Origin of the sequence: Burkholderia sp. IMCC1007 (genome assembly GCF_027257875.1) — a bacterium.
Taxonomy (GTDB): domain Bacteria; phylum Pseudomonadota; class Gammaproteobacteria; order Burkholderiales; family Burkholderiaceae; genus Burkholderia.
In genome coordinates this window covers 1-83,375 of record NZ_JAPVQY010000037.1, presented here as the reverse complement: position 1 = coordinate 83,375, position 83,375 = coordinate 1, and the positions used below count along the sequence as shown (strand labels likewise).

Genomic DNA, 83,375 nt, shown 5'->3' with positions numbered 1-83,375 from the left:
TGCAGGTCGGCGCGGGCGCGACGGCGCCGGGTGCGGTGGCCGCCGCAGTGGCGGCGGTGGCGGCGCGGGTGGCGGTGTCGGCGGCCGGCGAGGGCTGCGCGGCGACGGTGCAGCACCAGAGCGCGACGAGTGTCGCGCCGAGCTGGCGCACCCCCAGCCAGCGGAGAGAAGCGGTCGCTGTCATGGTGGAGTATCGGGCGTGATCGGCATGGGACGCCTGCCGGAAAGCAGGCAAGACCGAGAGATTACCGTGTTTTACGGAAGCGGCGCGAGGGGCGCGATGCGCAGTCGGGCTTGTCGCAAAACGTGTTTTCGGCAACTTCGTCGCGAAAAAATCATCGGAATTGCCTAAAGTATCGGAACGATTTGCCGCTAAGCGGGATGGGTGGCAAAGGCGCGCCGCGGGGATGCGGCCTGGCCGTTGCGGCCCGTTCGTCCGGAAAAAGGCTTGATATGTCGACACCGCTGTTCGGAAAGTTGTTTGCGCAACCCGTTGCGATCGACCCTGGAACGGCAAGTACGCGGATCTATACGCACGAGCGCGGCGTGGTGCTGAACCAGCCGTCGGTGGTGTGCTTTCGCAAGGCCGGCGCGGCCGACGCGCGGCCGACGCTCGAAGCGGTCGGCGAACTCGCGAAGGCGCTGCTCGGCCGTGAGCCCGGCCATCTGGAGGCCGTGCGGCCCATGCAGCACGGCGTGATCGCCGACGCGCATGCCGCCGGGCAGATGATCCGCCGCTTCATCGACATGTCGCGCACGCGCTCGCGCTTCGGCCGCCGCGTCGAGGTCACGCTGTGCGTGCCGGCGGACGCGACGGCCGTCGAGCGCCGCGCGATCCGCGAAGCCGCGTTCGCGGCCGGTGTATCGGACGTCGAACTGATCGAGGAATCGCTGGCCGCCGGGCTCGGCGCGGGCCTGCCGGTGACGGAGCCGGTCGGCTCGATGGTCGTCGACATCGGCGGCGGGACGACCGAAGTCGCGGTGATCGCGCTCGGCGGCATCGTGTACCGCGAGGCGATTCGCGTCGGCGGCAACCAGTTCGATGCGGCGATCGTCAACCATGTGCGCAACCTGTACGGCGTGCTGCTCGGCGAGCAAACCGCCGAGCACGTGAAGAAGACGATCGGCTCGGCCACCAGCGCGGTGCCACGCACGTCGACGCGCGCGGTCGGGCGCAGTGTCGAGAATGGCCTGCCGCGCTCCGTCGAGCTGTCCAATCACGATGTGGCGGAGGCGCTCGCCGCGCCGCTCAAGCAGGTGATCCGCGCGGTGAAATCGGCGCTGGAAAACGCGCCGGCCGAACTCGTGACCGACATCGCGCATCGCGGCGTGGTGCTGACGGGCGGCGGCGCGCTGCTCGCGGATCTCGCACGACTGCTGTACGACGAGACCGGCCTGACCGCGCGGATCGCGGATGAGCCGGCCACCTGCGCGGTGCGCGGCGCAGGGGAGGCGATGGGGCGGCTCGCGATGTGCCCGGTGGATTGAGACCGCCGCGCAGGGCACACCCGGCACACCCGGCGCACCCGGCACACCCGGCACACCCGGCGCACCCGTCACACTCGCCACACTCGCCACACTCGCCACACTCGGCAACATTCTTTCAAAGTGTTTCGAACACCGAACATCCGCGCGCCGGAACGGCGGGCGCGGGCTGCGTCCGCCATCGCGGTTTCCCGCTGACAGCGATACCTGGACACGCGCGAGCGCGCCGTGGCAGCATGCCGGTCCGCGTGCCGGACGAGCCGGCCGAGCGTTTTTCCAGGAGTCCGACCATGTTTGACGAGCGTCCCGGGCGGCGCCGTGTCGCCTGCATCGTCCGTATGCTGGCCGTTTTCGCGTGCCTGTGGGTGGCGGCGGCCATCGCGCTGGTCGGATACGGGATGCGGATGCCGAGCGAGCCGTGCGATGTGGCCGTGATCTTCGGCAATGCGCTCGACGACAGCGGCGCGCCGAAACCCGTGCTCGCGGCGCGGCTCGACGTCGGCGTGCAGTGCTATCGCGCCGGGCGGTGTCCGGCGTTTCTCGTCAGCGGCGCGATCGACGGCCCCGGGCTGAACGAGGCGACTGCGATGCGCGACTACCTGGTCGCGCGCGGCGTGCCGGCCGAGCGGATCGCCGTCGACGACCAGGGCGACAACACGCTCGCAACCGCGCAGCACACGCGCGCCTATCTGCAGGCGCATGGCCTGTCGCGCGTGTTGATCGTCAGCCAGTATTACCACTTGGCGCGGGCGCGCCTCGCGTTCGAACGGGTCGGCATCGCGCGCGCGAACATCTCGGCCGCGTATCCGCGCCGCTTCCAGTTGCGCGACGTCTATTCGAGCTGGCGGGAAGTGCCGGCGTATGCGATCTATGCGCTGCGGCTGTGGCTGGACCCCGACGCGCGGCCGATATCGTTCCGGCCGATGCTTTATCTGATGCGCCTGTTTTCATGAGGCGGTGCATACCGGGGAATCGGTTTGCGTCGACTGTTTCGTGTTTATTTCGAGTCTTTTCGCCTTTTCCGCATCGATTCTGCAGTTACCGGTGACACTTCGTTTCCGGTAACGCGTAGCAGCGCATCGGCGTCGAACGATCCGCGACGGTCCCGACTGTCGGCCTCATGCGGCGCGTGACATTCGTCGGCACGCGCGATCGCGCAGCGGTTCCGCGTCGCTCCAGGTATCGGCGTGCCGGTTGCCCGCGACAACGCGATGCCCGGCGGCATCCTCCGGAAATTCTGACCGGCGCGTCACCCACATGTGCATGCGACGTCCTGCGACGCGCCGTTCGCCGCATCGTTTCGTCGCTGCGCGCAGCCCCCGTTCTGGCCTATCCTGTGCGAAACACGCGACGCGCGCCGCGCGTTGCGCCTCGACACAGGAGGATCGATGCCGAATCACGCCGAAGCCACCACGACGACGCAGGGGCCGCAAGCCGCGCCGGTTCCCCCGACCCACGCGGCGGGTCCCGCTTTCATCGCGCCCGAAGCCGACCCGCAGGCGCTCGCGCGCAACAACCAGTACGTATTGAAATCCGGTAACGCATTCGTGGTCAGCGATGCGCTCGGCGACATCGGCGGTCACGACGACGGCCTGTTCGTCGAGGACATGCGCGTGCTGTCGAATTGGCGTCTGACCTTCGGCGGCCGCGCGCCGTCGCTGCTGTCGGGCGCGACGAGCGCCGACAACGCGTCGTTCACCGCGCACCTGACGAACCGTCCGCTGCCGCCGCTCGGCGGTAAGGAAACGCCGGAGGGTGTGATCCATATCGAACGGATGCGCGTGCTCGCGGGCGACGTGCTTTACGAAGCGCTGACGCTGACGAACTACGGCGAGAACGAGGCCGAGGTGCCGCTGTCGATGTCGTTCGCGGCGGATTTCAAGGACATGTTCGAAGTGCGCGGCACGCAGCGCCCGAAGCGCGGCACGGTGGCCGCGCCGCGCGTCGACGGCGGCGCGGTGCGGCTGCGCTACGACGGCCTCGACGGCGTCGCGCGCAACGTCACGATGCACTTCTCGCCGGCGCCCGACGCGCTGTCGGTCGATCGTGCCGACTACACGCTGACGATCGCCGCGCAGGCGTGCATCTCGATCTACCTGACCGTCGACGCGACGCTCGGCTCGGCGCACGACGGTGCAGGCCCGAGATGCGGCCGCGTCGCGCTGCGCACCGCGCTCGTCGGCGTGCATCGCGAGATGCGCTCGCGCCGCGAGACGATGGCGCGCGTGCACACCGGCAATCCGCTGTTCGACGCGTGGCTCGACCGCTCGCTCGCGGATCTCGGGCTGCTGACGACGCAGCTCGACACGGGGCCGTACCCGTATGCGGGCATTCCGTGGTTCTCGACGCCGTTCGGCCGCGACGCGATCATCACGTCGCTGCAGATGCTGTGGCTGCAGCCGTCGCTCGCGCGCGGCGTGCTGCGCTTTCTCGCGGAGCACCAGGCGCGCGAGACGTCCGCGTTTCGCGATGCGGAGCCCGGCAAGATCATGCACGAGTTCCGCCGCAGCGAGATGGCCGCGACGGGCGAGGTGCCGTTCGCGCTGTACTACGGCGGCGTCGACACGACCCCGTTGTTCATCGTGCTCGCGGGCGCCTATGTCGAACACACCGGCGACGACGCGCTGATCGACGAGCTGTGGCCCGCGCTCGAGCGCGCCGCGCTGTGGGTCATCGACAAGTGCGACCGCAACCCGTACGGGCTGGTCGATTACCAGCGCACGTCCGAGCGCGGGCTCGCGAACCAGGGCTGGAAGGACAGTCACGATTCGGTGTTCCACGCGGACGGCCGCTTCCCCGACGGGCCGATCGCGCTGGTCGAAGTGCAGGCGTATGCGTGCGCGGCGCTCGACGCGATGGCGATGTGTTCGCGTCGGCGCGGCCACGCGGCCAATGCGACGCGTTATGCGCTGCGCGCGAAGATGCTGCGCGACCAGGTCGAAGCGCTGTTTTGGATGCCGGACGGCAAGTTCTACGGGATCGCGCTCGACGGCCACGGCGAGCTGTGCCGCGTGCTCGCGTCGAACGCGGGCCATCTGCTCGCGTTCGGGCTGCCCGACGCCGAGCGCGGCGCGGAGGTCGCCGGCGTGCTCGGCTCGACGCTGTTCCAGACGGGCTGGGGCGTCCGCACGCTCGCGGCCGGCCAGCCGCGCTTCAACCCGATGGCGTATCACAACGGTTCGGTATGGCCGCACGACAATGCGCTGATCGCGCGCGGCCTCGCGCGCTACGGCGACAAGACGGCCGCGGTGAATCTGCTGCGCGCGCTGTTCGAAGCCGCGGTGAGCTTCGAGATGCGGCTGCCGGAGCTGTTCTGCGGGTTCCCGCGCCGGCGCGGCGAACCGCCGACCGCCTATCCGGTGGCATGCCTGCCGCAGGCGTGGGCGGCCGGTGCGCCGTTCATGATGCTGCAGGCGTGTCTCGGCGTGAGCGTCGATGCGGCGCGCCACGAGGTGCGCGTCGAGCGTCCGGCGCTGCCGGAAGGCGTCGACTGGCTGCGGATCGACGAACTGCACGTGGGCGACGAAACCGTATCGCTGACGTTCCGCCGTGTCGACGGCCAGGTGGTCGCGTCGGCGGAGCAGCCGGGGCGCGTGAAAGTGGTCGCGGTGCTGTAGCGCGGGCGCTCGCACGGACGTTGCGCAATGTCGCGCCACGTCCGTGCGCAGCGGCATAGAATCGTGACAAGACCCTTGAACGATGGTGGAGGCACAAACGATGACGACCGACAATCGGCCCGACGACCGCGAGCAGCACCTCGAGAATCTCGAAGCCGCAGTCGACCACCTGCACAAGTCGATCGAGTCGCAGAGCATCGCGGCAGGCGCGGCGAAGGGGATCCTGTTCAGCCTGATCGAAACGCTCGGCGCGCTGATCGGCGATCCCGATCTGCCCGAACATGCACGCTCGGGCTACGAGGCGCTGCGCGACAAGGCGAGCGAACTGCGCGGCGCGCTCGACCGGCATTGACGAACCGGCAGCGCCGGCATTGGCCGCAGGGCCCGCGCCGACGCTGCCCGATCCTGCATGACGCGCACAAAACCCCGTGCGCTCAACGACTTAGGCGGGTGGTGCGCAGGATATCCACAAGCTTGCCAACAAAATCTGTGGAGAACCGGCTGGCACGAATCGGCTCGTGCAATGCGTGCCGCGACGGCATCAATCGGTGCCGCATCGTTGACCTGCCGACCGCGATCTACTCGATTCCCTTTTGTTTCAAGAAGTTATGTGTCGATCAGATGAAATATCCACAGGCTTGCCAACAAAATCTGTGGATAAGTCTGACTTGATTGCTTCTCGATGGTTGATGAACGCGCGTGTGGACGCAGTCGTCCGGACGCCGGCACGGACATGCTGCCCGACGCGTGCGTCGGCACGTTAATTCGTGCGCGATCAACGAGTTAGGCCGCGGGTACCCAGGATATCCACATCCTTGCCAACATTTTCTGTGGACAAGCGGGGCCGCTGGTCATTCGGCCGGCGTCGTGTTGGCGTCGGCAGCTTCGGCCGTGATCCAGTCGCGAAACAGCGTCATCGCGGGCGTGAGCGGCTTCGACTTCAGCGACGTGAGCCAGTAGCCGCCCGCGCGCACGTCGATGTCGAGCGGACGCGCGAGCAGGCCGAGCTGCAGTTCGCGCGCAAACATGCAGGCGGGCGCGAGCGCGATGCCCGCACCCTGCATCGCGGCCTCGACCATCAGCCGCGACGAATCGAACACGGGCCCGTTGACCGGCCACGGCTCGAGCTGCGCGGCGTCGAACCAGCCGAGCCATTCGTCGGTGCGGTACGAGCGCAGCAGCGTTTCGTTCGCGAGATCGGCCGGCCGAGCGAGACGCCGCGCGATGTCCGGCGCGCACAGCGCGGTGAGCGGCGCGTCGAGCAGGCGCTCGTTGCGAGTTGCGGGCCAGTTGCCTTCGCCGAAGCGGATCGCGAAATCGAGCCCTTCGGCCGCGAGGTCGACGACGTTGTTGTTGGTCCGCAGCCGCAGCTCGACGAACGGATGCGTGTCGCCGAACCGTTTCAGTCGGGGCATTAGCCAGCCTATGGCAAAGGTACCGACCGCCCCCAGCGTCAGCACCTCGTGGAAGCGTCCGCCCTCGAACTGCTTGAGCACGGTCTCGATCCGGCTGAACGCGTCGCTGAGCACGGGCAGCAGCGCGCGCCCTTCGTCGGTTAGCCCGAGGCCGCGCGGCAGGCGCGTGTGAAGTTCAGATGGCGCGCCGACGATTCGAACGCGCGCAATGCATTTAGCGGAAGATGAGGGCGGAGCTTCGTCATAAGAAATTCTTTTGTCAGCGCTCAATTATCGTTGCTTGTCAGGCAACCGTAAAGTCACGATAGTGCTGTCTCGCCGGCCGGCCGTCTTGCATCCATTCCACCACGAGAGACCTGACATGACCTACTCACCGCAACGTCGAACCCTGTTGCTGGCCGCGGCGACGGCGCCGCTCGTCCTGACCGTCGCCGCGTGCGCGTCGTCGCCGGCCGCCGCGCAGGACATCGCGTCTGCGACATCGTTCGCCGCACTCGAGCGCGCGGCGGGCGGCCGTCTCGGCGTATGCGCGATCGATAGCGCGAGCGGCCGGCGCGCGCGGCATCGCGCCGACGAGCGCTTCCCGTTCTGCAGCACGTTCAAGGCGATGCTGAGTGCGGCGGTGCTCGCGCAAAGCGTCGCGCGTCCGGGGCTGCTGCAGCAGCACGTGATGATCGGGCAGGGCGATCTCGTCAACTACTCGCCGGTGTCGGGCAAGCACGTCGGCACCGGCATGACGGTCGCGGCGCTGTGCGAGGCGGCGATTCAATACAGCGACAACTCGGCCGCTAACGTGTTGATGAAGATGATCGGCGGACCGTCGGCCGTGACGGCGTATGCGCGCTCGCTCGGCGACGACACGTTCCGGCTCGATCGCTGGGAGACCGAACTGAATACCGCGTTGCCGGGCGACCCACGCGACACGACGACGCCGGACGCGATGGCCGCGAGCCTGCGCGTGCTCACGCTCGGCGACGCGCTGCCTGCCGCGCAGCGCGCGCAACTCGTCGCATGGCTGCGCGGCAACAAGGTCGGCGACAAGCGGATTCGCGCGGGCGTGCCGGCCGGCTGGCAGGTGGCCGACAAGACCGGCACCGGCGACTACGGGACGACCAACGACGCGGGTGTGATGTGGCCGCCGTCGGGTGCGCCGATCGTGCTGGCGGTGTACTACACGCAGGCGCGCGTCGATGCGAAGGCGAAGGACGACGTGATCGCCGCGGCCGCGCGCATCGCGGTCGCGACGTTCGGCTGAGGGGCGGTGTGGCGTGGCGTGCATGATCGGGCGGTCGATGCACGCCGTGCCGCTATCGTGACCGGCTCGTCGAAACGTTGTGCGATCAACGACTTACATCACGCATGCTCAGGATATCCACATCCTTGCCAACAAAAATTGTGGACAAGCCTGCGTGCCCGGTTCGAAGCGGCGCAAACAAAGTCTTTCGGATCAAGCGCTTGAGTGCTGTATGCGCAGGCTATCCACACGCTTGCCAACACAATCTGTGGACAAGCGGCGCCGCCCGAGCGGCGTGCGCGCCACGATGCCGGATGACGATGCACGCGCACCGCGTTGTCCGCCGCGTGCCGCATTCGAAGCGGCGCGGACAAAGCCTTTCGGATCAAGCGCTTGGGTGCTGTATGCGCAGGCTATCCACATGCTTGCCAACAAAATCTGTGGACAAGCATGCGTCGTTGCCCACGAGACGTTCAGCTCTGCCGATCGTCGACGCTCGGCCAGCGCGCGAACGCGAACACCCACAGCATGATGAAGTTCAGGATCGGGACGAACATCGTCAGGATCCACCAGCCCGAATGTCCGGTACGCCGAACGATGCGCACGTACGGATAGATGATGACGGCGAGGAGCACGAGAGAAACGAGCAACTGCCACGCGGTGAAGTGTTCCATGGTCTGCCTCGGAATGATGTGTCGTTGTGCGGTGCCGGCGCAACAGCCGGCCCGTTGTGCCGGCGCGCGAAGCCGGTGACGCCGGGCCGTGTGCGGCTCGCGTGATCTTGACGCGCGGGATGCGCACGCGTCAAGGCGCGGGCAGCGTGCGGGCAGCGCGTCGCTGCGGCGCCGGATCGTCCGTTGGCGCGCGTGCGGCGGCCGCGCGCTGCCTAAACCGTGACGCGACGCATGAATCATTGGCCGATCAACGGGTTAGCGCATGCATGCGCACGATATCCACAAGCTTGCCGACACAATCTGTGGGTAAGTGCTGCGGCGGACGAATCATGTATCGCCGGGTGCCGGCGTGGCATCGTGACGCGAAGTGCGGCGAAGCGGCGCGTATGACGGCCGCGCACGCGCCGCGTCTGCATCACGCGTGCCAAAGTCCATCGGATCAAGGGCTTAGCGTTGCGGTGCGCAGGATATCCACAAGCTTGCCAACATTTTCTGTGGAGAAGTCCGGGTGCGCGGTCGGCCGGCATGACACTGGATGCCAAGCGCGGTGTGCGCCGGCTCGCGCGTTTGTTCACGCAGTACAGATGCCGGCGACCGCGACCTTCTGGAACAAGTGCGGGCTCGCGACGGCCGACGACGGATAGGCCGAGAGTTTCGCGACGAACTCGGGATGCGTGAACGCGGCGCGAAACGCGTGCGTCGATTCCCAGATCGCGTAGTTGAAGTAGGTCGGGCTGTCGCCGAGCGCGCGATGCAGCTGGGTCGAAATGAATCCCGGCTGCCGTTTCATGAACTCGGCGTCGTCCTTCCAGACGGCGAGGAAATCCGCTTCGTCTGCCGGATCGAGCGTGAAGACGTTGACGAGCACGACGGGTCGCGCGTCGATGCCGATCTGCTGCTGGATCGGAAAATTCGGGTCCATCGGTTTGAAGTGCGGCATGGAAGCTCCTGTGGGGAAGGGGGCGATCACGCTTGTCCGTCCGGCGCATGCGCACTGGACATCGCCGACAGCACGCGGATCGCCGCGTCGAGGTCGGCCGAACTGAATGCGCCGGCGATGTCGCGCACGTGCTGCTGCCATTGCGCGACCACGGCCTGATACGCGGCGGCACCGCGCGGTGTCAGCGAATACAGCGGCGAACGCTTGTGCGTCGGATTCGGCAGCGGCTGCACCAGGCCTTCTTCCACCAGCACGTTGATCTGCTTCAGCACCGCCTGCCGGGTGATGCCCATCGCCGTGGCGATCTGCGGGATGTTCGGCGCTTCGGGCGTCATCGAAATGGCGCCCAGCACTTGCCAGCGCGCGCTGGTCAGACCGTGCGGCGCGGCAAACGTGTTGCCCCATTCGATCAGCAGGCCGTTCAGCCGGAAGACGGACAGCGCGACGGCGGTCAACTTGGCGGGTTTCGTCATGGCGAATGCGCGGGATGAGTTGACAACCAGTTTACGAAATGGACAACGAGTTGTCAAATTGAGTCGTATCGAACCGTTGACGGACGGAACTACGACGGAGAAGGATGATTGTCGCGTCGACGCGTGCTGCCGTGTGAGGCGGGTTGGCGCATTCGCTGCGCACGGCCGTCAAACCCTTTCCGATCAACGGCTTGTCGTCGTTAGCGGTGGGTTGTCCACAAGCTTGCCAACATAATCTGTGGACAAGCCAAGCCAAGCCAAGCCAAGCCAAGCCAAGCCAAGCCAAGCCAAGCCAAGCCAAGCCAAGCCAAGCCAAGCCAAGCCAAGCCAAGCCGCGCGTGCGCCGGCGCACGGCGGGCCGGCGCGCGTCAGGCCGGCACGGGGAACCGCACCGTCACGGTCAGGCCGCGCCCGCCTTGCGTCGTGCCGAGCGCGACCGTCGCGCGATGCTGTTCGGCGATCCGCTTGACGATCGACAGCCCGAGCCCGCTGCCCGACGACGTGACAGCCTGCGCGCCTTCGCCGCGATAGAAGCGTTCCCACACGTCGTGGCGCTCGGCCTCGGGGATGCCGGGGCCGTCGTCGGCGACTTCGAGCACGGGCGTCGCACCGTCGATGCGCGCGGACACGTCGACGCGCGCGCCGTCGCCCGCGTAGCGGATCGCATTGTCGACGAGGTTGTTCAGCAGCACGCGCAGCGTGTCCGCATTGCCCGCGGCCATCACGGGCGACGCTACGATCGCGCCGAGATCGATGCGGTGTGCGTCGGCGACGCGCGTGCGGTCGGCCACCACCGACCGGCACAGCGCGGCCAGATCGACCGCTGCGGACGCGGAAGCCTGCACATCGGGTTCGAGACGCGCGAGCGTCAGCAGCTGTTCGGCGAGGTGGCCGAGGCGCGTCGTGCCGGCGTGGATCTGCGCGAGGATCTGCTCGCGGTCCTCGGGCGTGGTCGCACGCCGCAGCAATTGCGACTGGATCGACAGCCCCATGATCGGCGTGCGCAGCTCGTGCGCGGCATCGGCGATGAAATGCCGCTGCAGCGTGAACGAGCGGTCGAGCCGCGCGAGCAGGTCGTTGATCGCTTCCGCGAGCGGGCGGACCTCGTTCGGCATCGACGCGACGTCGACCGGTTCGAGGTTGTTTGCATTCCTGCGCTTCAGCCCGGCCGCGATCGTGCGCAGCGGCCGCAGCCCCGCGCCGATGCCGAACCACAGCCCGATCGCGAGCACCGGCAGCATCGAGAACACCGGCCACAGCAGATGCACGGCGATGCCCGCGATCGCTTCCCAGCGTGCGTGGCGCGCCTGCGCGAGCCGGATCGTCGTGCCGCCGCGTTCGGTGACGTAGGTGCGCCACGGCTGGCCGCCGACGTCGATGCTCGCGATGCCCGTCTGCGCGGGCGGCGGCAGTGGCGAGTCGCGATCGGTCGAATAGACGAGCGTGCCGTTGCGCCATACCTGCAGCAGCACCGCGTCGGGGTCGCTCGCCTCGAACGCGTGCTTGCCTTCGCCGTGATTGCGGAACGACAGCTCGCCGTTCGGGCCGACGACGATCTGCTTCGACATGCTGCGCATCTGGTCGTCGAGCAGGTCGTCGAGCTCGCGCAGCGCGCCCCAGTAGGTGCCCGCGCTCGCGGCCACCCCGATCACGCAGGCCGCGGGCAGCAGCCACGTCAGCAGGCGCCGCCGCAGCGACGTGCTGCGCCAGCGCGTGATCGCCTGTTGCACGTGCGTCATGTGCCGTCACCGATCCGGTAGCCGACGCCGCGCACCGTGCGGATCATGTCGTGGCCGAGTTTCTTGCGCAGGTTGTGGATGTGCACCTGCACCGCGTTGCTCTCGATTTCCTCGCCCCAGCTATAAAGCCGCTCCTCGAACTGCTCGCGCGAAATCACCGCGCCCGGATCGCGCATCAGTTCGTGCAACAAAATGAATTCCTTCGGCGAAAGCGTGACTTCGTCGTCGTTGAGCCACACCAGGTGCTTGACCGGATCGAGCCGCAGCGGGCCGATCGCGAGTGTGGTCTGCGCGCGGCCCGCGTGGCGGCGGTTGACCGCGCGAATGCGGGCGAGCAGTTCCTCGAGCACGAACGGCTTGACGAGATAGTCGTCGGCGCCGCTGTCGAGGCCGGCGATGCGGTCGGGGATGCCGTCGCGCGCGGTGATGATGATGGCGGGCAGCGTTTCGTCGCGGCGGCGCAGCGATGCGAGCACCGACAGGCCGTCGCGGTTCGGCAGCCCGAGGTCGAGCAGCAGCAGGCCGTAGCCGGTCGAGCGCAGCGCGAGCGACGCAGCGTCGCCGTCTTTCACCCAGTCGACCGCGAAGCCCTCTTGCCGGAGGCCCTGTTCGAGCCCGCTGCCGATCAGCGGATCGTCCTCGACGAGCAGTACGCGCATGGATTCGTGTTTTTGCGTGGGCGTGAGCGCCCGGGGTTCTCATGATAAGCGCAGGTTTCTTAGACGAAGCTTAAAGTGCGCCGCCCGGCCGGCATTTCGTACTCGTCCAATGCGGCGCCGTGTCGCTTCGGCAGCGCCTTCAGGTTTGCTTAATCTTACGGTCCGTAATCTCGGGCCGTCGCGTTCATCGAGGCGCGGCGCCATCTCGAAGAAGGGGAATCCGATCATGAAACACCTGGCCCGCATCCTGAGCGTCGCGCTCGCCGTGCTGCCCGCCGCCGTCTACGCGCAATACACGGGGCCCTCCACGCTGACGACCACCACCGTGAAGGAGCTGCTCGCGAACGGCAAGGACGATCAGCACGTGCAGCTGCAGGGGCGCATCGTCAAGCACGTCGGCGGCGAGGATTACGAGTTCGCCGATGCGACCGGCACGATCCGCGTCGAGATCGACAACCACCTGTGGGCGGCCGGCCAGCCCGTCAGCGACAAGAGCGAAGTGAAGGTGACCGGTGAATTCGAGCGCAAGTGGTCGGGCCGCGTGAAGGTCGACGCCGATCACGTCGAAGTGCTGCGCTGACCGGTGCGCGCGGGGCCGGTGATACCATGAGCGACCGGTTCCCGTTCCCACCAAGATGGCCGCCACTTTCGACGAACTCGCGTCCCGGATCCGGGCGCAATTTTCCGAACTGAGCCCGCAATTCCAGGCGGGCGCTGCATTTCTGCTCGATCATCCCGACGAAGTCGCCACTTCGTCGATGCGCAAGGTCGCACAGCGCGCGCAGGTACAGCCTGCGTCGCTCGTGCGGCTGGCGCAGCAATTCGGTTTCCCCGGCTGGAACGAGCTGCGCGACCTGTGCGTCGCGCGCGTGCGTACGCGCCCGGAGCCGCTCACGCAGCGTGCGCGTTCGCTGGTACGCCCCGACGCGAAGGCGTCGCTCGCGCACGACCTGCTCGCCGCGCAGCAGCACAATCTCGCGGCAACCGCCGCGCAGAACGCGCATACGCTCGCGGACGCCGCGAAGCTGATCCGCAAGGCGGCGCACGTGCACGTCGCGGGGTTCCGGTCGTGCTATCCGGTCGCGTTCGGATTCGTGTACGGCTACCGGCTGTTCCGGCCGACCGTGTCGCTGCTCAACGGCGTGGCCGGCTCGCTCGAGATGGAGCTGCGCACGATCGCGAAGCACAGCGTGACCGTGATCGTCAGCTTCTCGCCGTATTCGGCGGAAGCGACGCGCGTCGCGCAGGCCGCGAAGGCGCAGGGCAGCAAGATCGTCGCGATCACCGACAGCGCGGTGTCGCCGATCGCGCTGCATGCGGACGCGCAACTGATCTTCACGCACGACAGCCCGTCGTTCTTTCCGTCGCTGGTCGCCGCGCACGCGATGGCCGAGGCGCTGGTCGCGCAGTTGCTGGCGCTCGAAGGCGGCGATGCGATCGCGGCGCTCGAGCGCACCGAGGCCGAATTGCATGCGAAGGGCGCGTACGTCGTATGAGCGCATTCGCGGCTTCGAGCGCTTGTTACCGCGATCCCTCACGATGCCGCGCAGCTCCTGCGCGAGCAGCCGGACCTCGTCGGCGACGAGCCGACCGTCGCCTGCGCGGCCGGGGTCATAGGGTAAGCCGGTAAGCGGACCAACGGACCAACGGACCAACGGATCAGCGAGCGCGCCCCGCGCCTGCGCCGCCTCATGCAGCGCATCGACACTTCGGCTGACACTGAAACGTCGCGTGCACGATACGCGTAAGCTGGCGCTTCAACCTCATTCGGGAGTCCGCGATGACCCGTTCCGATCTTCAAGCCCGCCACGCCGAAGCCTTCCGCGCACTGCACGCCCGCCCCGGCGCATTCATCATCCCGAACCCGTGGGATGCCGGCACGGCCCGGCTGCTTGCGATGGCCGGCTTCGAAGCGCTCGCCACCACGAGCGCCGGCTTCGCGTATTCGAAAGGGCTGCCCGACAACGCGATCGGCCGCGACGCGATGCTCGCGCACATCGCCGAGATCGCGGCGGCGGGCGGCCTGCCGGTGAGCGCCGATCTCGAGAACGGCTTCGGCGACGCGCCCGAGACGGTGGCCGAGACGATCCGGCTCGCCGCGCAGGCCGGCGCGGTGGGCGGCTCGATCGAGGACGCGACCGGCCGCGCCGACGCGCCGATCTATCCGCACGACGAGTCCGTCGAGCGGATCGCCGCGGCCGTCGCGGCGGCGCGCGCGTTGCCGTTTCCGTTCACGCTGACCGCGCGCTGCGAAAACTACCTGCATGGCCGACGCGATCTGGCCGATACGATCGCGCGGCTGGTCGCGTATCGCGACGCCGGCGCCGACGTGCTGTACGCCCCGGGCCTCACCGATCCCGACGACATTGCGGCGGTCACGCGTGCGGTGGACGCACCCGTCAACGTCGTGATGGGGCTGCAAGGCGGGCTGCTGAGCCGCGATGCGCTCGCGGCGCTTGGCGTGAAGCGCATCAGCGTCGGCGGCGCGCTCGCCCGCGCCGCGCTCGGCGCATTCCTTCGCGCGGCGACGGAAATGGCGCGCGACGGCACGTTCACGTTTGCACAGGCGGCGGTGCCGGCGCGCGATCTCGATCGCTGGTTTGCCGCGCCGGACAATTCCCGCGTTCCGTTTGCGTAATGAGCATTCGATAAAACGCGGGAACGTTTTCACGTTGAAAACGATTTGACTGCGATCAAGCGAAATCGTCGTCGATTTAAAGTTCGGGGACGGCGGACTTTACTTCGTTTATTCTCCGCACTCGCGCGGTTTGACCGGAGCCGGCGTGCAAGCCCCGCCGGTTCTGGCGCTCGCCGCTCCGCCAAGTGCATTGATCGGACGTATTGTTGCGAATTCCCAGGCTGGTTACTCTCGATTTTACGGAGTTGCGATTTGTTTTTCGGATTGGTAATCTGCCGCACAGTCGAACGGCCGGCAGGCGCCGGAAAATGAATATATAAAAATCGGGAAAGCGATGACGATCCGAGAGAATCCCCGCAGTGGCTTTCGCGTCGGCGATGTCGTGACGTTGAAAACCGGCGGCCCGCGCATGACCGTCACCTATGCCGGGCCGGTCGTGTTCGACGATGCCGACTGGCTGATCTGCCAGTGGTTCGACGATAGCGGCCACTTCCGGCAGGAAATGTTCCATCACGAGACGGTGGTGGCCGAGCCGCGCGCGATTTCGGCCGGGCGTATGCGCATGCACGCGCACCGCCACCGCTCGGCGGCCTGACGCCGGCCGTCTCGTTATTGCGGCGCGACGCCGCATGGCGCCGGCCGCCCCGGTCGTGCTGCACTGCCGCAACCCGCGCGGCCCGCACTTCGACATTTCACGTCAGTCCGAAACGTACGGCCGCGCAGCGCGCCGATACTGCACGCATGGATACGACCCCGACTGATCCGATCGCCGCGGTGACACACCGCGATCCCTATCCGTACTGCGCGACGCTCGTCGACGGGCCGCCGCTCGCGTTCGATGCCACGCTCGGCCTGTGGGTCGCGAGCCGTGCAGCGAGCGTGACGGCCGTGCTCGGCCACCCCGCGTGCCGCGTCAGGCCGCTCGACGCGCCCGTGCCGCCAGCATTGCGTGGCACGACGGCCGGCGCGCTGTTCCGCGAACTGGTGCGCATGAACGACGGCGCGCTGCGGCACGACGTGCCGAAGCAAGCGTTGCGCACCGCATTCGCGCCGATCGACGCGCACGCGCTGCGCGAGCGCGCCGCGCAGCTTGCCGGCAGCCGGCTGCGCGCGTCCGACGATGCCGACGCGCTGAACGCGTGGTGCCTGACGGTGCCGGTGTGCGCGGTCGCGGACCTGCTCGGCTTCGACGATACGCAGCTCGACGAGATCGCCGCGCTGGTCGTCGATTTCGTCGCCGCGCTGTCGCCGCTGTCGGACGACGCGGCGCTGGCCCGCGCGAGCGAGGCCGCGCGGGAATTGCTGGACCGGATGACCGAGCGCGCTGCGCGCACGCGTGCGCAGGACGGCTCGCTCGTCGCGGCGGTTCAGCGTGCCGCGCGCGACGCGGGCTGGCAGGCAAGCGGCGCACTGGTCGCGAATCTCGTCGGACTGCTGTCGCAGACGTGCGAAGCGACGGCCGCCTGGCTCGGCAACGTGCTGGTGGCGTGGGATGCAGCGGCGGCTCACCGGACGGAGCGCGAACGCGCGACACCGGACGGCGCCGCGCTGGACGGATTCGTCGCCGAAGTCGGACGATTCGACTCGCCGGTGCAGAACACGCGCCGCTTCGTCGCGTCGCGCACGATGATCGAAGGCGTGACGGTCGATGCAGGCGCGGCGATTCTCGTCGTGCTGGCGGCAGCGAACCGCGATCCGGCCGTGCATCGCGACCCGCATCGGCTGTTGCCCGGCCGCGCGCCGGGGCCGAATTTCGGGTTCGGCACGGGGCCGCACGGCTGCCCGGGCGAGCGGATCGCGCGGGCCGTGACGGCGGGGGCGTTCGATGCGTGGTTGCGTGCGGGCGGCGGAGCGCCGCGCGACAGGCTGGTGTGGGACTACCGGGCCTCGACCAACGTCAGGATGCCGAAATTCGGCACGGCCCGGTAAGCGGAAAAACGAAGTTCAGCGGCAGCCTTGCTTGTCCGCCCATTGCTGCTGGGCGGCGACGCGGCGCTGCACGCGTTCGACGAGACCGGTCGAGAAGGTGCGCATGCTGATGCCGCGGCGCTTCGCGAGGATGGTTTGCGCGACATCGGCTTGCGGGTTCGGCTGAAACGCCCAGTAAAGCGTCATCAGCCAGCCGATGCCCGTCCACGCGAACAGCGCGTTGAACATCGCGATCATCAGCTTGTCGCGCCGGCCGCGCCGGTCGGCGACGATCGCCGGGAGGAAGTAGAACGCGACCGCCGCGACCGAACCGGCGATATCCATCAAGACTGCGTCGTGCATGTTGATGCTCCAACCGAACTGCAATGAGACCGATTGTCGCGCTTTTTCCGTTCGCGTGCCGGCAATTGATTGTTGCGTTTTCAATGACGATCAGTGCGCCGGGGCGGTTTCCCGGCGTTCATCGTTGCTCAGCGCGAAACCTTCGTCCAGCCAGCCCGTGATGCCGCCGATCATCAGCTTTACCGGCCGGCCCAGGCGCGCGAGCCGGACCGCCGCGCGCGCGGCGCCGTTGCAGTGCGGCCCCGCGCAATAGACGACGAACAGCGTGTCGGCCGGGTAGTCGGTGAGCTTGCCGGCGACGATCTTGCGGTGCGGCAGGTTGACGGCGCCGGGCACGTGGCCGCGCGCAAACAGGTCCGGACCGCGAACGTCGAGCAGCACGAAGTCGGGCGCGCCCGATGAAAGCGCGTCGTGCACGTCCCAGCAGTCGGTCTCGAAGCGCAGCGACGCGTCGAAATGGGCGAGGGCGGCGGCGCTGTCGGCGGCGGGGACGTCGGTTACGTATGACATGAAACACGCTCCTGAAGAACGGCGCGGAGTGCGCCGGCATGAGGGGCAGTATCGCGGTTCGGCGGCCGTCGCGGCAGTGGCGCGATCGACAAGTTCCGGTAATATCGCGCCATGCACAATCATCTCGTCGTTGCGCTCGCGTACGATCGTCTCTGCACGTTCGAATTCGGCTGCGTGGTCGAGCTGTTCGCGCTCGAGCGCCCGGAACTGGGCGTCGACTGGTATCGCTTCGCGGTCTGCGCGAGCGAGCCGGGGCCGGTGCGCGCGGCCGGCGGCATCACGGTCGCCGCGCCGTATCGTCTCGCGATGCTCGATCGCGCGCACACCATCGTGATTCCCGGCTGGCGCGATCCGGACGAACTGCCGCCGGAACCGTTGCTCAAGAAGCTGCGTGCCGCGCATCGTCGCGGCGCGCGACTTTGTTCGATCTGCTCGGGCGTGTTCGTGCTCGCGGCGGCCGGCGTGCTCGACGGGCTGACCGTCACGACGCACTGGCGCTACGCGGAGCGCCTGCAGGCGCGCTATCCGGCGCTGCGCGTGAACCCCGATGCGCTGTACGTGGACGAAGGGCAGGTGATCACGTCGGCCGGTTCGGCGGCGGGGCTCGACATGCTGCTGCATCTCGTGCGCCGCGATCACGGCGGCGCGATCGCGAATCGTGTCGCGCAGCGCCTCGTGCTGCCGCCGCATCGCGACGGCGGGCAGGCGCAGTTCGTGCCGCGCCCGGTCGCTCCCGGCGGCAGCGACCGGGTCGCGAAGCTGATCGACTGGATGCGCGCGCATGCGGCCGAGCCGCACACGCTCGCGTCGCTGGCCGCGCAGGCCGCGATGAGCACGCGCACGTTGCAGCGCCAGTTCGCCGACGCGACGGGGATGTCGCCGCTCACGTGGCTGATCCGGGAGCGCGTGAACGTCGCGAAGGACATGCTCGAAACGCATCCCGCGCTGTCGCTCGCGCAGGTCGCCGAGCGCGCTGGCTTCGGCTCCGAGGAGTCGCTGCGCCGGCATTTCCGGCGCGTCGCGGCGACGAGCCCCGCCGCGTATCGGCGCGGGATGGATCGTGGCATCAGGCCGCCAGGCGCGTGAGCGTCGCAACGCATCCGCTCACCGCGTGCGGGTGTCGTGGCCGGCCTGCCGGATGCACGCGATCCGGTACACGCCGTCCTCGACCTCGACACCGTGCGTATCGTGCGTGAAGCCCGGGAAGCGCAGGTCGTACTGCTCGAGCGCCTTCAAGTAGCCGAGCAGCGGGCCGTCGGCCGGCCCCGCGTTCTCGCCGGGCATCAGCAGCGGAATGCCGGGCGGGTAAGGCACGACACCCGTCGCGACGGTACGGCCCGCCATCTCCGACAGCTCCAGCATCTCGATGTCGTTGTGCACCAGATGCTCGAACGCCTCGGCGGGGCTGAAGTCCGGCTGCGGCAGCGTCGAGAAGCCGCGCGACATCATCTCGGTCGTCTTCAGGTCGCTCATCGCGCTGAACATCAGGTCGCACAGCTCGCGCAACCCGAGCTTGCCGTAGCGCTCCGGATAGCGCGCGACGAGTTCCGGCAGCGCCTGTTCGAGCGGCGCGTTCGCGTCGTAGTCGCGCTTGAAGTCGAGCAGCGTGTTGACGAGCGTGCCCCACTTGCCCTTCGTCACGCCGAGCGAGAACAGGAACAGGATCGTGAAGTCGGTCGTCTTCTCGACGACGATCCCGTGCCGGTCCAGGTACGCGGTGACGACCGACGCCGGAATGCCGACCGGCATCAGCCCGCCGTTCGGCGCGACGCCCGGCGTGACGATCGATACCTTGATCGGGTCGAGCATGCAGTAGTCGTCCTCGATGTTGCCGAAGCCGTGCCATGTATCGCCCGGATGCAGCACCCAGCATGACGGATCGGTGGCGAGCAGCGTTTCGTCCGCTTCATGAAAGCGCACGCGCCGGCCCGTCTTGCGATCGACGACGGTGTCGGGCTGCCAGCCGTTGAAGAACCAGTCGTCGTTCTCCTCGCATTCCGCATGCAGCCGCGCGAGCATCCGGCGGAACGACACGGCCTCGCGGATCGCGTCGGTGGTCAGCGCCTCGCCGCCGGGGCCGTCCATCATCGCGGCGCTCACGTCGTTCGACGCGATGATCGCGTAGTTCGGCGACGTCGACGCGTGCATCATGTACGCCTCGTTGAAGCGCGCATGCTCGATCGGATTGCGGCCGTCGCGCACGTGAATGAACGACGCCTGCGACAGCGCGGCGAGCAGCTTGTGCGTCGACTGCGTCGCGAACACCGTCGGCTTGCTCGCATCGTGCTGCGCCGGATCGCCGTGCATCGCGTGGCGGTCGCGGTAGATCGGGTTGAAGCGCGCATAGCCGTACCACGCTTCGTCGAAATGCAACCGGTCGACGCTCTGGCCGAGCAGTTCCTCGACGCGCGCGACGTTGTAGCAGAGGCCGTCGTACGTCGAGTTCGTGATCAGCGCATGCACCGGCGCCGGATCGATGCCGTCGCGGCCGCGCACCAGCGGGTTCGCGTCGATCGCGAGGCGCACGGCAGCGGCCGTGAGCCGCTCCGGCATGATCGGCCCGATGATCCCGTAATGGTTGCGCGACGGGATCAGGTAGGTCGGAATCGCGCCGGACATCGTCATCGCGTGCTCGGCCGACTTGTGGCAGTTGCGGTCGCACAGCGCGACCTGGTTGCGCGTGACGCTCGCCATCAGGATCACGCGGTTCGACATCGACGAGCCGTTCGTCACGTGATACGTGCGATGCGCGCCGAACACGCGCGCCGCGTAGCGTTCGCTTTCGCCGATCGGGCCCGAGTGGTCGAGCAGCGAGCCGAGTTCGCCGACCGAGATCGACAGGTCCGAACGGAACAGCGCCTCGCCGAAGAATTCGAAATACGCGCGGCCGACCGGCGATTTCAGGAACGCGGTGCCGCCCGTGTGGCCCGGCGTGTGCCACGAGTATTCGTACACGCGCGAGAACTGCGCGAGCGCGCGGAACATCGGCGGCAGCACCGTTTCCCGATAGCGTTCGATAGCGGCGACGATGCGCCCGCCGATGAACGCGGTGGTGTCTTCCAGCATCCAGATGAAGTCGTCGGCCTTGCGCATCGCGTCGACCGGAATCGCGGCCGCGCTCGCGCGGCTCGCGAGCAGGAACACCGGTACCGTCGCATTGCGGGCGCGCATCGCGTCGAGCACGGCCTGCGCGGGCGCATGCGCGGGATCGTTGCCGAGCTCCCAGTTCAGCAGCAGACACTGGATCGCGGGATCGGCATTGACGACGGCACACGCGTCGTCGGCGGACGTCGCGATCACGACGTCGACGAGGCGCGTGCGCAACTCCTCGGCGAGCGCGGTGGCGGCGCGGCCGGTGGCCGTGCGTTCGTCGATGTCGTGCTGCACGAGCAGCGCCTTCATGCCGAGGCGGCGGAACGCCGGTTGGGTCAAGGATGCGGTCATGGTTATTCCCCCGTTTGCTGGGTTGCCTGCACGCCCGCGGCCGGCGAGCGTGCGTGAAGGATGTCGGCCTCGTGTCGGCCCACGGAGATCCAGAAGGTCGCGGCGAGCGCGACGATGGTGACGGCGAGCGCGAAGTAACGCACCCAGCGCGGCGAACGGCCGCCCGGATGGATGTGGGTTGCCTCGATTTCGCGCTGGCGGTTGATCGACAGCTCGTAGAACACGATCGTCGCGATCACGAAGATCAGCGACCAGCGCGTCTGCTGGCCGTCGGAGCCGACCATCGCCCACAGCGCGTAGACGGCGCCGATCAGGCCGACGATCGTGTAGAAGGTGAACTGGTGCGACGGCATCTTGCCGTAGCCGAGCACCTTGATCGCGATGCACGAATAGATGTACGGCAGCAGCGTCATGATCACGGCGATCGACGCGATCTTGCCGAACTGCTCGCTCGCGCTCGGCGACATCGTCGCGAGCACCTGCACCGACATGATCACCGCGACGATCGCGAGGCCCGCCGACGGCACGTTCTTCGAGTTGACGCGCGCGAACACGCCGGCGAACAGGCCGTCGTCGGCCGCGGCCTTCGCGGTCTGGCCGACCAGCAGCGTCCAGCCCGCGAGCGAGCCGAGGCAGCCGAGCGCCGCGCAGATCGCGACCGCGTTCGCGGCGGTGTCGCCGAGCGCGAGGCGCGCGGCATCCGCGAACGGCGCGCTCGATGCGAGCAGCGCCTTGTTCGGAATCATCCCCATGATCACGGTCGAGCTGAGCACGTAGCAGACGGCCGCGAGCACCACGCCGCCGACGGTCGCGATCGGTACGTTGCGCGACGGGTTCTCGACGACGCCGGCCGACACCGACGCGCTCTCGACACCGATGAACGCCCACAGCGTGAAGTTCAGCGTCGCGCCGATCGCGCTGAAGCTGCTTGCGCCCGACACGTTCCAGCCCGCGAAGTACACGTCCTTGCTGAACCAGAACCAGCCGAACACGGCCATCCCGAGGATCGGCACGAGCGCGAAGATCGTCGTGACCGACTGCACGCGGCCGACCACGTTCGGCCCGAGGATGTTCGCGTACGTGAACAGCCAGATCACGAAGATCTGCGCGAGCGCGAACACGAGCGGGTCGTGCAGGACCGGGAAGAAGTGCGTCAGATAGCCGAGGCCGGCGACCGCGAGGCCGACGTTGCCGAGCACGTTCGCGAGCCAGTAGATCAGGTTGGTCTGGTAGCCGATGTACGGGCCGAACGACTTGCGCGCATACGCGTACGGGCCGCCGGCGGCCGGGTCGATCGCGGCGAGCTTCGCGAACACCAGCGCGAGCGATACCGCGCCGACGACGGTGATCAGCCAGCCGAAGATCGCGATGCCGCCGGTGGCGGCGAGGTTCGCGGGCAGCATGAAGACGCCGGAGCCCATCATGTTGCCGGCGACCATCAGCGTGGCGGGAATGACGCCGATTTTCGGCGCGGAAGCCGCGGCTGGCGCGGCGGCGGAACGGGAGGAGGACGAGCTGGCATCGGACATGCGACGCTCCTTGAAAAGACGTGATGCGGTCGAGGTGGCGCGGCCCGGCGCCGATCGACGATTCCGGAATTGGATCGCCGTTTTATTAAGCGAAGCCATGTTATCTCGTTAATGGGATTGTGTAATGGTAAACGCCTGCATTTAATGAGTTAAATGTTGATGGATGTCATTGAAATACAGCGGGCGGTGGTGTGGTGCGGCCCCGGCGCGGGCCGTGTATCAAGGCTGGTCGGGGTTTGCGGCGTCGCTGTCAATAAATCTCGAAAATGGCGTCGGCCGGTCGTCGGCGAGTAATTCGTTTTTGATGAGTTGGTTAAATCGTCTCGTGATGTAAACAATGGGGCGATTCGTTTTGGAATTTGTCGGGTATTATCTGGCGCATCAAGCGTGTCGGTGCGTCGCCGCATATGACGTACATGACGATCTCTGATTCCGAAAAGGAAATGCCGATGCTGCCTTCCCGTTTGCCATTGATCCAGGCCCCGATGGTCGGTTCGCTGAGCGCGCTTGCGATCGCCGTCTGCGAAGCGGGCGGTCTCGGCTCGCTCGCGTGCGCCGCGCTCGGCCCGCAGCAACTGCGCGACGAGATCGCGGCGATTCGCGCGCGCACGTCCGCGCCGTTCAACGTGAACTTCTTCTGCCATACGCCGCCTGCGCCCGATGCCGAGGTCGAGGCACGCTGGCGTGCGGCGCTGGCCGGCTACTACGCACCGGCCGGGCTCGATCCCGCCGACGTGAAAGGCGGCCCCGGCCGCGCGCCGTTCGACGACGCGATGTGCGCGGTCGTCGAGGAATTGCGGCCGGCCGTCGTGAGCTTTCACTTCGGGCTGCCAGACGACACGCTGCTCGCACGCGTGCGTCGCACCGGCGCATTCGTGGTGTCGTCCGCGACGACCGTCGAGGAGGCGCGCTGGCTCGACGCGCGCGGCGTCGATGCGATCGTCGCGCAAGGCGCCGAGGCCGGCGGACATCGCGGAATGTTCCTGACCGACGACATTCACGCGCAGCCCGGACTGTTCGCGCTGCTGCCGCAGATCGTCGACGCGGTGCGGGCGCCGGTGATTGCAGCCGGCGCGATCGCCGACGGGCGCGGCATCGCGGCCGCGTTCGCGCTCGGCGCGCGGGCGGTACAGATCGGCACCGGCTATCTGCTGACGCCGCAGGCCGGCCGCTCGGCGCTGCACCGCGCGGCCGTGCGTGCCGCGCGCGACGACGGCACGCGCTTGACCAACCTGTACACGGGACGCCCCGCGCGCGGCCTGCTGACGCGTTTCATGCGCGAGCAGGGGCCGATGAGCGCGCTTGCGCCCGCGTTCCCGCTCGCGACGGCCTTCGTCGATCCGCTGCGCGCTGCGTTCGAGCGCGGCGGGCGTGACGATTTCTCGCTGCTGTGGTCGGGCGAGGCCGCGGCGCTTGCGCGCGAGGAGGACGCCGGGGTGCTGACTCGGAGACTGTGGGACGACGCGCTGGCATGCGCGGCTGGGCTGCGCGACGCATTCCCGCCGGGCGGCTGAGCGGGCGCGGCGCGCGGCCCGGCACGGCGCAAGGAAAGGGGGCGAAAGGACGCGGAAAGCCGGCCTGCCCACGACCCTGAAAAGCCCGCCGAAACGGCCCCGGGCGGGCGGCCATCGGCGTATCATCCGGGTTTTCGTCAGCCCGATCCAGGCACCCCATCATGACCTCCGTCGACACTACCCCCGTCCTCGACCATGACAAGCTCGTTACCTTCGTCGAGCGCAAATGGAACGATGAAATCCTCCACGCACTGACCGACTACATCGCGATTCCCGCGAAGAGTCCCGCTTTCGACCCCGACTGGGCGAAGCGCGGCTATCTCGAACGGGTCGTGACCGATGCCGCGCAGTGGGCCGAACGCCAGCCGGTGAAAGGCCTGAAGCTCGAGATCGTGCGCCTGCCCGGCCGCACGCCGGTGATCTTCTTCGAAACGCCCGCGACGCGCTCGGGCAGCACCGACACGATCCTGCTGTACGGCCACCTCGACAAGCAGCCCGAATTCGACGGCTGGCGCGCGGACCTCGGCCCGTGGACACCGAAGTTCGAGAACGGCAAGCTGTACGGCCGCGGCGGCGCGGACGACGGCTACGCGATCTATGCCAGCCTCGCGGCGCTCGGCGCGCTCGACGAGCAGGGCGTCGAACGGCCGCGCTGCGTCGGCCTGATCGAGACCTGCGAGGAATCGGGCAGCTACGACCTGCTGCCGTACGTCGACGCGCTGCGCGACCGGCTCGGCCAGGTGTCGCTCGTCGTGTGCCTCGATTCGGGCGCCGGCAACTACGACCAGATGTGGCTCACCACGTCGCTGCGCGGGCTCGTGTCCGGCGACCTGCAGGTCGAGGTGCTCGAAGAGGGCGTTCACTCGGGCGTGTTCGGCGGCATCGCGCCGTCGAGTTTCCGCGTGATGCGCCAGTTGTTCGAGCGTCTGGAAGATGCGAAGAACGGCAACCTGCTGCCGGGCGTGTTCCATTGCGAGATTCCCGACAGCCGCGTGCGCGAGGCCGACGCGGCCGCCGCGATTCTCGGCGACGCCGTATGGAAGGGGCTGCCGTGGGCATGCGGCGCGGACGGCAAGCCGGTGCTGCCGACCACCACCGATCCGCGCGAGGCGCTGCTGAATTCGACGTGGCGGCCGTCGCTGTCGGTCACGGGCGCGGCCGGCCTGCCGGCGCTCGCCGATGCGGGCAACGTGCTGCGTCCGCGCACCGCGTTCAAGCTGTCGCTGCGCCTGCCGCCGCTCGTCGACGCCGCGCAGGCCGTGCAGCAACTGAAGGAACTGCTCGAGCTCGACCCGCCGTACAACGCGAAGGTCACGTTCAAGCCCGACGCGGGCGCCGCGACCGGCTGGAGCGCGCCTGATCTCGCGCCGTGGCTCGCGTCGTCGCTCGACGCCGCGTCGCGCCGCCACTTCGGTGCGGACTGCGCGTACATGGGCCTCGGCGGCACGATCCCGCTGATGAACGTGCTGCAGGCCGGTTTCCCGTCCGCGCAGTTCATGGTGTGCGGCGTGCTCGGGCCGAAGTCGAACGCGCACGGCCCGAACGAGTTCCTGCACGTGCCGTACGCGAAGAAGCTCACCGCGGCGGTGGCCGACGTGATCGCGTCCGCGCGCTGAGCGCCGTTGCTGCCCATCCCGCCTCGCCACCTCGCCACCTCGATCCGACCGGACCTGACGGAGCCTTGCCGATGACCGCGCTGCCGACCCCCGACACCGAACCGCTGCGCATGCGCGCCGCGCCGCTGCATGCATTCGTCGCGGCACTCTGGGAGCGGGCCGGCAGCAGCGCGCGCGAGGCCGGGCTCGTCGCCGATCACCTGGTCGGCGCGAATCTCGCGGGTCACGATTCGCATGGGATCGGGATGATCCTGAACTACGTCGCATCGTGGCGGGAAGGGCAGCTGCAGTTGAACGGGCACGCGTCGATCGTCCGCGACGGCGGCGCGGTGCTCACCATCGACGGCGGCCGTGGCTTCGGTCAGGTGATCGCGTTCGAGGCGATGGTCGAAGGGATCGAGCGTGCGCGGCGCATGGGCATCTGCGCGATCGGGCTGCGCGACGTGCATCATCTCGGCCGCATCGGGCACTGGGCCGAGCAATGCGCGCGCTCGGGGCTCGTGTCGTTTCACTTCGTCAACGTGCCGGGCGACCTGCTCGTCGCGCCGCTGCACGGCACCGATGCGCGCTTCGGCACGAATCCGTTCTGCGCCGCGTATCCGCGCGCGGGCCAGCCGCCGCTGCTGCTCGATTTCGCGACGAGCGCGATCGCATACGGCAAGACGCGCGTCGCGTATAACCAGCGCAAGCGCGTGCCGGCCGGGTCGCTGATCGATCATCGCGGCCAGCCGACCGACGATCCAGCCGTCATGCACGAGCAGCCGTTCGGCTCGCTGCTGCCGTTCGGGCTGCACAAGGGCTATGCGCTCGCCGCGATGTGCGAGATCTTCGGCGGCGCGCTGGTCGGCGGCCATACGACGTACGGCGACACGCTGCAGAAGACCAGCGCGATCGTCAACGGGATGCTGTCGGTGCTGATCGACCCGAACGCGTTCGATGCGGCCGACGCGCAGCGCGAGGCCGATGCGTTCGTTGCGTGGGCGAAGGCGTCGCCGCAGGCGGGCGGTGCGCCGGTGCGGATGCCCGGCGAGCCGGAGGAAGCGAGCCGCGCCGCGCGCGGCGCGGACGGCATTCCGGTCGATCGCGCGACGTGGCGGCAGATTCGCGAAAGCGCGGCGCTCGTCGGCTTCGACGACGCCCAGCTCGACGCGTGGACGCAGCGCTGTACCGGCGCTGCGTGACCCATTAGCCCGAGCGAGCGGCCGATGAGCTGGCTGGCGGACAAGGCGCATGGCGACGAGATCGCGTATCAGATCGCGAGCCTCGGCCGTGTCGACGTCACGCGGTTCTTCAGCGGCGCGGCGATGCGGCTCGATGGCGTGATGTTCGGGTTTCTCGTGCGCGGGTCGCTGTTCCTGCGGGTCGACGACGTGAACCGGCCGGCGTTCATCGCGGCGGGGATGGGGCCGTTCTCGTACACGGGGCGCACGCGGACCGTTGCGGCCGAACGCTATTACGAAACGCCGGCCGACGTGCTCGAGGATGCGGGCGCGTTGTTCGACTGGTGCCGTAGTGCGTATCGCGCGGCGCTGTTGGCGGGGGCGCCGAAGCGCAAGGCGAAGAAGACGGCCGGGCTGAAACTGGCGCGGGAGGCTGACTCGGCGGGCGCGTCGAAGCCGGCAGCGAAACGGAGTGCGAAATCGTCGCCGAAGCCGGCAGCGAAAGCGGGTGCTAAACCTGCCGCGAAGCCGGCCACGAAACCCGCCGCGAAACCCGCCTCGAAGCGCAAGCAACCGTAGCATCAGCCGCACGCCGTCACGGCGGCGGGATGTCGGTTGTCCTCTCTTTCCGTTTTATCATGACCGGGCGAGGGCGAGTGAGGCGACACATCACCGACGCACGGCATACACGAAAGCACCACGCTCGCCGCACCGCGCATTTCCGATGCTTCACAACGGCAGTTCCGGCGTTTATGATCGGCGCGGGTTGCGCCCGCGTCTCGCGCATTCCCCGCCGGCCGCGACGCCGGCTCCGCGAACGGCGCATCGAACGCCGCGCGGCATGCATTCCCCACTCACCACTCCAGACGGAGACAGCCGATGCTCGTCCTGATTCTCGGTTTAGCGATCTTCCTCGGTGTGCACTCGATCCGGATCGTGGCCGACGGCTGGCGCACCGCGATGATCGAGCGGATCGGCGAGAAGGGCTGGAAGGCCGGGTATGCGATTGCGTCGATCGTCGGCTTCGCGCTGATCGTGCGCGGCTACGGGCTCGCGCGCGAGAACACGACGCTGCTGTGGGTGTCGCCCGCCGGCGTGCGTCACTTGACCGGCGTGCTGACCGCCGTTGCATTCGTGCTGATCGCCGCCGCGTACGTGCCGCGCAACCGGATCAAGCCGCTCGTCCATCATCCGATGCTGGCCGGCGTGATGGTGTGGGCGGTCGCGCATCTGCTCGTGAACGGCACGCTGCATGCGGTCGTGCTGTTCGGCGCGTTCTTCGTGTGGTCGCTGGCCGATTTCGTCGTGTCGCGCGCACGCGATCGCCGCGATGGCGTCCGCTATCCGCCGGGCCGGCTGTCGGGCGACATCGTCGCCGCCGTGGCGGGGGCCATCGTATGGGCCGTGTTCGCGCTGTTCCTGCACGGCCCGCTGATCGGCGTGCGCCCGTTCGGTTGAACCGGCACGCGTGCCGGCATTCACTGGCGCGGCGCGCACGAACCGGCCGCCGCGCCCCCGATGCATCGTATGTCGTGTGGCGAGGCAGCCGCACGGCTGCCTGACCGCTCAGCGCACCGACGCCTGTCCGAGCGACGACGACTTGCGCCGCATGAAGTACGACGCACATCAATTGCCGTCGCGGCGGCGATCTGCGTGCCGCGACGGCAATCGGCGCACGTGCGTCAGATCGGCTTGACGAACAGCCCGACGGTGAGCGCGACGCCGATGCAGACGATGGCGATTCGCAGCACGCGCTCGTTGACGCGATGCAGCGCCCACGCGCCGAGCAGGCCGCCGACGATCGCGCCGCCGCCGAGCGCGATCGCCGCGCGCCAGTGCAGGTCGGGCGAGGTCACGAACAGCACGACCGCCGACGCGTTCATCACGCCGGCGAGCGCGTTCTTGGTCGACATCGCGTGACGCGGCGACAGCCCGGCCATCGTCAGCGCGGCCATCATCAGGAAGCCGATCCCGCCGCCGAAGTAGCCGCCGTAGATCGCGATCAGGAACTGCGAGATCGCGGCCGTGACCGGCCCGAGATGCTGCGCGCCGGCGCCGGGCTTGCGGAAGAAGCTGCCCCACGCGAACACGACCGTCGCGAACAGCACGAGCCACGGCACGAGGTGCGAGAAGATCGACGACGGGGTTTTCAGCAGCAGCAACCCGCCGAGCGCGCCGCCCACCACGCTGATCGCGAACAGCGCGCGAAACGACAGCTTGCCCGCGCCTTGCACCATGTTCCGGCTGGCCCAGCCGGTGGTGACCTGGCCGGGGAACAGCGCGACCGTCGACGTGATGTTCGCCGCGAGCGGCGACATCCCCGATACGATCAGCGCGGGCAGCGTGACGAACGAGCCGCCGCCGGCCAACGCGTTCTGAAGGCCGGCCCACAGGCCGGCGAGGATGATGAGAGCGAGCATCGGTGTGGGGGCGAAGGGGTAGCGGGCTCGCATGCCGGAGGCGGGCACGCGCGATGGTCGCCCGATGATAATGCAGGACGGCCGACGCGCAAATGGGGGCAAGGGCGGCGCGTCGGGCGCGCGGATTGGGGGCGCGGGGGCGCGGGGGCACAGGGGCGCGGGGGCGCAGGGGCGCAGGGGCGGGCGGCGCGGCCTGTCGTGCCGCGTGGCCATGCCGCCATGCCCTCACGTCGTGATCGCGCCAGCGCTGCCTGGCCATGCGCGCCGCGGAGCGTCACGCGTCCGGCAGCGCGGCGGGTTCTTGTGTTGTCGCATCGCCTTCGACGTCCGGATAGACGATCGTGCCGTCCGCCCGGATCACCGCGCCGGCCGTGAGGCGCGCGGGCTCTACGCGGTTCTTCCCCATGATGTGCAGCACCGTTTCGCCGCGCGCGATCAGGTAGTCGGACACGATGCGCCGGTGACAGCGCCACCACACGGCTTCGGAACACATGATCGCGCAGCGCCGCGCGTGCCCTTGCGCGATCAGCTGATCGAGGCCCGTTCGAAACTCGGGCGACAGCGCGTAGTCGGCGTAGCGATGGAAACTGCGGTTCGTCCAGAAGTCGTTGACCTCGTCGGGCACGCCGCGCGACTTGCCGCGCAGGCCGCCGAGTTCCGCGATGTGCTCATACGTGATGTCGACCGCGGCCAGCGCATCGGGCAGCGTCGCTTCGTTGAATTGCGGATTCGTGCGCGAGCGCGTCATCTTGCGGATATCGGCAAGCAGCGCGATGTCGACCGCATCGAGCATCTCGACGAATTCGTCGAGCGTGCGGTTCGAATGACCGATCGTGTAGAACGGGAGCGTCACGTGTCGTCCTTGCCGTCGATGCGTTCGAGCACGCGGCCGCGATGCGCGGCGATGTGGTCGGTGCGGTCGCTCTTGATCTCGTATTGCGGATCGCCGGGCGACGCGCGGTGCCGATGGCCCTTGTAGTCGAAATCCTGCGTGTGGATCGCGATGATCGTGCCGGTCACATAACCGGCTTCGGAATTCCAGCGGACGTGGTCGCCCACGCTGAATGGCGTCGTCATGCGGGGAGCCTCCTTGCATCGGTGTGTGCGCGGTTGCATGGTGGTCATTATCGGCGCCGGCCGCGCGCGGGAAAAGAAGCAGGACCCGCGTTCATGCGCAATCGGCGTGCCGCCGCCCGGGGCGGAGCATTCGGACGGCGACGCTCGCGCCCGCGTCATGACGTGGAGCGGGCGCGAAGTGTGCAGGTGTCGGCAGGTGTACAGCGCTGGCTTCGTGCGGCCGGGTGTGCATGTCACCGCCTATTTTGGCCAAAAACAATGTGTCCAGCGTGGGCGGGCGCGTGGCGCCGTCCGGTCAGGTTGCCGCGCCCACGCGTTCATCACCAGCTACGGCCTACCCCCGGGAGAGAGCGCCATATGAAGAAAAGTCAATTGTCCGCGGCGATGGCCGTGGCCTTGTCCGCATGCTGTCTGACTGCAGGTGCCGAGGTCGTGAAGATCGGCGTCGCGGGCCCGCTGACAGGCGGTCAATCGAATTTCGGCAAGGACGACGAGCGCGGTGTGCGGCTCGCGGTCGAGGACCTGAACAAGAACCCGATCGTCGTGAACGGCCAGCCGGTGACCTTCCTGGTGATCTCCGAAGACGACGCGGCCGATCCGAAGACGGGTGTGTCGGTCGCGCAGAAGCTGGTCGACAGCGGCGTCAAGGCCGTGCTCGGCCACTACAACTCGGGCGTGACGATCCCGGCATCACGCATCTACAACAGCGCGAAAGTCCCGATGATCACGGGCGCGGCGTCCAACCCTGCGATCACGCAGCAGAACTTTCCGTACATCTTCCGGCTCGCGGCCAATGACAACGTGATGGGCGCACGCATCGCGGATTTTGCGGCGAACGTGCTTCATGCGAAGCGGGTGACGGTCATCGACGATCGCACCGCGTACGGTTCGGGCGTGGCCGACGTGTTCGTGGCGACCGCGAAGAAGAATGGCATGGACGTCGTGGCGCGCGAGTACTCGAACGACAAGGCAACCGATTTCAACGCGATCCTCACGCACATCAAGGCGAAGCGTCCCGATGCGATCTTCTACGGCGGCTACTATTCGCAGGCGGCGTCGATCGGCCGGCAGTCGAAGCAACTGGGCCTGAACGTGCCCGTGCTCGGCGGCGACGGCATCTGCTCGGTCGACATGCCGAAGCTCGCCGCGGGCGCGCTCGACGGTCGCGGGTTCTGTGCGGAAGGCGGCGCGCCGCTCGCAACGCTGAAGGGCGGCCCGGAGTTCGCGGCGCGATACGAAAAGACGTTCGGCGTGAAGAACGACGTCTATTCGCCGGCCTTCTACTCGGCCACGATGGTGGTCGCGCAGGCAATGAAGACGGCGAATTCGACCGATCCGGAAAAGTTCGTCGAAGTGCTGCGCGACACACCGTTCGCGACGCTGGTCGGCAAGGTCCGCTTCGACCGGACGGGCGAATGGATCGATGCGCCCGTGACGGTGTACAAGGTGTCCGGCGACAACCTGGCGCCGATTCAGTAATCGACGTGTCGGGATGACGGTGCGCAAATCGGCGCACCGTCGGGCCGGACGACTTGTCCGACGGGTAGGTCACTGGAATCCGCGCGGTCAGGGTCCGGTTGAGGTACTGCATGAAGCGTCCGTTGAACTGCGGCGCATGGCCCCGTCGCCACCTTCCTGTCGTTCATCCATCGGAGTGCAGAAGAAAGGCGCCGGGCTTTCGCAATGCGAGCCCGTCCGCACACCTGCGTGCCCGTTTCTGCCAGCGAGTTCATCGACGTAAAAGCAGGGGACCAAACGGAACAGGCTCCGCATATCGAATCGACATGCGGGGCCTGCATCGCTTTACTCGGGCGTGCGTGTCAGCGCGTCACGCCTGGCTCGGCTTGTCCCACAGGTTCAGCGTCTGCCCGATACCTTTGGCCAACGCATTCTTGTACAGCGCGTAACCCCAGCTGATGATCAAGACAACGGCCCGAAAGCGCGATTCGCTTACGCCGATGGATGGGAAGGCGTTCCCGGTTCCTGCTTCAATGCCGCGGCAATTTCCATCGCCGTTTTCTGCAACTCCGGCACATAGCGGCGAGCGGCGTCTGCGAGACTGACCGCGCGCGACAGGAAGACGACGTTGAGACTCGCGATCACGCGTTCGTCCGCGCTGATCGCGACCGCCACCGCACCGATTTTCGACTGCGCGGTCCAGTCGCCGTGATTCGATCCGAAACCATCGTCGCGCACGCGACGGATCAGCTTGCGCACGAGTGCATCGTTCTTCGCGAACGCCTGTTGCTCTTCGCCGCCCACGCCGGAGCGCAGTAGTTCCAGGATGTCCTCGCGCTCCTCGTCGGGGCAGGTCGCGAAGTACGCGCGGCCCGCGGCGGTCAGCACCATCGGCAAACGCCGCCCGACCATCGCGCGATGAAACGACAGCCGGCTGAAGCGGTGCGTCGTCTCGCGGATGATCATCGCGTCGCCGTCAGGCGTGGTCAGATCGGATGGCCACGCAACGCGCTGCAGGAGTTGCCCCATGAGCGGCGGCGCCACGGTTGCGATGCGCTCCGTATCGGTGAAGCCCTCGCTCAACGAACGCACGGCAAGCGTCAGACGGAAGCTGTCGTCCGAGGGGCTGCGGCGCACGAACCCTTCCTCCATCAACGTTTCGAGCAGACGGCGCACCGTGGTGCGATGCAGGCCGGTCAGATCGGCGAGCTGCTGACTCGTCGCGCGTCCGTCCTCCATCGCATTCAGGGCACGCAGCACCTGCAGGCCGCGCGCCAGTCCGCGCACATTCGTGTAGGTCGTCACGTCAAAAAATCCATTTAAATCAACGATGTGCATTCTATGCACATTTCGGAGATTTTGTTGAGGGCGTTTTCCGCCGTCCATAAACTGCGTCCATAAGCTGAACGAGCGAGAGAGCCAGGTGCGTCGCCTGTTCAGCATAACGGACAAGCCCAGTCAGGAGACAAGCATGCGCCCCGCCTTTGAACCGGCGGCCGGCAACGGCCGCGCTCATCCTCACGAAACGACACATCGCTCGATCGACGCTGACGTCGCGATCATCGGCGCGGGCCCGGTGGGCCTGATGATCGCGAACATTCTGGGCCTGCAGGGCGTGCGCGTCGTCGTTATCGAGAAGCTCGCGCAGATCATCGACTATCCGCGCGCCATCGGCCTCGACGATGAAGCACTGCGCGTATTCCAGTCGGTCGGCCTTGTCGACGCGTTGCTCCCGCACACCACGCCGAATCACTGGATGCGCTTCACGCTGAAAGGCAAGTGCTTCGCGTCGATCGAGCCGCGCACCGACGAGTTCGGCTGGCCGCGCCGCAATGCGTTCATCCAGCCGCTCGCCGACCAGATCCTGTACCGCGGTCTCGAGCGTTTCGCGAATGTGTCGACGCTGCTTGGACACAGCGTCGACAGCTTCGCGCAGGACGACGGCGGCGTGAACATCCAGGCGACCGACGCGCACGGCGTGACGACGACGATCCGCGCCGCATACATGGTCGGCGCGGACGGTGGCAACAGTTTCGTGCGCCGCACGCTCGACGTGCCGTTCGAAGGGCGCACGAAGCCGAATCAATGGATCGTGATCGACGTGCGCAACGATCCGATCGGCTCTCCGCATGTCTATCTGCATTGCGACGCGCGGCGTCCGTACGTTTCGGCGGCGCTGCCGCACGGCATCCGGCGCTTCGAATTCATGGTGATGCCGGGCGAGACGGAGCAGGAGCTGTCGAAGCCGGAGAACATGGCGGCGCTGGTGCGCGGGGTCGTCGACGATCCTGACAAGGTCGACTACATTCGTCAGCGGGTCTATACGCACAACGCGCGGCTCGCGAGCACGTTCCGCGTGAAGCGCATCCTGCTCGCGGGGGACGCCGCGCACATCATGCCGGTGTGGCAGGGTCAGGGTTACAACAGCGGCATTCGCGACGCGAGCAATCTCGGCTGGAAGCTTGCGATGGTCGTGAAAGGCACCGCGCGCGACACGCTGCTCGATACCTACACGGCGGAGCGGCGCGCCCATGCACGCTCGATGATCCATCTGTCGGAAGTCGCCGGCGATATTTTCGCGCCGACCAGCTTCTTCGGATCGAAAGTGCGTGACGCGTTCGTGCGCTGCTTCGATGTGCTGCCATCCATGAAGCGCTATTTCGTCGAGATGCGCTTCAAGCCGATGCCGCGCTATGAAGAGGGCGTCGTGCTTCTGCCGCGACGCGCGCGCTCCGAAGGCCTGCTCGCGCGGATGATCGCCAAGCGCGGGCACGGCGCGTTCGGGCGGCTGGTCGGTCTGATGAGCGAGAAACGTGAATCGCTGATCGGGCGGATGGTGCACGGCCGCGACGCGCTGGCTGGCACGCCCGTGGGCCGCATGTTCATCCAGCCGCGCGTGCGTCTCGCGGACGGCAGCATCGTCCGGCTCGACGATGCGATCGGCAACCGTTTCGTGATCGTGGGTTGGGGCACGGACCCGACCTTCGGCCTGACGCCCGACGCGCGCCGCATCTGGGGCGCGCTGGGCGGATGTTTCGTGATCGCGAAGCCCGACCCGCAGCTCGCGTTCCATGATGACGTGCCCGAAGACGTGATCGCCATCGGCGATGTCGACTCGCGCCTGCGCGACTGGTTCGCACGCGTGCCGGAAGCGGTCGTGCTGTTGCGGCCCGACCGCTTCGTGGCCGGCATGTGCTCGCCGCAATGCGTATCGGGTTGCGTGTCGCAGCTCGCGCAAAGGCTGTCGCTTTCCATGACGACGGACGCGACGACAGACGCTGCGACGTTCGCGCACGCCGCCGACGTGGTAGGAGCCTGAGATGCCGATTCATCTCGAATGCATGTCGCATACGCCGCTGCACGGCTATTTCGATCCCGAGCCGGAAGTCGTCGCGGAAGTCGAGCGGGTGCAGCGCGCGGCGCGCGAGCGGGTCGAGGCGTTCGATCCGGAGCTGGTGATCGTGTTCGCGCCGGACCACTACAACGGATTTTTCTACGACGTGATGCCGCAGTTCTGCATCGGCGTGAGTGCGACGGCCATCGGCGATTTCGGCAGTGCGGCCGGCCCGTTGCCCGTCGCGCGCGATGTCGCGCTCGCGCTCGCCGATGCCACGCTCGCGAGCGATATCGACGTCGCCGTGTCGTATCGCATGCAGGTCGATCACGGCTGCGCGCAGGCGCTCGAGGTCATCACGGGCGGCATCGACCGCTATCCGGTGGTGCCCGTTTTCATCAACTCGGTTGCGCCGCCGATGGCGTCGTGCCGCCGCGCCCGGCTGCTCGGCGATGCGATCGGCCGGGCCGTCGCGCGCATGGATCGGCGTGTGTTGCTGATCGGCTCGGGCGGTATTTCGCACGAGCCGCCGGTGCCGGAAATCGCGGGCGCGGACGACGTCGTCGCGGAACGGTTGATCGCGGGGCGCAACCCGTCGCCGGAGTCGCGCGACGCGCGGCAGTCGCGCACCGTCGCGGCGGCCAAGGCATTCGCGGCCGGTGACAGCCGGCTGCATCCGCTCAATCCCGCATGGGACCGCACGTTTCTCGAACTGCTCGAACGCGGTGAACTCACCGCCGCCGATGGCCTCACGAACGAAGCGATCACGCGTGATGCAGGCAAGTCCGCACACGAGATCCGCACGTGGGTCGCCGCATTCGCTGCGCTTGCGGCGAGCGGTCCTTACGCGGCATCGATCGATTACTACCGTGCGATTCCGGAATGGATCGCGGGCTTCGGCGCGATGCACGCGCGAGCACGGACGCTTTCCAGGAGATAGAACCATGTCGAATGACGACAGCATTGTTTCGATGGCCGCGCGCCTGCGTGGCGCGCAGGCCTTGCGTCAGGCGATCGCGCCGCTGCGCGATACGTGTCCCGAAGGCGACGCGACGCTCGCCTACGCGATCCAGCAGATCAACAACGATTGGCGCGCGGCGAACGGCGAGCGTGTCGTCGGCAGGAAGATCGGCCTGACTTCGCCCGCGGTGCAGAAGCAGCTTGGCGTCGATCAACCCGACTTCGGCGCGTTGTTCGCGTCGATGGCTTACGGCGACAGCCAGCCGATGCCGCTAGCTTCGCTGATCCAGCCGAAGGTCGAGGCGGAGATCGCGCTCGTGCTCGAACGCGACCTGACCGCCGACAAGCACACGTTCGCGGATCTGATTTCCGCGACCGCGTATGCGGTGGCCGCGATCGAGGTCGTCGACAGCCGCATCCGCGACTGGGACATCCGCTTTTTCGACACCGTCGCGGACAACGCGTCGAGCGCGCTGTTCGTGCTCGGTAGCCGCCCGGTCCTGCTGCGCGATATCGAACTGACTGCTTGCGCGATGACGCTTACGCAGGATGGCGAAGTTCTTTCACGCGGCAACGGCGGCGCGTGCCTCGGCAATCCGCTCAATGCTGCCGTGTGGCTCGCGGACCGGATGGTTCGACTGGGCACGCCGCTGCGCGCGGGCGACATCGTGCTGACGGGCGCGCTCGGCCCGATGGTCGCGGTGAACGCGGCCGGCACCTATACCGCACATATCGAAGGGCTCGGCAGTGTGCGCGCCAGTTTCAGCGAATGACGGACGGAGACATTCCCATGGCAACAGACAACATTCGGTACAAAGCCGCGATCATCGGATCAGGCAACATCGGCACCGACCTGATGATCAAGATCATGCGTCGCAGCCGGCATCTCGAAGTCGCGGCGATGGTCGGCATCGATCCGGCCTCGGACGGTCTCGCGCGCGCCGCGAAGCTCGGCGTGGCGACCACGCATGAAGGCGTGGAAGGGCTTGCGCGCCTGCCCGTGTTCGACGAGATCGACTTCGTGTTCGACGCGACGTCCGCCGGCGCACATGTGAAGAACGACGCGTTCCTGCGTACGCTCAAGCCCGGCATCCGCGTGATCGATCTGACGCCCGCCGCCATCGGCCCGTACTGCGTGCCGGTGGTGAACCTCGACGCGCATCTCGATGCGCCGAACGTGAACATGGTCACGTGCGGCGGACAGGCGACGATCCCGATGGTCGCCGCGGTGTCGCGGGTCGCGAAGGTGCATTACGCGGAGATCGTCGCGTCGATCAGCAGCAAGTCGGCGGGGCCCGGCACGCGCGCCAACATCGACGAGTTCACCGAGACGACGTCGAAGGCCATTGAAGCGGTCGGCGGTGCCGGCAAGGGCAAGGCGATCATCGTGCTCAATCCGGCCGAGCCGCCGCTCATGATGCGCGACACCGTCTATGTGCTGTCCGAAGCGGCAGACCGGGCGCTGATCGAAACGTCGGTCGAGCAGATGGCCGCCGCGGTCCAGGCCTACGTGCCCGGCTATCGCCTGAAGCAGTCCGTGCAGTTCGACGATATCCCCGCCGCTGCGCCGCTGCATATTCCCGGACTCGGCCACTTCAGCGGACTCAAGACCTCGATCTTCATCGAAGTGGAAGGCGCGGCACATTATCTGCCGGCCTACGCGGGCAATCTCGACATCATGACTTCCGCCGCACTGGCAACGGCCGAACGCATGGCCGCGTCGCTTGTGAACGCCTGAGGCAAGGAGCACTCGATCATGGACAAGAAACTCTATATCTCCGACGTGACGCTGCGCGACGGCATGCACGCGATCCGTCACCAGTACTCGATTCGGAACGTGCAGGACATCGCCCGCGCGCTGGACGACGCGAAGGTCGACAGCATCGAGGTCGCGCACGGCGATGGTTTGCAGGGCTCGAGCTTCAACTACGGCTTCGGCGCGCACAGCGATCTGGAATGGATCGAGGCGGTAGCCGATGTGGTGAAGCACGCGAAAATCGCGACGCTGCTTCTGCCCGGCATCGGCACGATTCACGATCTGAAGGCCGCGTACGACGCGGGCGCGCGAGTCGTGCGTGTCGCGACGCATTGCACGGAAGCGGACATTTCGAAGCAGCACATCGAATACGCGCGCAGCCTCGGCATGGACACGGTCGGCTTTTTGATGATGAGCCACATGACCACACCTGAAAATCTCGCGATCGAAGCGAAGAAGATGGAAAGCTACGGGGCGACCTGCGTGTACGTGGTCGATTCCGGCGGCGCGATGAACATGAACGACATCCGTGCGCGCTTCAGGGCGCTCAAGGCGGTGCTGCGCCCCGAGACGCGGACGGGCATGCATGCGCATCACAACCTGAGCCTGGGCGTTGCCAACTCGATCGTTGCGGTCGAGGAGGGCTGTGATCGCATCGATGCGAGCCTGGCGGGCATGGGTGCGGGTGCGGGCAATGCGCCGCTCGAAGTGTTCATCGCGGCGGCCGAGCGCCTCGGCTGGCATCACGGCACCGACCTCCATCGCCTGCTCGATGCGGCCGACGATATCGTGCGCCCGTTGCAGGACCGGCCGGTGCGCGTGGACCGCGAAACGCTCGCGCTCGGTTATGCAGGCGTGTATTCGAGCTTCCTGCGGCATTCCGAAATCGCGGCGAAGAAGTACGGGCTGAAAGCCGTCGACATTCTCGTCGAGCTCGGCAAGCGACGCATGGTGGGCGGTCAGGAAGACATGATCGTCGACGTCGCGCTCGATCTGAAGAAGCGCGAAGCGCGCGCGTGAACCATCCGGTATGCCAAGCGCCATGAAGAGCGCGGCATCGTTCAACTTGGAGACATCAATGAAAACGTCAACGGCTTCCCCCGCGCGCGTCGGCGGCGCCATCACCATCGGCCTGTGCCTCGCGGTCGCGCTGCTCGAAGGGCTCGACCTGCAATCCACCGGCATCGCCGCGCCGCGCATGGCACGCGAGTTTCATCTCGCTGTCGCGCAGCTCGGTTGGGCATTCGGCATCGGCGCGCTCGGCCTGCTGCCGGGTGCGGCGATTGGCGGCTGGCTCGCAGACCGCATCGGCCGCAAGCGCGTACTGATGATGTCGGTCGCGCTGTTCGGGCTATTTTCGATTGCAACGACCCAGGTGTGGGATCTGCAGAGCTTGCTGGTCGCGCGCTTTCTCACGGGCCTCGGTCTCGGCGCCGCGATGCCGAACCTGATCGCGCTGTGCGCGGAAGCGGCGGCGCCCGGACAACGCAGCACGGCGGTCGGCGCCATGTACTGCGGGATGCCGTTCGGCGCGGCGCTCGCGGCAGTGATCGGCATCGTCAGTCCGGGCAATGACGGTTGGCGGCATATCTTCTATGTTGGCGGGATCGGGCCGCTGCTGACCTTGCCGCTGCTGGCGCTCTTCCTGAAGGAGTCGACGCACTTCGTCGCGGCGAGCCAGCACGCGACCCGCGAGTCGAAGGACGGCATCGTGCGCGCACTTTTCAGCGACGGGCGTGCGGTGACGACCATCGCGCTGTGGACCAGCTACCTGGGCACGCTGATCGTGCTGTATTTCCTGATGAACTGGCTGCCGTCGATGGTGCTCTCGCGTGGCCTCACGCCAGTACAGGCCAGCATCGTGCAGATGATGTTCAACATCGGTGGCGGCGTCGGCGCGATCGTGATCGCGGGGCTGATGGATCGCATTGGCAAGCGGCCGGTCGTCGTCGGCATGTATGCGGGCATCGCGGCTGCATTGCTTGCGCTCGCCGGCGCGACGGGCAGCGTGTCGATGGCGTTTGGCGGCTTGCTGGCCGGTCTGTTTCTCGTTGGCGCGCAATCGGTGCTGTATGCGCTCGCCGGTGCAACGTACCCGACGCGGGTGCGCGGCACGGGCGTCGGCGCAGCGGTGGCCGTGGGCCGCGTGGGCTCGATGGTCGGCCCGCTGATCGCGGGGCAATTGCTGGCGTTGGGCCAGAGCGCGTCGATGCTCGTGATCTCCAGCATCCCGCTTATCGTGATCGCGGCGTTCGGCGCGCTCGCCGTGATCGCGAAATCTCCGCGCGAGTCGGCCAACGGCTCGCACACACTTGGAACCGAATCGATCTGACGAAGGACATCGACATGACTGACACTGTGACTCATACGGAAGCCGCAACCAGCAGGTTCGTGAACGTGATGGAAGGCGGCACGGAATTGCGCGTGCACTACAACGACACCGGTGCCGGTACGGAAACGCTGGTGTTGCTGCACGGTTCCGGCCCCGGCGCGAGCGGCTGGGCCAACTTTTATCGCAACGTCGCCGCGTTTGCTGACACGGGCTACCGCGTGATCCTCGTCGACTGTCCCGGCTGGGGAAAGAGCGACTCGATCGTCTGCACCGGCTCGCGCTCCGACCTCAACGCGCGCGTGCTGAAGGGCGTGCTGGATACGCTCGGTATCGAACGCGCGCATCTCGTCGGCAACTCGATGGGCGGGCATAGCGCGGTCGCCTTCGCGCTGTCGTATCCGGAGCGCGTCGGCAAGCTGGTGCTGATGGGCGGCGGCACGGGCGGGCCGAGCCAGTTCGTGCCGATGCCGACCGAAGGCATCAAGCTGCTACAGGGGCTGTATCGTCAGCCGACGCTCGAGAACCTGGAGAAGATGCTCAACGTCTTCGTCTACGACGCGAGCACGATGACGGAAGAGCTGATGCAGGCGCGGCTCGAGAACATGCTTGCGCGGCGCGATCATCTGGAGAACTTCGTGAAAAGTCTGGCGGCCAATCCGAAGCAGTTTCCGGACTATGGTCACCGGTTGAACGAGATCAAGTCGCCTGCGCTCGTGATCTGGGGCCGCGATGATCGTTTCGTGCCGATGGATGTGGGCTTGCGGCTCGTGTGGGGCATGCCGAACGCTCGACTGCACGTGTTCGGACGGTGCGGGCACTGGGCACAGTGGGAGCACGCGGACGCATTCAATCGCATGGTGCTCGACTTTCTGCGAAATTGAGCGTGGCGGCACTCGCGGTTGCAGCGGGTGCCGCGTCTCGTTCTTGCAAGCGGGGTGCCATTCGCCCGCTTGTCCCCATGGAGAATCAGAATCGATATCCGACCGACAGGAAGGTCACGATCGGATTGACCTTGAATTTGCTGGTGCTGGTCACCGTACCGAGCGAGGACTTCGTCGTCAGGGTAGCCCGGGTTGATACCCACGAGTACGCCACCGACGCATTGATCGACCAGTGCGAGTCGATGTTGTACGTCAGTCCCCCGTTGACGACGGGCGCAAAGGATTTACTGAGCGACACGGTCGTCGGCCCCTCGAGTGCGGTGCCAACCGTTGGAGAAGCGTAGATTTGGCCGGTGGCGACAGGGCTGCTGAGTTTGATATTGCTGAACCACGTATACGTGACACCTGCGCCGAGATAAGGCCGGAATTTCGCGTTGGGTTGACCAAAGTAATAGTTGAAGATGAGCGCCGGACTCCACGCTCGTGCGGTCCCCAATTCGCCGACACTGCTCAGCGTGCCGGCGCCGGTCAGATGCCAGGTCGGTGGGATGCCCATGACCGTGGTCGCTGCGATGTGGTCAGTGACAAAGTACGTCGCGGTGAGGCCGAGAGTGTCGCCACTCGAGATTTCCCCACTGCTGCCGGTCATGACTTGTGACTGGCCAAGCGCGTTGACGGTCAGTGGCTCGGCTGAACCCTGAGGAGCGAAATGTGACCAACCGGCGTTGACTACCCACTGGCCTGCCGATTGAGCGTGCGCGGCGGATATCGTCGCGAGGAAGATTGCAAGTCCTGCGCTAATGCGGTTGCGGCTCATGTATGTCTCCGAGTATTGATATTGATTTTGAGGAATCCTGATCTAATGAGAAAGTCGATACCGATCAAACATCGGAAGCGGGCGACAAGCTCATCAGATCCAGATGTCGATGCAATCTGCTTCGTAGAAGGTGCCGTTAGCGAATGTGGATGCAACACCTCCAAATGATTCGAACCGCGTCGTCGCCTTGCGGTGGGCCGCCTACCGCTCGAAAATTACGAGACAACTGATGTGGAGAACGCGAAGGAGAAGCGCCCCATGATCGCGTTGACCTTTGCAACCTGCGCCTGATCGCCCAGTGTTACGTGTAGCGCCAAGCCACGCGAGGTATCGTCCGAAATATTGAGGCGCGCGCCAGTGATTCCCGCCTCGGTCAATGCCACGTTGAGCGCATCGAGCGTCTCGCGCCGTTTGAGCTCCGGCTTGAAGATCTTTCCGACTGCGGTCAGCGGCATCGCGTCCACGATGTGAATTCGCTTTGGTAGCGCTGCCCGCTCGCCGATGGCGCCACGAACGAATTCGTCCAGCTCGGTTTCAGTCGCGCTCGCGCCGGCTTTCAGTTGTACGTATGCGACCGGAAGTTCGCCGGCGTGGACGTCCGGACGTCCGATTGCCGCTGCGATCTGAACAGCGGGGTGCCGGTGCAACGGCTCTTCGATCGTGGCCGGGTCGATGTTGTGGCCGCCGCGGATGATGAGTTCTTTTCGTCGACCCGTGAGCCAGAAGTATCCATCCGCGTCGCGTCGCGCGAGATCTCCGGTGTTGAGCCATTGCCTGCCGTCGCCAAGATCCAGCCATAAGCCCTTGTTCTGCTCATCCTGCAAATAGCCAGCGAAGATGTTCGGCCCTGAGATGGTCAAGACTCCGACCTCGTCGTCGTGGCAGTCCCGCACATAGTTGCCTGCTTCGTCGAGTATCACCGGCTTCATGGGTTGCCCCGGGATCCGCAATCCGATCGACCCAAGGCGGCGCTCGCCCTGCGGCGGGTTAACGCTGCTGACGCATGCCCCTTCGGTCAATCCGTAACCCTCGAGGATGCGCACGCCTGTCCGGTCCTGGAATGTCCGGAAAATCTCGACTGGCATCGGCGCCGCTCCGCAGAGTCCATACTCCAGCGAGCTGATGTTGCGACCGTCGATGGGTACGTCGAGCAATGCCGCATACAGCGTCGGTACAGCGCTAAAGAAATTGATTCGGTAGTGTTCGACGATTTCCCAAAAACGTTTGACGACCTCTTCGCCGCGATATCCCTGAGGTGTGCCGAGAACCACATGTGCACCCAGTGAAAACGGCACGAGTCCGGTAGCAAGCACCGCGTTGACGTGGAACAGCGGAAGCCCACAGAAGATCACCTTTCCCGGGCCCATGCCGGAGCCGACTACCTGGCCGACGCTCCAAGCATTCGCGACCTCGTTGCCATGCCTGCGAATTGCGATTTTCGGCAACCCTGTCGTGCCGCCCGTGCAGAAATAGGACGAAATGTCGTCAGCCTCGCCCGTTCGCTGGTTTAGCAGAGAATCGCCGGATTCCCGCCCCATCGCGTGGTCGAAGTCATATATGTCGATACGGCGGGGAACTGCGCCACGCACTTCCGCGCGGCCATGCAGCCGTTTGCATTCGCGACGTTGCATCATGCGTGCCGCGATACCGCGCCATCCGCGTACGTGACCAGCCAGATCGACCAACACAAGGCTACGCACGGTCGGCACCCGGTCCAGGATCGAATGGACCTTCGGCCACAGATCCGTGCCCGGGAACGGCGCCAATGTCACCAGTACTTTGGCTTTCGCAGCGTTGAGGAGGGCGGCAATCGCGGGGCCTTCCAGCAACGGATTGATAGCACACACGATGCCGGCAGCCTCTCCGCCCCAGACAACGAAATGCGTCTCCGGCAAATTCGGCAGGACGTACGCGACGACCGAATTTCGATCGATGCCGAGACGGGTGAACAAGTTTGCTGTGCGGGTAATATCGCGGAGCAGTTCGGCATAGTTCCATCGAATAGGCTTCCGATGATCGTCTGCACGCAGGAAGAACGACAATGCTGGCGCGGACGGATCAATTGCCGCGCCGCGGCTGATCATTTCGTACGTGCTGGCGGGAAGGTCAGCCGGTGGCCGGAGGGTTTCGATCGAGACCACGTCCGCTTCATTTGCGATGGCGTTCATGCGATTTCTTCTACGATGCGGTTGCGTTGCACCCCGAGGTCAATTGCTCCGTCCTTGCTCATGATTCGCGACTCGACGAAATCGCCCGCTTTGAGATACTGCGGCCGGCCAGCCTGGACTTTGGAAAACATCCGCCATTTCATGTGCTCCGGAAGCAAGGCGGCGATCCGTTGCTTTGCGGGCGATGGAATGCTCAGCGCGCATCCTGCCGGCGTGCCGGTGGCCAACAAATCACCGGCGTTCAGATCCTGGACTCCCGAAAGCTCGGTGAGCGTTTCGGCGGGGCCGTACACAAGATTCGCGGTCGAATCGCTTTGACGCACTTGACCGTTGACGGTCAACGTCAGTTCCAGCTTCCGCAACTGGGCAATGTCGCTTGCTTCGAGGAGACAGAGGTACGGCCCTACGGGGCCGAATGTCCGGTAGCTCTTCCCCTTGTAGAACTGCATTTGCGGAATCTGAATGTCTCGAGCGGAATAGTCGTTGACGATCACCAACCCGGCGATGTACTCGTGCAGGTTGTTGTCCGTGATTGCTTGGCGGGACGTGATATCACGACGAAGCACCAGCCCGAGTTCGATCTCGTAGTCCAAGAATTTGACGTGACGTGGTCGGATCACGTCCGAATTCGCAGGCACGATGCAGCTCGTGGCCTTCGTGAAGATCATATTGAAGGTCTTCGCGTCCGGGTTCATGCCGGACTCGATCATGTGTTGGCGGTAGTTGGCACCCTGGCAGACGAACCGCTGGTTGCGAGTGACCGGTGACAGCCATTCGACATCCGACTCGGCAATCGTCTCGCCAGCGAGCGTTGCGAGTTCGGCAATCGTGTGTGCGCGCACGAATTCGCCCGTCGTCGCATAGTCACCCGGGATCGGGGTGATACGATCATTCATTACGACGCCCCATTGGGCGCGCCCTTGATGTCGGAAGTGCAGAACGTGCAAAGCCATGGAAGTGCCTCGAACAAGTCTTTTAGAGGATAGGTATCAGGCAAACAACTTCGCGAGCGTGCGCAGCTTCGCGATGGTAACGTCAGGACTGCCATGCAGGCTTCGCACGAGTGCCGCAATGCTGGAAGGCGTTATCTTGGGCTTGGTAAAGCTCCGCGGCATCAGCGGCCCCCACTGAGACATCGCTTCACGACTCACTGCATGGATACCGGTCTGCATGTCGGCCGTGAACATGTCGCCGTCGCAATAGTGCTCGTGCTTGTCGCCCCAAGGATCCTGCCAATAGTCGAATACTTGACTGCCAAGGATGTGGCGTCCGATTCCCCATGCATGCGTCCAGCCCTGGTCACGCAGAACGCGTTGTCCTACGCCGATCGCATCTGCATCAACGAGCTCGAATGCCGAATGGCTGTAGAGCGGGCCGAAGCCCTGCGCCAAAGCAAGCGTATGGTGATCCGCTGGGGTTGCGCCGCGATCAAGTCGCATGAACGCGACGGCCGGCGACCCATCCGGCAATACCTGAACATCGCTCGGAATGAAGCCGAAATGCGATGTGTACCATGCGCAAGTCGCCTGGAAATCAGCCAGCTCCAGGACAACATGACCGAGGCGAATCACTTCGGGCGGGTCAAGCGGCGGCCGCTGGGTGTCGTTTACACGAACGACGGAATCCACCGAATTGAACGGCAACGCCGATCGGTGGGGCAGCGCACTGGCTCGCGCTTGCCCGGCAATTGCATGGACATGGAACCCGGACGGATCGACAAGTTTCACACGAAGACCGCCGCCTGGCCACGGCGACGGCTCTACGTCCGAGGCGCCCGGTACATGAGCAAGCTTGCGCAGTTCCGCTACGCCTTGGACCTCAAGTCCCAGGCCGACAAAGCGCGCCTTGTCGGCGCGCTGAACGACGTAGCAGAAGGGCGTGGCGGCGGTGCCGCGCAGGAACAAGTAGTCGCCGTCGCGCGATACCGTGCGAAGGCCGAAGTCGTTGAGGAATCGTTCAGCCCGATCAAGATCGGGGCGCTCGAACATCAAGTAGGACAGCGCCAACGCTTTCGTTGTGGGTTTCGGATGCCGCGCAGGTTGAACCGTGGTGAGTTTCATAGAGGCCTCAGGCGGAGGGCATGGCAATTTGACTGGAGCGCGCCGTTAGCGAAGTGCATGCGCCAAGTAGCTGCAGCGATTCGAGGACAATGCGCGTCGACTCGGTCACGGGCCCCTCATGCAGGATCGTCTTGTCCGGACGAACAACAGCCGCCCAGCCAAATCCGACGACACGCGGCATGAACGTGCCGTCCAGGTCTTCCCACCCGCCCTTCTCGGTACGGTGCAGACGCTGCCCGCGGTGTACGACCTGAACGACGGATCCACCGGCCGCGATAAACGCCGCCCGCGTGCCTGGGTCAAGGTTTGCTCCAGCATCCTTGCCGAATCCGATCAGCGTGAGGCCGGTGCCCAATACGTCATCGCTCATGCGAATAGCGCCGTCGCAATTGCGCAGCCATCCTTGAGGAAGAACCGCTCCGCGGACAAGTCGGGTTCGTGCCGCACCGGAAACGAATAGTCCCCGTCGAAGCGCATTCTTCGGCTTGATTCCTAACTCGTCGAAGTGGTTGCGTAGCGCCGGGACGAGCCGGGAAAGCCGCATCAGACCGTGGGTGAAAATTGCAACACCCGCATTGCGCGGCATCACCAGCTTTCCCATGAACTTCGCGACGCCGATCATTGCCTTGACGTGAGGTCGGCGCTCCTGATCGTACGAGTCTAGAATGTGCGGCGCGGCGTGTCCTTTGATGACCCACGCGAGCTTCCATGACAGGTTCGCGGCGTCACGCAGCCCAGCGACCAGCCCCTGCCCGACGAACGGCGGTGTGATATGCGCCGCGTCGCCGGCGAGAAAGACGCGACCCCTTCTGAACGATCTGACGGTGCGCGCGTGAAAGCGATACACAGCCTTTCGCTCGATCACCATATCCATCATGCCGCCCCACGGTTGCAGGAGTTTCCGAATGCTTTCGTCGGACTCCATTTCGTCGCGGGTCTCATTCGAATGCAGCATGAACTCCCAGCGCTCGCGGCCGCCGGGAGCAGTCATGTGTGGCGTGGGCCGCCGGTGGTCGCAGATAAACTCGACGTGATCGATCGGACGACGAACCTCACGTGCGTCGACGATCAGCCAGTCTTCGGCGAATGTCTTTCCTTTGAACGCCTGTCCAATCATTTGGCGCACGACCGAGCTCGCTCCGTCCGCACCCACGACGTAGCGGGCGCGCACCGCATGCCGCCGGCCTTCACCGATGTCGAGCGTTGCGACCACGTGGTCTTCTTGCTCGTCCAGCGAGACAAGCGCGACGCCGAACCCTGTTTGCGCTGAGCTGCATGCACGCAATTGCGCGCGCAAGCAACGCTCCAGATCAGGTTGATAGAACGTGACGAGCTTTGGATGACAATCGATGCTTCCGAGCGAATTTACCCGTGCAAATTCGCCAAACCACGGCGAGCGCATACGTACGTACGGAATTGCCACGGTATCAAGGTCCGCTTCGGTCACGCCTGCGAATTGCAGTATCCGCAGCGCGTCGTTATCGAGGGCGATCGCACGCGGTGCCATGAGAATTTCCGTAGCCTTGTCGACGACAAGAACCCGCACACCGTCACGCGCCAACAGACCTCCAATAGTTGCTCCAACCGGTCCGCACCCGACGACAAGCACTTCTACCGATGATGGCAAGTCGTGCCCGCCGGAAGACGCTGCGCGTTCAGGGGTCCCAATCTCGTTCCGTACCGTTGTCTCCGCCACCGTTCAGTCTCCATTCTCCAGACGGACGACTGTGCGCCGTCGTGATGACATTAAATTCATCTCTGAATATTGTGTCAATTATGATGTTGGAACGTATACTCGAATTGTCGAATCCACCGGAACGCCGATGCCTGCCCCTTCAACCCGTCGCACGAAATCCGCGACTGCTGCCGCCACCCACGGGGAGGCGCCCGTGATTGCCGAGGGCCGCGAGCCCCGCGGCGCGCGCCGCAGGCGTGAAACCAGAGCGCGTCTACTCGATGCTGCTCTTGTCCTGATGGCGCAAAAAGGGATGGAAGGGGTCGCGATCAACGAAATTACCGAGGCCGCCGACGTTGGCTTGGGCTCGTTCTACAACCACTTCGAATCGAAGGAAGCGATTCATGCCGCGGTCCTGGATTCAGTGTTCGAGGAGTTCGCAGATACGCTGGATCGGATGGCTGCCGACCTCCCCGATCCCGCAGAGACCATCGCGGTCGCCTTGCGCCACACGTTGTTGCGTGCGCGACGCGAGCCCGTGTGGGGCCATTTCCTGCTCCGGGAGGGCCTGTCTGCACGTGCACTTAGCCGAGGCCTCGGGCCTCGACTGTTGAGAGATATCCAGAAGGGGATCGGTGCCAAAAGGTTCGTCGCCGACGAGCCGCTCGTGAGCGTGATTACAGTCGGAGGTGCGGTACTCACGGCCATCGCAATCGAGTTGCGCTTTGATGCCGGGGAAGAACCCGTGACTGATATGTTGAAAATGATCGGGTATAGCCAAGAGGGCTTTGCAGAACGTACTGCCTCTTCGTTGTTGCAAACGCTCGGGGTTCCGAGAGCTGAAGCGACGGAGATTGCCAACCGTCCATTGCCTATCGTCGTTACGCTGGCGAAACATGGATCGGATGAGTGAGTAGGAATGGGTCGCTCAAACTGAGATTACGCGAAGCCTACGATAAGGAGTGCGCTCCCGTTTCACCGAGGTCGCGTCGTCGAACCTCAACCAAGCGCCGGCGGTTCAATTCCTTACAACGGTTGGCTTACGCTCCCAATTGACGCTTCGTTACGCGAGCATGAACATGAGAAGGGGTAATGTGGCCACTTGTCTTGTGCCGACGTGTCTTCTCGCCTTTGAATAGGTCGGTTTCCGTCCAACGCCAGAGACTTTCGAGCTGATTCCGATCAGGTGAAGTTGCTGACGCACTGGCATGTCGACATTTGTTTTAGGGATCGATCATGCAAGAGCACGCTTTGTCACGAGATTGTCCTGGGCACGAAACCAAGGTCGAGGAAGCCGAACGGCGTTTCAGATCACTTGCGGACGCAATACCACATATCGTATGGACAGCTACGCCGGATGGTTTGATCGATTACGTTAACCAGCGGCTCGAAACGTCTACAGGATTTGATTTTCCGCAAGTTCAGGGATCGAACTGGATGTCGACCATACATCCGGATGATGTGCAAGCGGCGACGGAGCATTGGGCGCGTGCCGTGGCGAGCGGCACGGAGCAGGAAATGGAGGTGCGTTTAAGAAGAAGGTCTGACGGCAGCTATCGATGGCATCTCGATCGGGCATCGCCGGTAAAAGATGCGAACGGAAACGTTGTGAGGTGGGTTGGGACGGCCACTGACATCGAGGACCGCAAGCAGGCCCTGGCCGCGGCCGAAAGCGCCAACCGCGCGAAGTCGGACTTCCTGTCCAGTATGAGTCACGAACTGCGCAGCCCGCTCAATGCGATCCTCGGTTTTGCGCAACTCATGGCATCCGAATCGCCGCCTCCAACGCCCTCGCAACTGGCGAGCATCGACCAGATTCTGCGGGCAGGATGGCATCTTCTCGAGTTGATCAACGAAGTGCTTGATCTTGCGAAGATCGAATCGGGGCAGGTGTCAACCTCGCCGGAACCTGTATCGTTGAGCGATGCGTTGCACGAATGCGAAGCCATGATCGCGCAGCAGGCACAGCAACGCGGTATTCGTATGGTGTTTCCGCATGTCGACGCGCGCTGCTACGTCCATGCCGATCGAACCCGCCTCAAGCAGATCCTGATCAATCTGCTTTCGAATGCAATCAAATACAACCGTTCGCAAGGAACAGTCGAGGTGGATTACAGCACGCGCACGTCGGATCGGGTTCGCGTCAGCATCAGCGACACGGGTCTGGGCTTGTCGCCGGAGCAGATGGTCCAACTCTTCCAGCCATTCAATCGTCTGGGACAGGAGGCAGGCACCGAGGAGGGCACGGGCATCGGCTTGGTGGTGGCCAAGCGGCTGACAGAACTGATGGGCGGCGCCATGGGTGTTGAAAGTACCGCCGGGCAGGGAAGTGTGTTCTGGATCGAACTCAATGCGGCCCCCGCCCCGGAAATCGCCACGATGGTCGCCGCGCAACTCACTACCCCTGCCGAGGCGGTGGCCAGGAACGCTGCGGCCGCGGTACCCGTCCATACCGTGCTCTATATCGAGGACAACCCCGCGAACCTGAAACTCGTGGAGCAATTGGTTGCCCGGCACGCGGACATAGGCATGCTCAGTGCCGTGACGGGACGACTCGGTGTGGAATTGGCGTGCAGGGCGCTGCCGCACGTGATTGTGATGGACATCAATTTGCCCGACATCAGCGGCATCGAAGCGCTAAACATCTTGCGCAAGAATCCCGCGACGGCGGACATCCCGGTGGTGGCACTCAGTTCGAACGCGATGCCGCGTGATATCGAAAAAGGTCTGGAAGCGGGCTTTTTCCGCTATTTGACCAAGCCGATCAAGATCGACGAGTTCATGCAGGCGCTCGCCGAAGCCATTGCGTTTCGGCAAGGAACGCACTAGCGCGTCAGGTATCCGGGTGCCGAACCATGATCGATTCATCAGCGATTCTCAACGCCAAAATCCTCATCGTCGACGATCTGCAGGCCAACATCCTGCTGCTCGATCAGGTCCTGCGCCGGGCGGGCTATGCTCACGTTTCGTCGACGATGGATGGATCCGCGGTATGCGCGCTTCACCGCCAAAATCGGTTCGACCTCATCCTGCTCGATCTCCAGATGCCCGGCACCGACGGCTTTAAGGTGATGGAGGCACTGAAGGATCTCGAGGCGGACAGCTACCTCCCGGTTATCGTGGTCACGGCACAGCCTGCCCATAAATTGCGCGCGCTGCAAACCGGCGCGAAGGATTTCGTCAGCAAGCCGTTCGATCTGGCCGAAGTGCTGATGCGTGTTCACAACATGCTGGAAGTCCGCTTGCTGCACCGCGAATTGCGCGACTACAGCAGGGCGCTCGAGCAAAAGATGCGGGAAGTGGAGGCGAGCCGCGAGCTGATTCGCCGCCAGAGCGACGAGCTCAAGGGGCTGTACGCGAAGGTCGTCGCCGAGCAGAAGGTATCGGAGCGGCTGTTGCTCAATATGCTGCCCTATCCGATCGCGGAGCGATTGAAAGCTCACCTCGATGACATTGCCGACAGCAACTTCCCGCAAGTGATTGCGGACCGCTTCCCCGAGGTGTCGGTTTTGTTCGCGGATATCGTGGACTTCACTGGCTTTTCGGCCGGCATGAGCCCCGAGCAACTCGTCGAGATGCTCGGCGATATCTTCACCGATTTCGACATCTTCGCGGACAATCGTGGCCTCGAGAAGATCAAGACCATCGGCGACGCGTACATGGCGGCGGCAGGACTGCCCGTCCCGGTGGCCGACCATGCGGCGCGGGCGGCGCACATGGCGCTCGACATGATCGATGCGATGGCCCGTTTCAACGCGCTCCGGCGCTGCAACTTGCAGTTGCGTATCGGCATCAACAGCGGCGAAGTCGTGGCCGGGGTGATCGGGAAGCGCAAGTTCATTTACGACTTGTGGGGCGTCGCGGTCAATCTCGCGAGCCGGATGGAATCGCAGGGCGTCGCCGGGCGCGTGCAGGTGACGGAGGCCACGCGCAACAGGCTCGGCGATTCCTTCCTCCTCGAAGAGCGCGGCACGATTACTGCGAAGGGTATTGGCGAGCTCCGCACGTGGTTCCTGGCCGGCAGGGCCGGTGCGTTTTGACATCTCCCCCGCTTCAGCCTGCGGCTTCCGTCTGGCGGCGGAAAGAGAGAGGATTCCGGCGAAGTCGAAAACCAGGTTAGCGGTTTGCGATCGCGTCGGCGGGATCATCGTTGATCGAGCCGTCCTGACCATACCGGCTCTCCGTAAGCGATCCGGGCATCGTCCTGCACTTTACTGCGGCGCATTTACACGGTGGATGCTCGTGGAGGAGGTGTGGATTCGCATGCTGGACTTCTACGAAGCGTTCCTTCGCGGCGAAGGTGCTATTCGCCGATCCGTTCCGCTCAATGCTCCACCGGATGGTTCCCAGCAGGAGGTATTTGGGCCGGCTAGTTGGGATGGTCCGTGTGCAAAGCGTGGATGCAAAAGCGGCTGCTCATCGACGAGGGTGATTTTTGCGTGGATTTGTTTTTCTACAATCACTAGCTCAGTCGCCTGTTTCTATCGAACTGAAACGTGGCCCCAAAGGCGGGCACCAACAGCCTCGGCGATTACCATACTTTGAATGGACTCGCATCGCCAGTTCAGAGGTCGAGGACGAGTTTGGGGCTTCGAGATCGGGAGCAGCACGGCGTGAACTGGTTCGCTTGAGCCCGTTCCTCGGCGGTGAGAAACATGTCGCGGTGCTCGGGTATGCCGTCCAGTATACGTGTGAGGCAAGCGCCGCAAACGCCCTGTTCGCAGGATGTAGGGACGCTGATGCCATGAACGGAAAGCGCCGCGATCACTGTCTGATCGGCCGCAATCCGGATAACCTGACCTGTCGACGCGATTTCCACATCGAAGCTGCCGTCCCCGCTCGTATTCTTGGGTGTCGCCGCGAAATATTCGCGATGCAGGCGTTCTTCCGGCCAGCCCGCAGTTCTTGCACTATCGAGTGCCCAGTCCATAAACCCTGCGGGCCCACAAACATAGAGATGAGCGCTGGGACGGCCTCGCTCAAGCAGGGCCATCAGGTCAAGTTTCCGAGACGGGGAGTCGTCGTAGTGAAGGTGCACGGACGCTGCAAACGAAGCGCTGCGTAGTCTCGCGACAAAGGCGGTGCAATCGTCGGAACGCGTGCAGTAGTGCAGTTCGAATGATTTGTCCTGACTCGACAGGTACTCGGCCATCGACAGCAACGGGGTGATGCCGATGCCCCCTGCGAGCAACAGGCTGTGCGGCGCATCGTCCGCCAGCGGAAAATGGTTTCTCGGTTCGCTGATATCAACGATCTGCCCCACTTCCAACGCGTGCATACCGACTGAACCCCCGCGAGAGTTTGCATCCCGAAGCACTGCGATCTGGTAGCGGTGCGATTCAGCGGGATTGTTGCAAAGCGAGTATTGGCGCACCAGCCCGGTGGGCAGATGCACATCGATATGTGCGCCGGCGGAAAACGATGGAAGTTCGCCGCCATCGAGCGCGATCAACTCGAAGCTGTAAATGTTTCGGGCTTCTAGCGCTTTGGCGGCAACGCGCACCGGGCGGATGACTGCATCCATATCAAAGACTCCTGATCTAGTGTTCCGGAACATCGCGAACTGGGAGCAATGTTCGATTTCGTTTGCATAGCCGTACGTCGCGCAAGCCCGATTGGGCGGAGATTCATATCAGCTTCGAACGGTTTCGTGGCAGCATAATTATACAACGGTACGTATCGTATTAAAAATATACCGAGTGTGATTGATGCCGTCATCGGGATTTACCCCAGACTTGTCACCGATATCCACTGGACATGTGCCATCGATCGCCGCAGTGCACCGATGTTGCGATCGCATGTTGGTACAGAGAAGGGGGCGCGGTTCGGGCAAACCCGATTGCGCGCACCATACACTTCCACTAAAGTGAAACGAGACGAATCGTTTAGTAATTGTGAGGTCAGCCGAAACAGGCAACCGCACCGTAAAGCGACGCATCAGCGCAAGGCCGTTGTCAGGTGCGCAGGGTTCTCGCTGCGGAATCAGTGAAGGGCACAGGTCTTTTGGACAAGGAGTGAGACATCGTGGCAACCGTGAATATTACGGAAAGCATCGCAGAAACTCGCAACTATCCGTACAACTGCTGGTGGGTTGCCGCGCTAGGCAACGAAGTAGGGCGAGCTTTGCTCGGCCGATGGCTGCTCGATACGCCCGTGGTGCTTTTCCGGCAGGAGGATGGCACGGTCGCCGCGCTGGAGGACCGCTGCCCGCACCGCCAGGCACCGCTGTCGCTAGGCCGCCTGCATGGCGACACGATCGAATGCGGGTACCACGGCTTCTGCTTCGATCCCGCTGGACGTTGTGTGCGTGTGCCGTCCGCGGACGCAGCCCCTGCTTTTTCTGTAAAGCGTTATCCCGTCAAGGAGGTTGGGCCGTTCGTATGGATCTGGGTTGGCGATCCCGCGATGATCGACTCGGCGCCTGCGCAGCCGGAGTTGCACTGGACGACCGATTCCTCGTTCGCCACCCGCTCCGGGCAGATGGAAATTTCAGCCAATTACATGTTGCTCAAGGAAAACGTGCTGGACCTCACGCACTTTGGCTATGTGCATGCATCGACCTTTCAGATCGAGGATTGGACGAGCGCGCCGGAAGTGAGCGGCGACGGCGACACGGTCGAATACCGCCAGCGTTTCGTGAACAAGCCGCTCGCGCCGGGCTATGCGATGGCGCTTGGGGTGCTGCCTGGTACGCCCTGGCATCGCGAGCATCGAGGCTCGTTCCTGTCGCCGGCGCTGCAGGAGGGGTGTGTCGATTTCGAGGATCCGTCCCGGCCGGGGTGTGCGCCGAGCCGCTTTCGCGTGGCGCACGCCACCACGCCGATCGATCAGACCCACATGCTGTATTGCTGGGTTATAGGTCGGGATTTCGCCACCGCGCCGGAAGCGATGGACCATTTGGTCGGTGCGATCCGAACCGGATTCGACGAGGACCGTGCCGTGCTGGAGGCCATCCAGGCGCAGGCGGCCCGTCGTCCTCGCCGCGTGAGCGCCGGCGAACGTAGCGTCAAGGCCGATGCGGCGGGTATCCAGGCGCGCCGTATCGTTGCGCGCTGGATGGAGCGCGACGGATAGTCGGCGTACCCAGCGCGCCGTTCGTGCGGACGCCGTTCGCTTGCGAACCTATCGTCAGCGGTGTGCTTGGACCGCCGCCGTTGGCTCATACATAGCTAGAGGAGACAGCAGCATGGATTACCTGCTCAACACGTGGTACATGGCGGCTTGGGACAGCGAACTCGAAAAGGGCGCGTTGCTGGCCAGAAGGCTGCTCGACCAGCCGGTCGTGATGTTCCGTGATGCCGCGAACGTGCCACACGCGCTGTACGATCGCTGTCCGCACCGCTTCGCGCCGTTGTCCTGTGGGCGTCTTCTGGCTGACAAAGGCGCGGTGCAATGTGGCTACCACGGGTTGGAATTCGATGGAGCCGGGCAGTGCGTACACAATCCTCATGGCGACGGCAGGATCCCGGCTGCCGCGACGGTACGTTCGTATCCGCTCGTCGAGCGATACAGCGTGCTGTGGATCTGGATGGGTGATCCGGCGCGCGCCGATCCGGCCAGTATCCCGGATTTCTCGTGCATGGATCCCGAGCGCTGGTACGTCGGCAAGGCATACCTGCGGCCGCGCGCGAACTATAGGCTTGAGGTCGACAATATTCTCGACCTGTCACACATCGAATTTCTGCATCCCGATTCGCTGGGCAGCGATTCCGTCAAGCACGCGCAGACAGAAGTGCGCCAGGACGGCGCGGATGTCTGGTCGCTGCGTTTCATCCGCAACGAAGTCCTGCCCGATGCGGCTTGCGATCAGTTCGGCGTTCCGCGCGGCCTGCATGTCGACCGCTGGCTCGACGTCAGGTGGAGTGCCCCGTCAAATCTCCTGCTGCTGGGTGGCGCAACGCCTGCTGGGCGCCCCCGGAGCGAGTCCGTCGGGCTCCTGTTCAACAATCCGCATCTGTTCACGCCGGAGACGCAGAGCACGTCGCATTACTGGTTTTCGATGTGTGTGCCGAAGGACGGCGGCGCACGCGGCGAGCAAATCGCGGCGAGCGTTGTCGAGTCGTTCGCGGCCACGTTCGACAGGGAGGACACGCCGATGCTCGAGAGGCAGCAGGCGTCGATCGGCAAGCAGGATTTCTGGTCGCTCAAGCCGGTACTGCTGGTAGGCGATGCAGCGGCCGTTCGCGTCCGCCGCCTGCTGGACAAGCAGATCGAGGCCGAATTGACGCAACGACAGCCGCAGCCGGTGAACTGACGGACAGGAAGCGTTCGGCTGACGGACCGTGCCGCGCGCATCGAGGCGGATGCGACCCGGGCGCGGCCGATCCGAAGAACGGCGAATCGATTCGCCCGGTCGTTCTCCAGTAAAGGAAAGCGCAATGCTCGAATTGATCGAGTCGCACGGTTCGCACGGCGGCACGCAATGCATCTACAGACATCAGTCGGAGATCATCGGTCTGCCGATGCGTTTTTCGGTTTTCATGCCGAAGGAGGCGGCGGAGAGGAAGGTGCCGGCGCTGTTCTTTCTGGCCGGGCTGACCTGTACCGAAGAGACCTTTCCGATCAAGGGCGGCGCGCAGCGCTACGCGGCGCAACACGGTGTCGCGCTCATCGCGCCCGATACCAGCCCGCGCGGTGCGGGCGTGCCAGGCGAGTCGGAATCGTGGGACTTCGGGGTCAGCGCGGGCTTCTATGTCGACGCGACTCGGGATCCCTGGTCGAAGCACTACAGGATGTATTCATACGTGCGGGACGAGTTGCGCGAGACGGCGCTCGGCGCGTTGCCCATCGATGGCGCTCGCCTTGGCATCTTCGGCCATTCGATGGGGGGTCATGGCGCATTGGTGCTGGCGCTGCGCAACCCGGAGATCTATCGGTCAGTGTCGGCGTTCGCGCCGATTGCGGCGCCGACCCGCTGCCCGTGGGGCGAGAAGGCGTTCAGCGGCTATCTTGGCGCCGATCGCGACGCGTGGCAGCAATACGACGCGAGCGAGCTCGTGGGCAACGCTCGCCACAGGTTCCGTGAGGGCATCCTGATCGATCAGGGGCTGGCAGACCAGTTTCTCGCGCAACAGCTGAACCCTGACGTGTTTGAACGTGCGTGCGAAGTCGCGCATCAGCCGCTTGCGCTGCGTCGCCATGCAGGTTACGACCATGGATTTTTCTTCGTCCAGAGCTTCATGGAAGATCACATCCTTCACCACGCACGCATCCTGCGGGCGGTACAAGCCTCGGGCGCCGGCGCATCATCAATCGGGCTCGGGTGACTTTTACCTACCCGGTCGACGGTCCGCCATTCCTCGGGCAAGAGTGGCGGAGCGGCATTATCACTGGTACCAATGATTCATTGCGAGATGCCGACTCACGTCGTCAGCGACGTGCGTGGAGGTCCGCGTCGCGGCTCGCGTATGTTTCGCAACGGAGTTGTCGCGGTTTGGTCAAGATAGTCGTTTAAATTAAATACGATTCGAGCCGTCTATGAACTTAGGGTTCCTAGCGTGGACGTAATGCGATGCAGGGAAAACGCGATTGTTCGGCGGCGATCATCGGCATATTATGATCCTTGCCGTATCGATATTTGGGATGCTAGGTCTCTGATGGAGAACGGTCTCGACTTGCGCTGAAAGCGACCGCGGTGCCGGAGAGCTTGCTGACCGAAGCAGAAGGCGTGAGCGCGAAAGGTCAGCTTTTCCGTTCGGGATGGTGGGTCCGCGATCTCAAGTCTGGGTGTTGCAAGGGAGTCCCCGAGAAAAACGCGACATCTCGTTTCAATTTGATGTCTGACAGTCGTAAGTGCCGCCGCAAGTACTTCGTAATGCGAAGTGTTTTTTATTTAGAGAATAAATCAAGGAGACAGTCATGTACCGGAGGTGCGTTTTCAGGGTGACGACCGCAGTAGCGTCGAGCCTTCTTTTTGCGGTATCGGCCCATGCGCAAAGCAGCGTCACGCTGTACGGAATTGCGGATACCGGCGTCCTCTATCTCAGTAAAACGATGAACCTGGCGACTGGGGGAAATACAGGGAAGTTCGTCGGATTTCAGAACGGGGGGATCGCGCCTGCGATCTTCGGCCTGACCGGCACTGAGGACTTGGGCGGCGGTCTTCAGGCGATATTCAAGCTCGAGAGCGGGATCGGATTGTCCAACGGTGGCCTCAACAACGGAAACGGAAACCTGTTCGGCCGAGAGGCGTATGTCGGACTCAAGGGCGGCTTCGGTGAGGTGAAGGCCGGTCTGCAGTTTTCCCCGTTTTTTCTGGCCGCGTGGGCACTCGATCCGCGGGAGTTTTCGGAATTCGGCAGCATCCTGGCCATCTATTCCAACAACGTCAGTGTGACGGGTTCGTTCAGCTCGAACGCGATTTCATATACGAGCCCGGTGGTGTCCGGCTTCCAGGGTAGTGTGATGTACTCGTTCGGCGGCGTGGCCGGCGATTTCCAGTCGGGCCGCCAGTATTCGGCTCGCTTGAAGTACGAGTGGGGCGGACTGACCATTGATTCGGCCTTTTTCGACAGCCATGCAGGCGGGTCGGTCATCACGGTTCCGGCCGGCAATGTCCCGTATGTCGGACGGCTGATCGGCGCGGCGTACAAGTTCGGCCCGGTCACCGCAAAGGCATCGTTCGAGAGCTTCAAGGTCGAGGGCGGAGCGACCAACAACGTGTACGGTGGCGGCGTCGATTACTTCGCCTTGCCGCAACTGGATCTCAATGTCGGCGTCTGGTACGTCAGCGACCGCAACGATTCGTCCAGTCACTCGCTGATGAGCGCGGCGGGCGCGACCTATTTCCTGTCGAAGCGCACTGGCGTGTATGCGCAGGTCGGCTTCGTCAACAATCACGGCAAGGCGAATCTAGGGCTGTCGCCGGGTGCGGGAACGACGTCGCTCTTTGCGCCTGCGGGCACGACGACGGGGGCCACCGTCGGCATCATGCACATGTTCTGATTGCAGCGGCGAAGGCCGGTCCGGCGTGACGCCGGACCGGCCTTCGACACGCGCGATGTCCTCGCCTCATGAATCGCCGTCGATATCCGGATAGCGGTCGAACGTCTGCTTGATGAGGCGACGTAGCCACATGTTGGCCGAATCGTCGTGGAAACGCGGATGCCAATGCTGGCGTAGCGCGAATGGCGGCAATGGCACGGGCGGAGGGACGATCCGCACCGTGCCGAGCTTCGCAAAGACGTTCGCGAGTTCCAGCGGTACCGTCGCGATCAGGTCCGGCTGCGCGTTGATCAGGTGCGGTACGACCAGAAAGTGCGGTGTGGTCAGAAAGACGTTCCGCTTGATTCCGTATTCCTCGAACGCACTATCGTAGGCGGCGCTCGCGCGGCCCGTCAGCGACACGACGATTTGCGGTGCGCGCTCGAATTGCGCACGGCTGATCGTTCTGCCAATGGCCTTGTTGTGCACGCTGACCATCGTGACGAACGTGTGCAGAAACAGTTGCTGCTGGTACAGGCCGTCAGGCGCGGCGTGCACGGAGCCGAGCGCGAGATCGGCGTCGCCCGCGGCAAGCGTGGCCTCGATGTCCTCCAGCGGCACCTGCACGGAGCGCACCGAACAGTAGGGCGCGACTTCCCGCAGGCGCCGCACGAGCGGCGGCAGGAAGACGAGTTCCCCCATGTCCGTCATGCATATCACGAACATGCGTCGCGCCGTCGCGGGATCGAAGCTCGCTTGCGAGAGAACCCGCTCCCTCAATGCCGTCATCACCACCGTGATCGTCGTGCCCAGTTGCGAGGCCTTTTGCGTGGGCTCCATGCCCGCAGGCGTCTTGACGAACAGCGGATCCTCGAAAAACGTCCTCAGACGATTGAGTGCATGGCTCATGGCCCCCTGGGATAGGCCGACTTCCGCCGCCGCGCGCGTGACACTTCGCTCGCGAAGCATCGCGTCGAACAGCACCAGCAGGTTCAGATCGAGATCACGTATATGCGCGGCGTGCATAGGTTGAATTAATCCCATTAGGTTGATGCATCACGGATCCGATTCTATCGTTATGGCGCGACGTGCAACAGCATGTCCTACAACAAACAGGAGACGAGCGATGTTCATCCGCAATACATGGTACGTAGCTGCTTGGTCGCACGAGGTGCAAGGCGACAAGCTGTTTTCCCGCACCATCATCAATACGCCGGTGATGCTCTACCGCAAGGAGTCCGGCGAGGTGATCGCGCTTGCGGATCGCTGCTGCCATCGTGGCGCGCCGCTGTCGCACGGCCGACGCGAAGGCGACTGCGTGCGGTGCATGTATCACGGACTGAAATTCGACAGTCAGGGCACATGTGTCGAGGCGCCGGCGCAGGAGCGAATCCCGGCGCATGCGAAGGTGAGGCAGTTCCCGGTGGTGGAGCAGCACCGCTGGGTCTGGATCTGGATGGGAGAGCCCGAGCTGGCCGATCCGTCCGCGATTCCCGACACGCATTGGGTTGACGATCCACAGTGGCGTTCGCTGCCCGGGTATATCCACTACGACGTCAACTACCTGTTGATCTGCGATAACCTGCTGGACTTTTCGCATCTGCCCTATGTCCATCCCACGACGCTGGGCGGTGGAGAGGATTACGCGACGGTGCGGCCGAAAGTGGAGCGGATCAAGGACGGCGTACGCATTACGCGCTGGACGCTGAACACCGATCCGCCGCCGTTCGTGAAAGCGGTGCGTGACTGGCCGGGCAAGGTCGATCGCTGGAACATTTACGACTTCACGATTCCCGCGATCCTGCGCATGGATTCGGGCATGGCGCCCGTGGGGACCGGTGCGCCGGAGGGGACCCGGGTGGACGCGGCGGAATTCCACGGTTGCCAGGCGCTGACGCCGGAGACGGAGGGCTCGACACACTACTTCTTCGCGCATCCGCACAATTTCTCGCTCGACAAGCCGGAGGTGACACGGTCGATCCATCAGTCGGTGGTGGACGCCTTCGATGAGGATCGCGAAATGATCAGTGCGCAGCACCGCAATCTTGAGCTCGATCCCGGCTTCAAGATGATGCCCTTCGGCATCGATGCCGCGCTCTCGCAGTTCCGCTGGGCCGTGAATCAGCGACTCGAAGAAGAGCGCGCGGCCGCTGAGCAAAAGAGCGAGACGACGGCGTAACGGGCCGCGCGCACGGTGGCTCCGGCGAGTTATCGTGCCGGAGCCCCTGGAGCCACCGGAAACGGCGGGCCGGCAAAGGGTTCTTGCGATGCGCATCCAGCACGGGCCGGCGCCAGGAGGTGCGTCATCCGGGAGGAACGATTCGCGTCGCAGACGGGCAAATTACGCCGCCCCTCGAAGCGCGTACTAGCGCAAGCCGAACAACCGGGTTCTCACCGAGCGAAGATGTTCGCGCATCAATTGCTCCGCGCGTGTCGGATTGTGCGTGCGGATCGCATCGACGAGCTGTCGGTGTTCGTCGTCGGTATCGTGCCGAGGGCCCGTCTGCGAAGAGAACACCTCTTCCATGCGTGCGTCCAGATTGAGGCGCACCTGCACCCGCATCGTGTCGTACAGCAGCAGCAGCAGCGCGTTGTGCGTCGATTGCGCGATGAGGCGGTGCAGGTGCTCGTCCAGACGTTTCCACGGCATAAACGGCGCCGTTTCGGCCATGTCGGCGAGGCACTGCGTCATCGCCGCGACGTCGGCGGCCGTCGCGTGCACGGCTGCCTGCGCGGCGAGCTGCGGCTCGAGCACGAGCCGCGCATCCATGATGTCGTCGACGCTGATGGACGAGGACCAGGTCTCGTCGTCGGGCGTGACCTGCTTCGGGCCGACGAAGGTGCCCTTGCCGACATGTCGCCAGATGACGCCTTCGTCCTCGAGCCTTTTCAGCACCGTGCGCAGCCTTCCGCGCGAAACGCCCAATGCCTCGCTGAGCTTCGGTTCCGGTGGCAGGCGCAGGTCGCCGCTCGTGGCGACGTGGGCCTCGATGTACTCACGCAGCCGCAGCACATCGTCATCGATCAGGTTCGTTTGTACAGACATATTCTCGGCCGCCCCGCGCGGGAAGGCTCTTTGGTCAGGTGAGGGCTATTGATTCGTGGATGGTCCGCGGCCCCATTCCTGCCAATGGGCAGGCGATGGAGCGCGATTCATGTCAGCGGATTGGGGCGTGATTGAACGCATCAATCGACGACTCATTATGCCTGATCGGCCACCAAGCCGCTATTGACCTCCGGGTATACGCGAAAGATATGAATCAATTTCAAAAATGAGGCGTCGCAATAGTTGCATTGATGTTTTCTCGCGGTTAGCATGGCGTCAAGACGAATAGCTCGGTGTAACCGGGCTGGAGACTCCGCATGTTGAACTTCCCGCTGCCGTTCCTACGTAACGCCGCTGTCGTCGAGCCGGACTCGGTGGCACGCCAGGCATGGTCATTCGAAGCCGCACATACCCACGTCGGCTTCTCGGTCCGTCATCTCGGGCTTACGCGTACGCCCGGGATATTCAGGCGCTTCGATGCGCGACTGGCGTTCGACGACGTGTGCATCGAGGCATCACGGGTGTCGTTCGAAATCGATGCCGCGTCCATCGACACGGCGTTCGACCTGCGTGACGAACACTTGCGCGGCGCCGACTGGCTGTACGTTGACGCACATCCGAAGATCGTTTTCGTCTCCCGTTCGGTGCGGCTGCTCGACGGTCGCCAGTACGCGATCGACGGGGATCTCACGATCCGTGGCGTCACGCTGCCGGCCCTGTTCGACGCGACGCTGATCGATCGCGCGGTGAATCCGTGGACGCGACATCCCGTGGTCGGATTCGAGGCGACGGCGAATATCAGTCGCAGTGCTTACGGCATGGATGCGATTCCTCACGCGCTGTCCGACAACGTGCAGCTGACGATCGCGACAGAAATCACACGGGAGCTGTGATCCGGACGCCGCGGAGCGCTCGCATCACATGCGGCGACTCCGCGACCCGGTACCCGTTCATCGCTCTCGAGCCCTGTCGCACATCGATAGTCTGCTGCGCGGCCGGCCGAGCCCTTCAAGTCAACTTCCGGTTCTGCATATGACCATTTCTTCGTTTGCACCCGTGTTCGTGTCCAGCGAGGCCGCGCGCGCCGTTTTCGTCTGGAAGGACGCGATCCATGCCCTTCAGGCGGCCTACGCCCAATCCATTCCGCCCAAGAGCACGCCGCCGCGAACGGTCGCAGTCGCCGGCAAGACGTGGCTGCGCACACTGCCGGCCGTTCCCGTGGGGAGCCGCTACTACGGGGCCAAGGTCATGGGGATGGCGATGGGCTCGGCCGTGCCCGGTGTCGAATACGTGATCGTGCTGTTCGACCGGGAAACGAGCCGCATCGCGGCGTTCGTCGACGGCAACCTCGTCACGGGTTTTCGCACGGCAGCCACTTCCGCCGCGGCGCTCGACCGGCTTGCGCCTGGGAAGGCCGCCCGTCTGGCGGTACTGGGCAGCGGCCTCGAAGCGTCGATGCATACCCGAGCGATTGCCGCGGTGCGGGATTTGACCGAGGTCGTCGTGTTCAGCCCGACGCCAGAACGCCGGGCCGCCTTCGCGGAAGCCGTGACGCGCGACCTCGGCGTGCCCGCGCGGGGCGTGGCATCCGCGCAGGAAGCGGTCGAAGCGGCCGACCTGGTGCTGGCCGCGGCCCGCTCGCGGGATGAGCAGCCGATCCTGTTTGGCGACTGGTTGCAGCCTGGCGCGACCGTTGTCTCCATTGGCTCGACGATTCCCGAGCAGCGCGAGATCGATGTTTCGGTCGTTGCGCGAAGCGACATCATCGTGTGCGACATGCTGGAGGAAGTGCTGGAGGAGACCGGCGACATGCTCGCCGCGCACACGGCGGGCATCGCGTTTCACGACAAGTCGTTCAGTCTCGCGGAGCTGGTCGCGGGCGCGCTCGACGACCGTCTGAAGGATGCGCGGACCCGAATGTACAAGTCGGTCGGCGGCGGCCTGCAGGACATCGTGGTTGCCGGGCTGATCCTCGACAAGGCGATCGAGGCGGGACTTGCCACGCCGTTGCCGATCGAATTCGAAACCAAGCGCTAGGCGCGTGCCTGACGCGACACCGGATACCCCGCAGACTACAAGGAGCACTGCATGGCCCGCTACACCAAAAAGGAAGCGCGCGAATGGGCGCGTGAGCATCTCGTTGGAGTTGCCAACGTGACCCTCCCGACGATGACGTCGGACTTCAAGCGCATCAACGAAAAGGCTGTACGCCACGATGTCGAACTGGCGATCCAGCACGGCTTCGTCGGTTCGCTATCATGTTCGGAAGTCGCCATCACGCTGGAACAGTACGGCGAGTTCTGCGACATCATGGCCGACCAGGCGTCCGGTCGCCTCGTGGTCGTCCATCATGCGGTGTTCAACACGCTCGAGGACAACATCGAGGCAATTCGCCGGGTAGAGGCGGCGGGTGCCGACCTCGTGCTGCTCGGATACCCGCCGTACTTCTATCCCAAGTCTTACGACGAAGTGTTCGAGTACACGCGGAAGATCTGCGACGCCACCAACCTCGGCGTGATCATTTTTCCGCTGCCGGCGTGGGGTTTCTCGCGCCTGCATCCGGCCGACATCCCGGTGCCGGTGCTGCGCCGCATGGTGGACGAAATCCCCAACGTCGTCGCGATCAAGGCCGAAGGCGGGTATCCGAACTTCATGTCCGCCATCGAGGTCCATCGCGAGTTCCACAAGGAGGTGGTGATCTCGTCGCCGCTCGAGCACGAGTTCGTGCCGCTTGCCCAGGTGATGGATATCCCGTTCTGTGGCACCAACTACACGGCCTATTACGGCCCCGTCATGCCGAAGATCTTCAAGCTGATCCAGGCGGGGGAATTCGACGAGGCAACCCAGCTCTGGTACAAGATCGATCCGGCACGCAAGGCGTTCGCCGGCTTGCCGATGGCGCCGAACGGCCTGCTCAACCGGATGGCGTGGAAATACCAGGGGTGGCTGCAAGGGTACAACGGCGGGCCGCTGCCGCACCCGACGCAGCGCATCTATCAGCGGGACATGGCATCGCTTCGCAAGGGCCAGGAGGTAGCCGGCCTGAATCCGACGAGCGATCCGGATGAAGCGTTCTTCGTCGGCCGCAACCCTGCGTGAAGGAGGCTTCATGAACGAACCTGTCAAGCTTCCGCTGAAAGACGCCGGCCTGCTGCGCCAGGCGATGCTGATCGACGGTGAATGGGTGCAGGCCGACAGCGGCCAGACCCTGGAGGTGCGCAATCCTGCGACCGGCGAACTGGTGGCGCGCGTGCCGAACGGCGGCGCGGCCGAGACGCGGCGAGCCATTGCCGCGGCCGAACGCGCGATGAACCGTTGGCGCAAGACGCTCGCGAAGGAACGCGCGAAGGTGCTGCGTACCCTGTACGACCTGATGCTGGCCAACGTCGACGACCTCGCGCTCATCATGACGGCCGAACAGGGCAAGCCGCTGGTCGAATCGCGCGGCGAGATCCTGTATGCCGCAGGCTTCATCGAGTGGTTCTCGGAAGAAGCGAAGCGCGTGTACGGCGACATCATTCCGCAGAACGTCGATGGGCGGCGGATCCTCGCCCAGAAGGCGCCGATCGGCGTTTTTGCGGCGATCACGCCGTGGAATTTCCCGTCGGCCATGATTACGCGCAAGGCAGGCCCCGGCTGGGCCGTCGGCTGCGCCGGCGTGATCAAGCCGGCAAGCCAGACGCCGCTTTCCGCGCTGGCGCTGGCCGTGTTGGCGGAGCGCGCCGGCTTGCCGCGGGGCGTGTGCAACGTCGTCACCGGCTCGGCTCGCGCGATCGGCGGCGAGCTGACGTCGAACCCGGTGGTACGCAAGGTCTCGTTCACGGGTTCGACCGAGGTCGGGGCGCAACTGCTGGCGCAATGCGCGCCGACCATCAAGAAGACGAGCATGGAGCTTGGCGGCAATGCGCCGCTGATCGTTTTCGACGATGCCGACCTCGATGCCGCGGTGAAGGGGGCCCTTGCCGCGAAGTATCGCAATGCCGGCCAGGCCTGCGTCGCGGCGAACCGGATCCTCGTGCAAGCCGGCGTGTACGATGCGTTCGCCGCGAAGCTCGCCGCCGCGTCCGCGGACCTGACGGTTGGCAACGGCATGGAGGCGGGCGTGGTCCAAGGGCCCCTCATCAATGAGGAAGCCGTCCGGAAGGTCGAAGAGCATATCTACGATGCGCTGTCGAAGGGAGCCCGCGTGCTGGCGGGCGGCAAGCGTCACGCGCTGGGTGGATTCTTCTTCGAGCCGACCGTGCTGGCCGACGTTCCGACGAATGCGTTGATCTTCCGTGACGAGACCTTCGGCCCGATCGCGCCACTGTTCCGGTTCGAAACCGAAGAAGAGGCGATCGCGCTCGCCAACGACACGCCGTTCGGCCTGGCATCGTACGTGTTCGCGCGCGATGTGGGCCGGATCTTCCGCGTGGTCGATCAGCTCGAATTCGGCATGGTGGGGGTCAATGAAGGACTGATCTCGACCGAGGTGGCGCCGTTCGGCGGTGTGAAGGCGTCCGGACTGGGGCGCGAGGGGTCGAAGTACGGGGTCGACGACTACCTCGAGATCAAGTACGTGGCGCTGGGCGGGCTTTGAGTGACGCGTCCGATGTCGGCTTGGCGCCGGCGTCGGTTGCACACCCGAAATTGATCATTCGGTGAAGAAGCGGGGGCGGCCGTCGCTGAGCGATGGCCGCCCCCGTTCCACATTACGACCGGTTTTCGTCGCGGGCGCGAATTAAGGTACGAGCTGTCTTATAATTGGGCGATACCGTTCGCAGCATACGTCAACACGGGACGCCAATGAAGACCAATACCCAGCTTTCCGTTCCCGCACCGGCTGTCGAGCGCGGTGTGGGCAGGCCACGCAGCGAGGAAACCCGCACGCAGATTCTCGCGGCGACGGTCCGTCTGCTCCAGAACAACACCATTCAGTCGATTTCCATTGAAGCGATCGCCAGGGAGGCGGGCGTTGGAAAGGCGACGATCTACCGCTGGTGGGACTCCAAGGCGCTGGTCGTGATCGACGCGTTCATGGAGCATCACATCGTCAAGACGCCGATGCCGCATGGCTTGCCGCCCGGTGAAGCGATCGCCGCACATCTGATGTCGCTGATTCGCGAGTATTCGGGATGGTCCGGCCGGATCGTCGCGCAGATCATCGCCGAAGGGCAGTCCGATCCCGCCGTGCTGCGCGAATTCCGCGAGCGCTTCCATTACGGGCGGCGGGCGCTCGTGAGGGAAATGCTCGAGGCATGGCGCAGTTCGTCGCGCATTCCGGCACCGTCCAATATCGAGACCCTCGCCGAGCTGTTGTATGCGCCGGTCTACATGCGCCTGCTGGTCGGCAACGGCCCGCTCGACGAGCATTTCGCGCGCGAGCACATCAGCTATGTCTACACGTTGCTGGGCGTCGAAGTGCCGGAAGCGCTCATTCCCGGCACGGGTCAGAAGAAGCAAAAGCCTCCGGCAAAAAAGACGCCGACCCGCACGCGTTGATAGCTAGAAAAATCGCGTCGACGCGGCGCGCGTGATTGCGACGCACGGAGCTGTCGATTCGCCGGAAGGGTAGCGAAGGCGCAAGACTGGAGGCTTCGCGTCTCATGGATTCAGGCATGTGCGCCGGACGATTTCTCCTGATGGCTTATCCGGACCGCTGAAGGAGATGCGGACGGCCGTTCGAGCCCGCACCCGCCGCCTGTCCCCGCCGCTTCAGGTATTTGCGCATTTCGACCGACGCGCGGTCGCTTGCTACCGAAATTTCGAAAAACGGGTCGTCGGCGTTGCGAAGCGTGTCCTCGAGCCGCTCGAGCGCCTGCACGTCTTCCCTGAATGCAGTGAAGAGCCGCTCGTGCATGAGTGGCGTCATTGCCGCGTCGTCGAGCCCGAAGTCCCGACAGTGGACGATGAAGTAGTGTGTCGATGAGTGGCTTTCCGGCGTGGGCAAGTGCAGTGTCCTGATCGTGAAAAGCGTCCGCTCCACGGCAGGCAGGGTGCTTTCGTAGAACGTGACCTTCACCTCATGCAGACCCGGCGCTACGAATGTCGAAGTCGCGATTCGCGCGCGCCTGAACGGCAACTATCTGAGCCTGCATGAGAATCTCCTCGATCTGACGCATCTCACCTACGTGCATGCGAAGAGCTTCGGAACGCCGGACTACGCGAAGGCGCCGTTCGAGGCGTCTGTCAGCCCAGACCGGTGGCAACGTCGTCGGAACGACATGACGTCTGACCGCGTAGCGTCCGTCGTTATCGTCATCGAGGGTGCCCGCGGACAGCGGATACGAGCGATGGACGCAACGGCCGTCGAGCGCGACGACCTGTCCTTCCAGCGTCCGGTAAAGGACGACCTGCTTGCCCAACAGCGTGCGGGGCAGCACTGCCCGGCCGATTTCGGAAGACCGGGCGCCCACGTACCACTCATCGAACACGAATGGCGTATCGCGGTCCGCCATGTTGCTGGCGCTCGCCTTGGCGGCGGAAATCACTGCTTCGGCGGGTCTTGTCATCGTCGTTCCCTCATCGTGCGAAATGTGGCGTCAGAAAAAGGCGGCGCGATTCGCAGCCATTGGCAGATCGGCGCGCGCGAATCATGGTGCGATGACCGCTACGGCGGGCCGATCGCACAAGACCCTGATTACTGCGGCGTCGCCGTCGCGGGAGCGAGCGCAGGTTCGGCTCGGCGGCTCGCTTGCCAGAAGCAGAAGGTGCTGATGCCGGCAGCGACGACGATGGTCCACCCGATGCTGCCGTATCCGAAATGGTCCGCCACGGTGCCGCCGAGAATCGGGCCGATGGCCGATCCCGTCATGGCCATGACGGGAGTGGCGGCGACGGCTCGCGTCGATGGGTCGTTGCGCGCAAGGAACGCGAAGATGAACGTATGCGTGAAGATCATCACGGTCGGGAAGATTACGCCCGCAAACGCGTAAGCACCGAACAAGGTCGACCGGGCGAGCGTGAAGCCGAGGACAGCCTGGAGCACCGGGCCGGCAATCATCACGGCGCGGCTCGACACCTTGCGTTCGAGCAGCGCGGCGAGCACCCCGGGCAACATGTTCACGAGGCCGATGCCGAGCAGCACGTTCATGACCTGGCCGGCGCCGAAGCCGTGCGCAAGACCGATCGGCTCGAGGAAGCTCAGCATCATCGAGTGACTTACGGTGAGCAGGCTGGTCCCCACCATCGCAAACCATACGCGTCGGGACAGCTTGGGAAGCTCGCGCGGCGCGCCGTCGGGCAAGGCCGCTGCCCGACGCTCCGGAAAACCCGCGAGCGCGGCAAGTGCGGCCGTAAGCATGATGGCGCCGAGAACGATGAACGCCACCTGCCCCCCGAACGCCGCGATCGCGTGCGGCACCGCGCCGAGGAACCCCAGCGACAGCAGGCTGAGCACGGTGAAGCCCGTCGCGATCAGGCGGTGCGGATTGGGGCTCGCGCCAATCGCGGAATGGGTAAGCGACAGGCCCCAGCCGACCGCAAGACCGCCGACGACATGCAGCGCCAGAAGCGTCGCATAGTCCCGCGTCAGCGCCATCGCGAAGAATGCGGCCGCTGCGACGGCGAAGCCGGCGGGCACGGCGATCGTGCCGCGGATGCGGTCGATTCGTGGCGCGATCGACAGGCTGCTTGCGACCACTGCGCCGAGGAAGGCAGTGGCGAGTGCGCCGGCCCGTTGCGGATCGAGTCCGTCCTGTCGGATCAGGACGATCCCGACCCACACCGGCAATGCAACGACATCGATCATGCCGGCGCAGTGGCCCAGCACAAGCGATATCCGGCTTTTCAACCCGTCAATGGATCTGCTCATCATGTCTCCGGTGGGGCGGTGCCCTTGGTTTATATACGAAACGAACTGTATCGTTTGTGATATGGTAACCGTGATGTCGTTCGACGACATTGGGTCAAACCCGCGGCGCGCCTCGACGATGACGAGTGCTGAAATATGAGAAAGAGACGCTGAAAATTCACCGTTCTCCAGGTTCTCGTGTCGATCGATCGGATCTGGAATCATGTCGGAAACGATGGCGATAATTTGTATACGGCGTGTATTACAATTTGCGTTTCCGGCTATGCGGCCCATTGCCGGATAGCCACGCGACGTGGCGCGACGCTCGCCGTTCACCATTCAATTGGCTAGCCGATGAAAACAGATATCCAGGGTGCCGCTGCGGTGGCGCTTCCGCGAGGGGTTGGTCGCCCCCGCAGCGAAGGCACGCGCATGCAGATTCTTGCGGCAACCGCTCGCCTGCTCGAGACCCGCACGGTCCAGTCGCTTTCGATCGAGGCCATCGCGAGAGAGGCGGGCGTCGGCAAGGCGACGATCTACCGCTGGTGGGACGCCAAGGCGCTCGTGGTGATCGATGCCTTCATGGAGCATCATTTGGTCAAGACGCCGATGCCGCGTAACCTGCCTCCCGGCAAGGCGATCGCCACGCACCTGGTGTCGCTGATCCACGAATATGCGGGGTGGTCGGGGCGCATCGTCGCGCAGATCATCGCCGAAGGGCAGGCCGATCCTGCCGTGCTCAGGGTCTTTCGTGAACGGTTCCATTACGGCCGACGCGCGCTTGTCCGCGAAATGCTGGAAGAGTGGCGCGTTGCCGAGCGCATCCGTGCGCCGGAAAACGTGGAGATGCTGGCGGAACTGCTGTACGCGCCCGTCTATATGCGATTGATGACGGGCGTTGGCGCGCTGGACGACCGGTTCGCGCAGGAACACATCGACTACACCTATGCGCTGCTCGGCGCAGACATCCCGAACGTCGCGGAACTGGAGGTCGCCAGGCGCGGTGCGCCTCAGGTCAGGACGGCTGCCGCGCGCTGACGTGCGGCAGCCGTTTCGCACCGGCGGATGCCGGGTGGGGCGGCGGAGCCTGCCTAGAAGTTCACCTGATCGGCGCCTTTCAGGTCGAGAATCCGGCGCGCTTCGTCAGGAGACGCGATCTCGATGCCCAGTTCCTCGAGAATCCGACGAATCTTGCGGACCTGATCGGCATTGCTCTGCGCGAGCTCACCGCGGCCGATGTAAAGGCTGTCCTCCAGGCCGACGCGCACGTTGCCGCCCATCAGGCTCGACATCGTCGCAAGCGGCATCTGGTGTTTGCCGGCCGCGAGCACCGACCAGTGATAGTCGCTGCCGAACAGCCGGTCGGCCGTTCGCTTCTGGTGGAGCAGATCCTCGACGTGCGCGCCCATCGCGCCGCGCAGTCCGAACACGGTCTGCACGAACAGCGGCGGCTTCGCGAGCCCCTTTTCCAGGAAATACTGAAGCGTGTACAGGTGGCTGACGTCGTAGCATTCGAATTCGAAACGCGTACCGCAGAGCCGACCGACGTTTTCCAGGATCCATTCGATGTCGTCGTAGGTATTGCGGAAGATCAGCCCGCGCGTGCCCTTCAGGAACGGCACTTCCCAGTCGTGCTTCCAGTCCCGCTTGCGCTCGGCCATCTCGGCCAGCACCAGATTGATGGACCCCATGTTGAGCGAGCACATTTCCGGCTTCAGGGCCCGGCCTGCCGCCGCGCGATCCTCGATCGACATATGCGGACCGCCGCCGCCCGTCGAGATGTTGATGATCGCGTCGGTCGCTGATTTGATCGGGCTCACGAAACGCCTGAAGATCTCCGGGTCGCCGCTGGGGCGACCATCGTCGGGATTGCGCGCATGAAGATGAACGATGGCGGCGCCGGCCTCGACCGCCGCGATCGACTCGGCCGCGATCTGCTCTGGCGTAACGGGAAGAAACTCGGACATCGACGGGGTATGTGCGCCCCCCGTCACGGCGCACGTAATGATTGCCTTGCTCACAGCGGCTCTCCGTCAACGAGGTCGAGCAGCACGAATGCCATGCGGCAAGGCTTGCCCGACCGGTTTGCCCAGCTATGGTTGGTTGCGCGCTGGATCAGCACATCGCCGGCGCGCATGAGCTTCTCGCCTTCGTCGAGCAGGGCCCAGATTTCCCCCTCCAGAACGAACGCGTAGTCGAGCGACTCGGTTTTGTGGAACCAGAAATGCCGGGGATTGCTTTTGTCCCGCACGCCGTTGGCGTCGAGGAATTGTTGCAGCGTGGCCTCGTCATAGGTTTCGTCGGGCGGGAAATCGACGATCCGCAGCAGCGAGCCGCCGCGCGAATGGAACTCGAATGCGTGGCCGGCCGGCGCGGGCTCCGCACCGGGTGCGCGGGCTTCCCCGGTCGCCCACAGAACATGCGCGACCGGCAGGCCCGCGCGTGCCGTCCTGTTCGGGGCCGGCCCATCCGATACAAAGTACGACTTCCCGTCGGCGTTGGTGTCCGTGATGAGTCGACGCACGGGCCGATAACTGTTTCCTTCCACGGGCTGCGCGCTATCTCTGTGTACCGTTGTGTCCATTTTTTCTCCATTAACGAGTCGATTCGTTTCGTATCGTTAACTGTCGAGGTTTTACTGTCAATAGGGAAATGACAGGTAGATGAATCTGTATCTCAAAAACAATTCTTGACAAAACGGAACGACGCGTTCTGTAATTGATGGTGGGCAACCGTGAGGAAATGACGTGATGGAGACACAAGCGATCCGGGTGATGTGGTTCGTGCCGCCGCTGCTGGCCTTGGTCGCCGGCCGCAATCCGCACGCTGCGGTGACGACGCGGGCGGTGCGTAACCGTTCGTCGGACGAACAGTACGATGCGCTGGTGGCCGGCGAGGTCGATGCCGTCGTTACCGCGATGGACAACGTAATCGGATGGAATCGGCGTGCCGGGCCGGCCGATTTTCGCGTCGTCGCCCAGATCGAGCGGACCACGCCGCTGACGCTGGTGGCGCGGGCCGGACGGTCGAGCATCAGCTCGCTTCGTGGCGCGGACATTCTCATCGATGCACCCGATAACGGCTTTGTCACGGCGTTGCGGGCGATGCTCGATGAGGCGGGGCTCGACGGCGATGCCTATCGCCTCGTGACTGCGGGCGGTGTTCAGGAACGTCTGGAGGCGCTGCTGGCGCGGCAGGGCGTCGCGACGCTGCTAGGGCCGCCGTTCGATGCGATGGCGGTCAAGGCCGGATTCGTCAGGGTGGCGAGCGTCCAGGAGATCTGGCCGCATTTTCCGGGGCAGGGAATCGTCATGCGCACCGGCGGCGCGCAAGCGCGCGTGGGTGCGTGGCTGGAGGATCTCGAAAGAGCGCGGCAGACAGTTCTCGACCAGCCGGAGCTGGCCCGGGAAGCGGTGGTCATGGCATCGCTGCCCGCGGCAGCGGCCGACGGAATGATCGCGCTGTCCCCCCGGTCGCTGCTGCCGGCGCCGGACGGGGTGGCGCTTCTCGTTGCGCATCGCCGGGCGCTGGGCTTGGCGGGCGCTGACAGCGACTATTCGGCAATCGTCGACGATTCGCTGGTTCGCAAACATATCGGAGACATGGCATGACGCCGTATTCACTCGGAACATTTTCTGAAGGCGATGGTGCGCGGTTCGTTGGTTTCGTCGTGGACGAGCGTGTGACGCCGCTTGCCGAGCTCGCGGCAAGACATGGCGACACCATGCTGGCGGAGGCGTCCACGGTTCTCGAGCTGCTGGAAAACTGGGACGTGAGCCGCCCGGCGCTGGAGCGTCTGGCAAGCCGGGCCTCGGCACCTGAGGCACACTGGCATCGGCTATCCGACTTGCATACCCACCCGGCGATCGACCTGCCGCGCCAGGTGTTCTGCACCGGCGCGAACTACCGCAAGCATGTGGTCGATCTGACTGTCGACGCGAAGGTGGGCCCCGACGGCCTGAACGACATGCAACTTCGGGCTTGGGCGGAAAACATGCTCGATGAACGCGTGGCGCACGGAGAGCCTTATGCGTTCACCAAACCGGTGTCGGCGATCTCCGGTGCATTCGACGCGCTGGAGTTGCCCGACACGACGACGCAGCCCGACTGGGAACTCGAACTGGCCGTCGTGATCGGGCGCGGCGGGTATCGAATCAAACGGGAGGACGCATTCGCGCACGTGGCGGGCTACACGATCGTCAACGACATCTCCGCTCGCGATCTCATTCCGCGGACCGACTACAAGATGCTGGGCACCGACTGGCTGCGTTCGAAAGGGCAGCCGGGATTTCTTCCGCTCGGCCCGTACTTCGTTCCCAGCGCGTTCGTGCGGGATCCGCACCGGCTGAGAATGCGCTTGACCGTGTCCGGTCAGGTCATGCAGGACGAAACGACCGCTGACATGCTGTTCGGCATCGAACGGCAGATCGAATACATCTCGCGGTACGCGCGGCTCCTGCCCGGCGACGTCATCTGCACGGGTTCGCCTGCCGGAAACGGCACGCACTACAACCGCTTCCTGCGTGAAGGCGACATCATGGAGGCGGAGATCGAAGGGCTGGGGCGGCAGCGCCAGGTGTGCATGGAGCGCCGCAATGGCTGAGGCGCTCGCAGCGGAAGCCGACGTGCGGCCCGACAACTTCGACCGCGCCTTTATCCAGCAAACCCTTGCGGCCGGCATCGGCAACGTCGCGCTCGATATGAACCCGGCGTTGCAGTGGCTCGGGGCGACATTGCTGGGAGGAAGCAAGGGTGCGCTATCGATCGGGTTTACCGCGCCTGCCGATTCGGTCCAGGGCAACGGCGTCGTCTCGGGCGGCGCGCTGGCATCGATGCTGGATCTCGCGATGGCGCTTGCGCTGCTTTCGCAACTCCCGTACGGCCGCACCTGCGCAACCGTCAGTCTCACGGTCAACATGCTCGAGCCGGGATATGTCGGGAACTTCGCGGTCGAAGCGCGCGTGAAGCGGCTTGGCAACCGCATCGCGTTCCTCGCGGCAGATCTGTATGACGGCGCGCGAGTGCGTTGCGTGGCCAATGCGACTGCGTCATTCGCCGTATTCGACGTGCGCGGATGAGGGAAACGAAGGCGGCTGCCACGTCGACCGTCTCGCGGTGCGGCGGTGGCAGCCCCGCCGCACGCGCGGCAAGCCTGTCCGGCCATGACGGAAGCGAGCCGGACGATCGGCCGGCCCGACCTAGAAGTTGTGACGAATCCCGATGTCGACGGCGAACTGGTTGCCGCCCGATGCGGAACCGAGCTGGAACAGTTGCGCGAGGCCCCGGCCCGACGTGTGCTCGTAGACCGGCGAAATGAACACATCGGTGCTCTTCGAGAGGAAGTCGTCGGCCGAGACGTTGACGTTGTCGTAGTGCGTCTGCGCTTTTTCGTGAAATCTTTGTGATCCGAATCGACGTCGCTAGGCGACGGTCTTCCCCGCACCCATGTCGTTGCCGGTCAGCGCCGGCGCCGGCGTGGCGAGGTGGTGCGAGTCGGTCGCGAGCCATGCAAGGGTGAGGCCGACGTGGACAGGCTGCATGCGGTGGTGACGGATATAAAAGGACGGCGCCCACGCCACGATGATGTAGCCGATCATCGCGGTCAGCGTATAGACGGCATAGACGGACGTGAACGCGTGTTTGTGACGCGACAGATACGACCACAACCCGAGCTGCTCGCGGTTTCCATCGGTCGCCTGCTTGACTTCGCGGCGCACCGGTTCCTTCAGCGCGAGAACGACGAACGCCATCAGGATGCCGGGCAAGCCTGAAACGATGAAGGCGAGCCGCCATGTCGGCATCCTCGAAACGCCGGGCACGCCGAAATCGGAGAAGCGCGTGAGCAGCGAAATGATCGCGCCGCCGAACAGCAGCGATGCACCGACGCCGACGTAGTTGGACATGTTGTAGGTGGCGATGGCCCGTCCGCGCTGCGCCGGCACGAAACAGTCGGCGATCATCGAAAAGGCCGCGGGCCCCAGGCAAGCCTCGCCGATGCCGACGCCCATCCGCGAGAAGAAGAGTTGCCAGAAGCCTGTGCTCAGGCCGCAGCAGATCGTCATGACGCTCCACAGCAAGACGCCCGCCGCAATCAGGTTCCTGCGCGTGTGACGGTCGACCAGGCGGCCGAACGGCAGTCCCATCACGGAATAGAACAGTGCGAAGGCCACCCCTTGCAGCAGGCTGATCTGCACGTCCGACAGCCCGATCTCGTGCCGGATCGGCCCGACGAAAAGGGCAATGATGTTCCGGTCGAGATACGACACGACGCTCGTGCAGAACAGGACGACCACGAGAAACCACGGGTAGTAGTGCTGGAAAGCGATTGCTTTGCGACGCATGAACGCTCCGTACGGTGAGACTCGGGCGGGTCGATGGGGCAGGCGCGAGGAGGCGACGGATTTCACAACGTATGCATCGTTCGCCTTCACTTGCCGCGTGGTTCGTGAAACGCGTGTCGTGGCGCCGTTTCTGATGTGCCTGCGGTCGGCCTCAGATTTTCAATCGGCGGTGCATGAGGATCATTTAATAAACGAAACGAATCGTATACTAAAGTTTTGCATCATCGAACTCGAAGTTCGCCGGGAAATACCCTAGCTTTTATGTCGTTGACAAAACGATACGTTCAGTTTCATTATGGCTCATCTCAATTTCTTCACAGGGAGACGGCATATGAAGCTGGGGCGATTTGTAGTCGAAGGTCTGGACGGGCCGGTTCACCGCATCTGTCTGGTGCAGCCGGAGCAGGGGCGCGTCATCGATCTGCGTGCGGCAGAAGCGCTGCGGCTGCAAGCGCAAGGGGCAACCCGCGACGCCGCGCTGCGTTACGCATCCGTCGTGTTCCCGGAAAGCATGTCGGCCGCCATCGCGCTCGGGCAACGCTTTCTCGACACCGCGACCGAAGCCGCTGCGAAATACGGCGACGACGCGTCGCGTGCGATCGACGGGCTGCAGTGGGGGGCTGCCTGCGATCCGTCCGTGGTGCGCGACGGGCTCACTTTCACCAAGCATATCCGCCAGTTCCATGAGCGGATGAACATCAGCCCGACACCGGCCCTGCTCGAAGTGCCGGGTTACTTCAAGGGCTCCCCGTGGACGGTGATCGGGCATGAAGCCGAGGTGCCCTGGCCTGCGCGCTCCGAGCGTCTGGACTATGAGTTGGAGCTCGGCTGGGTCGTGGGCCGGCAGGCTCACAACATCACGCCTGACGTCGCGCGTTCGTATTTGTTCGGTGTGACGATTTTCAACGACTTCAGCGCGCGCGATCTGCAGGGCAACGAGTTCGCAATCGGCATGGGGCCGACGAAGAGCAAGGACTTTGCGTACGGCATCGGTCCGTGGATCACCACGATCGACGAGTTCGAGCGGCTCGACAACATCCGGATGTCGGTGCGCGTGAACGGCGAGACGTGGGGCGAGGGCGATACGTCGGAAATGCTCTGGACGCCCGAAGAGCTCATCGCTTACGTGTCGCTCGGCGACTACGCGCAACCGGGCGACGTGATCGGCTCGGGCACGATGGGCAATGGTTCGGCGCTCGAGCTCGGACGCAGCGTGAAACCCGGCGACGTGATCGAGCTCGACGTGAAGGGCGTGGGCGTCCTGCGTAATCGCATCGCGCGGCAACCGCAGGAAACCTGGTGGCCGCAGCGGCGCGCGCCGTTCATGTAAAACGGGCTTCGCGCGCACAGGCTTCATCACGGTACGAGCCTACAATCGCCGGGGGACAAGCCGGATCAGCCGGGGCGTCCATCGGTTTTACTGATGGCCCGAAAAAACTATCCGCCATCAGAGTGGAGAAAGGAGACAGACAATGAAGGTCAAACGTGTGCTGATCGTCGGCACCGGAATTGGTGGCGCCACGGCCGCCGTTACCCTGGCCAGACAAGGATTCGACGTTCACTGCATCGACATCAAGCCGGAGAGACCGACGGCAGGGGCGGGCATCTGTCTGCTCCACAACACGATGCGCGCGCTCGAGACGCTTGGCGTTGCCGATGCCTGCCGCGAGAGCGGGATGGCGTTCGCCGTCTTTCGGGAATTCGACGCGTCGGGCGAACTGCAGCACGTCCATCCCGCACCGCCGAGCTGTGGGATCCGCAGGCCAGAACTCGCTCGTATCCTCGAGACGGCAGCGCAGGACAGCGGCGCGGTGCTGGAAAAGGGCGTGACGGTCCAGGACCTGACGGACCGCGGGGATCGCGTCGACGTGCAGTTCGCGGATGGCCGACTGGCATCGTACGACCTGGTGATCGCGGCGGACGGTGTGTATTCGGGGCTGCGCAAGCGCGTCTTCGGTGCCGACTACGAGCCGCGGTTCGCCGGCCAGAGCGTCTGGCGATTCAACGCTCCGCGTCCCGGACAGGCCGACGGTTTCTGTCTGTATCGAACGCAGACCGGCAAGGTCCTGGGGATTTTCCCGACCTCGCGCGAGAACTGCTACATGTTCTACCTCGAAAGCAGCCGCGAACCGCTGCGCATCGCGCCGGAACAGTCGCACGTGCTCATCCGAGAGCGGCTGGCCGAGTTCGACGCGCCGGCCATTCGCGACGCGCTCGACCTGATCACCGAATCGTCGCAGGTCATTTTCCGTCCGCTGGACATCACGCTGGTGCCCACGCCGTGGCATCGCGGGCGCGTGGTGCTGCTGGGCGATGCTGCACATGCGCCGACACCGCAGATGACTTCGGGCGCGGGCATGGCGGTCGAGGATGCCGTGGTGCTGGCGGAATGCCTCGCCGGCAGCGCGTCGGCCGAGGAAGCGCTCACCGGCTACGACCAGCGTCGCTTCGAGCGGGTGAAGCGGATCTACGACGCTTCGCTGCAACTCTGCCTGAACGAACAGGAGGATTCGATCGGCAACAAGGATCGGTCGGCCGCCCTGCTGCTGGAGACGTACCGGTATCTCGGTCAGCCCATCTAGGCACGATGCGACAGAACCTTTCCGGCCGATGCGGTCGTTATGGGCTGGCGCTCGCCGTCCAAACGTTTTGGCGATTCGCAGGTAACCAACACGTCTCACGTAGTGAGACGGTTTCATCAACTGGACGATGACAATGAAAATCCTCGGACCTGACACACTCGTCTTCGGTGTCGAAGACGTCGAAAGCTGCACGCAGTTTCTTCTCGACTACGGTCTCACGCGACAGGGCGAAGACAGATTCGAAGCCCTGGACGGAACCGGGGTCGTCGTTCGCCCCAAAGATGATCCGTCGTTGCCGGCATGGCCGTTCGCGACGGCCAATCAGTTGCGTAAGACCATCTACGGCGTGGCAGACCAGGCGACGCTCGACGAGATCGCCAGCGAACTCGAAAAAGACCGCGAGGTGACGTTGCTGCCCGACGGTTCGATCGAAGCGGTTGACGATGCCGGGTTCGTGCTCGGGTTTCAGGTCACCGTGCGCCGTGAATTGCAGCTTCTGGCCGAGTCGGTGAACGCGCCGGGCGATGGCCGCCGCGGCGTCAACGTGACGGGCGCGTTGACCGGCGAGAACGAGCCGCCGCCGCGCCCTCGGACGCTGTCGCACGTCGTGTATTTCGTGCCGGACACGGACAAGGCGGAAGCGTTCTACGTCAACCGACTCAAGTTCCGACTGAGCGACAAGTTCATCGGCATGGGGCCGTTCCTGCGTCCTGCCGGGACGCTCGATCACCACACGCTTTTCCTGATCCAGACGCCGCCGTTCATGCAGGGCTGCGAGCACTTCACGTTTCACCTCGGCGGCCCGACGGAGGTGATGCGTGCCGGCAGCGCGTTCGCGGCAAAAGGCTATGAATCGTATTGGGGCCCGGGCCGTCATCAATTCGGCTCGAACTGGTTCTGGTATTTCAACTCGCCATTTGGCTGCCACATCGAGTACGACGCGGACATGGACCTGCACGACGATTCGTGGGTACCGCGCATTGCGCCCGCACATGCGGACCGCGCTCAGGAGTTCCTGCTCCAGTGGCGTGAAAAGTGGGCGCCGGGCGGCCCGCCGCCGTCGTCCGAACCGCTGAAGGCATGACAGCCGATGCAGGCCGCCGGCCCATTGCGCTGGATGCGTCTTTGCGAATTGAGCGCGCTCCCGGTTTCGGGGGCGCGCGGGTTCGATCTGCAGGGGCGCGGCGTCGACGATCTCTTTGTCGTGCGCCGCGACGGGCTGATTCGCGGTTACCGGAATTCGTGCCCGCACTGGCCGGGCTCGACACTTCCGTGGCGCAAGGATGCGTATCTCGATCGTTCTATGGAGCACATCGTCTGCCATGGACACGGCGCGAAATTCACGCTGGACGATGGTCTTTGCATACTGGGCCCGTGTCTCGGGCAAAAGCTCGAATCGGTTCCGCTGCGAATCGAGCATGACCAATATCTCAGCATCCTGTGGCGCTGAAGCGATCGCGCGATCGACGTGCGGACGAGTCCTGAACGCCGTTGTGTCGATACGCCGACATGACATGCAACGGGCCGACTCGACGGTGGACGTTCAGCGGTGAGATCGGCGCGGGCGCCGGTGGAGTGAATCGCTTGTGAAAACGGGAGATGGCCGGTTCGGTGCCGATGCGTCGATCACGCGCGCGCTCTGGGCGCTTTATCTTTGCTGTTTCACCAGCCTGGCTTCGATGAGGATTTGCGACGCGATGCTGCCGTCGCTCGAAGCCCATTTCGCGGTGACGCCGCAACATGCCGCGCGGACGATTTCCGTCTTCGCGCTGACGTACGGCGCTTCCCAGTTGTTTTTCGGGCCGTTGGGCGATCGCATCGGCAAGATCAGGGTGGTGGGCATCTCTGCCGCGGTCAGCGCCCTGGGCAATCTGGCCGCATCGGCATCCGGCAACATCGATCAGCTCATTCTCGCGCGGGCCGTGGCAGGCGCCATGACGGCCGGCATTGTCCCGATGACGATGGCGTGGATCGGCGACAACGTTCGTTATGAACGCCGGCAGGACGTACTCGCGAGGCTGCTCGGGGCGACGATTTCGGGAACGATTTGCGGTCAATGGGCCGGTGGCCTGATTTCATCGCTGGCGGGGTGGCGGGCTGCATTCGTGACGCTTGCCGTCGCGTTTGGCGCAGGCGGAATGCTGACGCTGATGCGGACGTCGCCCCAGGCTGAATGCCGCGGGCCGGGGAAGTCGCCATTCTGGCGCAATGTGGCTTCCGTATTGCGGACACCGTGGGCTCGTGTGGTGCTCGTGATCGCCATGTTCGAAGGCGCGCTGGCTTATGGTGCGCTCGCCTTTTTACCCACCCATTTTCACTACGAACTCGGCTTCCCGATGTCGGAAGCGGGGCTCGTGGTCGGCTTGTACGGAATAGGCGGTCTCTTTTATAGCCGTGCGGCAAAGACGCTGCGCCGGCATGCTGCGGAGGCCGGATTCGCGGCGATCGGCGGCGTGGTGTTGCTGGGCTCGTTTGGTCTGCTCGCGGATCAGCATGAACGAAGCCTCAGCCTGCTCGCATGTTTCGGCGCCGGTTTCGGCTTCTACATCCTGCATAACACGCTTCAACTGAACGCCACGCAGATGAACCCGGCGTGCCGGGGCACGGCAGTCGCGCTGTTCTCTTGCTTCCTCTTTCTGGGGCAATCCGTCGGTGTGCTGGTCGGTGCTGCAATCGTTCAACAGCGCTCGACGTCGGCGCTGTTGCTTGCAAACGGGGCAGGTTTGCTGGTGATCGCTGTCATCTTCTCGTATCTCCTGTCTCGAAGATAAATTCGGGCTGCAATCTGGCAGATTGCAAGTTCCGGCATCCGAATTGCAGCTGGACCAGCAGATAGAACTAACGTCAGAAGCCAAAAAGGCGTTGTGGATTGTCGACGAGGATTAGCTTGCGCGTGGCAGCGTCCGGCACCCATTCGGCGAGCCGATCAATGCCGCGCCCATCGTCGATATCTTGCGGTGGTGCCACATCGGTCGGTGTCCGTCCGGGGACGGGTGCGCTGCCCGGATGCGGCCAATCACTGCCCCACGGAATCCGTTCCGGATTGGCTGCGACGAGCGCACGGGCGAACGGCGCAATGTCGGCGAAATCCGGCTTGTCGTTCGACGAATAGTAGGGCCCGGAAATCTTGACGTAGACGCGACCGGACCTCAGCAGGTCCAGCACCACCCGGAAATCCCGCCTGATTCAGTCCGGCCGACGCGTCGAGTCCTGCGAAGTGATCGAGGACGAGCGGCACGGGAAGATCCGACAGCTGGGCTCTCAGTGCATTCAGCACCGGCAGGCGTGCATAGGTCTGAAGGTGCCAGCCAAGTCCGTCGATCTGGCGCGACGTGGTCGCTGAACGACTCAGTAGTTGTCCATCGGGCCTGCCCGACTCCGAAGGATGAAGCGGGCTTACGGCCGGTGCTTTGCTGATTGGCGAAGCATAAGATGTCGGAAGGTATCGGTAACGAGGTCGGCCCGCTCTTGGTGCCCCGAGCCCGTTCAGTAGTTGGACCCGCAGCCCTGCGAGCACCCCGAATTGTGACCACGGGTGGCAACACCCTGGAGCACGCCTAGTAGATTTCGACGACGAGAGCTGCTGCCGGTGCCGTTGACTCTGGCAGGAGGCTCCATGCAAGTTCTCTATCCCCGCTGTGCCGGCCTGGATGTACACAAGGACACTATCGTGGCCTGCGTGCGCTGCGTTTCGGCGCCCACGCATCAGGAAGTACGCAGCTTTGACAGCACGACCGGCGGATTGCTAGCGCTGGCCGATTGGCTGGCCGCGCACGCCTGCACCCACGTCGCCATGGAAGCCACCGGGATCTACTGGAAGCCCGTGTGGCACATCCTTGAGGGCAACTTCGAACTGGTGCTGGCCAACGCCCAACACATCCGCAACGTGCCCGGGCGCAAGACCGATGTCAACGACGCGATGTGGATCGCCGATCTGCTGGCCCACGGGCTGATCCGCGCCAGCTTTGTGCCGCCGGCCGCCATTCAGGAGTTGCGCGATCTGACCCGGACTCGCAAGCAGCTCGTACGCGAGATCTCCCAGCACAGCCTGCGCATCCAGAAGGTGCTCGAAGACGCCAATCTGAAACTCGGCAGCGTGCTCTCGGATGTGCTCGGACAGAGCGGCCGCGCGATGCTCAAGGCGATTGTTGCCGGCGAGAGCGACCCGGAACGGCTCGCCGCGCTCGCCCAAGGCAACGCGCGGAAAAAGAGCGCCGAGTTGCGCGAGGCGCTGCGCGGTCACATCACGGAGCATCACCGCACCATGCTCAGGCTGCACCTGGAGGTAATCGGCGCACTGGAGCACACGCTGGCCGAACTCGACGCCGCGGTGGGAAAAGCGCTGACGCCGATCCGACAGCGTGCCCGCCTGCTGACCACGATCCCCGGGGTTAGCGACCTGACCGCTCAGGTCCTGTTGGCGGAGATCGGCGTCGACATGACGCGCTTCCCCGACGCTGGCCACCTGGTGTCCTGGGCTGGCCTGTGTCCGCGCAACGACGAGAGCGCGGGCAAGCGCCGCAGCACGCGTGTGCGCAAGAGCGGCACCTGGCTCAAGACCGCCTTGGTGACCGCCGCGTGGGCTGCCGTACGCGTGAAGACCACCTATCTGCGCGCCCAGTTCCTGCGCCTCAAGGCCCGACGCGGCCCCAAGAAGGCCATCCTCGCAGTCGCCGCCTCCATGCTCACGGCAGCCTACTTCATGCTCCGCGACGGCGCCGAATACGCCGATCTCGGCGCACACTACTTTGACCACCACGATGCACAGAAAACCATCAATCGGCTGCTCAAGCGCCTGGCCGACCTCGGCTGCCATGTCGAACCGATCGCTGAAATCCCCTAGCGCTTCCTAGTAG

The 83,375-nt window shown here is 64.8% G+C and carries 75 protein-coding genes and 4 pseudogenes; 48 read left to right on the top strand and 31 right to left on the bottom strand.

Annotated features, from left to right (window positions below; all coding sequences use genetic code 11):
* On the bottom strand, positions 1-184 hold a 184-nt coding region (locus O1Q03_RS26690), incomplete at its 3' end, for a hypothetical protein (protein ID WP_442865854.1).
* Positions 185-453: 269 nt separating this feature from the next.
* Here O1Q03_RS26690 and O1Q03_RS26685 point away from each other — a divergent pair.
* The 4 genes from O1Q03_RS26685 to O1Q03_RS26670 all read left to right on the top strand — a co-directional run bounded on the left by O1Q03_RS26685 (position 454) and on the right by O1Q03_RS26670 (position 5,454).
* Complete coding sequence (locus O1Q03_RS26685) at positions 454-1,488, top strand: rod shape-determining protein (protein WP_269507022.1); 1,035 nt, start codon at positions 454-456, stop codon at positions 1,486-1,488.
* Between the two features lie 335 nt (positions 1,489-1,823).
* Entirely contained in the window at positions 1,824-2,438 is a 615-nt protein-coding gene (locus O1Q03_RS26680) for a YdcF family protein (protein WP_269507021.1), read from the top strand.
* Positions 2,439-2,873: 435 nt separating this feature from the next.
* On the top strand, positions 2,874-5,102 hold the full coding sequence (locus O1Q03_RS26675; protein ID WP_269507020.1) for an amylo-alpha-1,6-glucosidase: 2,229 nt from the start codon (positions 2,874-2,876) through the stop codon (positions 5,100-5,102).
* Between the two features lie 100 nt (positions 5,103-5,202).
* A complete protein-coding gene (locus O1Q03_RS26670) occupies positions 5,203-5,454 on the top strand; it encodes a hypothetical protein (protein WP_226277966.1) in 252 nt (83 codons plus the stop codon).
* Positions 5,455-5,953: 499 nt separating this feature from the next.
* On the opposite strand, the pseudogene O1Q03_RS26665 reads toward O1Q03_RS26670, so the two are convergent.
* Positions 5,954-6,762, bottom strand: a pseudogene (locus O1Q03_RS26665) (LysR substrate-binding domain-containing protein).
* 116 nt (positions 6,763-6,878) lie between these two features.
* On the opposite strand from O1Q03_RS26665, the gene blaPEN-bcc reads away from it, so the two are divergent.
* Positions 6,879-7,772: a PEN family class A beta-lactamase, Bcc-type gene (blaPEN-bcc, locus tag O1Q03_RS26660; RefSeq protein WP_269507019.1), complete on the top strand. Its 894-nt coding sequence runs from the start codon at positions 6,879-6,881 to the stop codon at positions 7,770-7,772.
* A 452-nt stretch (positions 7,773-8,224) separates the two neighbouring features.
* Here blaPEN-bcc and O1Q03_RS26655 read toward each other — a convergent pair whose 3' ends face one another.
* The 5 genes from O1Q03_RS26655 to O1Q03_RS26635 form a co-directional block, all read right to left on the bottom strand.
* Positions 8,225-8,425 carry a hypothetical protein gene (locus O1Q03_RS26655; RefSeq protein WP_269507018.1) on the bottom strand — a complete coding sequence of 67 codons (201 nt, stop codon included), beginning with the start codon at positions 8,423-8,425 and terminating at the stop codon, positions 8,225-8,227.
* Between the two features lie 571 nt (positions 8,426-8,996).
* Positions 8,997-9,365, bottom strand: a complete 369-nt coding sequence (locus O1Q03_RS26650; RefSeq protein WP_269507016.1) for an antibiotic biosynthesis monooxygenase family protein — start codon at positions 9,363-9,365, stop codon at positions 8,997-8,999.
* Between the two features lie 26 nt (positions 9,366-9,391).
* On the bottom strand, positions 9,392-9,838 hold the full coding sequence (locus O1Q03_RS26645; RefSeq protein ID WP_269507015.1) for a MarR family winged helix-turn-helix transcriptional regulator: 447 nt from the start codon (positions 9,836-9,838) through the stop codon (positions 9,392-9,394).
* 368 nt (positions 9,839-10,206) lie between these two features.
* The gene (locus tag O1Q03_RS26640; RefSeq protein ID WP_269507014.1) at positions 10,207-11,577 is read right to left on the bottom strand and encodes an ATP-binding protein; all 1,371 of its coding nucleotides are present in this window, start codon (positions 11,575-11,577) and stop codon (positions 10,207-10,209) included.
* A complete protein-coding gene (locus O1Q03_RS26635) occupies positions 11,574-12,236 on the bottom strand; it encodes a response regulator (protein ID WP_269507013.1) in 663 nt (220 codons plus the stop codon). Before O1Q03_RS26635 ends, O1Q03_RS26640 begins: the two co-directional genes overlap by 4 nt.
* Positions 12,237-12,462: 226 nt before the next feature.
* Here O1Q03_RS26635 and O1Q03_RS26630 point away from each other — a divergent pair, with 226 nt between their 5' ends.
* The 5 genes from O1Q03_RS26630 to O1Q03_RS26610 all read left to right on the top strand — a co-directional run bounded on the left by O1Q03_RS26630 (position 12,463) and on the right by O1Q03_RS26610 (position 16,803).
* Positions 12,463-12,816, top strand: a complete 354-nt coding sequence (locus O1Q03_RS26630) for a YgiW/YdeI family stress tolerance OB fold protein (RefSeq protein WP_269507012.1) — start codon at positions 12,463-12,465, stop codon at positions 12,814-12,816.
* Positions 12,817-12,871: 55 nt separating this feature from the next.
* On the top strand, positions 12,872-13,732 hold the full coding sequence (locus O1Q03_RS26625; RefSeq protein ID WP_269507011.1) for a MurR/RpiR family transcriptional regulator: 861 nt from the start codon (positions 12,872-12,874) through the stop codon (positions 13,730-13,732).
* Positions 13,733-14,016: 284 nt separating this feature from the next.
* Positions 14,017-14,874, top strand: coding sequence for an isocitrate lyase/PEP mutase family protein (locus tag O1Q03_RS26620; RefSeq protein ID WP_269507010.1), 858 nt, complete (start codon positions 14,017-14,019; stop codon positions 14,872-14,874).
* Between the two features lie 334 nt (positions 14,875-15,208).
* Entirely contained in the window at positions 15,209-15,469 is a 261-nt protein-coding gene (locus O1Q03_RS26615; protein WP_269507009.1) for a YodC family protein, read from the top strand.
* Positions 15,470-15,615: 146 nt separating this feature from the next.
* Positions 15,616-16,803, top strand: a complete 1,188-nt coding sequence (locus O1Q03_RS26610) for a cytochrome P450 (protein ID WP_269507008.1) — start codon at positions 15,616-15,618, stop codon at positions 16,801-16,803.
* A gap of 15 nt (positions 16,804-16,818) precedes the next feature.
* Here the strand turns inward: O1Q03_RS26610 and O1Q03_RS26605 are convergent, their stop codons facing one another.
* Both O1Q03_RS26605 and O1Q03_RS26600 read right to left on the bottom strand, forming a co-directional pair.
* Positions 16,819-17,145, bottom strand: coding sequence for a superinfection immunity protein (locus tag O1Q03_RS26605; RefSeq protein WP_269507007.1), 327 nt, complete (start codon positions 17,143-17,145; stop codon positions 16,819-16,821).
* A 90-nt stretch (positions 17,146-17,235) separates the two neighbouring features.
* The gene (locus O1Q03_RS26600) at positions 17,236-17,655 is read right to left on the bottom strand and encodes a rhodanese-like domain-containing protein (RefSeq protein WP_269507006.1); all 420 of its coding nucleotides are present in this window, start codon (positions 17,653-17,655) and stop codon (positions 17,236-17,238) included.
* Positions 17,656-17,766: 111 nt separating this feature from the next.
* Here O1Q03_RS26600 and ftrA point away from each other — a divergent pair, with 111 nt between their 5' ends.
* Positions 17,767-18,741 (top strand): transcriptional regulator FtrA, encoded by a 975-nt coding sequence (gene ftrA, locus O1Q03_RS26595; RefSeq protein ID WP_269507005.1) that lies wholly within the window; start codon positions 17,767-17,769, stop codon positions 18,739-18,741.
* An 18-nt stretch (positions 18,742-18,759) separates the two neighbouring features.
* On the opposite strand, the gene O1Q03_RS26590 is transcribed toward ftrA, so the two are convergent.
* Both O1Q03_RS26590 and adiC read right to left on the bottom strand, forming a co-directional pair.
* A complete protein-coding gene (locus O1Q03_RS26590) occupies positions 18,760-21,099 on the bottom strand; it encodes an Orn/Lys/Arg decarboxylase N-terminal domain-containing protein (protein ID WP_269507004.1) in 2,340 nt (779 codons plus the stop codon).
* Positions 21,100-21,101: 2 nt separating this feature from the next.
* The gene (gene adiC / locus O1Q03_RS26585; protein ID WP_269507003.1) at positions 21,102-22,628 is read right to left on the bottom strand and encodes an arginine/agmatine antiporter; all 1,527 of its coding nucleotides are present in this window, start codon (positions 22,626-22,628) and stop codon (positions 21,102-21,104) included.
* 443 nt (positions 22,629-23,071) lie between these two features.
* Between adiC and O1Q03_RS26580 the strand changes: the two genes are divergently transcribed.
* The 5 genes from O1Q03_RS26580 (at position 23,072) to O1Q03_RS26560 (ending at position 28,376) form a co-directional block, all read left to right on the top strand.
* Entirely contained in the window at positions 23,072-24,142 is a 1,071-nt protein-coding gene (locus O1Q03_RS26580) for an NAD(P)H-dependent flavin oxidoreductase (protein WP_269507027.1), read from the top strand.
* 161 nt (positions 24,143-24,303) lie between these two features.
* Positions 24,304-25,758, top strand: a complete 1,455-nt coding sequence (locus tag O1Q03_RS26575; RefSeq protein WP_059506616.1) for a M20 family metallopeptidase — start codon at positions 24,304-24,306, stop codon at positions 25,756-25,758.
* A gap of 71 nt (positions 25,759-25,829) precedes the next feature.
* On the top strand, positions 25,830-26,939 hold the full coding sequence (locus O1Q03_RS26570) for a malate/lactate/ureidoglycolate dehydrogenase (protein ID WP_269507002.1): 1,110 nt from the start codon (positions 25,830-25,832) through the stop codon (positions 26,937-26,939).
* 24 nt (positions 26,940-26,963) lie between these two features.
* A complete protein-coding gene (locus O1Q03_RS26565; protein ID WP_269507001.1) occupies positions 26,964-27,497 on the top strand; it encodes a TfoX/Sxy family protein in 534 nt (177 codons plus the stop codon).
* Positions 27,498-27,797: 300 nt separating this feature from the next.
* A complete protein-coding gene (locus O1Q03_RS26560; RefSeq protein WP_269507000.1) occupies positions 27,798-28,376 on the top strand; it encodes an NnrU family protein in 579 nt (192 codons plus the stop codon).
* Between the two features lie 224 nt (positions 28,377-28,600).
* Here the strand turns inward: O1Q03_RS26560 and O1Q03_RS26555 are convergent, their stop codons facing one another.
* The 3 genes from O1Q03_RS26555 to O1Q03_RS26545 form a co-directional block, all read right to left on the bottom strand.
* Positions 28,601-29,338, bottom strand: coding sequence for a sulfite exporter TauE/SafE family protein (locus tag O1Q03_RS26555; protein ID WP_269506999.1), 738 nt, complete (start codon positions 29,336-29,338; stop codon positions 28,601-28,603).
* 274 nt (positions 29,339-29,612) lie between these two features.
* Positions 29,613-30,191: a DUF488 domain-containing protein gene (locus O1Q03_RS26550; RefSeq protein ID WP_269506998.1), complete on the bottom strand. Its 579-nt coding sequence runs from the start codon at positions 30,189-30,191 to the stop codon at positions 29,613-29,615.
* On the bottom strand, positions 30,188-30,415 hold the full coding sequence (locus O1Q03_RS26545; RefSeq protein ID WP_269506997.1) for a DUF2945 domain-containing protein: 228 nt from the start codon (positions 30,413-30,415) through the stop codon (positions 30,188-30,190). The genes O1Q03_RS26550 and O1Q03_RS26545 overlap by 4 nt, the downstream gene beginning before the upstream one ends.
* Here O1Q03_RS26545 and O1Q03_RS26540 point away from each other — a divergent pair.
* Positions 30,305-31,891: pseudogene (locus tag O1Q03_RS26540) on the top strand (branched-chain amino acid ABC transporter substrate-binding protein); the annotation flags it as partial. The gene O1Q03_RS26545 and the pseudogene O1Q03_RS26540 overlap by 111 nt on opposite strands.
* A 474-nt stretch (positions 31,892-32,365) precedes the next feature.
* On the opposite strand, the gene O1Q03_RS26535 reads toward O1Q03_RS26540, so the two are convergent.
* The gene (locus tag O1Q03_RS26535) at positions 32,366-33,178 is read right to left on the bottom strand and encodes a DNA-binding transcriptional regulator (RefSeq protein ID WP_269507025.1); all 813 of its coding nucleotides are present in this window, start codon (positions 33,176-33,178) and stop codon (positions 32,366-32,368) included.
* A gap of 166 nt (positions 33,179-33,344) precedes the next feature.
* Here O1Q03_RS26535 and O1Q03_RS26530 point away from each other — a divergent pair, with 166 nt between their 5' ends.
* Genes O1Q03_RS26530 through O1Q03_RS26500 form a run of 7 tightly spaced genes read left to right on the top strand, consistent with a single transcriptional unit; the run spans position 33,345 to position 41,136 of the window.
* Positions 33,345-35,192, top strand: coding sequence for a bifunctional 3-(3-hydroxy-phenyl)propionate/3-hydroxycinnamic acid hydroxylase (locus O1Q03_RS26530; RefSeq protein WP_269506995.1), 1,848 nt, complete (start codon positions 33,345-33,347; stop codon positions 35,190-35,192).
* Position 35,193: 1 nt separating this feature from the next.
* On the top strand, positions 35,194-36,147 hold the full coding sequence (locus O1Q03_RS26525; RefSeq protein WP_269506994.1) for a 3-carboxyethylcatechol 2,3-dioxygenase: 954 nt from the start codon (positions 35,194-35,196) through the stop codon (positions 36,145-36,147).
* 4 nt (positions 36,148-36,151) lie between these two features.
* On the top strand, positions 36,152-36,940 hold the full coding sequence (mhpD, locus tag O1Q03_RS26520; protein WP_269506993.1) for a 2-keto-4-pentenoate hydratase: 789 nt from the start codon (positions 36,152-36,154) through the stop codon (positions 36,938-36,940).
* A gap of 17 nt (positions 36,941-36,957) precedes the next feature.
* Positions 36,958-37,905, top strand: a complete 948-nt coding sequence (locus O1Q03_RS26515) for an acetaldehyde dehydrogenase (acetylating) (protein ID WP_269506992.1) — start codon at positions 36,958-36,960, stop codon at positions 37,903-37,905.
* Between the two features lie 15 nt (positions 37,906-37,920).
* Entirely contained in the window at positions 37,921-38,943 is a 1,023-nt protein-coding gene (gene dmpG / locus O1Q03_RS26510) for a 4-hydroxy-2-oxovalerate aldolase (RefSeq protein WP_332112554.1), read from the top strand.
* Between the two features lie 58 nt (positions 38,944-39,001).
* Positions 39,002-40,255 carry a 3-(3-hydroxy-phenyl)propionate transporter MhpT gene (gene mhpT / locus O1Q03_RS26505; RefSeq protein ID WP_332112553.1) on the top strand — a complete coding sequence of 418 codons (1,254 nt, stop codon included), beginning with the start codon at positions 39,002-39,004 and terminating at the stop codon, positions 40,253-40,255.
* A 14-nt stretch (positions 40,256-40,269) separates the two neighbouring features.
* Positions 40,270-41,136 (top strand): alpha/beta fold hydrolase, encoded by an 867-nt coding sequence (locus O1Q03_RS26500; protein ID WP_269506990.1) that lies wholly within the window; start codon positions 40,270-40,272, stop codon positions 41,134-41,136.
* An 85-nt stretch (positions 41,137-41,221) separates the two neighbouring features.
* Here the strand turns inward: O1Q03_RS26500 and O1Q03_RS26495 are convergent, their stop codons facing one another.
* The 5 genes from O1Q03_RS26495 to O1Q03_RS26475 form a co-directional block, all read right to left on the bottom strand.
* A complete protein-coding gene (locus O1Q03_RS26495) occupies positions 41,222-41,953 on the bottom strand; it encodes an OmpW/AlkL family protein (protein WP_269506989.1) in 732 nt (243 codons plus the stop codon).
* Between the two features lie 215 nt (positions 41,954-42,168).
* Positions 42,169-44,121 carry an acyl-CoA synthetase gene (locus tag O1Q03_RS26490; RefSeq protein ID WP_269506988.1) on the bottom strand — a complete coding sequence of 651 codons (1,953 nt, stop codon included), beginning with the start codon at positions 44,119-44,121 and terminating at the stop codon, positions 42,169-42,171.
* Entirely contained in the window at positions 44,118-45,074 is a 957-nt protein-coding gene (locus tag O1Q03_RS26485; protein WP_269506987.1) for a fumarylacetoacetate hydrolase family protein, read from the bottom strand. The genes O1Q03_RS26490 and O1Q03_RS26485 overlap by 4 nt, the downstream gene beginning before the upstream one ends.
* Positions 45,075-45,110: 36 nt before the next feature.
* Positions 45,111-46,181: a VOC family protein gene (locus O1Q03_RS26480; protein ID WP_269506986.1), complete on the bottom strand. Its 1,071-nt coding sequence runs from the start codon at positions 46,179-46,181 to the stop codon at positions 45,111-45,113.
* A gap of 7 nt (positions 46,182-46,188) precedes the next feature.
* The gene (locus O1Q03_RS26475; RefSeq protein ID WP_269507023.1) at positions 46,189-47,850 is read right to left on the bottom strand and encodes a bifunctional 3-(3-hydroxy-phenyl)propionate/3-hydroxycinnamic acid hydroxylase; all 1,662 of its coding nucleotides are present in this window, start codon (positions 47,848-47,850) and stop codon (positions 46,189-46,191) included.
* Positions 47,851-48,004: 154 nt separating this feature from the next.
* Here O1Q03_RS26475 and O1Q03_RS26470 point away from each other — a divergent pair, with 154 nt between their 5' ends.
* The 3 genes from O1Q03_RS26470 (at position 48,005) to O1Q03_RS26460 (ending at position 51,896) form a co-directional block, all read left to right on the top strand.
* Positions 48,005-48,769: a TetR/AcrR family transcriptional regulator gene (locus O1Q03_RS26470; protein WP_269506985.1), complete on the top strand. Its 765-nt coding sequence runs from the start codon at positions 48,005-48,007 to the stop codon at positions 48,767-48,769.
* A 323-nt stretch (positions 48,770-49,092) separates the two neighbouring features.
* Entirely contained in the window at positions 49,093-50,685 is a 1,593-nt protein-coding gene (locus O1Q03_RS26465; protein WP_269506984.1) for a hybrid sensor histidine kinase/response regulator, read from the top strand.
* Positions 50,686-50,711: 26 nt separating this feature from the next.
* Positions 50,712-51,896 (top strand): adenylate/guanylate cyclase domain-containing protein, encoded by a 1,185-nt coding sequence (locus O1Q03_RS26460; RefSeq protein WP_269506983.1) that lies wholly within the window; start codon positions 50,712-50,714, stop codon positions 51,894-51,896.
* Positions 51,897-52,420: 524 nt separating this feature from the next.
* Here O1Q03_RS26460 and O1Q03_RS26455 read toward each other — a convergent pair.
* Entirely contained in the window at positions 52,421-53,380 is a 960-nt protein-coding gene (locus O1Q03_RS26455; protein ID WP_269506982.1) for a PDR/VanB family oxidoreductase, read from the bottom strand.
* 500 nt (positions 53,381-53,880) lie between these two features.
* Here O1Q03_RS26455 and O1Q03_RS26450 point away from each other — a divergent pair, with 500 nt between their 5' ends.
* The 4 genes from O1Q03_RS26450 (at position 53,881) to O1Q03_RS26435 (ending at position 58,800) form a co-directional block, all read left to right on the top strand.
* Positions 53,881-54,930 carry an aromatic ring-hydroxylating dioxygenase subunit alpha gene (locus tag O1Q03_RS26450; protein ID WP_269506981.1) on the top strand — a complete coding sequence of 350 codons (1,050 nt, stop codon included), beginning with the start codon at positions 53,881-53,883 and terminating at the stop codon, positions 54,928-54,930.
* 112 nt (positions 54,931-55,042) lie between these two features.
* Complete coding sequence (locus tag O1Q03_RS26445; protein WP_269506980.1) at positions 55,043-56,110, top strand: aromatic ring-hydroxylating dioxygenase subunit alpha; 1,068 nt, start codon at positions 55,043-55,045, stop codon at positions 56,108-56,110.
* Between the two features lie 124 nt (positions 56,111-56,234).
* Positions 56,235-57,122: an S-formylglutathione hydrolase gene (fghA, locus tag O1Q03_RS26440; protein ID WP_269506979.1), complete on the top strand. Its 888-nt coding sequence runs from the start codon at positions 56,235-56,237 to the stop codon at positions 57,120-57,122.
* Between the two features lie 592 nt (positions 57,123-57,714).
* Positions 57,715-58,800, top strand: coding sequence for a porin (locus O1Q03_RS26435; protein WP_269506978.1), 1,086 nt, complete (start codon positions 57,715-57,717; stop codon positions 58,798-58,800).
* A 66-nt stretch (positions 58,801-58,866) separates the two neighbouring features.
* On the opposite strand, the gene O1Q03_RS26430 is transcribed toward O1Q03_RS26435, so the two are convergent.
* Positions 58,867-59,805, bottom strand: a complete 939-nt coding sequence (locus O1Q03_RS26430; RefSeq protein ID WP_269506977.1) for a LysR family transcriptional regulator — start codon at positions 59,803-59,805, stop codon at positions 58,867-58,869.
* Positions 59,806-59,905: 100 nt separating this feature from the next.
* Here O1Q03_RS26430 and O1Q03_RS26425 point away from each other — a divergent pair, with 100 nt between their 5' ends.
* The gene (locus O1Q03_RS26425; RefSeq protein WP_269506976.1) at positions 59,906-60,958 is read left to right on the top strand and encodes an aromatic ring-hydroxylating dioxygenase subunit alpha; all 1,053 of its coding nucleotides are present in this window, start codon (positions 59,906-59,908) and stop codon (positions 60,956-60,958) included.
* Between the two features lie 186 nt (positions 60,959-61,144).
* Here the strand turns inward: O1Q03_RS26425 and O1Q03_RS26420 are convergent, their stop codons facing one another.
* A complete protein-coding gene (locus O1Q03_RS26420) occupies positions 61,145-61,792 on the bottom strand; it encodes a FadR/GntR family transcriptional regulator (protein WP_269506975.1) in 648 nt (215 codons plus the stop codon).
* 350 nt (positions 61,793-62,142) lie between these two features.
* Between O1Q03_RS26420 and O1Q03_RS26415 the strand changes: the two genes are divergently transcribed.
* The 5 genes from O1Q03_RS26415 (at position 62,143) to O1Q03_RS26395 (ending at position 67,306) form a co-directional block, all read left to right on the top strand.
* On the top strand, positions 62,143-62,718 hold the full coding sequence (locus tag O1Q03_RS26415; RefSeq protein WP_269506974.1) for a YceI family protein: 576 nt from the start codon (positions 62,143-62,145) through the stop codon (positions 62,716-62,718).
* 139 nt (positions 62,719-62,857) lie between these two features.
* Complete coding sequence (locus O1Q03_RS26410; protein ID WP_269506973.1) at positions 62,858-63,862, top strand: ornithine cyclodeaminase family protein; 1,005 nt, start codon at positions 62,858-62,860, stop codon at positions 63,860-63,862.
* 51 nt (positions 63,863-63,913) lie between these two features.
* Entirely contained in the window at positions 63,914-64,924 is a 1,011-nt protein-coding gene (locus tag O1Q03_RS26405; protein WP_269506972.1) for a dihydrodipicolinate synthase family protein, read from the top strand.
* A 10-nt stretch (positions 64,925-64,934) separates the two neighbouring features.
* The gene (locus tag O1Q03_RS26400; RefSeq protein WP_269506971.1) at positions 64,935-66,404 is read left to right on the top strand and encodes an NAD-dependent succinate-semialdehyde dehydrogenase; all 1,470 of its coding nucleotides are present in this window, start codon (positions 64,935-64,937) and stop codon (positions 66,402-66,404) included.
* 206 nt (positions 66,405-66,610) lie between these two features.
* Positions 66,611-67,306, top strand: coding sequence for a TetR/AcrR family transcriptional regulator (locus tag O1Q03_RS26395; RefSeq protein ID WP_269506970.1), 696 nt, complete (start codon positions 66,611-66,613; stop codon positions 67,304-67,306).
* A gap of 145 nt (positions 67,307-67,451) precedes the next feature.
* Here O1Q03_RS26395 and O1Q03_RS26390 read toward each other — a convergent pair whose 3' ends face one another.
* Positions 67,452-67,826: a hypothetical protein gene (locus O1Q03_RS26390; RefSeq protein WP_269506969.1), complete on the bottom strand. Its 375-nt coding sequence runs from the start codon at positions 67,824-67,826 to the stop codon at positions 67,452-67,454.
* On the opposite strand from O1Q03_RS26390, the pseudogene O1Q03_RS40010 reads away from it, so the two are divergent.
* Positions 67,816-67,953 (top strand): annotated as a pseudogene (locus tag O1Q03_RS40010) (hypothetical protein); the annotation flags it as partial. The gene O1Q03_RS26390 and the pseudogene O1Q03_RS40010 sit on opposite strands and share 11 nt — an antisense overlap.
* A gap of 165 nt (positions 67,954-68,118) precedes the next feature.
* Here O1Q03_RS40010 and O1Q03_RS26385 read toward each other — a convergent pair.
* Together O1Q03_RS26385 and O1Q03_RS26380 are read right to left on the bottom strand one after the other, a co-directional pair.
* A pseudogene (locus O1Q03_RS26385) lies at positions 68,119-68,262 on the bottom strand (aromatic ring-hydroxylating dioxygenase subunit alpha); the annotation flags it as partial.
* Between the two features lie 182 nt (positions 68,263-68,444).
* Positions 68,445-69,935 (bottom strand): MFS transporter, encoded by a 1,491-nt coding sequence (locus O1Q03_RS26380; RefSeq protein WP_269506968.1) that lies wholly within the window; start codon positions 69,933-69,935, stop codon positions 68,445-68,447.
* Positions 69,936-69,950: 15 nt separating this feature from the next.
* Here O1Q03_RS26380 and O1Q03_RS26375 point away from each other — a divergent pair, with 15 nt between their 5' ends.
* Positions 69,951-70,634 carry a TetR/AcrR family transcriptional regulator gene (locus tag O1Q03_RS26375; RefSeq protein ID WP_269506967.1) on the top strand — a complete coding sequence of 228 codons (684 nt, stop codon included), beginning with the start codon at positions 69,951-69,953 and terminating at the stop codon, positions 70,632-70,634.
* Between the two features lie 53 nt (positions 70,635-70,687).
* On the opposite strand, the gene O1Q03_RS26370 is transcribed toward O1Q03_RS26375, so the two are convergent.
* Positions 70,688-71,617, bottom strand: coding sequence for a 3-keto-5-aminohexanoate cleavage protein (locus tag O1Q03_RS26370; protein ID WP_269506966.1), 930 nt, complete (start codon positions 71,615-71,617; stop codon positions 70,688-70,690).
* Entirely contained in the window at positions 71,614-72,180 is a 567-nt protein-coding gene (locus O1Q03_RS26365) for a cupin domain-containing protein (protein ID WP_269506965.1), read from the bottom strand. The genes O1Q03_RS26370 and O1Q03_RS26365 overlap by 4 nt, the downstream gene beginning before the upstream one ends.
* A 166-nt stretch (positions 72,181-72,346) precedes the next feature.
* Here O1Q03_RS26365 and O1Q03_RS26360 point away from each other — a divergent pair, with 166 nt between their 5' ends.
* From O1Q03_RS26360 to O1Q03_RS26350, 3 genes are read left to right on the top strand one after another with little or no spacing between them, the layout of a single operon-like run.
* Positions 72,347-73,207, top strand: a complete 861-nt coding sequence (locus tag O1Q03_RS26360; RefSeq protein WP_269506964.1) for an ABC transporter substrate-binding protein — start codon at positions 72,347-72,349, stop codon at positions 73,205-73,207.
* Complete coding sequence (locus O1Q03_RS26355) at positions 73,204-74,199, top strand: fumarylacetoacetate hydrolase family protein (protein WP_269506963.1); 996 nt, start codon at positions 73,204-73,206, stop codon at positions 74,197-74,199. Before O1Q03_RS26360 ends, O1Q03_RS26355 begins: the two co-directional genes overlap by 4 nt.
* A 22-nt stretch (positions 74,200-74,221) precedes the next feature.
* Positions 74,222-74,674 carry a PaaI family thioesterase gene (locus O1Q03_RS26350; protein ID WP_269506962.1) on the top strand — a complete coding sequence of 151 codons (453 nt, stop codon included), beginning with the start codon at positions 74,222-74,224 and terminating at the stop codon, positions 74,672-74,674.
* Positions 74,675-74,794: 120 nt separating this feature from the next.
* On the opposite strand, the gene O1Q03_RS26345 is transcribed toward O1Q03_RS26350, so the two are convergent.
* Positions 74,795-74,917 carry a hypothetical protein gene (locus tag O1Q03_RS26345; protein ID WP_269506961.1) on the bottom strand — a complete coding sequence of 41 codons (123 nt, stop codon included), beginning with the start codon at positions 74,915-74,917 and terminating at the stop codon, positions 74,795-74,797.
* A 99-nt stretch (positions 74,918-75,016) separates the two neighbouring features.
* Positions 75,017-75,937 carry an MFS transporter gene (locus O1Q03_RS26340; RefSeq protein ID WP_269506960.1) on the bottom strand — a complete coding sequence of 307 codons (921 nt, stop codon included), beginning with the start codon at positions 75,935-75,937 and terminating at the stop codon, positions 75,017-75,019.
* Positions 75,938-76,268: 331 nt separating this feature from the next.
* Between O1Q03_RS26340 and O1Q03_RS26335 the strand changes: the two genes are divergently transcribed.
* From O1Q03_RS26335 to O1Q03_RS26315, 5 genes are all read left to right on the top strand, one after another.
* Positions 76,269-77,267, top strand: a complete 999-nt coding sequence (locus O1Q03_RS26335; protein ID WP_269506959.1) for a fumarylacetoacetate hydrolase family protein — start codon at positions 76,269-76,271, stop codon at positions 77,265-77,267.
* Positions 77,268-77,409: 142 nt separating this feature from the next.
* Positions 77,410-78,519: an FAD-dependent monooxygenase gene (locus O1Q03_RS26330; RefSeq protein ID WP_269506958.1), complete on the top strand. Its 1,110-nt coding sequence runs from the start codon at positions 77,410-77,412 to the stop codon at positions 78,517-78,519.
* 133 nt (positions 78,520-78,652) lie between these two features.
* Entirely contained in the window at positions 78,653-79,603 is a 951-nt protein-coding gene (locus O1Q03_RS26325; RefSeq protein ID WP_269506957.1) for a VOC family protein, read from the top strand.
* 6 nt (positions 79,604-79,609) lie between these two features.
* Entirely contained in the window at positions 79,610-79,969 is a 360-nt protein-coding gene (locus tag O1Q03_RS26320) for a Rieske (2Fe-2S) protein (protein WP_269506956.1), read from the top strand.
* A gap of 136 nt (positions 79,970-80,105) precedes the next feature.
* Positions 80,106-81,290, top strand: a complete 1,185-nt coding sequence (locus O1Q03_RS26315; protein WP_269506955.1) for an MFS transporter — start codon at positions 80,106-80,108, stop codon at positions 81,288-81,290.
* 73 nt (positions 81,291-81,363) lie between these two features.
* Here O1Q03_RS26315 and O1Q03_RS26310 read toward each other — a convergent pair whose 3' ends face one another.
* On the bottom strand, positions 81,364-81,687 hold the full coding sequence (locus tag O1Q03_RS26310) for an amidohydrolase family protein (protein ID WP_269506954.1): 324 nt from the start codon (positions 81,685-81,687) through the stop codon (positions 81,364-81,366).
* A gap of 448 nt (positions 81,688-82,135) precedes the next feature.
* Here O1Q03_RS26310 and O1Q03_RS26305 point away from each other — a divergent pair, with 448 nt between their 5' ends.
* Positions 82,136-83,362 (top strand): IS110 family transposase, encoded by a 1,227-nt coding sequence (locus O1Q03_RS26305; RefSeq protein ID WP_269506476.1) that lies wholly within the window; start codon positions 82,136-82,138, stop codon positions 83,360-83,362.
* Positions 83,363-83,375 lie beyond the last annotated feature (13 nt).

Excerpts from the sequence above, each read along its gene's own strand:
- O1Q03_RS26455 (WP_269506982.1), bottom strand. The coding sequence starts at position 53,380 with ATGGATGCAGTCATCCGCCCGGTGCGCGTTGCCGCCAAAGCGCTAGAA.
- O1Q03_RS26465 (WP_269506984.1), top strand. The coding sequence starts at position 49,093 with ATGCAAGAGCACGCTTTGTCACGAGATTGTCCTGGGCACGAAACCAAG.
- O1Q03_RS26365 (WP_269506965.1), bottom strand. The coding sequence starts at position 72,180 with ATGGACACAACGGTACACAGAGATAGCGCGCAGCCCGTGGAAGGAAAC.
- blaPEN-bcc (WP_269507019.1), top strand. The coding sequence starts at position 6,879 with ATGACCTACTCACCGCAACGTCGAACCCTGTTGCTGGCCGCGGCGACG.
- O1Q03_RS26435 (WP_269506978.1), top strand. The coding sequence starts at position 57,715 with ATGTACCGGAGGTGCGTTTTCAGGGTGACGACCGCAGTAGCGTCGAGC.
- O1Q03_RS26650 (WP_269507016.1), bottom strand. The coding sequence starts at position 9,365 with ATGCCGCACTTCAAACCGATGGACCCGAATTTTCCGATCCAGCAGCAG.
- O1Q03_RS26680 (WP_269507021.1), top strand. The coding sequence starts at position 1,824 with ATGCTGGCCGTTTTCGCGTGCCTGTGGGTGGCGGCGGCCATCGCGCTG.
- O1Q03_RS26545 (WP_269506997.1), bottom strand. The coding sequence starts at position 30,415 with ATGACGACGCCATTCAGCGTGGGCGACCACGTCCGCTGGAATTCCGAA.
- O1Q03_RS26430 (WP_269506977.1), bottom strand. The coding sequence starts at position 59,805 with ATGCACGCCGCGCATATACGTGATCTCGATCTGAACCTGCTGGTGCTG.
- O1Q03_RS26670 (WP_226277966.1), top strand. The coding sequence starts at position 5,203 with ATGACGACCGACAATCGGCCCGACGACCGCGAGCAGCACCTCGAGAAT.
- O1Q03_RS26565 (WP_269507001.1), top strand. The coding sequence starts at position 26,964 with ATGAGCTGGCTGGCGGACAAGGCGCATGGCGACGAGATCGCGTATCAG.
- O1Q03_RS26685 (WP_269507022.1), top strand. The coding sequence starts at position 454 with ATGTCGACACCGCTGTTCGGAAAGTTGTTTGCGCAACCCGTTGCGATC.
- O1Q03_RS26305 (WP_269506476.1), top strand. The coding sequence starts at position 82,136 with ATGCAAGTTCTCTATCCCCGCTGTGCCGGCCTGGATGTACACAAGGAC.
- O1Q03_RS26645 (WP_269507015.1), bottom strand. The coding sequence starts at position 9,838 with ATGACGAAACCCGCCAAGTTGACCGCCGTCGCGCTGTCCGTCTTCCGG.
- O1Q03_RS26320 (WP_269506956.1), top strand. The coding sequence starts at position 79,610 with ATGCAGGCCGCCGGCCCATTGCGCTGGATGCGTCTTTGCGAATTGAGC.
- O1Q03_RS26400 (WP_269506971.1), top strand. The coding sequence starts at position 64,935 with ATGAACGAACCTGTCAAGCTTCCGCTGAAAGACGCCGGCCTGCTGCGC.
- O1Q03_RS26560 (WP_269507000.1), top strand. The coding sequence starts at position 27,798 with ATGCTCGTCCTGATTCTCGGTTTAGCGATCTTCCTCGGTGTGCACTCG.
- O1Q03_RS26610 (WP_269507008.1), top strand. The coding sequence starts at position 15,616 with ATGGATACGACCCCGACTGATCCGATCGCCGCGGTGACACACCGCGAT.
- O1Q03_RS26355 (WP_269506963.1), top strand. The coding sequence starts at position 73,204 with ATGACGCCGTATTCACTCGGAACATTTTCTGAAGGCGATGGTGCGCGG.
- O1Q03_RS26445 (WP_269506980.1), top strand. The coding sequence starts at position 55,043 with ATGGATTACCTGCTCAACACGTGGTACATGGCGGCTTGGGACAGCGAA.
- O1Q03_RS26325 (WP_269506957.1), top strand. The coding sequence starts at position 78,653 with ATGAAAATCCTCGGACCTGACACACTCGTCTTCGGTGTCGAAGACGTC.
- adiC (WP_269507003.1), bottom strand. The coding sequence starts at position 22,628 with ATGTCCGATGCCAGCTCGTCCTCCTCCCGTTCCGCCGCCGCGCCAGCC.
- O1Q03_RS26635 (WP_269507013.1), bottom strand. The coding sequence starts at position 12,236 with ATGCGCGTACTGCTCGTCGAGGACGATCCGCTGATCGGCAGCGGGCTC.
- O1Q03_RS26335 (WP_269506959.1), top strand. The coding sequence starts at position 76,269 with ATGAAGCTGGGGCGATTTGTAGTCGAAGGTCTGGACGGGCCGGTTCAC.
- O1Q03_RS26515 (WP_269506992.1), top strand. The coding sequence starts at position 36,958 with ATGGCAACAGACAACATTCGGTACAAAGCCGCGATCATCGGATCAGGC.
- O1Q03_RS26605 (WP_269507007.1), bottom strand. The coding sequence starts at position 17,145 with ATGCACGACGCAGTCTTGATGGATATCGCCGGTTCGGTCGCGGCGGTC.
- O1Q03_RS26640 (WP_269507014.1), bottom strand. The coding sequence starts at position 11,577 with ATGACGCACGTGCAACAGGCGATCACGCGCTGGCGCAGCACGTCGCTG.
- O1Q03_RS26530 (WP_269506995.1), top strand. The coding sequence starts at position 33,345 with ATGCGCCCCGCCTTTGAACCGGCGGCCGGCAACGGCCGCGCTCATCCT.
- O1Q03_RS26395 (WP_269506970.1), top strand. The coding sequence starts at position 66,611 with ATGAAGACCAATACCCAGCTTTCCGTTCCCGCACCGGCTGTCGAGCGC.
- O1Q03_RS26575 (WP_059506616.1), top strand. The coding sequence starts at position 24,304 with ATGACCTCCGTCGACACTACCCCCGTCCTCGACCATGACAAGCTCGTT.
- O1Q03_RS26380 (WP_269506968.1), bottom strand. The coding sequence starts at position 69,935 with ATGGTGAACGGCGAGCGTCGCGCCACGTCGCGTGGCTATCCGGCAATG.
- O1Q03_RS26360 (WP_269506964.1), top strand. The coding sequence starts at position 72,347 with ATGGAGACACAAGCGATCCGGGTGATGTGGTTCGTGCCGCCGCTGCTG.
- O1Q03_RS26525 (WP_269506994.1), top strand. The coding sequence starts at position 35,194 with ATGCCGATTCATCTCGAATGCATGTCGCATACGCCGCTGCACGGCTAT.
- O1Q03_RS26410 (WP_269506973.1), top strand. The coding sequence starts at position 62,858 with ATGACCATTTCTTCGTTTGCACCCGTGTTCGTGTCCAGCGAGGCCGCG.
- O1Q03_RS26655 (WP_269507018.1), bottom strand. The coding sequence starts at position 8,425 with ATGGAACACTTCACCGCGTGGCAGTTGCTCGTTTCTCTCGTGCTCCTC.
- ftrA (WP_269507005.1), top strand. The coding sequence starts at position 17,767 with ATGCACAATCATCTCGTCGTTGCGCTCGCGTACGATCGTCTCTGCACG.
- O1Q03_RS26570 (WP_269507002.1), top strand. The coding sequence starts at position 25,830 with ATGACCGCGCTGCCGACCCCCGACACCGAACCGCTGCGCATGCGCGCC.
- O1Q03_RS26330 (WP_269506958.1), top strand. The coding sequence starts at position 77,410 with ATGAAGGTCAAACGTGTGCTGATCGTCGGCACCGGAATTGGTGGCGCC.
- mhpT (WP_332112553.1), top strand. The coding sequence starts at position 39,002 with ATGAAAACGTCAACGGCTTCCCCCGCGCGCGTCGGCGGCGCCATCACC.
- O1Q03_RS26480 (WP_269506986.1), bottom strand. The coding sequence starts at position 46,181 with ATGAAACTCACCACGGTTCAACCTGCGCGGCATCCGAAACCCACAACG.
- O1Q03_RS26600 (WP_269507006.1), bottom strand. The coding sequence starts at position 17,655 with ATGTCATACGTAACCGACGTCCCCGCCGCCGACAGCGCCGCCGCCCTC.
- O1Q03_RS26590 (WP_269507004.1), bottom strand. The coding sequence starts at position 21,099 with ATGACCGCATCCTTGACCCAACCGGCGTTCCGCCGCCTCGGCATGAAG.
- O1Q03_RS26340 (WP_269506960.1), bottom strand. The coding sequence starts at position 75,937 with ATGCGTCGCAAAGCAATCGCTTTCCAGCACTACTACCCGTGGTTTCTC.
- O1Q03_RS26620 (WP_269507010.1), top strand. The coding sequence starts at position 14,017 with ATGACCCGTTCCGATCTTCAAGCCCGCCACGCCGAAGCCTTCCGCGCA.
- O1Q03_RS26500 (WP_269506990.1), top strand. The coding sequence starts at position 40,270 with ATGACTGACACTGTGACTCATACGGAAGCCGCAACCAGCAGGTTCGTG.
- O1Q03_RS26425 (WP_269506976.1), top strand. The coding sequence starts at position 59,906 with ATGTTCATCCGCAATACATGGTACGTAGCTGCTTGGTCGCACGAGGTG.
- O1Q03_RS26405 (WP_269506972.1), top strand. The coding sequence starts at position 63,914 with ATGGCCCGCTACACCAAAAAGGAAGCGCGCGAATGGGCGCGTGAGCAT.
- O1Q03_RS26675 (WP_269507020.1), top strand. The coding sequence starts at position 2,874 with ATGCCGAATCACGCCGAAGCCACCACGACGACGCAGGGGCCGCAAGCC.
- O1Q03_RS26625 (WP_269507011.1), top strand. The coding sequence starts at position 12,872 with ATGGCCGCCACTTTCGACGAACTCGCGTCCCGGATCCGGGCGCAATTT.
- O1Q03_RS26495 (WP_269506989.1), bottom strand. The coding sequence starts at position 41,953 with ATGAGCCGCAACCGCATTAGCGCAGGACTTGCAATCTTCCTCGCGACG.
- O1Q03_RS26415 (WP_269506974.1), top strand. The coding sequence starts at position 62,143 with ATGTTGAACTTCCCGCTGCCGTTCCTACGTAACGCCGCTGTCGTCGAG.
- mhpD (WP_269506993.1), top strand. The coding sequence starts at position 36,152 with ATGTCGAATGACGACAGCATTGTTTCGATGGCCGCGCGCCTGCGTGGC.
- O1Q03_RS26485 (WP_269506987.1), bottom strand. The coding sequence starts at position 45,074 with ATGGCTTTGCACGTTCTGCACTTCCGACATCAAGGGCGCGCCCAATGG.
- O1Q03_RS26615 (WP_269507009.1), top strand. The coding sequence starts at position 15,209 with ATGACGATCCGAGAGAATCCCCGCAGTGGCTTTCGCGTCGGCGATGTC.
- O1Q03_RS26555 (WP_269506999.1), bottom strand. The coding sequence starts at position 29,338 with ATGCTCGCTCTCATCATCCTCGCCGGCCTGTGGGCCGGCCTTCAGAAC.
- O1Q03_RS26630 (WP_269507012.1), top strand. The coding sequence starts at position 12,463 with ATGAAACACCTGGCCCGCATCCTGAGCGTCGCGCTCGCCGTGCTGCCC.
- O1Q03_RS26375 (WP_269506967.1), top strand. The coding sequence starts at position 69,951 with ATGAAAACAGATATCCAGGGTGCCGCTGCGGTGGCGCTTCCGCGAGGG.
- fghA (WP_269506979.1), top strand. The coding sequence starts at position 56,235 with ATGCTCGAATTGATCGAGTCGCACGGTTCGCACGGCGGCACGCAATGC.
- O1Q03_RS26460 (WP_269506983.1), top strand. The coding sequence starts at position 50,712 with ATGATCGATTCATCAGCGATTCTCAACGCCAAAATCCTCATCGTCGAC.
- O1Q03_RS26490 (WP_269506988.1), bottom strand. The coding sequence starts at position 44,121 with ATGAACGCCATCGCAAATGAAGCGGACGTGGTCTCGATCGAAACCCTC.
- O1Q03_RS26580 (WP_269507027.1), top strand. The coding sequence starts at position 23,072 with ATGCCGATGCTGCCTTCCCGTTTGCCATTGATCCAGGCCCCGATGGTC.
- O1Q03_RS26470 (WP_269506985.1), top strand. The coding sequence starts at position 48,005 with ATGCCTGCCCCTTCAACCCGTCGCACGAAATCCGCGACTGCTGCCGCC.